Below are 115343 nucleotides of genomic sequence, written 5' to 3'. Positions count from 1 at the left end.
AGTAACGATATGGAAGTCTCTTTGGATAAAGCTCTAAATTTACCCACTATTTTATATCTGGCACCTTTTTCTCCAGAGCAGAGAAGGGCATTTTCAGAAAACTGGGTAAAAAAATACTTACCTCCTAAAATGGAGCTAAGAAAAGAGTTTATTGAAAATATCACTAATATTAGTGCTCAATTAATTCAGATAAATGCTTTATCGAGAATACCTGTATTGCTTAACTTAATTTGTTTTATTCAATGGCGTAGAGGTCGATTACCTCACGGTAGAGCTGAGTTATACCAGAGAATTGTTGGAACATATCTAGAGTCAATGGATAAAGCTAGAAGGTTAGAACACAAACTAAGTCATGAATATGACTACCAGGATATTAAGAACTGGCTCTCTAAGCTTGCCTATTTTATGCATGCAGGAGACTTATGCTTACCGGACAAAAACATAGTCTCATTTGATGAAGCTGAATTAGAAGAAGCTAGAGAATGCCTACCGAAACCAAATCTCAATAGCAGTTTTTTTACAGTAAAAGAATCGCAATTAAAGCTATTTTTAGAGTTACAGCTATCTGAAATAATAGATGTTGATTCATTATCTGAACATAGTAATAACTTGGTCGATTATTTACAAAATAGAACAGGCTTTTTAATACCCAAAGGTGTAGAAGATGGAGAAAATGTATTTGGCTTTAGTCATTTATCATTCCAAGAATATTTTTGCGCCTACTTCATAAGTTTAAATTTAGATACGTTACAGGATAATAAGAGTGGTTTTCAGTCCCTCGTGAATAGTACGTATGAAGCGGCTTGGAAAGAAATTTGGGTTTTGGTTTTTGAAGAATTATCTACACAAGGGAAGAGCCGAAAAGAAATAGGAATTTTTTATGATAAAGTTTTTGATAATGTTCATTTTTCAGGTTTAAAGTTATTCTATGAAAATATAATCTTTCTTTTACAAAAAGAATTTATAGATAATACAGCAATTAAATTACCTTTAAAAAAAGAAAGGAGCCTAGAGTTAGAGCTTCTGAAAGCGATTTATACTAAAAGCAGATGCGAGACTTTAGCTGCTATTTTATCAGTTGACGAAAAGGTCGAAAATGAGAGTGAGCTAGTTCGACTTTTAAAAAATGAAAAAGAGATAACTATTTACTTTAACAGATTGAAAAGCTTTCTTTGGTTACAAGAGCTTTCAGAGATAAAATCCCTTACACTTTGCGACTTTCATAGTTTCGACGATTTCCATGAAATAAAGGATATCAATTTTAAAAATTTAGTAAGTATTAACTTTAATGGCGAGTTTGAAAGTATACCCCATTTCAGAGTTTGTGATTATGTTACAGAGCTAGCCATTAAATCTCGGGAGCTTAAGTTTTTACCAGACTTTCGAAGCTTTAATAAATTAAAATCGCTCAGTTTGTCTCATATTAAATCAGGTGACCTATTGAATGATATAACTAGTAAAACATTAACCTCCCTGCATTTAAGCAATACAGATTTAACTGAGGTTAAATTCGGAAAAAACATTGAAAATTTAGATAACATATCAATAATTTTTGCTAATGAGATTAAAGACTTTACCTTTGTAACAGACTTAAAGAACTTAAAATGCTGTAGTGTATTAGCTTCAAGAATAAACGGATTTAGAGGTATAGATAAGTTAAAAAACCTTACGAGTTTGACCATATCACATTGCAATATTAACAGTAATGTTGATTGGTGTTTGCTAGGTAGGTTAAGTAAATTAGAAGAGCTAGACTTTACTATCGATGGTATTGAAGATATTAGTTTTCTTTACAAACTCAAAAGCTTGAGGTTTTTAATTGTAAATACGAAGAAAAAAATAAGCGAAACTAAGGGGCTGGTTTTAAAAGATTTAAAATCTAGAGGTGTAATGGTTCATATGTAAATGAGCTCTAGCAGTCTAATTCAGATGTTTTAGTTTTTACTTATGTCATACTCCAGTATTTACATAGAGTATATATCTAGATACTGGGCTTTCAGTATAAATAATAAAATGTTAATAACACTTTTAATATTTATACTGAAAATTAACTCAGCTCTTTTATAGCGCTACTTATCCCATCCAAGCTCAGCGGGTACATGCGGTTGTTCATTAGCTGCTTTATAAAATCAATTGATTGATAGTACGGCCAGTGTTCAACCGGTTGTGGGTTGAGCCACGCGACTTTATCAAAGTGATTTGTGATTCGGTTCAACCATGCACTGCCGGGTTCTTCATTCCAATGTTCTACTGAGCCGCCAGGATAGGCAATTTCATACGGGCCCATAGTGGCATCACCAACAAATATAACTTTGTAGTCGCTGGTAAATTTGTTGATCAGCGTCATGGTGTCAATAACGTTTGAGTGGCGGCGTTGGTTATCTTGCCACACGTTTTCGTATAAACAGTTATGGAAGTAGTAAAACTCAAGGTGTTTAAATTCGCTGTGGGCGGCGCTAAATAATTCTTCGCAGGTATGAATGTAGTCATCCATTGAACCGCCAATATCAAACAGCATCAATACTTTTACCGCGTTGTGGCGCTCGGGGGCCATTTTTACATCCAGCATGCCGCCTTGCTTGGCGGTCGCGCGAATAGTCTCGTTTAAATCAAGGGTGTCGCTTGCGCCAGTACGAGCAAATTTGCGTAGTTTTTTAAGTGCCAGCTTTATGGTACGAGAGCCAATTTCGCGGTCAGAATCTAGGTTACGGTATTCGCGCTTATCCCACACTTTTACCGCTTGGCGATTGCGGTTGCCGTCTTGACCAATACGCACACCTTCAGGGTTATAACCATACGCACCAAAAGGCGAGGTACCGCCAGTGCCGACCCATTTATTGCCGCCTGCGTGGCGTTTTTGCTGTTCTTCTAAACGCTCTTTTAGGGTTTTCATTAGCTCGTCGAGCCCGCCCATGGCTTTTAGTTGGGCTTTTTCTTCATCACTTAGATGCTTTTCAAACTCTTTACGCAACCAATCTTCAGGTAAGTTGTGTTGTTGTTTTAAGCTTTCGAGCAGGTCTAAGTCGGCAATACCGCTAAAGTAATCGCTAAAGGCTTTATCGAACCGGTCAAAATGGGTTTCGTCCTTTACCATAATAGTGCGCGCTAAATGATAAAACGCGTCTACATCAGCAAATATAACGCCTTGTTTTAAAGCGTTAATTAAATCGAGTAGTTCGCGCAGGCTCACAGGCAAGCGGTATTTACGTAGCGTGAAAAAAAATTGTACCAACATGTTAGCGACGGCTCATAAACGCGAGCTTTTCGATTAGGCTTATGTCTTGCTCGTTTTTAAGTAACGCGCCAAACATCGGCATTAAGCCGCCTTTTTGCGCTTTGTCGTGCAGGGTTTTTGCGTCTATATCTTCAGCCATTAATAGTTTTAACCAATCCAGTAACTCGCTGGTGGATGGCTTCTTTTTAAGGCCGTTGGCTTCGCGTAAGTTAAAAAATACTTCTAGCGCTTGGCGAACTAAATCTTGTTTAACATGCGGGTAGTGCACATCAATAATTTGCTGCATTTCGTCGCTATTTGGAAAATCAATATAATGGAAAAAACAGCGACGTAAAAACGCATCAGGCAGCTCTTTTTCATTGTTTGATGTGATGATCACAATAGGGCGCTCTTTAGCCACAATACGCTCACCGGTTTCGTATACATGAAATTCCATTTTATCGAGTTCGAGTAGTAAATCGTTTGGAAACTCAATATCGGCTTTGTCTATTTCGTCAATCAGGAGTACTGGGCGTTTTCCGTTTAGTTCAGCGTACATGAAGGCTTGCCACAGCTTACCTTTAACTATGTAGTTACTAATATTATGAACGCGCTCATCACCTAGCTGGCTGTCGCGTAGGCGTGATACGGCATCGTACTCGTACAAACCTTGCTGCGCTTTAGTGGTTGATTTTATATGCCACTGAATAAGCCCTGTATCTAAACTTTTTGCCAGCTCTTCAGCCAACATGGTTTTACCTGTGCCCGGCTCGCCTTTAATTAAAAGCGGCTTTTGCAGCATAATAGCGGCGTTTACGGCCTGTTTTAATGCTGAGCTTGCGATGTAATTATCAGTAGAATTAAATTGCACGGGTTATCCTTTGTCTGGTCTGAGCAGTAATCATTATGCGTTATAATGCCATAGTTAATCGGCTTCACCAAGGTAGGCAAAACGGGCGATAGTTTTACCGTCTTTTTCTACGGTTTCAGTAAACATACTTAGTGGGCGTGCCCATATGCCGTATTCACCGTATAAGGCTTGGTAAATAACCAATTGCTCGTTGGTTTCGCTGTGAGTCGCCACATGCATAACTTTATATTGCGGGCCTTTGTAGTGTTGATATAAACCCAGTTTTAGTGCTGTAGTCATAGTCTGTTATCTTGTATAATTTGCCTTCGCTTTTTATTATGCCAAAGAATACGCCAATACTATGAATTATATTTCTCTTGATGATTACAAAAAAGCCTGGGTATTTCGCCACAAAGATATTCCGGTTTCAGATATTGATGCAGCTAATATTAAACCGATGACCAGCGAGCGTGCTGCAGTGCTATGGACAACCATGGTGAGTCGTGAACATGATCATCCTGACTTTTTTGATAAAACCGATTGGTGCGCGCAAGAGCAAAACTTTAGCCAAGAAGTAAATTGGGAAGACGCATGGGAAAGCGAAGATCCCCAATTTCCTGACGCTATTTTAAACCACCTAGACTGGCAGGCTAACACCACCGTTTATTTTTGTATGGCGCGCGATAATATTATTGAAACGAGCTTTGATGTGTTTAAACGCAACTGGCAAAACTTTATGTTTTTAGCCGATGGCAGTTTATTAATTGGAAAAAAACGTAATACTGTTGTGCAATTTTTAGAATCAGGCATTGCGAAATTAGGCGAAAAGCCCTAACAATCGGTGCTTAAAAACTGTGCATTACTGTGTTATAAAACATCTATTAAGGTGTTTTTGAGTACAGCGATTGGTCGATAAAAATAAGCAGTTTGACACAAATCAGCAAGTTGAAATGTGGCAAACTGATGCACAAAAAGTGCTTTATGCACAATTATGTAATGCCTTTTATCAGCGAGAGGTGCAACGCTTAGTTGCTGAACCTAATGGTGATCGTTTACGCAGGCAATTAAAAAGCCTGCCTTATTACATTGAACGTGCCGCAACACGGGTGGCTAATGCAACATCGCCTTTTACGCTCGATGCGCAAAATGGTGGGTGGCTTGAAAAGCAAAAACCAACTCCGCCAGAAGTTAATTCTTCAGCGAATGAACTTTTTTATCAAGTCTATGCCAAAGTTGGGCTGATTATTCCTGTATTATTACAAAATCACGGCCAAATTCGGGTTAGAATAGACAGCATTGACCAAGTAACTAAAACACAGGTTCATTGCAATGAGCTTGGCTGGTTTGATTTTTTAGGTCAAGGGCTTGAGCAGCAAAGTGCGCAATTACTCAAACCCAACAAAGCAACGCTTGCTGCGGCGTGTTGTGGCCACCAGTGGCAGTTTTCAAAGCGCAGTACGCCACGGGTATTATCGTTACGGGAAATGTTATTGGCTGCCAATATTAATTGGCGCAATGTTAAGCGGCCATTGGCGTAAAGCTTACAATTCAAAATTAAAATAAGGAGTGTTTAATGCGATTTTTTCAATTTGGCTTGTTGTGCTTAGCACTTTTTATTCAGTATAGACTTTGGTTTGGCCATAATGGTGTGCAAGACTACACCCGTCTAAAAAATGCGGTAGCATCGCATCAACAAACAAACGAAAAGCTGATCAAGCGTAATAAAGTATTAAAAGCGGATATAGAAGATTTAAAGCTCGGCCTTGAAGGTATTGAAGAGCGTGCCCGCAACGAATTAGGAATGATTAAACCGGACGAAACCTTTATTCGTGTTTTACCGGCTCAACACCATGACAAATAAATTTACTATTGCAGCTATTGTTCCTGCCGCAGGTGTTGGCAGCAGAATGCAACACACAACACCAAAGCAATATATTTACTTAGCAGGGAAAACCATTTTAGAGCACACGCTCGCTAAGTTATCGCAGTTACCGCAGTTAAACTCTATAGTGGTGGCTTTGAGCGAAACCGACCCTTACTTTGACGACCTTACGCTATCTGATCCTCGCATCGTGCGTGCTATTGGCGGTAAAGAGCGTGCAGATTCAGTATTAAACAGTTTATTGTTTTTAGCTGCCAATCCACCGACTTGGGTTTTGGTGCATGATGCAGCAAGACCTTTAGTTGATATTGCTGATATAGAGCGCCTAATAGCACAGTGCATGCAGGCTGATGAAGGCGGCATTTTAGCCAGCAAAGTAAAAGACACCATAAAACGAGGGCAAAGTCATGCGCAGCAAACAGTGCCTCGTGATGATTTATGGCAAGCACTTACGCCACAGCTTTTTAAATATGACGAGCTCAAAACAGCACTGCAAAATGCGTTAGCCAATGGGGCAATTATTACTGATGAAGCCAGTGCAATGGAGTGGGCAAATAAGCCGGTAAAGCTGGTAGCAGGGCGTAGTGATAATATTAAAATTACCACCCCAGAAGATTTAGATTTAGCTGGCTTTTTACTGCAAAAACAAAATAATGAGAGTGCAACATGATACGAATAGGGCATGGTTTTGACGTGCATAAATTTGGAGGCCAAGGGCCTTTAACTATCTGCGGCGAAAAAATTGATTATCCACAAGGCTTTTTAGCACACTCAGATGGTGATGTAGCTATTCATGCCTTATGTGACGCTATTTTAGGATCATTAGCGCTGGGCGATATTGGTAAGCATTTTCCGGATACGGCCAGTGAATATGAAAATATTGATAGCCGTATTTTACTTCGCCATGTAGTGAACCTAGCCAAGCAACAAGGTTATGTATTGGGCAATGCGGATGTAACTATTGTGGCACAAGCACCAAAAATGCTGCCGCACATCCAAGCCATGCGAACCAATCTTGCCAGTGATTTAAATGCCGAGCTTTCACAGGTAAATGTAAAAGCTACCACTACCGAAAAACTCGGTTTTGAGGGGCGTAAAGAAGGAATTTCAAGCCATGCCGTGGTCATTATGAGCAAACAAAACGCATGAGCGAATTAAATTATTTATATGGCGCGCCGCTTTCCAAAGCCGACTTTAAAACCACCGCAGAAGACTTTATGGTTGATGAGGATCTCGGTATAGAGTTTACCGGCAGTGGTGAACACGTGTGTTTGCAAGTGGTTAAAAAGGGTGAAAACACCCAATATGTTGCCAAGCTGATTGCACAAAAAGCGGGTGTATCGCCACGTGATGTAAGCTATGCCGGTATGAAAGACCGCCATGGAGTATGCTCGCAGTGGTTTAGCGTAAAAGTACCGATTAAAAAGCATATTGATTTTACTGAGCTGAACAGTGAAAGCGTGTTTGTGGTATCGCAGCAGCGCCATGAGCGAAAATTGCGCACTGGTTGCCATAAAGGAAATAGATTTACTATTACCTTGCGCAATGTAACCGAGCCGCTTGATATTTTATGCCGTATAAACGCGGTACGCGCAGGTGTGCCTAATTATTTTGGTGAACAGCGCTTTGGCCGTGATGGACACAACCTAGTGATGGCCGAAAAGATGTTTGCCGGTGAGCGTATTCGCGATAAAAAGCTGCGAGGCATTATTATTTCTGCTGCGCGTTCACATGTGTTTAATCAAATTGTTAGTTTACGCGTGGCTGAGCATGGCCTTGCTAAAACCATGCACCGCGAAGTATTTATGCTCAGTGGCAGTAATGCATTTTTTGAAGATGCGATAAGTGATGAAAATATTGCACGGCTTGCTTCTGGCGATATTATGATGTCGGCGCCCATGGTGGGCAAAAGTGAAAAAGGCTTAACCGAACAAGAAAAAACATGGTTGGCACCGTATCAAGCATGGTGTGATGGCTTAGGTGAGTTAGGGCTTAAAAACGAGCGCAGAATGCTGCGTTTAATCCCCCAAGATCTAAGTGTAGAAACACTTGATGAACGCACATTAAAACTCAGCTTTGGTTTACCCAAAGGCTGCTTTGCAACGGCTTTACTGCGCGAACTGGTTGATTATACTGACGCCAGTCCTCGCGAGCGAAAAGAAAAGGATAACGCAGATGAAGATTCTATTAAGTAATGATGATGGTGTTAATGCCAAAGGTATTGCTGTTTTATACCAAGCATTAACACAAATTGCTGAGGTAACGCTGGTTGCGCCAGATAGAAATTGCAGTGGCGCAAGTAATTCACTGACGTTAATGAATCCGCTGCGTGCCACAACGCTCGACAACGGATTTATGTCGGTAAACGGTACACCCACTGATTGTGTGCACTTAGGTGTTAATCAATTAGTGGATGAAAAACCCGATTTGGTTGTTGCCGGTATCAATCATGGCGGTAATTTAGGCGACGATACACTTTACTCTGGTACAGTTGCTGCGGCGACTGAAGGTCGTCACTTGGGCTTACCAGCAATTGCAGTATCTTTGTGCTCTCATCATGGTGAGCATTTTGAAACAGCGGCAGCCGTTACTGTAAATATTATTAAAGGGCTTGCCTCACATCCGCTGCCGAAAGATCAGATCATTAATATTAATGTTCCCGATATTCCGCTCTCTGAGCTCAAAGGCGTTCAGGTAACTCGTTTAGGGGCTCGTCACAAAGCAGAAACCATGACCAAGCAAACCGATCCATGGGGACGCGATATTTTTTGGTATGGTTCTTTGGGTACAGAAAGCGATGCCGGTGAAGGCACTGATTTTTATGCTATAAATAATGGCTATGCATCAGTCACCCCATTGAGCGTTGATATGACCGCTAAAGACAGTATCAAAGCTGTGGGAGAGTGGTTAGCCGAGTTGGAGATTAACCGTGCTGGCTAATTATACCCGCAGTGCACAAGCGCTTTCAGACTTATTACAGCGAGATGGCGTAGAAGATAAAGAGGTTTTAAAAGCAATAGCGCAAATTCCTCGGCATATTTTTATTGATGATGTACTCAAACACAAGGCGTATCAAAATACCGCGCTACCTATAGGACAAGGGCAAACTATTTCTCAGCCCTATATTGTTGCGCGCATGACCGAGCTAATGCGACTAGCCGGTGTGCAACATAAGGTGTTAGAAATAGGCACCGGGTCGGGCTATCAAACCGCGGTACTGGCTAAAACCTTTGATAAGGTGTATTCGGTTGAGCGTATAAAAGCTTTGCAATGGCAAGCAAAGCGTCGATTACATCAGCTCGATTTATATAATGTCACTATGAAACACGGTGATGGTTGGCAAGGATGGCAATCGCAAGCGCCATTTAATGGCATTATTGTAACGGCTGCGGCAACGATTATCCCTCCAGAACTACTCGCACAACTTGCAGATGGAGGCGTATTACTTGCCCCCATTGGTGAGGTAGAACAAAAATTAACCATGGTTATTCGCCAAGGCGATAGCTTTACAGAGCATGTAATTGCGCCAGTAAGATTTGTACCTTTGGTCCCTGGCGATATTGAATAGGAATTCATTTTGAAGTTGTTTACCAAGTTATATGATATGGCCTTAGTGTGGGCTAAGCATCGCCATGCAGAACGTTATTTAGCAGGGATGAGCTTTGCCGAATCGGTTTTTTTTCCGGTGCCACCCGATGTAATGTTAGCGCCTATGTCGCTGGCACAACCGAGTAAAGCATGGCGATTTGCAAGCTTTGCTACCGTAGCTTCTGTGCTTGGCGGCGTGCTAGGTTATCTACTAGGGTTTTGGTTATTTGAACCTGTTGTAGAGCCTTTTATTGCACAAATGCAATGGCAAGATAAATTTAATACGGCACTTGCATGGTTTAAAGAGTATGGCGTATGGGTGGTATTTTTAGCCGGGTTTTCGCCTATTCCTTATAAGGTATTTACTATTGGTGCAGGGGTATTACAAATGGCGTTTTTACCTTTTATTATTGCCTCAGGTATTGGGCGTGGCGCGCGTTTCTTTTTAGTATCTGCTTTAATGAAATGGGGCGGAGTTAAAATGGAACAAAAATTACGCCAATATATTGAAGTACTTGGCTGGGCAGTGGTTGCTTTAATCGCTGTTGCGTACCTATTGTTGCGATAATCGCCATAATATAATGATATTAAAACAGAGGGCAAAACACATTGAATAAACAAATACGCTGTTATGTTGCTTTATTTATTAGTGTTTTGCTCTGTGCATGCTCGTCTCGCCATGTTCCCGCACCGGTAAGCAGTTTAAATAATAATATTAATGACTATCCCTCACGGATTAATATTAACGGCGGAAAATACACAGTACAAAAAGGCGATACACTTTACTCGATTGCTTTTAGTGCCGGAAAAGATTTCAGGGAGCTTGCAAAAAACAATTCAATTGCATCACCTTACATTATTGTTCCTGGTCAGGTTGTTTCTCTTTTAGAACCAAGCAAGCCAAGGGTTACAGCAAAAACGAATCAAAAACACCCAGCTAAAAAGCCATCTAATTTACAAAAAAGTAACAAAAAATCAAAGAAAGAGCTTGATAAGCCGAAAAAACGAAGGTATGTTCAAAAACAAGCTAACCAAAAAATTAGCAAGTCTCAAGGTTCTACAAACAGAAAGTTGAGTTGGTTTTGGCCTGCTAAAGGTAAAATAATCCAACGCTTTTCTAACAAGGAAAATGGTTATAAAGGCCTACAGATTGCTAATAAAAAGGGGTCGGCAGTATTCGCCGCTGCTCAAGGAACGGTAGTCTATGCGGGTAGTGCACTAAGAGGTTACGGTAATTTAATTATATTGAAACATAATGATGATTACCTAAGTGCTTATGCACATAACTCAAAGTTACTTGTTAAAGAAAAGCAAACAGTGAAGGCGGGACAAAAAATAGCAGAAATTGGTAATTCAGAGTCTTCAGTAACGGCACTTCGTTTTGAAATTCGTTATCGAGGAAAAGCTGTTAACCCTGCTAAATACCTACCCTGAACTAAAGGTGTTGATTGATTGTTCTGGAGAAGGCTCATGGCTAATACAGCAAAAGCTAATAAAACGACTACAGACCTTAATCATAAAGTTATTGATAGCTTGCTCAGGAGAAGTCTTATGGCTGATGTAGCAAAAGCTGAGAAAACCCCCACTGATGATAAGTTTGACGATTCAAAAGTTGAAGATCCAACGCAACTACTTGATGACGTGGAAGATGAAGACGTATTTGTTAAAGAAGAAGTCACTAAAAACCTCGACGCCACTCAGTTATACCTAGGCGAAATTGGTTTTTCCCCTCTATTAAGTGCCGAAGAAGAAGTCTTTTTTGCACGAAAATCGCTTAAAGGCTGTGAAGCTTCCCGTAAACGCATGATTGAAAGTAACTTACGCTTGGTTGTGAAAATTGCGCGCAGGTATAACAATCGTGGGCTTGCTCTACTCGATTTAATTGAAGAAGGTAACTTAGGACTCATTAGAGCGGTTGAAAAGTTTGATCCTGAACGTGGTTTTCGATTTTCTACTTATGCTACATGGTGGATACGTCAAACCATTGAGCGGGCGATAATGAATCAAACGCGTACTATTCGTTTGCCTATTCATGTTGTTAAAGAGCTTAACGTTTATTTACGTACAGCACGTGAGCTAACGCAAAAGCTTGATCATGAGCCTACCGCAGAAGAAATTGCAGAAAGCTTAGATAGACCGGTCGAAGACGTTACTAAAATGCTACGCCTAAATGAAAAAATAGCCTCTGTAGATATGCCCATTGGTAGCGAGAATGACAGTGCATTATTAGATGTGATAGCCGATGAAAAAAATGTAGGCCCTGAAGGTGAAGTACAAAACAACGATATGAATACGCATATTATTGACTGGTTAGGTGAGTTAAACCCTAAGCAACGCGAAGTACTGGCACGTCGGTTTGGTTTACTAGGCTATGAACCCTCAACCCTTGAAGATGTTGGCCGTGAAATAGGCTTAACCCGTGAGCGAGTTCGCCAAATACAGGTTGAGGCGCTACGTCGGTTAAAAGATATTTTGCAACAAGAAGGCTTAAGTACCAAAAGCTTATTTGAACAGTTCGCTTAATCTAAACACACAGAAAAATGAATATAGCCCGGCTTTTTTAAGCCGGGCTGTTTACGTATAAAGCAGTGCTTTTAATTTATAAAGCAGTTCATGCGCCTGACGCGGTGATAGGTTATCAGGGTCTATTGCGCTCATTTGTTGCTCAAGCTCACTAGGCTGAATTATTTGCGGTTCACTATCAAACGGTAAAACCTGTTGCTCTGTAGTGACTGTGGTGACACTTTGATGGTTTTCAAGCAAGCTTAGCTTTTGTTTAGCTTGGGCAATAACCGCTTTAGGCACCCCGGCCAGTGCAGCTACTTGCAAACCAAAGCTCTTACTCGCTGCGCCATCTAATACCGTATGCATAAAGGCAATGGTATCGTTGTGTTCGATGGCATCTAGGTGCACATTAACCAGCCCAGGCGTTTGCTCTGCAAGCTCTGTAAGTTCAAAGTAATGGGTTGCGAACAAAGTTTTAGCCGCGATTTTTGAAGCGAGGTGATCAGCCGTGGCGTACGCCAGTGATAAACCATCGTAAGTACTGGTTCCTCGGCCTATTTCATCCATTAATACCAATGATTGTGCAGTGGCATTATTTAAAATTGCCGCGGTTTCGGTCATTTCAACCATGAAGGTTGAACGCCCAGATGCTAAGTCGTCACTGGCACCAATACGGGTAAATATTCTATCTATATTACCAATTTTAGCGCTATCGGCAGGAACGTAGCAGCCAATATGTGCCATAAGCACAATAAGGGCCGTTTGGCGCATGTAGGTTGATTTACCGCCCATGTTAGGGCCGGTAATAATCAACATTTTACGCTGGTTATTGAGTTCCACAGGGTTGGCAATAAACGGGTCTTTCATTACCTGCTCTACCACAGGGTGGCGGCCTTGTTTAATGCTGATATTATCGTTATCGCAAAGCTCAGGTTTGGCATAATTAAGTGTTTGGGCACGCTCTGCTAAATTGTTCAATACATCTAAATCGGCAATGACCGAGGCCATTATTTGTAGTTGCTCAATATGCGGAGCAATAAACTCAAATAACTGTTCGTATAATTGTTTTTCAAGGGCCAGCGCTTTTGATTGACTGCCGAGAACTTTGTCTTCGTGTTCTTTTAGTTCTGGGATTATATAGCGCTCGTTATTTTTTAATGTTTGACGACGAATGTAATCTGCAGGCACTAAGTGCGAGTTGGCGCGGCTCACTTCAATAAAAAAGCCATGCACTCGGTTATAACCAATCTTAAGTGTACTAATACCTGTACGTTCACGTTCGCGCTGCTCTAGCTGTTCAAGCACATCGGTGGCACCTTGGCTTAAATTACGCCACTCATCAAGTTCGCTGTTATACCCTGGCGCAATAACACCGCCATCACGAATTAACACCGGTGGGTTATCAATCACTGCACGTTCAAGTAATGCTTGAAGCTCAGGAAGCTCTTTAGAGTGGGCTATAATATGAGAAATACGCGCATCTGTGGCATCGTTTAATAAGCTATGCAGCGGTGCTAATGCTTGAAGCGCACTGCGAAGCCGTGTTAAATCGCGTGGGCGAGCGGTATGTAATGCCAAGCGAGCAATTACACGTTCTATATCACCAATCTCTTTGAGCGCGTCATGCAGCTCACTGCATAATTGCACATCTAAAATAGCACTAATGGCATTTAGACGAGAGTTTAACTCGTCTTTATTACGAATAGGGGTATGAATACGACGCTTAAGTAATCGCGAGCCCATCGCCGTTGCTGTTTTATCAAGCACTTGGGCTAAGGTGTTTTCAAAGCCGCCGGATAAATTAACCGTTAACTCAAGGTTTTTACGGGTTGGCGCATCCAAAATAACCGCGTGTTCGTTATGCTCAAGAGTGATTGCGCGGATGTGCGGTAATGCAATACGTTGGGTATCTTTTACGTACTGCATTAAACAGCCTGCTGCAACCAAGGCGCTATGTGCTTTGTCGACGCCAAACCCCACTAAATCTTTGGTCCCAAACTGCTCGCACAGTAAGTGTTGCGCGGTATCAAGGTCAAACTCCCAATCAGGGCGACGTCTTGCCCCTTTAATGTGTTCAATTAAGTGAGTGTTTTCAAAGTGTTCGCTATACAGTAATTCAGCAGGCGCTAAGCGTTGTAGGGTTGAGCTAAATGCTTCATCAGTGTTTACTTCAACAACATTAAAGCGCCCTGAGTTGATATCAAGATACGCAATACCGTATTGGCCTTTTTTATTTTGCCAAACACTGGTTAAAAGGTTGTCTTGGCGTTCTTGCAGTAAGGCTTCGTCAGAAATGGTACCCGGAGTGACAATACGTACTACCTTGCGCTCAACAGGACCTTTGCTGGTGGCTGGGTCGCCCACTTGCTCACAAATAGCCACCGACTCGCCCATTTGTACTAAGCGGGCTAAATAGTTTTCTACTGCATGATAAGGCACGCCCGCCATAGGAATAGGATCGCCGCCGGCTTTGCCACGATGTGTTTGTGAAATATCAAGCAATTGCGCGGCGCGTTTTGCGTCGTCAAAAAAGAGTTCGTAAAAATCCCCCATCCGATAAAACAATAAAATATCGCGATGCTCTGATTTTATTTTTAGATACTGCTGCATCATAGGGGTTTGTTGTTTTATAGTGTGCGGTGCATAAAGATCAAACGACATGTATTTACCCAAAGGCTGAATATGGAATTACATCAAGAGATTAAGACACTTGCTGCGCAATTAGGCGCTATTTTAACGGATAAACGCTTATGGATCACTACCGCTGAATCATGTACTGGTGGTGGAGTGAGTTATTCGCTTACCGATACCCCCGGAAGCTCTGCATATATTGACCGCGCATTTGTCACTTATAGCAATAACGCAAAGCATGAATTGCTCAATGTGAAGCGTGATACCCTCGAGGAATTTGGCGCGGTGAGCGAACAAACAGTCATTGAAATGGCAGCAGGTGCATGTAAGGCGGCTAATGCTGATATTGGCATTGCTATTTCAGGAATTGCAGGTCCCGGTGGTGCCACTGAGGGCAAACCGGTAGGGCTTGTGTGGTTTGGCCTACAAATTAACGGTAAACACTGGACGTTTGAGCAAGTATTTGATGGAGATAGGGCGCAAGTTAGGCTGCAAGCTATTGTATTTTCATTGAAAAGTATAATAGAGAAGATAAAATAATAAAATTAGCTTGATACTGTGATTTCATACAGTATACTTGTCTGCATTAGCTGGATTTGGAGAGTAAAATGAACGATAACAAACAAAAAGCATTGGACGCAGCTTTATCACAAATTGAACGTCAATTTGGTAAAGGCTCAATTATGAAATTGGGTGATAACAAGGCGTTAAACATTGACGCTGTATCAACAGGCTCGCTAGGTATTGATATTGCTTTAGGCATAGGCGGCTTACCAATGGGGCGTATTGTTGAAGTATATGGCCCAGAGTCATCAGGTAAAACAACGCTAACATTGCAAGTTATCGCTGAAGCTCAAAAAGAAGGTAAAACGTGTGCCTTTGTTGATGCTGAGCATGCTCTTGATCCAATTTATGCACAAAAACTAGGCGTTAACATTGATGAGTTACTGGTATCTCAACCAGATACGGGTGAGCAAGCACTGGAAATTTGTGACATGTTAGTGCGTTCAAGCGCGGTTGATGTGGTTATTGTCGATTCGGTTGCAGCATTAACGCCAAAAGCTGAAATTGAAGGCGACATGGGTGATTCACACATGGGCTTACAAGCACGTTTAATGTCACAAGCATTACGTAAGCTGACTGGTAACATTAAGCGCTCAAACACGCTATGTATTTTCATTAACCAAATCCGTATGAAAATTGGTGTAATGTTTGGTAACCCTGAAACAACAACCGGTGGTAACGCCCTGAAATTTTACGCCTCTGTACGTATTGATATTCGTCGTATTGGTTCGGTAAAAGAAGGCGACGAGGTTGTTGGTAATGAAACGCGCGTTAAAATTGTTAAAAACAAAGTTGCACCGCCGTTTAAACAAGCTGAATTTATCATTATGTATGGTGAAGGTATTTCTAAGCAGGGTGAGCTGATTGATTTAGGTGTTAAGCACAAACTTGTTGAAAAAGCAGGTGCTTGGTATAGCTACAATGGCAACAAAGTTGGCCAAGGTAAGTCTAATTCGATTAAGTTCCTTAAAGAAAACCCTGAAATTGCAGATGAAATTGAAGGTAAACTGCGTGAAATGCTATTGCTAAAAGCAACAGTTGAGCCAGAAGATGGCGAAGACGTATTAGGTGACGAAGGCGACCTTTAAGCCAATTAGTTTTAAAAGCTTGATTTGACCCGAGCTTAAAAAAAGCGCTAACCAATTAGGTTAGCGCTTTTTTATTGCTTGCTATAAATTGACTTAAGCTCTGTTCATGAGAGCCCAGTACTCAGGTTTATAGCTGCCAGTTAACTGACAGTGAGTAGTTACGCGGTGCACCGTAGTAACCTTGAGCCCAATAGAGGCTGTTTATGTATTTTTCATCAGTGCTGTTATTAACATTGAAGGTAACACCGACGTTTTGAGTGATTTCGTAGGTGGCCATTAAATCTAGTAAGCCATAAGCACCTTGTTTTGTAGTAACCAATGCGTTGCCTGCTGGATCTTTTACTTGCACGCGGCTAATAGAGTCTTGCCAGCGGTAATTAGCACCTAAGGTTAAACCATCAATAAATGGCACCTGATAAGTGGCAGCCATTTTTAATTGGTTTTCTGGGGTGTAGTCTTTAACAAGTTCGTCACCATCAATACTTAAATTACTAAAGCTGATACTGGCACTTAAATCATCAGTTAAGCGACCGCTTAGCTCAATTTCGAATCCATCGCTATTGATACCATCTGCAGCATAATAACGCGTATCGCTAGGAAGAGAGTTTGGAAGTGCAACAGCAAGTCCATCTTGCTTGGCATCAAAGTAGGCGAGTGTAACAAATACTTGCTCGCCTAAAAGCTGTGCTTTTAGGCCAACCTCAGTACTTTTGCCAATTACAGGAGCCAGTTGTTCAGCGTTAATGTCTAACTCTTTTTGTGGTACAAACGTTTCGGTATAGCTAGCATACGCAGATAACGACTCGGTAAAATCGTACACTGTGCCAATATAAGGAATTAATTCTGAGTCATCACGGGTTTGTACTACATCATAAGCAATACCTTTAGTTTCCCAGTCGGTATAGCGTACTCCAGCTAAAATGCTCAATGGTTCAGCTAATTTGATGCGGGTTGAAATATAAGCCGACCTTTGTGTGTTTTGTACATCACTGCCATTAGGTCTATCAACCAATGTCGCTTCTGGAATAACACCATCCCAACTTGCCAAATCAGGCATACCTGGAAAACCATTACCTGTAGTGTAGTCATAAAGCGATTGGTCATTAAAGTCCATGTTTGCCTGGCTGATGCCGAATGATAAGTCGTGCTCTAGCGAAAATAGCTCAAACTTACCGCTGGCATATAAATCATACAAATCTTGTGTGTCTTTGTAATCATAACGACTCGCATAGCCCGTTAAACCTAAACCAGTTTCTTTATCTGGTGTGCCATACACATAAAACAGCTCTGAATTTTGTTCATTTTTTATGTGGGCATAACGCGCTTTAGCGACCCAAGTCGCTGATAAGTTTTGCTCAAGTGTTACATAAACACGTTCAGCACTATTATCCCAATACGACCAATCTGCAGCTGTGCTAGTTGAGTCATCATAGTTAGTCGCTGAGCCATCAGTGTAATAAAGTGGTAACGCGCCCCATAAAGGACTGTCGGCATCTTTTTGTTCGTTTACGTAGTTAATGCTCAGTAGTGTATCGTCAGTCAGCTTACCCTCATAGGCAAGGTAGGCAACGGTTTTATCGGTTTCGTAACGGTCTAGGTATGACTCTTTATCTTGCTTAGTAAATACAGCACGAACAGCGTGTTCATCCTTAATCGGTGTGGAAACATCAATATCTACACGTTTATTATTCCACGAACCATAAGAAGCGGATGCATGAGCTTGCGTTGTGTAGGTTGGTTTTTTTAGCACCATATTTACAGTAGCCGATGGGTTACCTGCACCGGTCATCATGCCGTTGGCACCACGCACTATTTCAACGCGATCGTAAATTGCCGTATCAAGTGTACCTTGAATTGAACCTGAACTTTGCGGCGTGCCTAAACCATCAATTAAAAAGTTAGTTATTTCAAAACCACGGGCTTTAAAGTAAGTACGATCGGTTTCTATTTGTTCCACTGTTACGCCTGGGGTGCTTTCTAATACCGCATTAATATCATCAAGTGAAAAGTCATCCATCAACGCACGTGAGACAACAGAAATTGACTGTGGAGTTTCTTTAATTGTTAAACCTAGCTTAGTCGCTGACTGTGCTTCTTCGGTAATATAATTTTTATGATGTTGCCCATAAACGGCAATTTTTTCTAGAGGTAGGTCGTCTTGCGTGTCGTTAGCAATAGCATGCCCAGATAAAACCAGTGAAGTAAGTAGACTCAGTTTAAATGCAGAGTTTTTATGTTTGTACAGCATCTTGTTTCCCATAAGATAAAATGTGGGTGTAATTTAATCTAAATGAGAGTGATTTGCAATTGCGTTAAGTCGGTATTTTACACATCTTTGATATTTTTTAAATAAAGCGTGTGGTTGTAGTTAACCTGAGCGCTAGTTAAAAACCCAAAAAAGCGGCCGAAGCCGCTCAGGAAGTAAATCAGTACTTTAATTAGTAAAGAAATTAAAATGCATATTTAACAGAGAACTGTAAGCGATCCATATCGCCATCTACGCCACTTTCAAGCTCGCGTTCTGCATGTTTTAATTCAGCACCAAAGGTTAAGCGTTTAACAGGTGAGTACAGAATATTTGCGCTGTAGCTTTGGCTTGATTCTGTCGGATCACCTGAGAATGAAAGTAAGTCTGTATTGTTATCTGCTGAGAAAAACGAATATAGGAATGTAGAGCGCCATTGGCTGTTCCACTTATGTTGATAAGCAATAAAACCTGATGTTGAATCAATGGCATCTAAATCATCACCGTTGAGTACCGCACCACGTGCTACGTTTAGACCAACATAACGACCTAACCCTTTACCTTGAGTAAGCATAAATTTAAGGTTGTCTTCACCTAGTTTAACCATACCTGATGCACTGACACCAAAAGAAGTTTCATCGGCATCAACACCGCCTACTTTATAAGTTAATTGACGAGCGAGTGCAGCAACTACAAAGTTACCCCAGTCAGCATTATGCGTATAGCGTGCAGTAAAATCAGGTAATGAGGCATCATCCGTCACTGCCATGCCACCACCAGGTGTTGTAATTGTGCTTTCTGGGTTTTCTAAAGAGAAAGACCATGCGCCCGTAGTGTATTTAATTTGAGATTGACGAACAAAGACGGTGCCTTCAGCTGGGCCAACAAAATCAAGCGCTTCTGGTAATGCACCGACGTTTTGAAAGTTTGACCATGTTTGACCAAATAACCAGCCATCATAAGAAATAAAGGCATGGCGAATACGCGGAGAATATGAATTGGACACACGCTCGTTGCCGCCAGGAGCAGAAGCTAAAAAGTCTAACTCAATTTTAGTTTTAACCGTTTTGCCATTATCTAAAAGTGTAGACGTACCAAAGTTAAAGCGAGATTCACGTGCGTGCATATCAAATACAGCGTCTGAGTTATTATCGCTGCCAACGGTTAATGTACTTGGTACATAAAAGTCACGGCCAACACTGGTGCCTGCAGGCGCACCTGCTGAGTAGTCACTCCACATTGCGTCGAGTTTAATGTATCCACCGTAGGTGAATTCGGTATCACCTATTTTTGCAGCTGTTGCGGCATAAGCTGTGCTAGAAAGTGCACAAAGTACAGCTGTAGCTGCCAGTGTTTTAATTGGAGTAAGTTTCATTGTTGCGTCCTTTTATAGGCTACTTGTTGTATGTTTTTTCTAACGTGTGTTACTTATATAGTACTAACAAATTGAATTTACATAGTTTTAATTTAATTTGTAAGTAAATAAGGATTGTTAATAAACAGTTAATACTTTTAAATATTTAAGCTACTGTTGTATATGTACACAATTTACTCAATCAACTATTAGTCTATTAGACTAAGGTTTAATAAATATGAGTTGTTCATATTCTTTGCTTTAATAATGTGTATTTTTATGTATATCAAGTGTAACTAAGGGGATTATAGATAAGATAATAGCTGTTTGAACCTAGATACAACTAATGTCTAATATTTAATAGTGCACCGCTGAGTAATCCTTGATGAAAAGCCTAAGGCAAGTAATATAAATTGGAGACTAATATGTCACAAAGTATCTACCCAGTTCCTGCGCATATTAAAAACGCAGCGCTCGTCGATAATGAAAAATATAATACGATGTATAAACAGTCTGTAGAAGACCCTGAAGGGTTTTGGGCTGAGCACGGTAAGCGTCTTGACTGGTTTACTCCTTATTCAAAAGTAAAAAACACTTCATTTGATAAAGGCCATATTAATATCAAATGGTATGAAGATGGCTACCTTAATGCATCTTACAACTGTATCGACCGCCACTTAAAAACAAAAGCAGATAAAGTAGCGCTTATTTGGGAAGGCGATGATCCTTCGCAAAGTGAAAATATTACCTACCAACAACTACATGACGAAGTCGCTAAATTTGCCAATGGCTTAAAAAAATTGGGTGTAAAAAAAGGTGACCGTGTTGCCATTTATATGCCAATGAGCCCACAAGCTATTTATGCAATGCAAGCTTGTGCCCGTATAGGTGCGATTCATTCAGTTATATTCGGTGGCTTTTCACCATCTGCTATTGCAGATCGTATTAATGATTCAGGCGCTAAGGTGGTGATCACATCAGATGAAGGTCGACGCGCGGGTAACTGTGTACCGCTTAAAGCCAATGTAGATGAAGCGGTGTTACAAGATTCGGTAACTACCGTTGAGCACGTAGTTGTTCATAAACTGACCTCTGGCGATGTTGATTGGCATAGCCATGATATTTGGTGGCATGACTTAGTTGCTGATGAAGCACCCGAGTGTGAGCCTGAGCGCATGAACGCTGAAGACCCATTGTTTATTTTATATACCTCAGGTTCTACGGGGCAGCCTAAAGGTGTGGTACATACCACTGGTGGTTATTTAGTGTATTCATCAATGACTCATGAATATGTTTTTGACTTAAAAGAAGATGATATTTTTTGGTGTAGTGCCGATGTGGGCTGGATCACAGGTCACAGTTATATTGCTTATGGCCCGCTTGTTAATGGGTGTACGCAAGTCGTATTCGAAGGTGTGCCAACTTACCCAACAGCAGGGCGTATGGGTGAAGTTGTTGATAAACATAACGTTACTATTTTATACACCGCACCTACTGCTATTCGAGCGCTTATGGCCAAAGGTGATGAGCCAATTGCCAGTTCAAACCGAGATAGCCTGCGTATTTTAGGTTCAGTAGGAGAGCCAATTAACCCCGAAGCGTGGACGTGGTACTACGAAAAAATTGGTAAATCTAACTGCCCAATCGTTGATACCTGGTGGCAAACTGAAACTGGCGGCATTATGATTGCGCCTCTTCCAGGTGCAACTGATATGAAACCAGGCTCTGCAACTCGTCCATTTTTTGGTATTGCACCGGCGTTATTTGATGCTGAGGGTAATACATTAGAGGGCGCTGTTGAAGGAAACCTAGTTATTTTAGATAGCTGGCCTTCGCAAGCACGAACTGTGTATGGCGATCACGAGCGCTTTGAGCAAACTTATTTTAGTGCTTACCCGGGTGTTTACTTCACCGGTGACGGTTGTCGTCGTGATGAAGACGGAGATTACTGGATCACAGGGCGTGTGGATGATGTGCTTAATGTATCTGGGCACCGTTTAGGTACTGCTGAAATTGAAAGTGCCTTAGTTGCTCATGAAGCCGTAGCTGAAGCTGCAGTTGTCGGTTACCCGCACGATATTAAAGGCCAAGGCATATATGTTTACATTACACCTAACGAGGGTGTAACAGTGAGTGATGAGCTAACAAAAGAGATCCGTAATTGGGTACGTAAAGAGCTTAGCCCTATTGCATCACCCGATATGATCCAATGGTCGCCAGGGTTACCAAAAACTCGCTCAGGCAAAATTATGCGTCGTATTTTACGTAAAATTGCTGCAAATGAGTATCAACAGCTTGGTGATACGTCGACACTCGCCGATCCGTCAGTCGTTGATGAGCTAGTAGAAAATCGATTAAATCGTTAATTTCGCGTTAAAAGCTTGATTAGAAGTTGATTCTAAACGTAGTATATCGGCTGTTGTCTATTGGATAGCAGCCGAATTTTTGGGAGTGAACAATGAGTCAGTTTTTAATAGCGGACGATCATCCGTTATTTCGCGAAGCATTAAAGGGCGCTTTGAGCGCAAAATTTGCAGGTTTAGAGGTTTTTGAATCGGCCGATTTTGATAGCACATTGAAAGTGTTAAGCGAACAAGAAGATCTTGATATATTACTACTAGATTTACACATGCCAGGTAACGGTGACTTATACGGATTAATCCGTATTCGTGAAGATTATCCGAGCTTACCGATTGCGGTGGTTTCGGGTAGTGAAGATGTAAATATTGTTTCTAAGGTAATGGGTTATGGCGCTATGGGGTTTATTCCCAAATCATCTTCATCGGATGATATTGCTAATGCAATAAACCAAATACTTGAAGGCGACACTTGGCTGCCAACTGAACTAAAAAGTAAGGTAGCTGAAATAGAAGGCGAAGATAGGGAAATTGCCGCACAAGTTGCATCACTTACTCCACAGCAATACCGTGTATTGCAATATTTGCACGAAGGCCTACTGAATAAACAAATAGCTTACGAACTGCATATTTCAGAAGCCACCGTCAAAGCACACATAACTGCCATATTTAGAAAACTCGGTGTTTATAACCGAACTCAAGCTGTTTTAATTGCCGCAAAATTACAACTAGAACCCATAGAGCAAGTTTAAACAGGTTAAATTAGAGGCGAGAGCCTCTTTTTTGCAACTCAAGCACGCGAAACCATTCAGTTACTATGACATAACAAGTCATTCATCTTTATTACATGACCTGCTGGGTAAATAATGCTAGGTTACGGGCATTTTGTAATTAAGAGAGCATGGTATGTCAGACTCAATAGACTCACCAAACACATCCCAAGATGAAAATCAGGTCGCAAAGAACGGCTGGTTTAATCGATTTTTAGCCACTGTAGAATTTTTAGGGAACATGCTTCCCCACCCAATTACGTTATTTGCATTGTTTTGTATTGCCATTATTTTATTTAGTGGTATTGCCGATTGGTTTGGACTCAGTGCTATCGATCCACGGCCTGAGGGCTCTGCTGGGCGCGATCCAGATGGTGTTATTGAAGTAGTAAGCTTACTCAGTGCAGAAGGCTTACAACGTATTGTAACGGGGCTGGTGACCAACTTTACTAGCTTTGCGCCATTAGGGACTGTATTAGTTGCGCTATTAGGTGTGAGTGTAGCAGAGCATTCAGGGCTATTGTCTGCTGCTATGCGTGGCATGGTAATGGGGGCATCAAAACGCTTAGTGACCTTTATGGTGGTGTTTGCCGCTATATTATCCAATACAGCTTCTGAGCTTGGCTATGTGGTATTGATTCCGCTAGCGGCAATGATATTTCATAGCTTAGGTCGTCATCCGCTTGCCGGTCTTGCTGCGGCATTTGCTGGGGTATCTGGTGGTTACAGTGCTAATTTATTATTGGGTACTATTGATCCGTTACTAGCCGGTATTACCACGCCAGCTGCACAAATGATTGACCCAACTTACCAAGTAGGCGCAGAAGCAAACTGGTATTTCATGATGATATCGGTATTTTTAATTGCCATATTAGGCACGCTAGTTACTGAGAAAATTGTAGAGCCGCGATTAGGCAAATATAACCCAGACGAAGCCAGTGAAGATTTAGCTCAAAACAACATTGCCGGTTTAACTGATAAAGAAAAGTCGGGCTTAAAATGGGCTGGATTCTCATTACTTGTTGTTTCATTACTACTCGCGTGGACGGTTGTACCCGCAGACGGTATTTTACGTAACCCAGAAACAGGCCTAGTTGCTCACTCGCCGTTTTTAAAAGGGATTGTGGTTTTTATTTTTGTCACCTTTGGTATTCCAGGTTTTGTGTATGGCCGCGTTGTTGGCACCATGAAAAATGATAAAGACGTGATTAACGCCATGAGCAAAAGTATGAGCTCTATGGGAATGTACATTGTATTAGTCTTTTTTGCTGCGCAGTTTGTGGCATTTTTTAAGTGGACTAACTTAGGTACTATTTTAGCCATTAATGGCGCTGCATTATTACAGGCACTTAGCCTAACGGGGCCGGAAGTATTTGTGTTGTTTATTTTAATGTGTGCTTTAGTGAACTTAACGCTAGGCTCATCGTCAGCGCAGTGGGCAGTAACAGCCCCTATTTTTGTTCCTATGCTGATGCTTATAGGTTATGCCCCCGAGACAATTCAAGCAGCTTATCGTATTGGTGATTCGGTAACTAACTTAATTACCCCGATGATGAGTTACTTTGGCTTGATCCTCGCGGTTGCCACTAAATACAAAAAAGACATGGGAATAGGTACTTTGGTAGCGACTATGTTGCCATATAGTATTATTTTCTTTGTTGGTTGGGTGGTGCTGTTTTACTTATGGGTATTTGTTTTAGGTATGCCAGTAGGCCCTGGGGCACCAACGTATTACACACCCTAACTAAGTAAGGTTTAATATTTACTTATAAAAAATGCCAGCTTATTAGCTGGCATTTTTATTTAAAAAGTAAAAATTATGAAAATACGACGGTTTTATTGCCATTAATAAATAGCTTATGTTCTGATGCTAGTTGCAATGCTTTACAAAACACTGTTTTTTCCACGTCTTTACCCATTTTAGCCATCATTTCAGCCGTATTAGCATGGGTTACACTCGATACGTCTTGTAAAATAATAGGGCCTTCATCTAGCTCATTATTTACAAAGTGAGCCGTGGCACCAATAATTTTTACACCGCGCTCAAACGCCTGATGATACGGTTTAGCACCAATAAAAGCCGGTAAAAATGAGTGATGAATATTGATGATTTTACCCTCAAATCGACCAACAAACTCAGGGCTTAAAATACGCATGTATTTAGCTAACCCAATAATGTCAGGGTTATAGCTGGCAATTAAGTCACCGACTTTTTCGTCGTGCTCACTGCGCGTAAGTCCTTCATGAGAAACCACATGAAAAGGAATATCAAATCCCTTAACCAAAGGCTCTAATGTAGGATAATTGGCAATCACGGCAAGTATCTCTATGTTTAGGGTTTGTTCAAATTGTTTTAACAACATGCCGCCTAAACAGTGGGCTTCTTTTGTGGCTAATAAAACAACTTTGGTTTTTTCTTCACCGTGTAGCGCCACTTTTGCACCTGCGGGTAATACTTCGCGCAGCTGTGCTAAAAACTCAGTGTGGGGTTCGCCAGTGAGTTCAGTGCGCATAAAAAAGCGCTGTGCATCTTTATCTACAAACTCGTTATTACGAATAATGTTTAAGTTATGTCTGTGACACAGTCCGGTAATTTTGGCGATTAAGCCAATATCATCGGCGCATTGGGTGGTTAGTATGTAACTCATTTTCCTCATTCTTACCCAGTAGTTAGTTGCTTCATTATTTGCGTTTTAACTCAGAAAGCAAGACCTTTGTGTGATGCCCAATATTTAATTTCATTAAAGCTAAAATAGCGTTAGTCAGGTTAATTTAGCTTTAAGGAAGTTTAACAAGCTGTGTACTGGCTATTTGAAAGGCTAAATTGGTTTTGGTTCTTTATTACTGCTTATATACTATCGTCTAGTTATAAAGTGTTTTTTAGTGTGTTTTACTATTGCAAGAGTGTATTAGATTGCTAAACGATCTCGTTTGTGCTTAATTTGTATACAGGTATGCGTTGTATAGTAATGCAAACAATGAAATTTTTTAGCTAACGGGCTACAAAATAAAAAGAGCTTGATGGCTTGTAATGTTAATTGGAGAAATAATGGGTAATTTAAGCTTAAAAAACAAATTGCTACTGTTGGCTGTTTTACCATTAATTGTATTGCTAATCAGTTTTATGGCGGGCTCATATTATTTAGAGAAGCAAAATCAGCAGCAATACTTTAATGAATTCAAAACCAAACTAATAGCAGATAAACAAACGCTGCTAAAAACAGAAATTGAAATTGGTTCTCAAATAGTGCAATACCAATTAGCACAAGGTAATGAACAAGACGCAAAAAATGCGCTAAGGGATTTAAAATTTGGCGAAGATGGCTATTATTTTATTTACGATACCGATGGCGTGAGTGTTTTTCATGCATTGTTAGGCGATGCAATTGAAGGGCAAAATAAAATAGACATGACCGACCCAAACGGTAAAAAAATAGTGGTTGGTTTACTAGAGCAAGCTCGTAAAGGGGGGGGGTCTTTTACCTATCACTTTCAAAAACCCAACACGACGGGTTTGATTGAAAAAATAGGGTATGCAGCCATGATCCCAGGTACTAACTGGATGATTGGTACGGGTACTTATATGGATGACATTGAGGCTGAACTAGTTAAATACCAAGCAACCATGGCTGAGCATTTAACTGAAAAAATGACCACCTTATTTTTAATATCACTTCTGCTACTTGGTTTAGCAGCCGTGGGTGCCTTATATGCAGCGAGTAATATGGTTAAACCAATACATCGAATGGTACAAAGTTTAGATGACATAGCCAAAGGTGAAGGTGATTTAACCAGAAGATTAGTGATTGACACCCATGATGAAATTGGTCAACTAGGTGAATCGTTTAATCTGTTTGTTAGTAAGCTGCATAGTATTATTTCCGGTGTGGTCGATGTGACGAGCGATGTTAAAACGGCCTCATCAGATATCAATACGCAAACCTTATTAATTGAAGATAAATTATTGAAACATAACCATGAAACTGAACTAGTAGTCACCGCTATTACTGAAATGTCAGCAACCTCGCATGAAGTTGCACAAAATACCACACAAGTTGCGGTATCAACGCAGGCAGCAACAAAAGAAGTGGCCAATGCGCAAGATTGTGTGGATGTTTCACTCAGTGAAGTTTCAAATTTAATGGGTGAAATTAACCAAGCCGCTGAGCAAGTAAACTCGTTAAGTGAACAGTCTAAAAAGATTAATAGCGTGTTGAGTGTCATTGGGGGGATTGCTGAGCAAACGAACTTATTGGCATTAAACGCCGCTATTGAGGCTGCACGAGCGGGTGAGCAAGGTCGTGGTTTTGCCGTTGTAGCTGATGAAGTAAGAAGCTTAGCAAGCCGCACTCAAGATAGCACATTAGAAATTAATGAAATGCTTAGCGAATTACATAACTTAGTCACTGCGGCTGTAGGAGCCATGCAAGCGAGTCAACAAAGCTGTAACCGCTCTGTAGAGTCTTCACGCGCTATATCTGAAAGTCTAGGTGCGGTTACTACATCGGTAACAACAATTAACGATATGAGTACACAAATTGCCACCGCAGCTACTGAGCAAAGTAGCGTTACAGAAGAGATAAACCGTAACGTGTATGCAATTCAAGAAATTGTGAATGAATTAACGCAATCGAGTAAAACGACCTCTTCGGTAAGTCAGCACTTAGCGGGACGAGGTCAAAACTTAGGTGATTTAGTTGGTCAGTTTAAAATATAAATAACACTTAGCTATTAATTGCTTTTGGAAGCCGTGACTTATTTAGTTACGGCTTTTTTTTGCTTTATTTTTAGCTAAAGCGCGATAGTTTATTGCCTGCTACAACCATAAATATTTAACAGCACAGCGATTTTTTAATATTTTTATTAGCGACTAATGTACACTATAAGGGTCTGTTGACCTTTTTGGATTGAAACGTATTCAACCTCGAAAGATAAACAGACCCTAGCTAATCTCATTAATAAGTACTTACTTATTACAGTAAATTTATAGTGAAACGACTATTTTAGGGTTTTTAAATGATAGAGTATCCGGTTGATCAGTTACCACAACTCATAAACGACTTATTGCAGTGTGATACCACTGAGCGCAAAAATAAATTACTTATAGATGCTCAGCAAACTTTATCAACTGAGCACTTATCTTTATTGTTTGAGGCGATCCCTAAAGAGCAGCGTCTTGAAATTTGGCATTTATTAGATGAAGACACGCAGCACGAAATTTTTGTTAATTTAAGTGAAGATAGCTGTTTATGGTTACTACAAACACTAGACGACAGTGCCGGATTTAAATTATTAGACGAAGTAAATGTTGAAGAGCTACTTGAGTTAGAAGAAGTTATTCCACAACGTTTTATTGATTACGCTAAAAAACAACTCGATGAAGCACAAACTAAGCAATACGAACTGGCTCAGCAATATACACCAGAGCAATTAGGTCACTGGATTGGGTTTGATTTTTTAAAGGTGTCAGACAAACTCACTGCGGGTGGCGCTAAAAAGCTGCTACACAAAGGCTTACCGCAATACAGCGAAGTTATTTATTTGGTGAGCCGTAAAGGTAGCTTAATCGGTGAAGTTGCGGTTAATGATCTGATAAAAGCGCATGATAACGAGAGTTTAATGACGTTAGCTAATCATGACTTTACCTCATTGCACGCAGACCATGATTTATATGAAGCCGCTGAAGTGGTTATTCATAGCGAGAAAATGGCCATGCCCGTGGTTAATGCCGATAACAAATTAATAGGGCGTTTAACCATTGCATCAGCTTATGAATTACGTCAAGAAATAGCCGACGAAGCCACAGCAAAAGCCGGTGGTTTACGTGAAGACGAAGATCTATTTGCCAGTGTTCGTAAAAGTGCTAAAAACCGTGGTATTTGGTTAGGTATAAACTTAGCAACCGCATTTTTAGCCTCGTGGTTTATCGGTTTGTTTGGCGCAACCATAGAACAAGTGGTAGCACTTGCGGTATTAATGCCTGTAGTGGCGTCAATGGGCGGTATTGCCGGTAGCCAAACCTTAACGGTTATTGTACGAGGACTGGCTCTGGGTCAGGTTACTGACTCAAACCGAAACGCATTACTTAAAAAAGAGCTGCGAGTAGGGGCGGTAAATGGCTTGGTGTGGGCATTAGTGATTGGTTTGCTAACCTTTGTATGGTTTAACGATATTATGCTCAGTATAACCATTACCGTGGCAATACTGCTGAATTTAGTGGCTGCATCGTTGGCGGGCGTAGTGATCCCCTCTATTTTAGATAAAATGAAAATTGACCCTGCGTTGTCGGGTTCAGTGATTTTAACCACAGTGACTGATATTGTCGGCTTTGTGACCTTTTTAGGTTTAGGTAGTTTGTTGTTACTTTAATTTAATTGGCCGTTATTTAACTAAACGCCACCTCCATGAAGTGGCGTTTAATATAGATATAGCGTCATGAAAAGGCCTTTAATTTAAACTTTAAACAATCGTACTTATTTTATTTCTACCTTCTGTTTTTGCTCGGTATAAAGCCGTGTCTGCGGCATATAACAGCGCCTCGTAGGTGCGGTACTGGTTATTATTTTCACTGGCAATTCCTTGGCTTACACTAACTTTAACTTCTGGTGGTAGGCCTATATCTGTAAATGTCATCGCATTAATTTGTTGTTGTACATGCTTGGCAACAATCGTTGCACTTTTTATATCGCAACGCGGTAAAATAATAGCAAACTCCTCACCGCCATATCTCGCAGCCAAACACTCTCTTGACGGAATACAATGCAAAAGCATTTTTGCAATTTTTTGTAAGCATTTATCACCTTTAATATGCCCATAGGTGTCGTTGAATTTTTTAAAGTGGTCAACATCAATCAATATGCTGGTTAGAGGTTGTTGGCTTTGAATACTTTCTTGCCAGTATTTTTTTAGTGACTCATCTAAAGCTAAACGATTAGCGAGCCCAGTTAAGTGATCGGTTGAAGCTTGTATTTTTAAACGGTTATACATTGCTTTATGCGTACTGAGATCATGAAGTATGCAAACGTATAATTTTTGCGCCGATGCAATACTTTTTGGCATGCTTGATATTGATAAGTCTGCTTCAATAACATCACCATTCGCTTTATTTATTTTTATTTCATTTGGACCAAAGCTAAGGGTAGTATCTTTAATGTCTACCCAATTTAATAAGGTCTGTTTATATTTATCAAGGTCTGCACCGTGTAAAAACGACAGTAAATTTTCGCCTATCAGAGATTGCTGAGAGTAACCTAATAGCTGCGCTGCTTTTGGGTTTGCAAACTCAAAACCACCGTGCTCATTAAGTACAAAAATGCCTTCAGCGGTGCCGTTAAATAATTCAATTAAAGCGCCAAATTGAGTATGCGAAAAAGGGGATAATAAAGCGCTATTGAAGGGCAATGCTTTATCGTTTTTAACCGCTGCAGTCTCTTTTTTATTAATTTGTTTAGACACGTTTTAGCCTTAGCATGATACAGACGTTTTTGATGTCTACAAATTTACATAAAAAAGTGCAATTAAACCTTTCGGTAATCTTCTGTTTTTAACTGCTTGATATTTAATGGTAAAAATCATACTTGCACAGGTTTTAAGTAACCTGTGCAAGGTGAAAATTAGTTACTCAGCAATTGAAAGTTGAGGTTTTTATTATAGATTAGTAATAAAGGATGGTTATTAATAATGCTGCTTGGTATGTGTTAGCGTTAAGGTGTTTGGCTTATAAAAATTGCACAGGAGTAAATCAGCCCTGTGCAATTTAGAAAAGTTATTTTAATTTACAGTATATCTTTATTTATAACCTGAGGGTCAGTGCTCTTATACGCTTTGCCATTACACTCAACATTAAATACTAAACAGAGGCGGTGCCTGGATTTTCATCGGTATCGATAATGGTAATTGTACGGCCGTTATCGCTTACTTTAAAGCTGAAGTCTTGAGCGCAAGGTGTTTCTTTATTAACATCGGTGATAGTGGCGCCAGTAAATAAAAAACCTTTAGCAAGCGTGGCTTGATCTAAACTATAAATGCCCGCAGTTTCGGTTCTTACAACTCCGCCACCTGTCACTTCTTTACCATCTATAAAGTATGTAAAGTTAGCTTCGTCGTCATTGCCTAGTACAATCTTAACTGTAAAGCGGATTTGTTCTTGAGTATTATTCATATTATTTCCTTTTGTATTCATGATTATAATTGAAAGTTGTTGATGCCCAGCTTAACTAGACGTGCTTTTATCTGGGGGATTTCGTTTGCGCGGTTTAAGCAGGTGTAAACCTTTACTAGCCGGTACGTTTTGTGAATGCTTTGATTTGTATCTGCTATTTGAGTAATGGCTTTAAGCGCATTTAAGCAGAATTGATCTCGCTGCACGTTATTTTTAGCTAATTTTGCTTTAAGTAAATTAATATCTGTCAGGGCTAAATTATCGCCGCTTTTCATTTTATTAATTATGTACCGTTTAAATTCGCTATCCTTCTCAAGGCTGGTTAATAAATCTTGTGCTTTAAGCGGTAACTGTCTACTAATAAAATAGTGAATCAGGCTAATTTGTGCATTGATTGAATTGAAACTATTAAGGCCTTCTGATTTTAAGAAGCTAATAATTTTTTCTATTCCTAAATCAGCCTTCTTTTCGTCAGATAGCATTATTAATTGCACTAAAGAGAGATAATACATTCGTTGAAATTCACTATTTTCTGAATCTTGCTTTAAAGCCTCGCTTATAGTTTCGTTAGCAAAGCTAGATTTTGAATAGGCCATTTTTTTGTCAGTTAAATAGTTTAGTAAATAACTTTGTTGCATAAGTATATTTGCTGACATATAAAGAAGGCTTGCGTCATCAGGATAGTAAACAATCATTTTTTTTACTACGTTAACAGCATTTTCTAGCATATCCACTGCTGCATTAAAGTTACCCAATCTCTCTTCTGTTTTTGCCAGCCAACTGATGGTATCGGCTTTATCGCGTAACAAATTTTTATTATTGGGTTTAAGCTCAAGGGCTTCTTTTTTTAAAGCAAGCGACTCTGTAAAGCGTTGTTTCGCGCCAGTGTAGTTAAATTGCTTTAAATACAAAGATCCCAGCGAATTATGCGAATACGATAACTCCATAATCGAGTTAAAACTATTTGGTGCTAATGAATACATTTTCTCACTGTAGGCATGATATTTTTTAAATAATGGTTCAGTGGCAGCGTAATCACTTTTATCATAATGGAGCTGGCCGAGCCAAAAGGCATTCGCACCGGCGAGTGTGAGAAGCTCTAAGTTGTTTGGCTGAATTTTTAATAACGCCTCAAGGCGAATGCGGGCGTTTTCAAAGGCGGTGAAGGCCTCAATGGTTTTCCCGCGAGAATAGGCCACTTCTCCCATGGCTTCCAGAGTTTGCGCGTACTGAAAGCGACTTTTAAATTCTCCTTGTTGACTGCTAAAGTTAAATAGCGAGCTTGGCTCATCAACTTGATTGGTAAAATACTCAAGTGCTTTATTACTAATGCCATCAAGTAAGTCCATACGCTTTACGCTGCGTAATTTATCGGCAAAATCACCTACCATAAATCCTAGTAAGCTTTCGGCCTCTTGGCGCTTTTGCTGTGCAAGTTGCTGCGCTTGAAAGCTAGTAACACTCATAAATAGGGCAACACAGGTAAGTAAACAAAGCAGCGCAATCGTGCCGCGTTTTATGGTTGTTTTTGTTTTACTGTGTTTAAGAGAGCTGGTTATAAGCGCGCGTTCGTCATCGTCTAGTTTGAATATGTTGTCGTTTAATAAGGTAACGGCTTCTTGCAGCGGTTTACCCGGTGCTAAAAAGTAAGCGCTACTTTTATGTTCATTAAGCCACTGTTGCGTGTGGTGGTGCAAACGGCTTTTAATAGCAAGGGCATCTTTATGATCGTTTATCCACTGTTTAGCACGTGGCCATTGGCGTAATAATGCCTCGTGGGCAAGGCTAAAGCAGGCTTCTTGGTTTTGTAAGTGCGATACAAATAAGCGGCTGTCGACCATGGCTTGTACAAGCTCTTTTTGGCTGGTGTTGGTTAATGCTTGTAAGCGGGCCGCACGGCTAGTAATGGTTTTACCATCTGGGTTTAGCGTCACTAACTGCGATAATACGCTTTTTAGTTGTTGTTGTTGTTTTGCGCTCAGCCCAATAAAAACATCTTCTGCCTTTTTACCAATGGCGCCTTCAATACCGCCGAGTTTTTCATACACGCTGTGCAATAACTCATTATTTTCACTGCGCTGTAAATACAGCTCTTGCAGTGTGTATTGCAACATGGGCAGGGCATCAGGGTTGTTGGCGGTATCTGCACACAGTATTTCATCTAGCGGAGTTTTGGTTTGCGGGTCGTGTGAGAACGTTAAATTAGCGGTTAATGCCGGCAAGCGAATAATTTGTTGTAGTTCCTGGCGGTTGGGAGGGGTTAAATCATAATGGGCGCCATTCGCTTTTGCGGCCATAAGGCTGGGTTGCTCTACCACTAAAGGGTAAAAGTCGTTACGACACGCACTAAATACGATCACCGCTTTAGAGGTGGCTAAACGTTCAATAATCGATAAAAAATGACTTCGGGTGTTGGGACTAAATAGTGGCGATGAAAGCAGCACCTCTAAGCGGTCTATAAACAAAAAAAACTGCGGTGTGTTTAGTTTTGTATTTGCTTTACTGATTGCAGTTTGTAACGTGTTTATCACTTCGTCAATTGTGTGCTCTAATTGCTGCGCCAGTGTTTGCGAGCTTAATCCTTCAAATACGGGGTGTTGGTTTATATCCCAATCAAGCATGGCAGAGGCTAAATCTAAATACAGCCTAGTTTGATGCACATCTGCAAAGTCGAGCTGAGTGTATGAAACAACGCCAATACCATCATAACCGCGCTCATCAAGTAGCTTTGGTAAAATACCCGCATTGACTAACGACGATTTACCCGTACCACTTGGGCCAAGTATTAAGCAAAAAGCACGGCCAGATTTTACTTGGTTTGATACGTTTTCGAGTAAGGTGGTGATGGCTTGGTTACGACCAAAAAATAAATGGGTATCGGTTGGGTTATACGCGCTTAAGCCTAAAAAAGGAGAACCGCCTTGCCACGTGTTTACAGAGCTTGATGTATCTTCTGCAAATGGAAACTCAAGTTTTGCAATAATACGGTAGCCGCGTTTACGAATGGTTTCTATGTATAGCGGGGAGCTTGCCTTATCACCCAGTGCTTTTCGCAGTTGTGTGATGGTTTTATGCAGTGGGTTATCGCCTACTTCAATGTTTTGCCAGCACTGATTGAGTAATTCGTCACTGGTGACAATTTCGCCCTTTTGTAAGCAAAGATATAATAATACATCCATTGCTTTAGGTTCTAATTGCGTTACTTTTTCAGCACATTGTATACAATTGCTGGCAGGTGTTACCTGCCAGTCGCCTAGATAAAAAGGTGATTGATGCATAAGGACTCGTTATTATTTTATTTGTAAGCACGCTTAATTAATTTAATATGATTTAAAATCATATTAAGGTTTTTATTTATTTTAGGTCGCTTTTATTAAGCGTAACAATGCGTTGTGGAAACGGAATTTCAATATTGGCATCGTTAATCGCTTTATACACACCGCCATTTATAGCGAGTTTAGTTTCAATAATTTTAGTGGTGGGCACCCAATAACGATAACTAATGGTGACGCCGCTATCAGCAAAACGTTCTATACCAATTTGTGCATTGGGTTGTTTAGCTACGAGTTCGTGATTGACTAATACGTTTTCAATAAGGCTTATCGCAGTATCACTACAGGCACTGTAGGCTATGTCTATTTCACCTTTTACCAGTGAATAATTAAATGAGTTATGCAGAATTTCGCCAACAATATGTTTGTTAGGAATGGTTATTTCTACTTTTTCTTCATTAATTAATATGGTGTGCCCCAGCTCAATTACTTTTACTTGGCCACTAACGCCTTTTACTTCTATGGTATCGCCAACCACAAATGGCCGCGTAGCAATAATGGCAAGCCCCGCGCCATAATTAGAAAGCATGCCTTGTAACGCTAAGCCTGCGCCCAATGAGGCGGCACCTATTGCAGCTACGAATGGGGTCACACTAATGCCAATTTTACCAAGCGCAATAATGATCACCATAATGATCAGCAGTACTTTTACTACATTACTGACAAAATTAGTCAGGGTGATATCAATGTTGTGGCGGGTCATTAAGTTTGCGACAACTTCGGCGAGCTTTTTAGCGACCCACAGGCCAACGAGTAGAATAAAAATAGCGCCCACTATTTGCATACTGTAGGTAACTAAATACTCGGTAAGCAGGGCGTAGTACTTTTCAAATTGCTGAATTTCGGAACTGATCATGCTGGGCTCTATTTTTAGCGATACTGTTATCCGCTTACTATAACAAAGTGTTAACTAAAATTGGATATAATAGTGGTACTATCACTGCGGTTAATAATGCACTGAGTGCCATAGCCACTGATGAAAATGCGCCTATTTTTGGGTGTTCGGCAATAGCTGCCGCCGTACCAATTGCATGGCACGCGGTACCGATTGCAATTCCTTGTGCCTCAAAGTTATAAATCTTAACTAATTTGAGCAATATAAAGCCAAACAAAGCCCCCAATAAACCAATAAAAATAACCATGGCAGCGGCAAGTGAGCTAATTCCTCCTAATGAGTCAGTAACCAGCAGTGTGATAGGGGTTGTTACACTGAGTGCCGCAACAGAGGCGCTCAATTGTGAGGGCACAGCAAATAAAATACTTAATACAAAAGCCACTAGTGTGGCGTTAACAATACCTATACTGCAAGTAGCGACAATTAATAGTAAGTTTTTACGTACGTGCATAAATTGCTGATAAAGCGGCAAGGCTAAAGCAACAATGGCCGGCTCTAATAGCCAACTTAGTAACTGACTATGTGAGGCAAATTGTGAATAGGGTAATTTAAGGTTGACTAACAGTAGGGCAATAATGCCAATGCTTAAAAAAACAGGGTTGGTTAATGACTTTAAAATACTCTGGTTTATTTTAAGATTAACCGCTCTTAGCGCAATAAAGAGAATAATAATAAATGGCACGGTTAACCACCATAGGCTGGGATTTATGCTGGTGGTTAAGTTAGTCATTATTAGCTCTGCCTTTAAAATAGCCCACTAGGCTTGCCACTAAAATTAAACTACTGAGTGGGACTAATAAGATGACCGCAGTTAAGAAAGGCCAATGTGATTTAATTAGCCCTAAATGTTCTATAAAACCGACGCCTGCAGGAATAAAGAAAATAGGCATTACATTCAAAATAGGTGATGCGCAGGGGGCGAGTTGATGTTCTTTAACTATGCCTAATAACAGTAACGTTAGCAGCAAAACCATGGCGAGTAGAGGAGCAGGGAAACTTGCATCAAGAAGATGCATAATGAATTTGCTTGTTGCCAAGCACAATAAAATAATTGCGCTACTTAGTAGGTATTTCATTAATTTGGCTCACTAGAATAGAAGAGCCTAACTTTAACAAATAACGCTGTTTTATGCATTGTGCCTTAGTATTACCATCAATGTTACCAGCGCTTGGCGTTTGTAAACTCAATATCAGCTTTCCCTTTAGCTTTAGCAATGGCTTTTTTAGTATTAGGGTTGATCAGTAAGCGAATTTGGCTCCATGTTTCTTTAGCGAGTATTTTTCGAGCAGGGGCTTTATAGCTTTGTTGAGTCACACGCTTTATTGCGGCTAATGTGTCAGGTGAGCGCGCTAGCAGTGTATCAAGCATCTCTTTAGTTGCTTTATCTGTATCGTCGGTTGTTTTGGTTACTAAACCTAGTTCAAAAGCATGTTGTGCGTTTATTGGATTTGCGTGACTTGCTAACCAAAGCGCTTGGTCGCGTTTTACTAAGCCTGAAAGCATAACATTAGCGCCCATATCTGGGCATAACCCCCAGCGCGCTTCCATAATGGCGAGTTTGGCATCGTGGTGAACAATCCGGTAATCGGCACCCAGTGCTATTTGCAATCCACCCCCAAGGCAATTTCCGTTTATTTTTGCAATAACAGGCACACTCAATGATTGCCAACCAAGTACTACTTTTTGCGCTAAATTTTGATTACCAGGAAGCCATTTAAATAGGAGTTTTATAATATTTATTGGCGAGGCCATAACCGCGTTAATATCAAGCCCTGCACAAAAGTGTTCGCCTTCACCGGTTAATACAACCGCACGAATACTGGCATCTTTTTTAATATTTTTAATAGCCTTGTTAAGCTCAATAAACATAGTAAAGCTTAAGGCATTTTGTTTTTCTACTCGATTTAATGTGACGGTGGCAATGCCCTGTTTTTTTTCTAGTTTTATCATCTCGCACTCCTCTGACCTGTTACTTGAGCTTATGTTTTTATTTGTGCTAAGTAAAGTGGGTGAAGATGAATAAAAAACAAAGTGAATTTTTTAATGCAATTGCGGTCTGTTATCTTTCAAGGCAAATTTAATCTTGAAAGGCCAACAGACCCTAATGCTAACCAATCCATTAATATCTATAAGTATTAGGTAAAAGTAAAAAAGTCAGTATTTAACGTGTTTTTTTATCAAAACACTAACAACTTTTGATATTATGGCGCTAACTTAAAAGCTCAGAGGTTAACCACTCATGTCAGGTCCACGTTTATTTACGGTAGAAGAAGCAACCCATCAAGCTTATGATATTTTTTTGGAGCTGGCTCCCAACAACCTGAGTGATAAAGATGTTGAAGAATTTAACCTGCATCGTGAAGAACTTGGCTTTATTGAAGAAGATGAGCCCGATGAACAGTGGCAAGATTTTGTTGCACTAGAAATAGAGCCTGAGCATTTTATTCAAGTATTAGTGGGCCTTGAGTTTGATAACGAAGACGTCTTATTTGCGAAAATTTTAATTAGCCGTGATAAAGACGCGCCTTTTTGCCATATTTTATGGAAAGAAAGTGAATAACTTTTTCGGCCCCTTTTCATTATTACCATTTGCAAGAGAATGTATTTTGCGAAAGTACGTTGTATTACTGCTTTTATTATTTAGCTCCTACAGCTGGGCAGTGGATCCCTTTGAAGATTTTCATCAATATGGGGAGCTCTCTGATGAAGAAATTCATGAGCTACACAAAGGCGAAGTACTTTATGGTGATACCGAGTTTGGTTTTATTTTAAGTAAAGGTAATACCAACTCAACCAGTTTTAAACTCAAAGGTAATCTTTACCAAGATTTTGAAAACTGGCGTAATCAATTCAAAATAGATTCCTTATACAAACGTGACGAAAATGAAGAAACGGGCCAGTCGGATGTTACGGCTAATCGCGTGTTTGTTTCTGCGCAGGGTAACTATAAAGTTGGTGTTAAAAATTCGTCTTTCTTTATTTATGGCGATTATGAAGAGGATGAATTTAGCGGTCTGGATTTTAAAAGTACGGTGGCAACCGGCTATGGTGCACGTATTTATCAAGGGGTTAAAAACAAAGTAGATATAGATATTGGCCCTGGTTTATATCGCTCCGTTGCTGATGATGAGTCAACAATAAGCGAAGACGATAAAGACAAAATGGGTTACTTGTTACGTATTGCCATGCAATGGGAGCGATTAGTATCTAAGCGCACCCGATTTAATCAAGACATTAGTATAGAGCAGTCTTTATCTGGGCTTAACTCACGGTTAAAGTCAGAAACCGCCTTAATTAGCCAAGTGGTTGGGGCTGTATCGCTCAAGTTTGCTTATATGTACCGTTATAACTCTAAGCCTGAAGAAGATAAGCTTAAATATGATTCAGAGCTCAGCGCAACGTTAGTATACAGTTTTTAATTTTTTAACTTTTTAATTGAGAGTGTTATGTATCAGCATAAGCAGTATGCGGTATTTATATTTGTAGTATTGGCATGGATAGGTGGTTTTGTTGCACTTGCATGGAATTTAATGGGTGCCGATGTGCCGTTAATGGTATTTGCAGGTATTTTATTGCTGGTGGGTTTTTTATTTCATGGTTTAACCATTAAAGTTGATGAAGCCCATATTAGCTGGGCATTTGGTCCAGGCGTTGCGGGTCAAAAATTAGCACTAGAGGACATAGTTGACGTAAAAGCAGTACAAAACTCATACCGTCACGGTATTGGTATTCGCATTACACATGATGGTTGGATTTATTCAGTATCAGGCTTTAGTGCCGTGCAATTAACGCTTAAAGATGGCAGCCAATACCGCTTAGGGACTAATGACCAAGCAGGATTAGTTGCTGCGCTTGAAGATAAAATAACCCCTGGCGAAGCACCTGCAGCAGAGCCTCAAGTTAAATTACGTACGCATAATAATATGCTATAAAAAAAGCGCCTGAGGCGCTTTTTTTATTACTGGGTTAGGGTTTAGTGATCGTGACCACAACCGCCTTCACCATGTACATGGCCATGCTCAAGCTCTTCAGCCGTTGCATCGCGTACTTCTAAAATCTCTACATCAAAATTGAGCGTAATACCAGCGAGTGGGTTGTTACCATCAACAATCACTTCTTCGTCTTGAATATCGATGATCATGACTGACTGGTCGCCGTCATCGGTGGTTGCACGAAATTGCATGCCCACTTCAATGTCCATGCCTTCAAACATTGATTTTGGCACTGCTTGCATGAGGTGATCATGACGCTCACCGTAACCTTCTTCAGGTTCAACTTTTACACTTAGTGTATCGCCAGCTTGTTTGCCTTGCAGCGCGTTTTCAAGTCCTGAGATCAGGTAACCCGTACCAACGATAAAAATTAATGGCTCACCGCCAAATGAGTTATCAATGGTATTGCCGTCATTATCTAGTACAGAGTAATGCATTTTTACCACTTTATTTGCTGCAACGATCATAGTCATTCCTATTATTCATCTTCAAGAGAGTAAGGTAGAGGCAGAATGTTTAGCTCTACCGAAGGGGTATGTTTTGCACGAAGAACCTGAGCGGTGTCAGTATCGTTTGGCAACACAACTAAGCCAGTTAAAGTGTGTGTTTTTTCATTAAAGCTTTGCGCAATAAGTTTGCCCGCGCGGCGCCAGTTTTCACCTAACTGGGTTTCGATATCGGGTGCATCGAGCAATCCTTCACTTTGCCCTGTAACGATATACATGGCACGTTTATTTTTACCTAAGTATTTCATACGTGCGACGGTTTCTTGGCCGGTGTAGCAACCCTTTTTAAAACTGATGCCATTGATGGCTTGAAGGTTAACCATTTGCGGCACATATTCATCAATTGCATCAACGCTTAACTGAGGCTCACCAGCTAGTAGTGAGGCCTGTTGCCACATAGCGTCGTTGTCGAGGGTAGATACTTCATCAGGTAAGCAAAATTGGCTATCAACCATAAGTAAAACGCGGTTTGGCGCAAGTTTAAGGGCTTTGCCGTTAGCAAAGTCGCATGCTGTGGCATCGTCACTAAAGTGAATATCAAGTTGCGTAAGCAAATCAGTTAGGCCATCACCTAATAAACCAATTAATCGCTCTGGGGCTTTATTAATTTCAACTTTTGCAAATACAGCGTATTTTTTTAACTCAGCCAGTGAGCGTTCTACTTCAGCACTTGATCCGGTTAAATAATAGTTTTGCTGGTAAGAAAATAGCTTAAATACACCCCACAGCTTACCTTTTGCGCTACAGTGACCTGTCCACAAAAAGTTGTTGTTGTTGATTTTATTGAGATCTTGAGTGATTTGTCCGTGTAGGTAAGATAATTTATCTGTGCCTGAGAGGCTAATAACCTGATGTGATAAAGGACATGCATAAACCAGAGACATAAACACCTTCTTTGCAATAACAAATGAAATCACATAATAACGTAGTTAAAGCCGATGGTACAGCCACCAACAAGCGTTGTTTTTTATAATTTAGTGCTGTTAAATTAACGCGCATTTGTTAAACTCGAATTAATTAAATATGAGGTTTAAAATGGTTGAAATACATAGTAAAGCACGTATCCGTTGGGCTTGCCGCCGTGGCATGTTAGAACTAGATGTTTTGTTTATGCCGTTTGTTGAAGAAGCTTATGACTCGTTAGATGCTAAACAGCAGGCGACTTTTCAGCGCTTATTAACACAAGAAGACCCAGATTTATTTGCTTGGTTTATGGGCCATGAAAAATGTAAAGACGTTGAGCTAAACAGTATGGTTGAGCTAATTTTAGACCGAGTTCGTGTATAGGTTTACCGTCACAAATAATCAGACAGACCACAAACAGATTGTGGTCTTTTTTTGTGTGCTAACTTTAATATTATGCTTATTTACCACTTCTATTTTGGCAACTCTTTTTTGCATTGCGCTTAATATCGTTGCTGGCATTATCGTTTGGCGAAAAATCGTGGCTGCTCAGCCAGAGCAGGGCGTTATATTATTAGAGCCAAATCAATTTCGTTTTGAGAATGAAAAGCTTCTAATTCAAGGGGTTATTGGTAAGCAAAGCCGATTACTTGGTCGCAGTGTGTGGTTGTATATTAATGGCTTTAGTGAAAACTATTGGCTGATTATCTCAGCCAATAGTGTTGATGAGCAAAGCTACGCGCGTTTAAAACGCGCAACACTTGCGGCAATTAATTGCGCTTTGGAGTCAAAATAGTCGGCGTTGGATTTTCGTTTTGCTCTGGGTAGTCAATGGTAAAGTGCAGTCCGCGACTTTCTTTACGTTCCATAGCACTTCTAATTATAAGCTCGGCTACTTGAACTAAGTTACGTAACTCAAGTAAGTTATTACTCACTCTAAAGTTCGCGTAGTAATCGTGGATTTCTTGCTGTAATAGTTCAACACGATGAAGCGCGCGTTCAAGTCGTTTGGTTGAGCGCACAATCCCAACATAATCCCACATAAATAATCGCAGCTCATGCCAGTTATGGGTGATCACGATTTCTTCATCTGAGTTAGATACGCGGCTTTCATCCCAACTAGGTAACTCAACCAGTGCAGGAGCGGTCTCTATTTTACTCAAAATGTCTTTTGCTGCTGCATGGGCAAATACAATGCACTCTAATAATGAGTTACTTGCCATACGGTTAGCACCGTGCAACCCAGTGTAAGCCACTTCACCCACAGCGTATAAATTAGCTAAGTCGGTTTTGCCATTAAAGTCGGTCATAACGCCGCCACAGGTATAATGCGCAGCAGGGACAACAGGAATTGCCTCCTTGGTGATATCAAGCCCTACGCTTAAGCATTTGGCGTAAATCGTTGGGAAGTGTTCAATAATAAAATCTTTGTCTTTGTGGCTAATATCTAAATATAAGCAATTTGCACCAAGGCGCTTCATTTCAAAATCGATAGCGCGCGCGACTATGTCGCGCGGGGCGAGTTCTTCTCGCTCATCAAACTCTTTCATGAATCGCGTGCCATCAGGGCGTTTTAAATAGGCTCCCTCACCACGCATTGCTTCGGTAATTAAAAAGTTTTGCAACTCAGGGTGATAAAGACTGGTTGGATGAAATTGATTAAATTCCATATTAGCAACGCGACACCCTGCACGCCATGCCATGGCAATACCATCACCGCTAGAAACATCAGGGTTAGAGGTATAAAGGTATACTTTACTTGCGCCACCCGTTGCTAGGGCAACAAATTTTGCGCCAATTGTTTCTACTTTTTTGGCTTTTTTATTCCACACATACATGCCATGAACATGTGAACCCGTTTTGCCAATACTTTTATCGGTAATTAAATCAATCGCGTTGTAATGCTCTAACAAGGTGATATTGCTGTGCGCTTGAACTTGGCTAATCAAGGTTGTTTGCACAGCTTTACCTGTAGCATCGGCTGCATGCAAAATGCGTCGGTGGCTATGCCCACCTTCACGAGTTAAATGAAAGCGCTCTTTACCTTTGCTATCAAACTCCATATCAAAAGGCACGCCTTGGTCAATCAGCCATTGCAGGCAGTCATGAGCATTGCTGGCAGTATAATGAACCGCCTCTCTGTCGCATAAACCGCCACCGGCGTCTAAGGTATCTTCAACGTGAGACTCTATACTGTCATTTTTTTTATCAAAAACAGCGGCAATTCCGCCTTGGGCATAAAGAGTAGAACCTTCGGTTAATTCACCTTTACTAATTACGGTAACGTTACAGTAATTAGCCAAAGATAAAGCAAGTGATAAGCCTGCTGCGCCGCTACCAATAATAGCGACATCGGTAATGTGATGTTTATTTTGGTTCATCTGTGAGGTACTTTGCGGTTACAATGCTCAGATAGAGCAATATTTATTTTTAATACTTATAGTTGTACCATATTTGTAGCACTACCACGAAGTGGTTTTAGCGTATAAATACGTAATTTTTTAGCTATTTTATAAAAAAACAATATGAAGCAGAACTTTTTATTCATCTAAGGGTCAGAGTAGGTGTGAACAATGGCGACACTATGAATAATAAGCAAGAATCAATCAGAGGAGTACCGGCTCGAATGAGCGAGCAGGAATTAGATTTAGCGTTAGTGAAAAGGGTTCAGCAGGGAGATAAAAACGCCTTTAACCTATTAGTTAAGAAGTATCAGAACAAGATTGCCGGTTTGATCTCACGTTATGTATCAAATCAGGGTGACATTGCTGATGTAGCACAAGAGGCGTTTATCAAAGCGTATCGTGCCCTTCCTAATTTTCGTGGTGACAGTGCTTTTTATACTTGGCTTTACCGTATCGCCGTTAATTGTGCTAAAAATTACTTAGTGGCTCAAGGGCGTAAACCGCCAGCAAATGATATAGATGCTGACGATGCCGAGTTTTATGAGGGTGCTGATTCAATGCGTTCAAACGCATCACCTGAAAATTTACTATTAAGCGAAGAAGTACGCGCTGTTATTTTTAATACGATTGATAGTTTGCCTGAAGATCTTAAAACCGCGATTACCCTTAGAGAAATTGAGGGGATGAGCTATGAAGAAATAGCCGTGGTGATGGATTGCCCAGTCGGGACGGTGCGTTCGCGTATTTTTCGTGCCCGTGAAGCAATTGATAACAAATTAAACCCATTAATAGGCGAGTCTTAGTATGACAAAAGCACACGTTAACCGCTTAGATAACGAATCGTTATCAGCATTACTTGACGGTGAGCAAGCATTAAATGATGCCGAGATTGCATCTGCTGATGTAGCTACATTTGGCCGTTACGCGTTAATCGGTGATGCAATGCGAGCTAAAGAAAACAACAAAAATATGGATTTTGATATTAGCGATCGCATTTCATTAGCACTTGATAGTGAGCCGGTTTATGCAGACTTTAGCCAGTCTGAAAGTGTGGCAAAGCCGGTAAATACTGAAGCCGATAATAAAATCGTGGCGTTTAATTGGCGCAAGCCGGTTGCGCAGTTAGCAATTGCAGCTAGCGTGGCAATGTTTACTATTGTTGGCGTGAACACCTTGCCGCAAGGTGAAGATGCTGTGCAAAACGAAATTCCTTTATTACAAACCACGCCGTTAACCGGCATGGCATCGCCAGTGAGTTATTCATCAGCACCGGCGCTAGAGAACGCAGAGCAAGGCTTACGAGAGCTTCAACAGCAACGTATTGGCGCTCTAGTACTTGAACACCAGCGTCAAGCACGTGTGGCTCATTCGTTGAAAACTGCGAAAACAGATGAAACGTCGCAAGAGGAAAAAAACTAATTAGATGAAAGTAATAACTTTTGTTATGACGTTGGTGTTAAGTTTTAATGCTTTTGCCAATGACACAAACCCCGCTAAAGATTTACTGCTTGAAATGGCCAGTGCAGTTCATACACGTAATTTTGATGCCTCTTTTGTTGTTGTTAAAGGCAAAAGTATGGAGCCCTACCGTTGGGTGCATGCTAAACAGGGGGACGTTGAGCTTGAGCATTTGAGTTTACTCAACGGTGCTGGCCTTGAAATGATCCGCATTGACAACCAAGTTACCTATTTTGAGCCACAATCAGAGCCGTATTCATTAACAACCGACTCAATTGCCGGCCCTATTCCTGAAGTGCTTTTTAAAGATATTAACCGCTTAAGTGCGCATTATGATTTTGTGCTTGGTGGTAAAGGCCGTATTGCTGGGCGTCCCGCGCAATTAGTTCGAATTGAATCTAAAAACGAAGATAAATACAACTATTGGATATGGATTGATACTGAGTCGTCGTTATTATTAAAAGCGGCGTATGTTAATCATCAAGGTGAAGCGCTTGAGCAATTACAGCTTACTCATATTAGCGTGACTGAGCAACCGGCAAACTTATTATTAGAAGTGCTTAATCGTAACTTTCCAACCCCATTACCTGCCAATTCAATTGACGAACAAACTAAAGCGAATGCCATGAACTGGACTATTGGCTGGTTACCTGAGGGGTTTGAATTACTTAAGTCAGACAGGCATAAGCTCGACTTAAATAATGAATTAACAGACTATTATTTATTTTCTGATGGGTTTGTTGAAGTATCGGTGTTTGTACAACGACCACTACCGGGTAAGCGTTTAAGCGGTGCCCTCACCTCAGGGGCAACTACGATTTATGTACACAACGGCGGAAATTTTGATGTCTCTGTGGTGGGAAACATTCCAACCATGAGCGCCAAAGCCATTGCTGAGTCTGTATCGCGGGCATTATAAGTAACTAAACTATGATTGAACAAACGTTAACCGTCGTGGCCCTTAGTGGCCACGTTGCGCATTTAGAAGCCCAACAAAAACAGGCCTGTGAAGGCTGTAATGGACGTTGTGGCTCACAAGTGTTTAGTAAGTTATTTGGTACCGCCAAAAAAACATTACCTTATAAATTTGAAACACAGTTAGAAATAGGCCAAAAAGTAACTTTGTCATTGGATGATAGCCATGTTGTAAAGCATGCCTTTGCAGTTTACATGCTGCCTTTGTTTTTGAGTTTAATATTCGCTTTAATAGCCAGTGAATTGATATTGTTAGCCGAAGGCTGGCAAATTTTAGCCGCGATATTGGGTGGGATCACCGGCTTTTTAATTGCTAAAACATGGGTGAAATCATTAAGACATGAGATAAAAGTGATAAAAATTCATCCAATTAGCCTCCCTTTAACTCAAATAGATGGTGATTGACGCCAATTAAATGTAAAATTGCGTTTTTATGCCACAGTAACTTGAAAATACACAGCAAGTATTTTCAAGTTATTTAGGCATATGACCTTAGTCCTTTAAAATAGAAGTTTAGAATCCAGTTTATGAAGCATATCCGTAATTTTTCGATCATCGCCCACATTGACCATGGTAAATCGACCCTTTCTGACCGTTTGATCCAAGTTTGTGGTGGTTTAACCGACCGTGAAATGCAGAAGCAAGTTCTGGATTCAATGGATATTGAACGTGAACGTGGCATTACCATCAAGGCACAAAGTGTAACCTTAAATTATAAAGCGAATGATGGTGAAACTTACCAACTTAACTTTATCGACACCCCTGGGCACGTTGACTTTACCTATGAAGTATCGCGTTCGTTAGCGGCTTGTGAAGGGGCACTGCTCGTTGTTGATGCTGGTCAAGGCGTAGAAGCGCAAACATTAGCAAACTGTTACACCGCCATTGAAATGGACTTAGAAGTTATACCGGTACTTAATAAAATTGATTTACCGCAAGCTGATCCATTACGTGTAGCCGAAGAAATTGAAGACATTATTGGTATTGATGCCCTTGATGCGGTGCAATGTAGCGCCAAAACAGGTGTAGGTATTGCTGAAGTACTTGAAATGATCGTTAAAGATGTACCGCCACCAGTTGGTGATAAAGACGCGCCATTACAAGCGCTAATTATCGATTCTTGGTTTGACCCGTACCAAGGCGTTGTATCGCTAGTGCGTATCAAACATGGCGAACTTCGCGCGGGCGACAAAATTAAAATCATGTCAAACGAAAACGTACATACCGCAGATCATGTGGGGATTTTTACGCCTAAACAAACTAACACCGGTGTTTTACGCACTGGTGAAGTAGGCTTTGTTATTGCTGGTATCAAAGAAATACATGGTGCACCGGTGGGTGATACCATTACTCATCAAAAAAATGCGGCACCACTGCGCTTACCTGGTTTTCAAAAAATTAAGCCGCAAGTTTATGCGGGTATGTTCCCAATAGCCTCTGATGATTACGAGTCATTCCGCGATGCACTTAACAAACTAAGCTTAAACGATGCCTCGTTATTCTTTGAACCAGAAAATTCAACTGCGTTAGGGTTTGGTTTCCGTTGTGGATTCTTGGGCATGTTACACATGGAAATTATCCAAGAGCGTTTAGAGCGTGAATACGACATTGATTTAATCACCACAGCACCAACGGTTATTTACGAGGTCGTAACTAAAGAGGGCACGACGCAAATTGATAACCCGTCTGATCTTCCGCCAGTTAACGATATTTTAGAGATACGTGAGCCGGTTGTAGAAGCTAATATTTTAGTTCCACAAGAGTACTTAGGCAGCGTAATCACCTTATGTGTTGATAAGCGCGGTATGCAAACTAAAATGAGTTATCACGGTAAGCAAGTTGCAGTAACGTATGAACTGCCAATGGCTGAAGTGGTAATGGACTTCTTTGATAAGCTAAAATCAACAAGCCGTGGTTTTGCCTCGCTTGATTATAACTTTAAGCATTTCCAAACTTCAGACATGGTACGTGTAGATATACTTATCAATGGCGAGCGTGTGGATGCATTGGCTATCATTGTTCACCGCGACAGCGCACAATCACGTGGTCGACAGCTTGCTGATGCGTTAAAAGAACTTATACCACGTCAAATGTTTGATATTGCGATTCAGGCAGCGATTGGACAACATGTAATCGCCCGAACAACTGTTAAGCAACTACGTAAAAACGTAATCGCTAAATGTTACGGTGGTGACGTGAGCCGTAAGAAGAAATTACTTCAAAAACAAAAAGATGGTAAAAAGCGAATGAAGCAACTTGGTAACGTTGAAGTGCCTCAAGAAGCGTTCTTAGCCATTTTGAAAGTTGGTAAATAAAAATAAAGGATAATAAATGGCTGGCTACTTTTCAGTTTTATTGGTGTTGTTAACTTTGGGCTCAGGTCTAATATGGTTAATAGATCACTTAATGTTTGCCCCTAAAAGGCAGGAACGTTTAGCAATTGCTCAAACTTCTGCCGGTGGTCAACTTGATGAAGAAACCGCAGCATTGATTGCGCCTGAGCCAATGATTACTGAAACAGCAAAGTCGATTTTTCCGATGATTGCTGCTATCACTATTTTTAGATCATTTATTTTTGAGCCGTTTCAGATCCCATCGGGTTCAATGATGCCCACCTTATTAGTGGGTGATTTTATTTTAGTGCAAAAGTATTCTTATGGGATTAAAGACCCAGTATGGCGCAGCCAATTAGTGGATGTAAGCGAACCAGAGCGTGGCGATATTGTTGTTTTTAAATACCCGTTAGATGAGAGAGTGGACTATATTAAACGTGCTATAGGTTTACCTGGCGATAAAATTGTTTATCGTGATAAGCGTTTATATATTCAACCAAAATGCGAAGAAGGTGAAGTTCAAAAGGGCGCACTTCTTTGTAATGAATTCAATAAAATTGATTTTAAATTAATTAATGATAATGAATTTAAGCAAGGCCCAATGGATTTAGCGCGTTTAAATGAAGATTTAACCACGACTAACCATGACATTTTAATCAACCCAAAATCGCCTGAACGTAAGGGGCGTTACTACCAGCAATTGGGCACACCTGCGGATGAATGGGTGGTTCCAGCTGATCATTACTTTATGATGGGTGATAATCGCGATAACAGCCAAGATAGTCGCTTTTGGGGCTTTGTACCAAAAGAAAACTTGGTGGGTAAAGCTGTCTTTATATGGATGAGTTTTGAATTTGATAATGGCCCAGATGACATTTTACCAGGATGGGTTCCAACTGGTGTTCGTTTTGAACGCCTAGGTAATATTCAGTAACAATGAAAAAAAATGTAACAGAGTTATACAAAAGAATTGGCTACACATTTGCTGATCAAGGGTTACTTGAGCAAGCAATGACGCATCGCAGCCACAAAGGTCAACATAACGAGCGACTCGAATTTTTGGGCGACTCAATTTTGAGCTTTGTCATTGCCAATGCGCTGTACGCTAAATTTCCTAAAGCACGCGAAGGCGATTTAAGCCGCATGCGTTCGACTTTAGTTCGCGGTCAGACGTTAGCTGAATTTGGCCTTGAATTTGAGCTAGGTGATTACCTACGCTTAGGTCCTGGCGAGCTAAAAAGTGGTGGTTTTAGACGCGAGTCAACCCTAGCGGATGCAGTTGAAGCTATTATTGGCGCTGTATTTTTAGATTCAGACATAGATCGCTGCGGCGAGCTTATTTTAGCGTGGTATGAATCACGTTTAGATGCTATTTCACCAGGGCTTAACCAAAAAGATCCTAAGACCCTGCTGCAAGAGTATTTGCAAGCTCGTAAGCTATCATTACCAGGCTACACCGTAGTTGATACTAAAGGTCAGGCACACAATCAAACATTCACGGTTGAATGTATCGTTGATGGAATGGATAGCATTATTTCTGTTGGCAGCTCACGGCGTAAAGCCGAACAAAAAGCGGCCGAAAAAGCATTGAAGATACTTAAAAATGAATCTTGATACCTTAATACAGCCTCATGAAGGCGAAATAGACACATTTTGTGGCATGGTTGCGATTGTTGGCCGTCCTAATGTGGGTAAATCAACACTGCTTAATGAAATTATTGAGCAAAAAGTCAGTATTACCTCACGTAAGCCACAAACCACGCGCCACCGTATTATGGGTATTCATACTGAGGGTAAGCACCAAGCGGTGTACGTCGATACCCCAGGCCTGCACGTTGAAGAAAAGCGTGCTATTAACCGTTTAATGAACCGTGCAGCGTCTAGCTCAATTGGTGATGTTGAGCTGATCATTTTTGTGGTTGAAGGCACTCATTGGAATGCCGATGACGACATGGTACTTAACAAAGTAAGCCAAAGTGGCAAGCCGGTATTGTTAGTTATTAACAAAATTGACCAAGTGAAAGATCGCGACCTTGTACTTCCACATATGAAGTTTTTAGGCGATAAGTTTGATTTTGTCGGTATTATGCCCGTATCTGCGACTCAGGGTAAAAACATTAACCTGATCAAAGAAGAAGTGACTAAGCGCTTACCACCGTGCGAATTTTACTTTCCTGATGACTACGTAACTGACCGCTCAATGCGCTTTATGGCGGCTGAAGTTATCCGTGAAAAGCTAATGCGCTTTATGGGTGAAGAGTTACCGTATTCAGTGACTGTGGAAATAGAGCAGTTTAAATGGCAAGAAAACGGTATTTGGCATATTAATGGCCTGATACTAGTTGAGCGTGAAACGCAAAAGCGCATGGTAATTGGTAACAAAGGCGAAAAGCTAAAAGTAATCGGCCGTGAAGCGCGTAAAGACTTAGAGGAAATGCTTGAAAATAAAGTGTTTTTAGAGCTGTGGGTTAAAGTTAAATCGGGCTGGGCTGACGATGAGCGTGCCTTAAGAAGCTTAGGTTACGGTGAAGATTAACATTTTATACGCAGCATAATTTATGGACAGCGACTTCTATAAAGCTTATTTGTTACATCGGCGTCCATATAGCGACTCGCAAGTAATGCTCGATATGCTAGTAGAAGGTGTTGGCCAGCTTAGAATGCTCGCACGAGTTAGTGGTCGCCAGGCCACTAAATACAAAGCCCAACTCCAACCATTTCAAGCCTTACTCGTCCATTACAATGGCAAATACGATTTAAAGTACATCAATAAATTTGAGCTTCATGGTAATCCGTTATTTTTAACCGGTGATAAGCTTTACTGTGGCTTTTATTTAAATGAATTAACCAACCGAATTGTGCCGATTAATGAACCCATTGATCAGGTTTTTCAACTTTATAAAACTCACCTAGAAAACCTTAATAGCGGGACTGACATGCAAGCAGTGCTTCGCTCTTATGAGTTTCAATTGCTAGAGCTACTAGGCTATGGGGTTGATTTTAGTTTTGATGCGGATGGTGAGCCAATTGATGACACGCAAACGTATAGCTACTTTGCAGAAGTGGGCTTTGCTGTGCAACACGACTCGCGTTCTGGGTTTACTGGTTCACAACTCAATGCCATAGCAAATCATGACTTTAGCCAAGCGGATGTGTTATATATGGCAAAGCAATTAAGTCGTTATTTATTAAAACCATTGTTGGGCAACAAGCCATTAAAAAGTCGTGAATTATTTACGGCCTCTCAATAAACAAATTTCACAGGTACAAAAATGAAAGATATTCTTCTAGGCGTGAACGTAGATCATATTGCAACGCTTCGCCAAGCACGAGGTACTTCTTACCCTGATCCTGTCCATGCAGCCAGTGTTGCAGAGCATGCCGGTGCTGATGGCATTACTATTCATTTACGCGAAGACCGCAGACACATTCAAGACCGCGATGTGTATGTAATGGCTAAAACCATTCAAACACGTATGAACCTTGAAACCGCAGTAACCGATGAAATGATTGCTATTGCACTTGAGGTTAAGCCTGAATATGTATGCTTAGTGCCTGAAAAACGTGAAGAGCTTACTACCGAAGGGGGCTTAGATGTGGCAGGCAATATCGATAAAATAGCCGCTGCGACTAAAACATTAACACAAGCTGGAATTAAAGTATCACTGTTTATTGATGCTGATAAAGCGCAGTTAGATGCAGCAAAAGCGTGTGGTGCACCTTATGTTGAAATTCACACTGGGGCTTACGCAGATGCCACCAACGATGAAGACACCGCCAAAGAGCTCGAGCACATTCGCCAAGGCGTGAAATATGCAGCCAGTATTGGTTTAATTGTTAATGCTGGCCATGGTCTGCATTATCACAATGTAAAACCAATTGCAGCGATGCCAGAGATTTATGAGCTAAACATTGGCCACGCTATTATTGCCCGCGCAGCCATTGACGGTTTAGATAAAGCGGTTCGTGATATGAAACGCTTAATGCTTGAAGCTCGCGCGTAGAGTTATAATTAACGATATTAAAGACGAGCTTATTTATTAGTGATATCAATGTTGGCATCAACAAGTAAGTTTTCAAGCTCGTCTTGCAACTCAAATAACTCGGGCTCAATATTCTCAAGCGTACATTCATTTTTAAGTGATGTTTCGATCGTTTCAGCCAATGTTTTTAATTTTGGTACACCTGTATAGCAGCATGCGCCATGAAATTTATGGATAACGCTAAGTACTTGAGGGCAATCTTCGCTGGTTATTGCTTGATTTAGTAAGTTCAGGGTTTCGGGCACGCTTAGCAGTAACATATTAAGCATTTCATTGGCTAATTCTGCTTTACCGCCTGCACGTTGCAATGCCAGCGTCCAGTCAAGGCGAGTGCTATCAAAAGGAGCAGGGCTATGTTCAAATGTGCTTTTTGACTTATCACGACTCACTGGTAATTGCGGGCTATGATCGCAAATAATTTGGTTTAGCATATCTTCATCGATAGGCTTAGTTAAATAACCTTCAAAACCATCTTTTAATAACTGTTCTTTTTCACTATTAAGTGCATGCGCCGTCACGGCAATAATAGGCGTATCTTCATTCAAAGATGACTCTTTAATGAGTTTACAGGCTGTAATACCATCCATTATAGGCATTTGAATATCCATAAAAATCACATCATATTTATGGCTTTTGCTTAAACTATACGCTTGTGACCCATTATGTGCGGTATCAATTAATTCAACTTGCTCGTTGAGTAGGGTGTAAATTAATTTTAAATTAGCGTCATTATCATCCACCACTAACACTTTTAGTGGCAGCAGGGTTTGTTCATGCTGTTCTATATTATGTGCCGGGTGGTCGAGTCGATAAGGCGCAGCTAATAGCTCACATAGCTTTCGGTGATTAAGAGGTTTACTCAAACAGGCGTCAGCGCCGCTGCCGATGAAGGCTTCGCGCATGTTGTGCGATACGGTATTAAGCATTAAATATAAATAATCGGTTGATTCTCTAACCGCTTTTACATAGCTTTTTAAACGCTGCATATCGTCAACTGATGCCATGTGACCAATAAGACAAATATCAAAATTGATCTCTGAATTTTTTATGCACTCTAAAAATTCGGTTTCGTTATAGCAAGGAGTGACACTGACTTTCCACTCTTGTAATAATGAGGCAACAGCATGATGGGTATGCTTATGCGGCTCTAAATAAAGAACACGTTTACCAATTAATGACTGGGTAGGCAAATCGTTGATAAATACATGATTTGGTAATCTAAATACACCATTAAAGGTAAAACAAGTTCCGCTACCAGGGGCTGAATTTAAGGTAATACGGCCGCTCATTGCTTCAACGATATGTTTAGTAATAATAAGCCCTAAGCCGGTACCGCCAAATTTGCGGGTAATACTGGAGTCGGCTTGACCAAAGGCGGTGAATAGCGCGTCTTGTTTATCTGCTGGAATACCTACCCCAGTATCTGCGACTGACACCAAGACAGAGGTGCGCTCTTCATCAAGCAAACGATGGCTAATATCAACTTTTATCGCGCCTTTTTCAGTAAATTTAATCGCGTTACTTAACAAGTTAATCAGCACTTGTTTAAACCGTGTGGGGTCGCCGGTTAAGTGGTCGGGCACCTGAGGATTAATATAAATAGAAAGCTCAAGTTGTTTGTCGTGTGCGCTAGGTGCTAGTAATGTCATAACTTCGTTTACGCTATCGCGCAGTTGAAACTGAATAGACTCAAGCTCCATGGCTCCGGCTTCTAACTTGGAGAAATCTAATATGTCGCTAATAATAGTCATTAAGCTGTTAGCCGAAAGCTCTATGGTATCAAGGTAATCTTTTTGGTTTTTATTCAGAGGCGTTTTATAAAGCTGGCGGGTAAATCCAATAACCCCGTTAAGTGGGGTGCGTAACTCATGACTCATTTTAGCTAAAAAGTCAGATTTAACACGGTTAGCATCCTGCGCTTCTTTTTTAGCCATGGTGAGCTGGATATTTTGTGTTTCGTATTGTTCAAGCGTTTCGCGGTAATCGCTGGTTGCCTGATCAATATTTTTTTGCATTTCATCTTTTTGCATCACCATAGAATGCGAGATGGTATTGAGCCCCTCACGTAATAACTCAAACTCGCCATTCATGGGTTCAGTTAATCCGGTTTGTCTTTTACCTTCAATCAACCTGTCGGTAGCAAGTACTAACTTATTAAGCGGGGTCATAAACATCCGACTAAGTCTTAGCGCTAAAATAGCGGCTAATACTAAGGCGAGAATAATAATAATACCGCTGACCAATAATGCACGTTGTTGGCCAATAACAGCTTTATCGCGGTTAAGCTGAATCACAACGGTGCCCAACGAGGTTTGGAACTCAGAAGTATTCCAGTCGCTATTGGGGGTTGTATGGTTAATGATAGGGGTGAAAAAGGTTACTAAGTCTTCACTTTGCTGAACATAGGTGGCTTTAAAGCCATTTAATTGCGTTTGCTCAATTAAAGTGTCGAATGAGCGATGATAATTACTGGTTATAATAAGTTGGTTGTTATCATTAAAGATGGCAATCGATTTAATCGAAGGGGAGTGTTTGTTGTGTGTATAGCGAATGATGCGATTAAGCAGTTTTTTATTTTTTTCCAGTAAAGGTTGTTCAAGTGCAATAGCCAGAGGTTCAGCAATCGTTGTGCCTTGTTGATATAAAATTTCATCAAGCTCAATGTAACGATTTATTGTAAAATAACCACCTAGTAATAGCCCGATGATCACTGTGGGGATCAGGGTGAGTGTTAAAACAGAATCGCGCAAGCCTAGTTTGGTCATAATCTGAGCATTATTATCATTTTTATTGAATGTGAGTATATACATACTCATAGTTATTCTCAAAGTATCTAGGTAGAGACGTGATTCATCAACCTTTTAAGGTAATGCCTAATGGCACAAATATTTAAAGCAAATAAAAAACCACTTCAACAGCAATCACTTGAACTTGATATAACGGCAATGGATCACCACGGACGTGGTATTGCTAAGCATAATAATAAAGTGTGTTTTGTCAGTGGGGCATTACCTGGTGAGCGAGTAAAAGCCAAGTTAGTTGATGATAAAGCACGTTACAGCCAAGCTGACACGCTTAAAATACTCAAAGCCAGTGAATATCGCACTACACCCATTTGTGAACACTACAGCCAATGCGGTGGTTGTCAGTTACAGCATTTAGATGCCACACAACAAGTCGTTGAAAAGCAAGCAGCAGTAAATCAATTATTTGCCAAATTTGCAAAATTAACCGATTTAAACTGGCAAACTCCGCTGCTAAGCCAAGCAACGCATTACCGACGTAGTGCCCGCATTGCCGTAATGTTCGACAAAGCAGCAAAAAAAATGCGGGTAGGCTATAGAGCACGTGGCTCTAAAAGTATTGTTAGCATTAATCATTGCCCAGTATTAAGTGACGTATTTGCAGAGGTATTTAACGTATTTGATAACATAATTAATCATAATAAGGCGCTGCACAGTATAAGTCATTTGCAGTTATGCGCTGCAGATGAGCAACACTTTATTGTTATTCGTCATACAAAAGCCATTTCGCCCACAGATAAAGCGTTTGTTGAGCAAAGTGTCTCGGCATATCATTGGCAATTAGTGTGGCAAAGTGATAGCGATACCATTGATCATGCCCATTTAGCGATGCCATTTTATAAGCTTGATCAGTTAGATATAAAATTTGAATTTGGACTAAATAACTTTATTCAGGTCAATGCGAGTGTAAATCAGGCAATGTTAATTCAAGCGGTGAGCTGGTTAGCATTACAAGGTGATGAAAATGTACTGGATTTATTTTGTGGTATTGGTAACTTCTCTTTAGTGTTAGCAAAGCAGGCTAAAACAGTAACAGGAATTGAAGGCGTTACTTCGGCGGTTGCATTAGCGACGCAAAATGCGCACACTAACTCTATTACAAATACTCAATTTCATTGTTTTGATTTAACCACGAGTATTAAAAAAGCGCCGTGGTTTAATAAAGAGTTAGATATTTTAGTACTCGACCCCTCTCGCACTGGTGCTATGGCAGTTTTAGAGCAGCTTCCATTAACGCAGTTTAAAGCGATTTTATATGTCTCTTGCGACCCTGTTACTTTAGCCCGTGACAGCGCTATTATTTCGCAAGCCGGCTTTGAACTTAATAAAATAGGGCTAATGAATATGTTCCCTCATACGGGGCATATCGAAACTATGGCGTTATTTCAACGGAGGTAAAGCGCATTATGGTAGCGACACGTCAATCTCATCAACATGACAAAGCGGGTGATTTTTTTTCACGCGTAGAATCTCTTGATTTGTCTCAGGAAAAAATTAGCTTACTCAATAAAGCGCAGCAACTTTGCCAAACTTGTGATAACAGCGAACGCCAAAATACCGCCATAGAGATGGTGGAGATTTTGGTTGAGCTAAATTTAGATGCTGACTCGTTAGCCACCGCCTATTTAACCCCTTATTATTTAAATGATGTAGTGAGCATTGACGCTGTCGAAGAGCATTTAGGAAATCATGTTGCGGTGTTATTAACGGGTGTGTCGCAAATGGCCACCATAAGTACGTTAGCTCATCAAGGCAATGGTACCGTGCAGGTCGATAATATTCGCCGTATGTTGCTTGCTATGGTGGAAGATGTGCGTGCCGTGGTGATTAAATTAGCCGAACAGGTGTGCCATTTACGCAACGTAAAAGACGCCGCTGAAGAAGAACGAGTGATTGCAGCCAAAGAGACTGCGGATATATTTGCACCGCTTGCTAATCGCCTTGGTATTGGCCAATTAAAGTGGGAGCTAGAGGATTTAGCTTTTCGCTATTTACACCCAGATATTTATAAAAATATAGCTAAACAACTTGATGATAAGCGCCTTGCCCGTGAAGCGTATATGGCTGATATGGTTGAGCAAGTAAAACAGCGCCTACATGAAGCGGGTATTAAAGCCGAGGTATACGGCAGGCCAAAACATATCTACAGCATTTATAAAAAAATGGCGAAAAAGAACTACGAGTTTGATCAGCTGTTTGACATACGCGCGATGCGAATTGTGGTTGAGCGCCTGCAAGATTGCTACGGTGCCCTAGGCATAGTGCACACTAATTGGCGCCATTTAAATAAAGAATTTGACGATTACGTTGCGACCCCAAAACAAAATGGCTATCAATCTATTCATACCGTAGTATTTGGCCCCGAAGGTAAAACTGTTGAGATTCAGATCCGAACGCACGACATGCATCAAGATGCAGAGCTGGGCGTTGCCGCACATTGGATGTACAAAGAAGGTGCGTTACCAGGGCGTGGTTCAGGCTATGAGCAAAAAATTAGCTGGTTGCGTAAGTTACTGCAATGGCAAGAAGAAGTGGTTGATGGCAGCGATTTAGCGCAAGAGCTTAAAAACCAAGTGGTTGAAGACCGCGTCTATGTGTTTACTCCACGTGGAGATATTTTTGACTTACCGCTAGGGGCAACGCCTCTTGATTTTGCTTACTACATTCACTCCAATGTAGGGCATCGGTGTATTGGTGCAAAAATATTTGGCAAAATAGTGCCGTTTACTCATCAATTAAGTACCGGCGATCAGGTTGAAATACTGACCCAAAAGCAGCCAAATCCAAGTCGTGATTGGCTAAATCCGTCGTTAGGTTACATTAAGTCTTCTCGCGCTAGAGCCAAAATCCACCATTGGTTTAAACAGCTCGACCGCGATAAAAATTTAAGCGCGGGTAAAGAAATCCTTGATAACGAATTACAAAAGTTAGAGTTAACTTACAAAGATTTAGACCCAGCGATAAAGCGCTTTAACTTTAGAGAGCTTGATGACTTAATGGTCGCCATTGGTGCAGGCGATATTCGCCTTAACCAAATGCTCAACTTTATTACCGATAGAACGGAGCACGAGCCGGTTATTCGCTTTAAATCGCCCAGTAAAGTGACTGGCGATAAAAACGGTATTGTGGTTGATGGAGTAGGCAGTTTAATGAGCCATGTTGCTCGCTGTTGCCGCCCTGTACCTGGGGATGAAATTATTGGGTATATTACCCAAGGCCGTGGCATTGCCGTGCATCGTGAGGATTGTGACTCGTTTAGTAATTTAAAAAACAAGCACCCAGAGCGCGTTATTTCAGTAAGTTGGTCAGATGATATTAGCAGCTCCTACGCGTTAACTATTCGTATTGAAGCCAGCGATCGGTCTGGTTTAATTCGTGATATTAGTTCTGCTTTGGCGAATGAAAAAGTCAATGTGCTCAATATGAATGTCAACACGGTTGATAGCACTCAAACGGCTATTTTTGTGATGCAAATAGAAGTGCATGACTTACAAGGCACAAATAAAGTGCTTTCTAAGTTACACCAGATAGAAGGGGTGCACAGTGCAAAACGAGGGCAGTAATCAGGCTAATAATGAGGCTATAAGCCAACTGCTGGAAATAATGCAAACACTGAGAAACCCTGAGGGCGGATGCCCTTGGGATCTCAAGCAAACGTTTGCGTCAATCGTGCCGCATACTCTTGAAGAAGCCTATGAAGTGGCTGATTGTATTGAAACGAATAATTTAAGCGATTTAAAAAATGAGTTAGGCGACTTACTTTTTCAAATCGTGTTTTATGCGCAACTAGCACAAGAGCAGCAATTATTTAATTTTAACGATGTAGTGGCACAGTTAAATGAAAAGTTGGTGCGTCGTCATCCGCATGTATTTTCAGCGCAAGACACACCTAAAACCGATGCCGAATTAGCTGCGCAGTGGCAAGCAATAAAAGCACAAGAGCGTGCGGCTAAACTCCAAGGCCAAAGCTCAGTACTTTGGCAAGATATACCAAACAGTTTACCTAGCTTAACAAAAGCTAAAAAAATTCAGCAACGGGTCGCTGCGTTAGGGTTTGATTGGCCGACTTATCACGGTGCTATTGATAAAGTGAGTGAAGAGGTTGAAGAAGTGAAAGAAGCCTTAGCTCATGACCCATACTCAGATCATACAGCAGAAGAGCTAGGTGATTTGCTGTTTGCTACTGTTAATGTAGCGCGCCATGTTAAACGCGACCCCGAACAACTGCTTCGCAGTGCCAACGATAAGTTTTCTGCACGGTTTGAAAAGGTACAAAACTACTTAATTGCACAGGGTAAATGTATTGATTCTGCGTCTTTAGAGGAAATGGATGCAGCATGGGATGCGATAAAAAAACTAAATAAATAGGGACATAAAAAATGTTTGTTTTTTGTGCACAGATTTACCAATTTTAGCTGGATTGCTTAGCTATGTTTTGGTACAATTTCGCCCCGTCTTGTTTATATTCCAAAATCACTTGTTTGGGTATTATATTCCTTTTAATTCCTGATATTCTAGGGTTCGCATGAGTACAAAATTTATCTTCGTTACTGGCGGAGTTGTTTCTTCGTTGGGTAAAGGTATTGCAGCAGCATCGTTGGCCGCTATTTTAGAGGCCCGTGGCTTAGATGTTACCATTTTAAAGCTGGATCCTTACATCAACGTTGACCCAGGCACAATGAGCCCAATTCAACACGGTGAAGTATACGTTACCGAAGACGGCGCAGAAACGGACCTTGATTTAGGTCACTACGAACGTTTTATTCGCACCAAAATGACCAGCCGTAATAACTTTACGCAAGGGCGCGTATATGAAGATGTACTACGTCGTGAAAGACGTGGCGAATATCTTGGCGCAACAATTCAGGTTATTCCTCATATCACTAATGATATTAAGCAACGTGTTTATGATGGCGCAGAAGGCCATGATATAGCAATCGTTGAAATTGGTGGTACGGTAGGTGATATTGAGTCACAACCATTTATCGAAGCTATTCGTCAAATGGGCACAGAGATTGGTCGTGAACGTGCGCTATTTATTCACTTAACGCTAGTGCCATTCTTAGGCCCTGCCGGTGAAGTGAAAACAAAACCAACTCAGCACTCAGTTAAAGAGTTACGCTCAGTCGGTATTCAACCAGATATTCTTATTTGTCGCTCAGATCGTAAGCTGCCAAATAACGAGCGTGCAAAAATTGCATTGTTCACAAACGTTGAAGAAAAAGCCGTTATTTCACTGCCTGATGTAGACAGTATTTATAAAATCCCTGCGTTATTAAAGTCGCAAGAGTTAGACAACTTTGTATGTCGTCGTTTCCATTTAGACGCGCCTGAGGCTGATTTAGCTGAGTGGGAACAAGTATTGTATCAAGAGTCTAACCCAACGGGTGAAGTGACAATTGGTATGGTTGGTAAATACATTGAATTACCGGATGCATACAAATCAGTAAACGAAGCATTAAAACATGCGGGACTAAAAAATCGTTTAACTATTAATATTCAATACGTTGATTCACAAGACTTAGAAACTAAAGGAACGGATATTCTTTCTCGCTTAGATGCTATTTTAGTGCCAGGTGGTTTTGGTGGTCGTGGTGTTGAAGGTAAGATTTTAGCGGCTAAATATGCTCGTGAAAACAAAGTGCCTTACTTAGGTATTTGTTTAGGTATGCAGGTTGCGCTAATTGAATACGCACGAAATGTTGCCGGTTTAGTTGATGCAAACTCAACGGAATTTAATGCAAACTCAGAGGCTCCAGTGGTTGGTTTAATCACTGAGTGGCTAGACGCTGAGGGTAACGTAGAAGTACGTGATGAAAAGTCTGATTTAGGTGGCACAATGCGTTTAGGCGCACAAAAATGCCATTTAACGCCTGGCTCTAAAGTACACGAAGTGTATGGCAGCGACGAAATTGTTGAACGTCACCGTCACCGTTACGAAGTTAATAACAACTTCGTTGCACAGCTTGAACAAGCAGGTTTAAGCTTTACTGGTTTATCTGAAGATAAAAAGCTAGTAGAGATTATTGAAAATAAAGATCACCCTTGGTTTATTGCAGCGCAATTCCACCCGGAATTCACTTCAACGCCACGCGATGGTCATCCGCTATTTGAAGGGTTTGTAGCTGCGGCTCATACCTACCAAAAAGCGTCTTCGTAATTTAAAAAAGGCTGTGCATATTGCGCGGCCTTTTTTGTTTCTAAGGCTGGCCTAGGTTAGCCGTACTCACCATTTTGGGAATATAGAGGAATCAAGATGTCAGAAATCGTAAAAGTAATCGGTCGTGAAATTATGGACTCGCGTGGTAACCCAACTGTAGAAGCTGAGGTATATTTAGCTGATGGTTCATGGGGCCGTGCTGCTGCACCATCAGGTGCATCTACAGGAACTCGCGAAGCATTAGAATTACGTGATGGTGATAAAACTCGTTATTTAGGTAAAGGCGTATTAAAAGCGGTAGGTTTCATTAATAATGAAATTGCAGCGGCTTTAAAAGGTCAAAATGCACTTGCTCAAAGTGATGTAGACCAAGTAATGCTTGATTTAGATGGTACTGAAAATAAAGAAAAACTAGGTGCTAATGCTATTTTAGCGGTTTCACTTGCTAACGCAAAAGCGGCTGCACAATCTAAAAAAGTAGAGCTATACGAGCACATTGCTGACTTAAATGGCACGCCAGGTGTTTACTCTATGCCACTACCAATGATGAACATCATCAACGGCGGTGAGCACGCTGATAACTCAGTAGATATTCAAGAATTTATGGTTCAGCCAGTTGGTGCTGCTAATTTCCGTGAAGCATTGCGTATGGGTGCTGAAGTATTTCACAGCCTTGCAAAAGTGCTTAAAGCAGATGGTCATTCAACAGCTGTTGGTGACGAAGGCGGTTTTGCACCAAACCTTGCATCAAACGAAGCAGCACTTGCAGCAATTAAAGTGGCTGTTGCAAATGCCGGTTATGAGCTTGGTAAAGATATTACCCTTGCACTTGATTGTGCTGCCTCTGAGTTTTATGACAAAGAAGCAAATATCTACGACCTTAAAGGTGAAGGTAAAAAGTTTACCTCTGAAGAGTTTAACTACTTCTTAAAAGACTTAACTGAGCAATACCCAATTGTATCAATTGAAGATGGCTTAGATGAGTCTGATTGGGATGGCTTTGCTCATCAAACTAAACTAATGGGCGATAAAGTCCAATTAGTGGGTGATGACTTATTCGTAACCAATACTAAGATTTTAAAACGTGGTATCGACAATGGTATTGCTAACTCAATCTTAATTAAATTTAACCAAATTGGTTCACTAACAGAAACGTTAGCGGCAATTAAAATGGCGAAAGATGCTGGTTTTACAGTCGTTATTTCTCATCGCTCTGGTGAAACTGAAGATGCAACCATTGCTGATTTAGCGGTTGGTACAGCTGCAGGCCAGATCAAAACAGGTTCATTAAGCCGTTCAGACCGTGTTGCTAAGTACAACCAATTGCTTCGTATTGAAGAGCAATTAGGCGCTAAAGCACCGTACAATGGTTTAAAAGAAGTTAAAGGCCAGTAATTCTTTAATTTGTTTAAAATTATAAAAATCCTCGCTTATGCGGGGATTTTTAATCATAAATGCAAATATAACAGGTGGGTGGTTTATTGTTTGTAAATTTATTGTTACTTTAGGAGCGTATTAAAAATAACAATAAAATGATTATGAAAAATAACTATGTTACTCACCTCATAAATGCCAAATATCATGGCACGCTTCCTCCAAAACAAGAAATAGTGTCTTTTGCGCTAACAGCTCCTGAATTTGTTCACTATTGGTTATGTCATGCGGTTTCATCATCAACTTCTTCTCAGGAGCTAGCCATTGTTTTATGCTTAGCTAAGTATCATAAAATTGAAGCTCTTAAGGTTTTATCTCACTTTTGGCCAATCCGAACTGCTGATCCGCAAGTAACAATTAACTTTGAAAAACATATATCGGGCCTTCCTAAGACTATACAGCAGGGTATTGAAACCGATTTAATAGGGTTGTGGAGTAGCTTAATTATGCCATTGAATATTCAATCCTCTGAACAATCATTACCTGTGACAACATTAGAAACGCAACTAACGAATGAATTAGCGCAGGAGATTATAAAGCTTGCTAATAATAATTTAAATTTAGCTGGGGTGTATGCTGAAAACTCTACAAGACAAAAAGTTATAGACATCAGAGACAATGAGCAGCTTATAACACAATTACCAGTCGATAATATTTTAATAGCTATATTACAGCGCATCATATGTTCAGACGACTATGCTGACTTAGCATATGCTGAGCCTATGATTATTTATCGTTATACTCAAGGTCAGCAATACAAATGGCACTATGATTTTATTACACCTTCAAATGAAAATGCTAAAAAAGAACTTAATTTTTTTGGTCAAAGACGGCGAACACGTATTATAAATTTAAATGACGGATTTGAAGGTGGAGAAACCGCCTTTAAAGACTGGAATGTAAGTGTTAAAGCCAAGCAAGGACAAGTAATTAAATTTAATAATATGATTGGTAATCAGGTAGATAAAAACTCAGTACATAGTGGAAAACCCGTATTATTAGGTGAAAAGTGGATTTGTACCCTTTGGATGCGAGAAAAACCTTTTTGGTTACGCGAATCTATTTGGTGCAAAAATTAATACCGACAAATAATTACAACTGAAACTGCTGTTTTAATATCTCTTTTGTAAAACTGGTTTTCAAATAAAAGCCACGGGGCAGGGTTTGTATAATTTGCCCGTTGGGGCCTATGGCATCGGTAACTACTTTGCTATTAGCTGCTTTTGGCCGTATTTGCATGGCGTCGCCTAAATGCCCTGATATTTCATCTACCCGACCAAGCGCTATAAGCTCCATTTGCTCTTCCCAGTCACGCTGTAATTGCGCATCTTGCGCGGGGGAGGGTTGCCACAAAAAGCCACTGCCTATGGTTCTATCAAACGGAGCAATATCGCGCTCACTTAAAATAGGTAGCCATAAAACATGATTCAACTTTTTACGTACGCTACTTGTGTGCCAGGTCATGCCAGTTACATTCATTAGTGGGGTAACCGACACAAAGGTAGTTTCTAGCGGTTTGCCTTTATATGAAATGGGCAAGGTTTTGAGCTCTATGCCTAAATCCTCAAAGTCGGGTAGCGGTTTTGACCCAGCACTTGCGCCTAATACATACTCAATCAGTTGACCTGTCCAGCCTTTTTCACGCAATAAATCATCTGGCGTTTTAAAGTGGTACTGCTGTGCAAGTTGTCCTAGTGTGAGTCCTGCAATAGCATCGACACGTTGCATTAATTGATTGATTGAATGAGGTTTTAAAGGTTGCATACTGTTTATTTTAGTTGAATAAATACCAACGCCATGATAGCAAATTAGTGTGTTAGTGGATATCTTTAGCGGTTGGTTGAATTTTGTTCGTGCCGTGTGTGGTGCAATTTTATGCACTGTTTTAAAACGCCAAGCTTAACTAAGTAACTGAACTGCATTGTTTTTTTTGTTTTTAGTGTTCAGTTTTAATTAAGGTCTATAAATGTTGTAAGGATAAATACAGATGTATAAACATGTTTATCCACAGATTCTGTGGAGAACATCACCTTTTAGATCTTGTATTGTGGATTTGTTTGCTAAATGAGCGTGTTTTACAAAAGTTATGCACAAGCTGTGAGTAACCAGCACAAACAGTGTGGTTTTTATGTATTTATCATGGCAGTGTTGTTTGTTATTAACATGCAATGGATTTCGCTATTAATTTGCCTTAACCGAGGACGTTAACGGGGCTTGTACGTAATAGTATTTGCCGTATTGCAGCTAATGTGGAACAATCATAAAAAATCGACTTACAAATGAGGCACTAAGGTGATTGATGCCGAAGGTTTTCGTGCCAATGTCGGAATTGTAATTTGCAATAATCAGGGGCAAGTGTTTTGGGCCAGACGCTATGGTCAACATTCTTGGCAATTTCCCCAAGGCGGTGTTGATGATGGTGAAACACCAGAACAAACTATGTACCGTGAATTACACGAAGAAGTAGGTTTGCGACCAGAAGATGTAGAAATAGTTGCAAGCTCAAAACATTGGTTACGCTATAAATTACCCAAACGATTAATCCGCCGCGACTCAAGTCCGGTGTGTATTGGGCAAAAACAAAAATGGTTTTTACTGAAGTTACGCTGTAAAGATGAAGATGTAAACTTACTAAAAACGCACCATCCTGAATTTGATGATTGGCGGTGGGTGAGTTATTGGTATCCGGTAAGGCAAGTAGTATCGTTTAAACGGGATGTTTATCGACGTGTTATGAAAGAGTTTGCTCCTTTTGCTATGCCCTTCAATAAGCGAGAGCAACAAAAAGACAATTGGCGAAGCAAAAGGTAGTTTTACATAAAAAGGAGCAGTGTATGCTGGCAACACTCAGATCGATAGCTGAGTCTGTTTCGCAACAAGCGAATTTAGACGATGCGTTAGTGTGCTTTGTGAAAATGGTAAAAGATGCCATGAATACCCAGTGCTGCTCCATTTATTTTGCCGATTACAGTCAAGATAACTTTGTACTAATGGCCAGCGAAGGGTTAAACCCCGATGCGGTGGGTAAATTTAGAATTGGCTTTACTGAAGGACTTGTTGGGCTAGTTGCTCAGCGCGAAGAGGCGATTAACATTGCGTTTGCTAAATCGCATCCTCGCTTTAAACTCTCCCCAGAAGTGAACGAAGAAGGCTACAACGCTTTTTTGTCTGTGCCTGTTGTTCATCAAAAAAAGGTATTAGGCGTTATTGTTGTGCAACAGAAAATGGCTCGAGTATTTTCTCAAGATGAAGAGTCGTTTTTAATTACGCTCTCAGCGCAGTTAGCTTCACAGCTTGCACATGCCGAAATAAAAGAAGTATTGCGCCAAGATGAGTCGTCTCATCAAACATCGGTTTTAAAAGGGGTGTCTAGTGCGCCAGGCATTAGTATTGGTAAAGCCTTTGTTGTTATTCCTAAACTTAATTTTAAGTCCATAGAGCTTACTAAAAATAGTGATGTGAATGAACAACGCCGTTTATTCACGCAAGCGGTTGCTGCAACGCGCAAAGAATTTAGCACTTTATCGATGACATTAAGCGATACCATACCGCAAGAGGCGTTGGCGGTGTTTGATGTGTATCAGCAATTATTGGATGCTAAAAGCTTAGGTCATAATGTAGAGGCACAATTACAAGAAGGTTGGTGTGCAAAAAGTGCATTAAAAATTGTGATTGAACGTTTAGTTGCACAGTTTAATGAAATGCAAGACCCTTATATTAAAGAGCGTGCGGTTGATGTTAAAGACATTGGCTTACGGGTGCTTCATCACTTAGTGAACACTGAGCATGCAATAAAAGACTACCCTGAAAACACAATCCTCATCGCTCACACATTAACTCCTGCGATGTTAGCCGAAGTGCCAAATGAGCGTTTAGCAGGTGTGGTAAGCATTAATGGTTCAGCTAATAGCCATGCCTCTATTTTAACGCGAGCAATGGGGGTGCCTGCAATTTGGGGTATTGAAGATTTACCGTTACTGCAGTTTGATAACAAAGAAATGATTTTAGATGCTTTTGCTGGGCGTTTATATATTTCGCCTTCGCAAATGCTTATTGATGAGTATACCGAGTTACAACATCAAGATAACTTACTCAACAATCGTTTTTTAGAAGAGCAATCACTGCCTGCAATTACCTTGGACGGGGAGCATATTAGTTTATTGCTCAACGCAGGGCTTGAACTTAATACGCAACAAAATAGTGCCCATATTTGTGATGGTGTTGGTCTTTACAGAACCGAAGCGTGGTTTATGCAAAAAGGGCAGTTTCCATCGCAACAAGAACAAGAAAAATGGTATCGCGAAGTACTCAGTAGCTATTATCCTAACCCCGTAGTTATGCGAACGTTAGATATTGGTGGCGACAAAGTTTTAGATTATTTTAATATTACCGAAGAAAACCCGTTTTTAGGATGGCGTGGTATTAGAATTAGCCTAGATCATCCTGAGCTTTTTTTAGATCAGCTCAAAGCCATGCTCAAAGCGAATATTGGCTTAGGTAATTTAAAAATAATGCTGCCTATGATCAGTGGCACTGATGAAGTTGAAGAGTCGCTGGCATTGTATAACCAAGCCTATTATGAGTTAAGCGAAACATTTCCTGAGCAATTAATAGAAAAGCCAGATATTGGCATTATGCTTGAGGTACCTTCAAGTGTATTTATGCTGCCAGAGTGGTCTAGAAAAGTCGATTTTTGCTCAGTGGGTAGTAACGATTTAACTCAGTATTTATTAGCGGTAGATAGAGCAAATGCCCGTGTGGCCGATTTATTCAATCCTTATCATCCAGCTGTGTTACGTGTATTAAATAATATTGCCAGCGAATGTGAGCACTATGAATTGCCCTTTAGTTTATGTGGTGAGCTTGGCGGCGATCCCGAGGGAGCAATATTACTCATTGCCATGGGCTATAGACGTTTAAGTATGAACTTATCGTCGTTAAATAAAGTGAAATGGGTGCTTAGGCGCTTAAATGTTAGTGACATGGAACAATTACTGAGCGAGTGTTTAGCACAGCCCAATGCTAAACAAGTGTTGCGTTTAACCCGTAATTTTATGATAGAGCATCAGCTAGGTAATTTATTTTATACACCTAAATGATAGAGCTGTTATTGTTTATATAATCAATTAAAATATACATATTCTTAAATGTATTAGAGATAACTATGTATGAACTAGGACTTCTAGTTGCAAGTTGTGCGTTATTAGGTTGCATTGTTGGTTTTTTAGCAGGACTTCTAGGCATAGGCGGTGGTTTAATCATTGTGCCGGTGCTAACGAGCTTGTTACTGGGTTTTAATGTGGCCGCTGCCGATCATGTATTGGTTATCGCTATTGCGACATCTTTAGCCTCTATTTTATTTACCTCGACTTCTTCAGCGTTAGCTCATCATAAAAATGATAATGTGCCTTGGAAAATTGCCCCTTGGGTAATGTCGGGTGTGGCCATTGGCGCCTTGATTAGCGGCTTTGCTGCCAGCTTTATACCTGAGAAAATGTTACGAACCGTGTTTGCGGTGAGTGTGGTTTTTATTGCTATGAGAATGGTGCTTTCTGCCCGTAATAAAGTGAGCGTAGGTCACCCGATGCCTGCAGGCCCCGTGCTAGGAAGTATTAGTGCGATAATGGGGGCACTATCTGGGTTGATTGGGATTGGCGGTGGCGCACTACTTGTGCCTATGTTGCACTATTTTTCGGTTGATATTAAAAAGGCAATTGGTTGCGCTGCTGCATGTGGTATTGTAATTGCCTTTTTTGGCTCTATTGGTTATGTCAGCGCCGGTTGGCAAGTAACTGACTTAGCGCATGGTTTTATGGGATTTGTTTATTTACCTGCATTGTTAGGGATTGTTGTTACCTCATGGTTTATAGCGCCAATAGGCGCCAAAGCAACGCATTACTTACCTGTGAATACAATTAAGAAAGTTTTCGCGATGTTACTTGTTATCATCGCTATTAAAATGGTTTTTAGCTAAAGGTTTATTTTTATGGCACTGGAGTTTCCTCAAATTGATCCAATAATTTTTTCTATTGGGCCACTTAGCGTTCGTTGGTATGGATTAATGTACTTAATTGGTTTTGCGTTTGCGATGTGGTTTGCTAATCGTCAAGCTAATAAGTCCGGTTCAGGTTGGACTAAAGACGAAGTCAGCGATTTACTCTTTTACGGCATGCTGGGCGTTATATTAGGTGGGCGTATTGGTTATGTTCTGTTTTATCAATTTAGCTATTTTATCGAAAACCCCTTATATTTGTTTAGAATAGACCAAGGTGGCATGTCGTTTCATGGTGGAACACTGGGGGTGATCACTGCAATTGCTATTTTTGCTTACAAGCGTAAAAAATCGTTATTACAAGTCGGTGATTTTGTAGCACCTTTAGTGCCTGTTGGTTTACTGGCTGGGCGTATAGGTAACTTTATTAACGGCGAATTATGGGGGCGTACCACTGATGTTCCGTGGGCAATGGTGTTTCCAACCGGAGGCCCGCTTGCACGCCACCCTTCACAACTTTACGAAGCTTTTTTTGAAGGGCTTGTATTGTTTGTCATATTATTGTGGTTTATTAAGCGTCCACGTCCTGCGGGAAGTGTGTCGGGTTTGTTTTTACTGGGTTACGGCGTATTTAGATTTTGTATTGAATATTTTCGCCAACCAGATGCGCAATTGGGGCTATTTGCTGATTTCATTTCTATGGGGCAAATTCTATCGTTACCAATGATAATTGGCGGGTTAGGCTTACTTATTTGGGCCTATAAACAACCACTATCAAAAACAGCGGCAAAAGCTTAAAAGAAGAAGTTAGATGAAACAATATTTAGAATTATGTCAGCGCATTGTTGACCAAGGACAATGGATTGAAAACAAGCGTACCGGTACACGTTGTTTAACGGTTATAAACGCTGATTTAGAATACGATGTGGCTAATAATCAGTTCCCAATGATCACTACGCGAAAAAGCTATTACAAAGCGGCTATTGCTGAATTATTAGGTTATTTAAGAGGCTATGACAGTGCTGAGCAGTTTCGCAATATAGGTTGTAAAACCTGGGATGCTAACGCCAATGAAAATAGTGCCTGGCTCAATAATCCTAATCGTAAAGGTGAGGATGATATGGGGCGCGTTTATGGCGTGCAAGGACGAGGCTGGCAACGCCCTGATGGTTCAACACTGGATCAACTTGCAAAGGTCATCAATAATTTAAAAAATGGCATTGATGATCGCGGCGAAATTATTACCTTTTACAACCCAGGTGAGTTTGAGCTTGGCTGCTTGCGCCCATGCATGCATACGCATACCTTTTCATTACTAGGCGATACCCTGTATTTAACTTCGTACCAACGAAGTTGTGATGTACCGTTAGGGCTAAACTTTAATCAAATTCAATGTTTTGTTTTATTGGCACTGGTTGCACAAATTACTGGCCACAAAGCAGGTAAGGCATATCATAAAATCACCAATGCCCACATTTACGAAAATCAGCTAGATTTAATGCGAGACGTGCAATTAAAGCGCGAGCCATTTGCTTCTCCTCAATTAAAAATTAACCCAGAGATTAAGTCGCTCGAAGATATAGAAACATGGGTAACACGTGATGATTTTGAGGTGGTTGGTTATCAATGCCACGAGGCTATTCAATACCCATTTTCAGTTTAAAAAATAAGGAGAGCATAATGAAAGCAGTGATCCCCGTAGCCGGCCTTGGAACACGTATGTTACCGGCAACTAAAGCAATTCCAAAAGAAATGCTGCCCGTTGTAGACCGTCCACTCATTCAATACGTTGTTAGCGAAGCGGTTGCCGCTGGTATTAAAGAGATAGTGCTAGTAACGCATTCGAGTAAAAACTCGATTGAAAACCATTTTGATACCAGCTTTGAACTAGAGGCAACATTAGAGAAACGTGTAAAGCGGCAATTACTTGCCGAAATACAGTCTATTTGCCCTAAAGATGTGACCATTATTCATGTACGTCAAGGTGAAGCAAAAGGCCTAGGCCATGCTATTAACTGTGCCGCCCCTATTATTGGCAATGAACCTTTTGTGGTTATTTTACCCGACGTTATTATTGATGATGTAGAAAGTGACCTAACAAAAGACAACTTAGCTGAAATGATTACTCGCTTTGAGCAAACTAAACACAGTCAAATTATGGTTGAGCCAGTCCCTAAAGATGACGTAGATAAATTTGGTGTTGTGGATTTAGGTGATGTTGAGTTAAACCAAGGTGAAAGCTCACCCATTCAAAGCATGGTAGAAAAACCACCCGTTGACGAGGCACCTTCAAACCTTGCTGTGGTTGGTCGTTACGTGTTGAGTAAAAATATTTGGCCATTACTGGCTAAAACCCCTCAAGGTGCTGGTGATGAAATTCAGCTAACAGATGCAATAGCCATGCTTATGCAAGATGAAAAAGTAGATGCCTACGCAATGAAAGGCCGAAGCCATGATTGTGGCAGTAAAATTGGTTATTTAAAAGCAACCATTGAATTTGCTCTTCGTCGTGATGAATTCGCCGGTGAGCTTAAAACGTTTATTAAAACGTTAATTTAAATAAACTTATCATTATTAGAAGCGCCTATATGGCGCTTTTTTTGATTGTAAAATAGTTTTTTTAGTATTTTAAATTATCACTATTTTTGCACTTATACAGACATATTTAACATTGTGTTGTAATCTTTATGTTAACCCAAGTTGTTTTGTTGTTAACGTGCTTTGTTGATTCAATTGAAAATTGACTTAATTGAGCGGTCTAAACTATTGAAAGAGAAACAATCGATGTGTGAATACAGCAAAAAGTATCACCGATATCTATTAGTCGTATTACTGTTGTTATTAAGTACTGGTTGTACGATATCGCCTGATAAAACATCATTAAATGAACAAGTTAAAGATTCACCTGAATATGTAACTATCACTGCACTTGAGCTTGCTCAACTAAAAGATGCCGCCTTGCAATGGCAGCAAGCACGCTCTGGCATAGAGCGGCTATTAAAGTTAGAACGTGAGCTCACATATTTAGTTGATCACCTAGATATTATTAACAGTAAAGCAATAGCGCAATCTAATCAGGCTGTTAGCAATCGTTATGCTCGCTCAGTAATAAACACAAAGGCGCCGCCAAATCTTAAGTATGGTAATAATTACGCAAGCACCTCAGATAAAGTTGAACGACCAAGGCAAAGGTATAGTAATCGCTACGCAAAATCCTCTAAAGGGGACGCTCCATACAATCAGCGACACAGTAGTCGCTATGCTAGCGTGCCTACAAAAATGATTACAGCCCCTCCAAAAAGCTACAGTAAGCACGCTGTTAGTTTGCCTGTGAAAGCAACGAACTCAATTGTGAAGAAAAAAGTATTCCCTCAAACATCGAAGCTAACAAAAGTGGCAATGGTTGATACCAACAAAAAAGTATTTGCATTGCAGGTTGCGTCACTCGATTCACAAGAGAGTGTTGCTAAAGAATGGAAGCAAATTAACAAAAAAGCAGCGCCTTTGTTTAAGGACAAAATCACGACAAATATTGAAAAAGCAAAGGTTAATAACAAAATCTATTATCGACTAAAATTAGGTGAGTATTTTAACTTTAAAAGTGCAGAGGATGATTGCGAGGTATTTAAATTTTATAAAGTTGACTGTTTTGTGAGTAACTACACTGACGGACCAATCAGGTTATAAAACAATATTACTTGGCGCTTTTATTGCATAATAGCTTTAGATAGCTAGTCTTTTGTAATGGGTGCCTAAAGTGAAACTTTATTTAATAACATTATTAATACCATTTGCATTAGCTGGTTGCAGCAACCAGCTAATGCCTTCAGATTCACAAAGCGATAAGCTTGTACGTGAAAAAGATATAAAACCTTACCTAGAGCAATGGGATAACAACAAAGAGCAAATAGCGCGCTTAAGCACCATGGAAGAAGACTTATCGTTATTGATTCAAGCGCTTTCTGCACAAACAGATATTGATACCGTACCAGAGCCGATGAAAGAGAAAGTTAAACGTGTTGAGTATGGCTCTAAGCAATCGTTACAACCCTCATCAGAAACCGCTTTAGCTGATAACACTACCAGTACAAACAAAGCAATGTACGGTGTGCAAATTGGACGTTATTTAATTTCTAACGGAGCCAAAAGGCAAGTGGAGCGACTAAAAGAGCAATACCCTCAATTAAACAGTATTTTGCAATACCGCATTAATGAGCAACAAAAAGAATCAAGTACCTTTTATAGTGTTGTAGCAGGCCCGCTAAAAAATCAACAACAGGCGGCGCAGTTGTGTTTGTTTTTTTATAAGATGGGTAATAAATGTACGTTAGCGGCATTTTCAGAGGATGTTTAAGGTTTTTTTCGCTTATTTTTGCATCCTGTTATTATAAATCAAAATAAAGTAAATATTTTCTAACTTTTTAGTGATTTTGGCCGATACTTAAATTAACCTGAACAAAAGGTTAACAACTTATATCTAAGGGAAAACTATGAACAAAATATTTACTAAAGCAGCGTTTGCTGCATCAATGACTGTTCTTTCTTTCGGTGCGGCTGCAGAAACTGCTTCTTTTCAAGCGGGTGTTACAGTTCAAAACGCATTCACCTTTACGAATGATGCACCACTAGATTTTGGTACAATCAGGGCTTCAGGTGATTTAACGGGGACGGAGACTGCAACACTAGTATTAGCCGCAAACCCTGCTACTGCTCCTACAACGGCTTCTACAGATGCAACCGCAGCTGAAATTGCAATTTTAGTAGCAGGTACACCAGCTTCTTTTTCTGTTTCTGGTGTTTCTCCTTTTGGTACATTGACCATTACAAATCCGACTGAAACTGCGATTGCGCCTGATACAGCACCTGCGGGCACTGCTGCATTTACTTTGGGCACTCCAACGTATTATGTGTTAACCGGTGCTACGCCTAATAGCGCAGCTACAACGACCATTCAGGTTGATTCAAATGGTGAAGCAACTTTTAATTTTGGTGCAACATTAACCACAACAGGGGTTGCTGCAACTAGTGATTATATCGATGGATCATACAGTGGCACGTTTACATTAGAATTAAATTACTAATGGGCAAAGCCTGCTTTATTGTATAAAGCAGGCTACTTTATGAAATTATTTTTACTCATACTAGCAGCTTTCTTAACTACGGATTTATACGCACAAGTTACACCGCTTGAGCAATTGAATTTTGGTAAAATTGTTATCATTGATAATCAAAGTGTTAGCTCTATGACCTTGTTGCCCAGTAACACAAATACCTTAACCAATAAGATATATTTACTTGAAAAAGGCCATGCAGCCGAATTGTTGCTTGAAGGATACCCTGCACGTATCCAGGTAAACGTGAGTGACTTTGTAAGTGATCAGCCCCTAAATAACATTTTTGGTGGCGCGCCACTGATTTTAAATCAACTCATTTATAATACGACCATTACAACCGATACCACAGGAACTGCTTTATTGAGAGTAGGGGGGCAATTAAGTACCTCGGGTGACGGAAATACTTATAAAGATGGTATCTTTGATACTACAATTGAAGTGACGCTAAATTATTAGACAACTAGAGATGTTGATTAAATGACAATAATAAAAACTTTTTTTATCTTAGTAAGCTTTATCTTAACTAGCTTCCATTCTTATGCAAACTTACTTATCTCGCCAACAAGAATCAATTTTGATGAGCGTCAACGTGTTGCTAAAGTTATTGTTGTTAATAACTCTAATGAAGCAAAAACTTATAGGTTGGAGTGGCAAGACAAAGTTGCACTAGCTGGCGGTGGGTATGCTAATTTAGCGGCTGATCAAGAAAGTTCATCTTCACTTAAAAATATGGTTAGGATCAGCCCATCGCAAGTTAGATTAGCACCAGGAGAAAGGCAGATTGTTAAGCTTGCTATTCGAAAGCCAAAAGGTTTAATAGAACAGGAATACCGTTCTCACTTAGCATTTAAAGCACTCCCTAATGAAGTTCAAAGTCAGCAACAAAGACTTGGTATTAATTTGAAATTACTATTAAGTTACACTATCCCTGTTATTTTGCGAAAAGGCGCTGAAAAACCTAATGTTAATATTAGCAATTTACAGCTTATACATAGCCCAGAAAAAAAAGCGCTTGAGATTGAAATTAAGCGAGAGGGGGGCTTTAGCTCTTTTGGCAAGTTAGAAGTTTTCTTTAAGCAAAAAGGAACGGATACAGAGAAAAAGATCGCTATGTTAAACGATTTTAGTATTTACCCTGAGCTAAAAACAACAACGGCGACGATACCAATTTTTGCAGATCAAAATATCCCGAAAAATGGTCAAATTCGCGTAATTTATACAGGGCTTAAAGAATATCGCGATACTATTTTTAGTGAAAAGGTTGCGCCAATTAATAATGCAATTATCGGTAACTTGAAATAGGCGATGTATTACTTTAAGCGCTCAAAGTGGTTGTTGATCATTTTTTTATCAATTGATCCATTATTAGCAGCAGAGCCTGACACTCAGGCCATTCTTGCTAGCATAAAAAAAATAGATAAAAAATGGCAGCAATACAACACTGGTCAAGCTGCAAATGAAAGAACAGAGCCCGAGCTTAATGTGCAGCAAGGTGAGGGCATCCCCGAAGGGGAGTTATTATTTTTTTCATCGTTCGTGAAAAAAAATTACCTGGGTGAAATGCTCGGGGTGAAAAGTAAAACCGGTGTATTAATAGATTTATTAAGTTTTTCAGAAAGCCTGGATTTTGCTATCGATATAAATAGCGATGACCTTATTGCTCAAGGCTGGTTTATTCGTGAAGATAATCAGTTTTATCTAGACCTAAATACAAATACAGTACAAATTAACGGCGTTAGATATTCATTTAACAGCCAACAAGCTTATGCTGAGAACGGCGATATGTTTGTTGATAGTAACTTGTTAGCGCAGTGGTTTTCGTTAGATATTGATATTGAATATTCAGCACTTGAGCTAAATGTAAGCTCCCCTACCAAATTGCCTATAGAATTAAAACGCGAAAGAGAGCAGCGAGAAACTGTAACTAATAGAGAGTCACGTCAAGCAATCTTACCTTGGAAGGCCAGTCCATACAGCGCAATTTCATCGCCTCTTGCTGATGTGCAGCTTAGTGCAACTAAGAGTAATACGGATTCAGCGATAGGGTACTCTGTATTAGGATCAAATGACTTGGCCTATTTTAATACTCAGTATTTTTTTGCAGGACGAAAACAAGATTTACTATCTGATTCAAGATTATCATTTAGCCGTCAAAGTAAAGATGCACGCCTATTAGGTCCTTTAAATGCGACAACGGTTCAACTTGGAGATGTATTAGCAACTCAAGTCGGTAAACGATTTAATGGTAGTTACGCCAGAGGAGTAAAAGTTGATAACAAACCACTTTTTAAACAGGTTAATAGTAATCAAATTAACTTAACGGGTGCCATTCAACCAGGGTGGGATGTTGAGTTATATAGAAATGATGTACTGCTAGCGCAGCAGTTTAGCTTAGCTGATGGGCGCTATCTATTTGAAGACATTGATTTATTATTTGGCGCTAATAATTTTGAGCTGATTTTTTATGGTCCACAAGGACAAGTAGAGCGAAAAACAGAGCAATATTTTATAGATGGTAATAGTTTGTCAGCAGATGAATCGTTTTATGAGTTGTCAATTACTGAGCAAGGTGAGCAGTTATTCAATCAGTCACTTTATTCGACACAAGGCAAAGGTTGGCAGCTAGCGGGTCGTTATGAAACGGGATTAACTGATTATTTATCGGTTTATGCTGGTACATCAATATTAAATAGCAATTCGGGTGATAATGTTAACAATTATGCCTTTGGTTCAAACCTGAGTATATTTGATAAGGTATTACTTAATCTAGATTATGAAAAAAATAATAACGATGAAGATAAGCTAGAGGTCGCAGCTAGAGGTGAATTAGTTGGTCAATCGGTACGTTTAAGCCTGTCTCAAAACAATGAAAAAATAGTTGGTGATACAGATACAGCGAAAACTGAAAGTTATCAACTATACACGGCAGGAAAGTTATTTGATGAATCATTTGGAAGCTTGAGCTATCAAAATACGCTCGCCTATAACAACAGAGAATTTAGTGACTCATATTTAAGTGTTGATAATACCTTATCGTATAATTTAGGTGGTACCGTTGTTAGTAACAATTTAATTTGGCGAAAATTTGATTCTTTAGATGATGCAACAACACTTGGCAGTATGCGTCTTCAACATCGATTTGGTAAAACATACACTCGTTTTAGTGTTGACTACAGCGCAGACTCTGGTTCGACTATACTGGGTTACCAAGCAGAATTAAGCCGTAATTTATCTCAGAATTTGCAATCTGAATTCACACTAAGAAACTCTCGTATAAACGATTTAGTTTCTATGGAGTTGGGTCTAAATTGGCAAAGCGATAGTTTTAGCTTAAATAGCACAATGAGCTACGATGACGATGATAATTGGCGACTAGGTTTATTTAGTCGCTTTAGTATCGGTTTTGATACGAACACTGACGAGTACTTTTTAAGTAAAAGAAGCCTCGTAAATTCAGGGACTTTAATGGTTCGAGTTTTTCTTGATTCAAATAATAACAATATTCAAGATGATGGGGAAAAGGGAATTGAAGGCGTTAAGGTAAAAGGAGTTCAAAATTATCGCCGAGCTGTAACTAACGAAAATGGCTTAGCGATACTTAAAGGTATGCCGGCGAATAGAACAACCGACATAGTGATTGATCCTGCTAGTATTAGCGAGCCTTTTTTAGTTGCCGCCAACGATGGCTTTTCAATTACACCGCGTGCCGGTTTTGTTGAATATATGGAAATACCGCTTAATCACAGTAGTGAATTGGAGGGAACTGTTTACAAACAAGATGAGCAAGGCAGCAGTGAAGTACAGCCTTTTGCTACCGTAAAATTACTCGACAAACAAGGTAAGCAAGTGGCGCAAACGCAAGCTGCCTATGATGGCTATTATTTGTTTACCGATTTACGCCCTGGCGAATATAAAGCGGTTATAGATGATGAGTTTAAGCAACGTAAATCCTTAAAAGATACGCAACAGGTGGTGGTTAAATTACCAGCACAAGGTGAAGTGGTAATGGGCGTTGACTTTGAGCTTAAAGAAAAAACACAAACGCCAGCGTATATTGCTAATGCGGGTGGGTTTTCATCATTGCCGATTATGAAAGCGTATTATCAATTAATTAAGCGCCATCTAAATGAGCAATCAAAGCGTGATGCTTTTTATATTAAAGACGATAAACAAAAACGGTATATTTTAGCCGTCGCTTATGCCGAGTCTGCCCAAGGAGAGCTTGAACAAGTATGCGCAGAATTAAAAGTGAAGGGCTTGAACTGCCAAGTCCAAGCGCAACTTATTAGCCACTAATAACAATAAGGTTTAACCATGCAACATGCTAATTTATATAAACGCTATTCAATACTCATCGCCTGTATTGGTGCTCTTTTTATATCTGGATGCAGCAGTCCCAAAACAGCAGTGGAATCGCCTAAGCCTAAACAAGCCAGTGCAAGCCTTTCTGACGAGGAGTTAGCGCAGCTAAAAGCATCGTCTCAGCAGTGGCAAGCAGCCAAAGCAGGTGTTGAGCGTCTACTAGTGATTGAACAAGACTTAAAGCTATTAATAAGCCAATTAAATGCGGTGGCAAATCAAGACACCGCATCAACAAATACGCCTGTAGTACCAACAGCTAAAGCTTCAGCTGAAACGGTATCACCAAAAGTAGCACAAAAAGCTCAAGTGGCAACGAATGCAGCAGCTGATGAAAAACAAGCCGTTAAAGCGCTGTTTGCCCTCCAAGTTGCAGCCGTTACCGACAAAGACCGACTTAGCCAAAGTTTAAATCAAATAAAAGCCAGCGCATCTTCGTTATTTGAGGGGGAGTTTGTGGCGAATGTAGAAACTATCAACGTGAGTGGCATGACCTACTACCGTTTAAAGCTTGGGGCTTATCAGGAACAAGCGAATGCGGCTGCTGATTGCGATAAACTTAAACAGCGCCAAATCAACTGCATTGTGAGTCATTACACCCAGCAGCCTTTAAAATAAATATGTGACAAGGGTATTCGGCATAATAATTGCTTTGTTGTTATGTTTTTAGAGGATGGCAACTATGCGCCTTTTGTTACCCTTACTATTATTAAATTTAGCGGGCTGTAGTTTAACACCTCAGCCAAAGCCGAGTATAAGCACTGATGCGCCTAAAGCGGTTATGGCACCTTATACGGTGAACCAGTACGTAAGTAGCTTAAGTGCCCAGCTTAGCCATATTAAAGAGCCTTTTAAAAGCACTGCTTCAATTGCGGTCAGTAGCTTTTATTTAGCAGATGCCCTAGATTCTCACGTTGCTCAAGGACAGGGGGCAGGGCTTAGCCAGCAGATTCAGGAAAGCTTAATAACCCAATTCACCCAATTAGGTTATAACACGGTTGAATATCGGCTTGAAAACCAACTTAACTTATCAGCGAGTGCAGACTCAGTACTTAGCCGCAATACTGGCAACTTAAAGCAGCGTCAGATTATTGACTTTGTCATCACCGGTACTTTAACTCGCCAAGAGCATGCTTATATTGTTAATGCACGAATGGTAAATATGCAAACCAACCAAGTTGTATCTGCCGGCAGTACTGAAATTCCCATCAATGTGATGTGGAGCAATGAAAAAATACAGCAGCGCGGTGACTATATTTACCGCAGTGAATATTAATTAGGAGCACACATGAAACGCCTACTATTAACTTTATGTTTGCCACTAGGCTTTGGTTGTTCACAAATGACAAACCATAGTGACACACAAATTACCGACGATGCGCCTATGTTTTTTGAGCAACGCCCTGTAGCCGCACCTACACAAAGCGACTCGCTGTATCAAAATAAAACAGCAGTGATGAATAAAAACAAACAAGTTAACACGCCAACACGTAAAAATATTAATCATTATGTGCGTGGCATCATGCAAGACATGGCTGAAAATTTACAGTACGTAAATACTAAAACGCCATTAGCGGTATCAAGCTTTGTTTTTTTAGACCGTGACTACAACAATGCTGACTTAGTGGGTAATCAAATAGCAGAGAGCTTTATGCATGAGCTGCATAATTTTGGTGTACCGGTAATCGATTTTAAAACCACCGATTATATGCGTGTAACACCTGGCGGCGATTTTGTTTTTAGTCGCGACTACTTAGAGCTTAACCAAGAACAAAATTTTAGTTACGTATTAGCCGGCACGCTAGTAAACCACCAAGGTGGCATACTAGTAAACGCACGTATTGTTGGTTTAGCGAGTAAAGCGGTTGTAGGCTCTGCACAGGGCTTTATTCCGCAATCAGTGATCGACGCGTTAAATAGCAGTAACAGTGCTGATGGCATCATGCTAAAACAAGCGAGTAAGTGAGGTTTATCATGGCTAACTTAGCTAAGCGCTCAGCTATAATTAGCATAAGTGCATTATTAATATTACTTTCAGGCTGTAATTTACTTGGTGAATCTAGCATGGCCGAACCCGCTAAGGCTGAGCCTGAACAAACGGTGGTAAGTAACCTTGATTTTAACCAAATCATGGCGCAAATGCAGCGCAATGACGAGCAAGAGCAATATGCTGATACAACGCAATTTAACCCAAACAAGCACCACAAAAGCTTAGTTAACTACGTAGAGCAAATGGCACTTGATTTAACCGACACTATGCAAGTTGCCCCGCAAGATGCAGCGATTGCAGTTACGTCGTTCGTTGATTTAGACGCAAGTTTAACTACAGCAAGCCAGTTAGGTAATCAGTTATCAGAAACCTTTATACATCAGCTACAAAAGTTTGGTTATAGCGCCGTTGATTTTAAAACAGCCAATTTAATTACCGTAAATAAGCAAGGCGACTTTGCCTTTACACGAAACACTCGCAAACTTGCTGGTACCAGTATAGCCAGCCATGTATTGTCAGGCACCCTTATTTATAGAGAGGACGGGGTAGAAATAAACGCACGCGTTATTGATATTCAAAGCAAACGTTTAGCAGCCAGCAGCCGAACATTTATACCGCTTTACGTATTAAATAAAGAAGATATATATTTATCAAGCAATTAACTTAATTTGATGCTTGATATAAAAAACCAGATGCCGTTATAATTTCCAAACACCTAGTACTTAGCACCCAGCGTGGCCTCTTAGTTAAATGGATATAACGGCCCCCTCCTAAGGGGCAGTTGCAGGTTCGATTCCTGCAGGGGCTACCAATTAAATCAATGGGTTATTTTTTCTCTCTATTCCTATCCCAACTCTATGTAGTATATTTGTAGCAATGTCAGCTATGTGCCATGTGCGGATGAAAAGTGAATTTGAAAGCCTATTGGGTGGCGCCTTCGGCTTAACCAACCTACATTTTGACGTAGGTCGGATAAGTGGCGGAGCCACGCCATCCGACAAAAATGATGAATCTACCAGAAACAACTGCTTTACACTGTAAGTTAAACCACTCTATAACGACTATCGGTTGAACATTAGTAACGCTAAGCTAACGGGTAGTGACCAAAAGGAGCTAGTTTAGTGTCTTATATGTGACGACCTATTACGCGCCTAAAAGTGGCAAATGCTTTCGCTGCTGATAGGTTAAAGCTAGCTCTAAGCAGTTCTTGATTTCCGCCTCAGGCAACGAACTAGATAAACTTAATACGATTGCTCTATTACATTGAAATTCGAGTGTGTCATTGTGCAGCTCTCTAAATGTATCGATTAACTTAGTTTGGCAGTTGAAGAACAAGTAGTATTGGTTTGGTGATTTCAACTTCCAATAAGTTCTAATTGGGCTGCCTGTTTTTACACTATAACTATGCTCACCCCATTTCAGTGACTCTTCGACTTCACCTAGCTCCAAATCGGATGCAAGCTTGAAGATTAAAGTTCGTAACTCCTCAAGTCGTAGCCGAACTTTTTCGGGATATTCTTCGAAGCGATTTTTGACTACCTCGTCCATTGAAAGCTCCTATTCAAATAACAACTTTATCAGAGGACACTTTCCCTATTCTAGCGCGAAAACGTCAATATTTCATGAGCTTATATTATTATTGTAGCTTATCTGAGCGTATAAAAAAGAGGAAAGTTTTCTTCTTTCTTACTAAGTAAATGACGACTCACCTCAATGTTCGGTTGTCGCTCAAAGAAGCCCTCCATTAAATTTTTCATAATAAAAAAGCGAGCTATCAATTAGCCCGCTTTATAAAATACTTTGCCGAACCCCGAACCCCGAACCCCGAACCCCGAACCCCGAACCCCGAACCCCGAACCCCGAGGCTATAAATCAGCCATCACTGGTAATCGTAGTAATCAGCTCACTCAATACTTCTTCGGCTTTGTCAGTGTCTACTTGGCAAGTACCGGCATTTAAATGGCCGCCGCCGCCGTATTTAAGGCATAACTCGCCAACATTAGTATTTGAGCTGCGATTGGTGATTGATTTACCAATGGCGTACACCACATTTTGCTTTTTAAGCCCCCACATTTTATGAATTGAAATATTACACTCGGGGAACATGGCATAAATAACAAAGCGATTAGTGGCGAATATGGTTTCTTCTTCGGTTAAATTGAGTACCACTAAGTTGTCGTGTATTGATGAACAGCGGTCTATTTGCTCTTTAGCTTGTGCGTTGTGCTCGTGGTATAACGCAACACGCTCGGCAACATCTTCCATAGCTAGTATTTGTTCTATGCTGTGATCTTTACAGGCGTCAATTAACTTCATCATTAACTGGTAATTAGAAATTTTGAATTCACGAAAACGGCCAAGTCCTGTGCGCGCATCCATAATAAAGTTCATCAGTACCCAGTCTGTTGGGTTTAAAATTTCGTCTTTTGAAAATTGTGCAGAATCCCCTTTATCGACCGCTTCCATCATGTCAGTTGAAATATTAGGGAATTTCTCTGCACCGCCATAATAATCATAAACAACGCGTGCTGCAGAGGGCGCATCTGGGTCAATAATGTGGTTTTTTATATCGCTCGCGTTACGAACGGTTTCACTCAAGTGATGATCAAATGCAATATGACACCCTGCAACGTAGGGGAGGTTAGTGGTAATGTCGTTGCTGGTAATGGCTATTTTACCGTCTTGCATGTCTTTTGGATGCACAAATAAAATATCGTCGATTAAGTCTAAATCTTTAAGTAATACGGCACACACTAGGCCGTCAAAATCGCTTCGAGTGACAAGTCTATATTTATTATTGCTCATTTTCGGTCCATTTTTGTTTGTTTATTAATCTGAGTGTAGCAGTTTAAACTCCATTTTATATACCAGTTTTTAACATAAAAAAAGCCAAAACAATGGTTTTGGCTTTGAGTAGCAAGTGTGTATTAGTGATGTGTTATGCGCCTGGGCCACATTCCATACAATGGTTAATAATGTCTGGGCCAAATTTTAATTTAGCGTTTAAATCACGCAGTGCAGTGCGTAGACCTTCTTCAATAACAGGGTGATAAAAAGGCATATCTAGCATTTGCGGTACAGTCATTTTGTTTTGTACAGCCCATGCAAGTAAGTGTGCTATGTGCTCTGCTTGTGGGCCAATAAATTCAGCACCTAAAAATAAACCGGTACCGTGCTCGGCATACACACGCATGTGCCCTTTGTTTTTTAGCATAACGCGGCTACGGCCTTGGTTTTCAAAGCTGACTTCGCCTATTTCAAAGCAGTCACAGCTTCCTAATCGTTCGCTAATTTCTTTAAAGCTTTCACCAACCATGGCTATTTGTGGGTCGCTAAACACAGCGGCAATTTTAGCTCTACGTAAACCAGCACGCACTTGAGGATAACGGCCTGCGTTTTGCCCTGCGATTGTTCCTTGATCAGATGCTTCGTGAAGCAGTGGGATCATGTTACTGGCATCACCGGCTATAAATATGTGTGAGTCGCCACATTGCATAGTATGGGCATCGGCCGTTGGTACGCCACGTTCATCGAGGTCTATGCCGGTGTTTTCTAACCCTAGTTTATCTGTGTTTGGTACTCGCCCTGTTGCAGCCAGCACGTAGTCAAATTGTTCAGTGTGTTTAATGCCTTGTTTGTCGGTGTAGGTGAGCTCTGCTTTATTACCAACTTTTTTCATGTCGGATACGTTTGAGTCGGTATCAACATAAAATTCTTCTGCAAATACGGTATTAGCGTAATCTTTAACTACTGGGTCGGTTAATGGACCTATGGCACCACCTACACCAAATAGTTTTACCTTTACACCCAATCTGTGTAACGCTTGGCCAATTTCAAGGCCTATAACGCCTGGGCCAAATACGGCTACTGATTCTGGTAAATCATCCCAGTCGAATACATCGTCATTTATAATCAGTCGGTCACCAAAGTTATTAAATACACCTGGGTAAGAAGGGCGTGAACCCGTTGCTATTACAAAGCGCTTGGCAGTAATAATGGTGTGGTCGTCTATTTGTACGCGGTTGGCATCTAAAAACTGTGCATAGCCGCGAATTTTATCTTCGCTAGGTATTTCATCTACCGCTTCTACTACGAATCCTGCAAAGCGATCGCGCTCACTTTTTACTCGTGCCATAACGGCTTTACCGTCAATAACCGGTTTTGAGCTGTGAACACCAAAGGCAGGGGCCATTTCTATTGAATGGGCGGCTTCTGCTGCGGCAATCAATAATTTGCTTGGCATGCAACCAACACGTGCGCAGGTTGTACCGTATGGGCCAGATTCAATCATAAGTACGTTTTGAGTAAATTGTTTAGCATTACGATAGGCACTTAAACCAGCGGTACCTGCACCTATAACAACAACGTCGGTTTGCAATTCTTTCATAGTGTTTTTCCTTTAGTAAACAGGGGCGTTGCAGCCCCTGTTTTATTTACTTAATTAAGCAAAGTATTTTTCTAGGTCGTCTGAGCCACCAATGTGCTTACCGCCAATAAATACTTGTGGTACGGTTTCACGGCCCGATACAGCTTTAAGGCTGGTAAGTGATGCGCCAGCGCCCATTACGATTTCTTCAAATGCAAAGCCTTTAGCTGTAAGTAGCTCTTTTGCTTTTTTACAGAAAGGACAGCCAGGCTTAGTAAATAGAGTAACTGCTTCTGGTTTTACTTGAGTTGGGTTGATGTAATCAAGCATAGTGTCAGCGTCTGATACTTCAAATGGGTCGCCTGGTAAATCTGGCTCAATAAACATTTTCTCTACTACGCCATCTTTAACCAGCATAGAGTATCTCCAGCTGCGCTTGCCAAAACCTAAATCATTTTTATCAACTAACATGCCCATGCCGTCGGTAAATTCACCGTTACCATCTGGTAGTAAGGTAATGTTTTGCGCCTCTTGATGTTCAGCCCATGCGTTCATTACAAACGTATCGTTTACTGATACACAAACAATGTCATCAACGCCATTTTGCTTAAGTACGCCAGCTAGTTCGTTATAGCGTGGTAAGTGCGTTGATGAACACGTAGGTGTAAATGCACCTGGTAGTGAAAATACAACAACCGTTTTACCTTTAAAAATGTCGTCTGTAGTCACTGATTTCCATTCGTCGTTTTGACGCGTTGCGAATGTTACGTTTGGGATTGTTTGACCTTCAATATTGTTTAACATGTTTTTTAGTTCCTCTTGATTTGTTGATAGCCATTATGGCGAGTATTTAAATATAGTTCCAATCGTTTGTTTGTATTAAACTGATAGATGTAAACTATCAGGTTGAGTGTGAATATGAACTTAAAAGATTTAGAGTATGTCAAAGCGGTTGCCCACTATAAGCATTTTCGTAAAGCGGCCGATGCCTGTTTTGTAAGCCAGCCTACTTTAAGCGGGCAAATTAAAAAGCTTGAGCAAGAATTGGGTGTTATTATTTTTGATCGCTCTACCAAGCACGTTACCTTAACTGCCAAAGGTGAACGTTTATTGACACAAATAGCTGTCGTTTTAGAGCAAACACAAATATTAAAAGAGCTGGCAGCAACATCTAATGAACCACTACAGGGTAAGCTTACCATTGGTATTATTCCAACGATTGCGCCTTATTTATTACCCACGCTACTAACATCAATGAAAGCAGCGTTTATAAATAGCCAGTTTTCGTTTACTGAAATGCAAACAACCACTATTTTAGCTGCGCTAGAAAGTGGTGAAGTCGACTTTGCAATTTTAGCGGATGTACCTGAACTTAAAAGTTACCATACCATTGATTTATATAAAGAAGACTTTTTAGTTGCCGTATCAAGCGATAACGCATTGTGTAAGCATAAAAAAGTGGCACTGCAAGACCTGCAAGGTTGCAACCTACTAATGTTAAGTGATGGCCATTGCTTTAAAGATCAAGCCCAGCAGTTTTGTTTTTCGGCAGGGGTCGATGTTTCCAGCCAGTATCAAGGAAATAGCCTTGAGACTTTATTAGCGCTGGTGGCGATGGATGATGGAATTACATTTGTGCCAAAACTTGCAGCAATACCACGAGTGGGTATTCATTATTTGCCTATTTTTCCTAATCAACAACGTAATATTGTATTTGCATGTAGAAAGCATTACCCGCACTTATCTGGGGTTGAGCAATTGGCTCAGTGGTTAAGCGCCCACTCTAATTTAAGGGCTAAACTAAGCGAGGCGCTTTAGCATTTTACATGCGGCTATTGCTCGGCAATTTCTACAATGTCATTAATTTGTACGCCCGGCAAAGGCTGATCATTAATACTAACGGCAATAGCGCTGTGCTGATAAAGCTGTTCAATTCGTATACGGTTAAGTGTAGTGATGGTATGCGGCATAGTGTTGCCTTGTGCGTCGGTTAAATAATTATGATGGGCAATACTCAGTTGTTGGCCTTTTTCTAAGCCATGAGCCTTACCTAAATTAATCACTAATTTATTGTTTTCCATATGCATTATTTTACCTTGAGTAGGTAGACAGGCCATGGCAGCTTGTAGGTCGTAACTTAAGGTTTGGTTTATATCACTAATGCTTTGGCCAAAAGGTGATTGCCAAAACCGATTACTATTTACATCAATAATGGCTGTTTTTTCAAATGGCCAAATTGCTTGGCTTTGATAGCTATTTTGCCATAAAGGCTCATAAGTGGTGCCATTAAATAAGCTAAACTCTATTTGGTAGTGGCGCTGATAGCTTTCATCTTGCCAAAACGCATAGTCGCTATTGAGTTTATCGCTGGTAGATAAACTGGTTATTTGACTTAACAGCACATATTGCGCGTTGCTGCGTGATGAAATTTCCTCTAACTGACTGTTTGAATAGTCATGCTGTTGATTAAAGTAGGTATCAACCTTTATAGCTTTGTTGAAATAGGCAACGGGTATTGCACTCATTTTTGATTTTTGCAACGAGGTATAAATGTTTTTACTGACTGCTTTGTTAATGTCAAATATTTGACCCATTCTCGCTTGTTCACGATTTGTTAATTGGCTTTGCGTGACAGCTATAAACTTATTAAAGTTACTTTGTGGACATTGCTCTGTTTGCGCAAAGATATCTAAGCGTAAGGTAATTGCAAACTCATCACTACTGCGGTTTTCACTGACAAGCTCTATTTTTTGAATTTCGCCTTGGCTACTTATTTTTAGCTGATCTTGGGTTAAAACACCATCAACAAGTGTTTGCACCGAGCTCACCCGCGCACCAGAGAATACAAGGGCTTGGGTAATCGCATCTTTTATTGCAGCGGCCTTTGCACCGGGAATGTCGCTATTTTGAATAACCGCATGGCCTGTAGACTCATACCACTGAGCGTGGGTAAAAGGTGAAAACGTTAATACAGCAGTGGTGCTTAATCCTGCCAATACTGCTTTTAAAAACGACTTCATACTCTTACTCCAATTAAACGTTAGCGTTAATGAGTCTCAGCAAGTAATGTACCACTATTATTTGTTGTTACAGAATATAGGTATCACTGGCATTAAACGTGCATAACTGAGTTTAATTAGTTTTTAAAGGCCCTGTATGATGCGAGTAATGCCATTAATGATCACATTAGGCTGCTTAACGTTAAGCGGTTGTAGCAATATATTTGATAAGCACGTTGAATATAAATATGTTGAGCCAAATAATTACCCTGTATTAAAAGCAATAGGGTACGCGCCCATTAGTTTGCAGTCGGGAAGTAATGACACTCAAAAACAGCTTATGGCAATTAAAGCCTCCAAGCTAGAGGCATACCGCGAACTAACGGAACAAGTGTACGGGCAAAAAATTACCGCAGGCACAACCGTCGCAGGCTCTGTTGCCCAAGATGATTATTTACAGAGTAAAGTGCAAGGTATTATAAAAGGCGCGCAAATTATAAAAACTTATGCCGTTAATGATATGTATATTACTGAGCTTGAGCTTAATATGAAGCGCGTACACGACTTGTACATCGGTGAGATAAAACCACGGGAAGTGAAAAAAGTTACTTATTACTAAGCGACAAGTTATTACTCATAAAAAACGCCTAAACGAATAATCGTTTAGGCGTTTTTTATGAGTATTCTTTAGGCTTTTAGGTTACGCACAATGCTGTTGTCAGTATTAACTACGCTACCGGCTTGATCGTAGGTCATAGACGAAGGTGCGCCAATTAAAATCCCCTTTAATTGCTTTACACTTAACTGCGCTTGATGCGCTGCATGAGCGTTAACTTCATTTTGTTTTTGACACTGCTCAAGCTTTTCTCGAGTTAGCTTAATTAAGTCAGCGTTTTCATCTGTTTGCTGATCATTACTGGCAATCAGTTTGCTGAGTTCTTTATCAAGGGTGCTTATACTGGTTAAAAAAGACATTTTTTGTTGGGCAATTTCTTTTAAACCTTCACCTCTTCGAGATGCAATCGCAGTAAGCTCCTGAGTGAGTAACTCGCTCAGTTTTGTTAAGCAAGTAATTTGCTCATTTAGTTTAATTGTAATTAAACTATTGTGATCAGCCATAAACGTTAAACTCAAAGTCTGCTAGATTTTTGGCAAGCTTCTCACTGTCGATTTGATAATTACCTTCAGTAATCGCTTTTTTAAGCTCAGCAACTTTGTTGCTATCAAAACCAGAAGACTGCTGCGCTTTCTCTTGTAACGATTTTAATTGCTTAGCTTGCGGTGTTAAGCTCACCGAATCGCTGGCAGCTTTAGGTGAAGGCGTTTGTGCCGCCTGTGTATTTGCATTATCTCTTTTTAAATCAACTTTTTGCTGTTGAGTGTTTGTTAAAACACTCGGTTGTTGATTTGATTTATTTACTTGACCGACCATAATAAAAATCCGTATATTGCCCAACTGATGCCTTTATATCGGCATTTATTAAAGATACTTTAGCATAAATTTATATTAAATATTTACTTGCACAGACTCTACACCATCTACACGCGCATTTAAAACTTTACCTGTCTTTTTGTTTTCTACTCTTACTTGCTCGCCCAAGGTGCCATCCTCTAATGCAATACCCGTCGTTTTCACTCTTAACCCTTTGATATTAGCATAAATTGTAACAGAATCACCTTTGCACACCATACATATTTGATTAAGTAAAACGGGCATTCCTTCACGGATATTGCGTTTGCTACGACTACCAATAAGAGCCGTTGGATCTTCAAGGTACTGCGCTCTGATAAAGTGTGCAGGGCGCATATCAATACTTAAATGGGATGGAGTAATCACTTCACCTCGTGCTAAATTGGTAGTTGCAACTACAACAGGTGCTGATTCAGTGATTCTGACATGAACGTACTGTGCCCAGTTGTCACTATCGTTACATTTTATTTGAATAGTGACTTGGCGATTAAAGGGAGGCTCACTTGGCGTTATTAGCTCAGGCTCAGAATTACATTGGCGATCGGGAATGCGGCTATCTAGCGGTAATGCGCTAAACTGTATTTTGTTATCATTTGTAGTCACTGCTTTTTGAGCAACATAAGATACAGCCATTTCTTGCAATAACTCTTTACTAAATACTTGTGCCTTTAGTGGCAAAGCGAAGCAGAGGCTAGCAAGAAAATAAAAAACACTGTATCTTCTGGTTTTTTTTAACAAACTCATAATGTTTCGACTATGCTTATGGTTGCAAACAGGGTATAAATATTTTGCGTCAGAATTTAGACGCCCCCGTTGTGTTATGACGCTTTATTAATTGAAAGCAATTATCGTTCCTTATATTTGTTTTCTTAGGAGATTTAAATGGCCGGCATTTTAGACTCAGTAAACCAACGTACACAGTTGGTTGGGCAAAACCGCTTGGAATTATTGTTATTTAAGCTTAATGGGCGTCAGCGCTTTGGTATTAATGTGTTCAAGGTAAGAGAAGTTCTTCAATGCCCTCCATTGACTAGCATGCCGAAATCTAACACTTATATCCGTGGCGTAGCACATATTCGTGGGCAAACTATTTCGGTGATTGATTTATCTATGGCCGTAGGCGGGCGCCCAATAAAAAGCATCGAAGATGGCTTTATAATAATTGCTGAGTATAACCGTACAGTGCAAGGATTCTTAGTAGGTGGTGTTGAACGTATAGTTAACATGAACTGGGAAAAAATAATGCCACCGCCGTCAGGAGCGGGTCGTTATTCTTATTTAACAGCCGTCACTGAAATTGAAAATGAGCTCGTTGAGATACTCGACGTAGAAAAAATCTTAAACGAAATCTGCCCAGTTAATACTACCGTGAGCGATGATGTTGCCTCGCAAGGTAATATACAAAAAGATTTAGGCGAGAGAATAGTATTTATTGCTGATGATTCGGCTGTTGCGCGAAATCAAGTAAAACGAGCATTGGAACCATTAGGTGTAACAACTGAGTTGGCTAAAAATGGTAAAGAAGCTTTAATAAGATTAAAAGAAATTGCAGAGCTCGATTGCGTAAATGATATTACAGAGCGAGTAGGGCTACTCATTTCTGATGTAGAAATGCCAGAAATGGATGGTTACACGCTGACTGCAGAAATCAAAGCTAATCCTAAACTTGCGCCACTACATGTGATTTTACACACATCATTGAGTGGTGTTTTTAATCAAGCGATGATTGAAAAAGTAGGAGCAGATGATTTTATTGCAAAATTTAACCCAGACGAGCTTGCAACAGCCGTTAATAAATGGGTTCATCGTGATTAATAAACATAGGTGTTATTGATTTGACTAATAAAGATTTGCAGCAAAACGAATACGATCAATTTCGCTTATTTTTAGAACAACAGTGCGGTATTGTTTTAGGTGAAAATAAGCAGTATTTGGTAAAGAGCCGTTTGGCACCATTAATGTCTCGATTTAATGTTGAATCGTTGTCTGAATTGGTAAGTAAAACTCTCGGTGTGCATGAGCGCCAGTTGCGCGCAGCCGTTGTTGATGCCATGACAACCAATGAGACATTGTGGTTTAGAGATCAGTATCCGTTTGAGTTACTTAAAACCAGATTATTCCCTGAGTTTAAAACGTTAAATAGGCCATTAAAAATATGGTCTGCGGCGAGCTCATCAGGACAAGAACCCTACTCAATAGCGATGTCGGTTGCTGAGTTTCAATCCAGCAGCCCTGGTGTTTTAAAAATGGGTGCACAAATAATTGGTACAGATATATCAAATACCATGCTTGATATGTGTAAACATGCTGAATATGATGCATTGGCATTGGCTCGCGGACTCTCTGCTGAACGTCGTAAAAAGTTTTTTAAAGACAGCGGCAATGGTATGGCACAAGTGGTTGATTCATTGAAAAAGCAAGTGAGCTTTAGGCATTTAAATTTGCTCGATTCGTACGCTTTAATGGGTAAGTTCGATATTATATTTTGCCGTAATGTTTTAATTTACTTTTCACCTGAGGTGAAAGCCAAAATAATTGCACAATTCTCTCAAGCACTTAACCCTAAGGGGTATTTATTTTTAGGTGCGTCGGAGTCTATGTCTGGTTTAAGTACTGACTTTGATATGGTGCGTTGTAACCCTGGTATCATTTATCAAAAGAAATGACCTTCATTAATATATTATCCCTCCTCTAAACGACGCCTATTGCGTCGTTTTTTGTTTTTATCATCACTATTTTCACTGCTGGCTCATTTATTGCTTTATCGGTACTGAGTCAATTTTTTGGAGGTAGTTATGGCTATCAGTTTTGATAAAGCATTAGGCGTGCATCCGCATGCGATGTTGATCCGTTCGCAAAGAGCAGAAATGCTCGCTACTAATATCGCAAATGCTGATACGCCCGGCTATAAAGCAAAAGATATCGACTTTGCCTCAGCATTAAAAACGGCAAAGTCCAACCAACTAAGCGGCAATACCATGGTAAGAACCAATGAAAAACACATTGCCGGTGGTACCCGTAGTGTAGGTAGTAATGAACTATTTCGTACGCCAAATCAAACAGATACAGGTGATGGCAATTCTGTTGATATACAAGTGGAACGGAACTTGTATACACAGAATGCTATGGAGTATCAGGCCAGTGTCCAGTTTCTTAATGGTAAATTTAAAGGCCTGAAAAAAGCCCTCGGTAGTCAAGGAGCCTAATTATGAGTTTATATAATGTGTTTGATATTGCTGGTTCTGGTATGAGCGCGCAAAACGTGCGATTAAATACCACGGCAAGTAATATCTCTAATGCCAATACAATTAGCTCTTCACAAAATGAGACGTACCGAGCGCGACAACCTGTATTTGCTGCGGAGCTAACAAAAGCGTCAGCGTCAGCAAGCAACCCACAGGGCTCTGCCGTTGGTGTAAAAGTGTTAGGAGTGGTTGAAAGTAATAAACCACTACAAATCGAATATAACCCAAATCACCCGAGTGCGGATGAAAATGGATATATTTACAAACCCAACGTGAATGTTGTTGAGGAGATGGCAAATATGATTTCTGCTTCTCGCTCTTATCAGACAAATGTTCAAGTTGCTGATGCAGCTAAGCAAATGTTAAGTAAAACACTGCTGTTAGGTCAGCGGTAACTGAGGGTAGCTCATGAGTAACGATATTAGTACTTCTTCATCCTACATGGACTCTTTACGTTGGCAAGATAAGCAAGTGCCAAAAAAAGAAGAGAGTGATGCGTTAACCCAAGAAGATTTCTTTTCGTTGTTAACACAGCAGTTGTCATATCAAGATCCCAGCAAACCAGCTGATAACGATCAGATGATTGCACAAATGACAAACTTTACTATGGCTGAAGGGATCTCAAATTTAAACTCTAACTTTGAGTCTTTAGCTGCGTCGATGACATCAAATTCAGCATTGCAAGCATCAACACTGGTTGGTAAGCAAGCGCTGCTGGAGTCTGACACACTTGAGCTTAATGAGTCGGGTGAGGTAAAGGGAGCGATTGTTGCTGAAAAGCCGGTAGACAATTTAACGCTTCGTATTGAAGATGCATCAGGGCAATTAGTTAAAACTATTGATTTAGGCACGCAGCCTGCAGGTGCGGTTCGCTTTGCATGGGATGGTAAAAACGAAGCGGGTGAACGACTTCCTCCTGGTGAATACAATGTTAAAGCTGAAGGCAGTACGGATGGCGAATTCTCTAGCTTACCAATTGCCTCATTCAAAAATATTGAGAGTGTTAATATTAATGGCTCAAGCGGCATTATTATTAATACCAAAGAAGGTGCGGTTAGGCTGACTGATGTCGCAGAAATCGCGTAATAGATTTTATGTATTTTTTAGCCAATAGGCTAAATATTTTTTAGGTTAGAGGTTAATTATGAGCTTCAATATTGCATTAACAGGCCTTGCTGCCGCACAAAAAGATTTAGATGTTACCGCCAATAATATTGCCAACGTAAATACCACGGGCTTTAAAGAGTCTCGCGCTGAATTTGCTGATGTATACGCATCATCAGTATTTAGCGCCGGTAAAACGAAAAATGGTGATGGTGTACAAACCACTATGGTTGCCCAGCAGTTTCATCAGGGCTCGCTGCAGTTTACTAATAATTCACTGGATTTAGCGATCACAGGTGAGGGGTATTTTGCTACCAGTCAAGACTTAGGCGCACAAGACTTTACCTACACGCGTGCGGGTGCATTTAAGCTTAATAAAGATAACTTTGTTGTAGATGCTAAAGGTAATTTTTTACAAAGCTTCCCAGTTGATGAAGTTAGTGGTGATACGACCTCTGTAAGTCTTAGTACTTCATCTGCTTTACAAATACCAGATTCTTCGGGCTCTCCGCGCTCTACTTCAAACGTTTATACATCATTTAACGTCGATTCTCGAGAAGATGTAATAGCTGTCCCTTTTGATGCAACAGACAGTACTACTTATAACTCTTCGACATCGACCACAATGTATGACTCACTTGGTGAGCCACATGTTCTACAATTCTTTTTTGTAAAAACAGCGCCTAATGAATGGCAAGTACATGGTACGCTTGATAAAACTCCCTTTGATGCAACTGGTGCCGCGACAGCAACACCAAGCCCGCTAAGTACCTTTGGGTTTGATGCTAGCGGTTTGCCTGCAACGACTAATGGTGCTCCAAATGTTGGTCCAACCTTTACTGATGTTAATTTAACCGGAACTAATTTATCGGGTATTTTATCTAATGGCGCCCAATTTGATGATATTGCGATTAATTGGCGCGATGAGGCCGGTACTGCAAATAGAACGCCTACTCAATATGCGAGTCGCTTTGAGGTGAAAGCACTAGAGCAAGATGGTGCGACAGTAGGTCGCTTAGCGGGTATTGATATTGGTACAGATGGAAAAGTTGTTGCATCTTACAGTAATGGTGATTCAACTTACTTAGGTCAAGTTGCCATGGTGCGCTTTTCAAACTCACAAGGTTTGCAGCAAGTAGGTGACACTTCATGGAAAAAAAGTTTGACCTCGGGGGAACCAATTGCGGGTGAGCCAGGTTCAGGCACACTAGGCAACATTAATTCGTCAGCTCTTGAGCAGTCTAACGTAAACTTAACCAATGAGCTGGTTGATTTGATTAGTGCGCAGCGTAACTTCCAAGCAAACTCTCGTGCGCTTGAGGTTAACTCAACTATTCAACAGAACATCCTTCAGATCAGATAATCATATTTTGATTTACTAAGGCTGCTTAGTGCAGCCTTTTTTATTCCTCTCCTAAAATCTTATTCACACTTAAATTTAATTTGGCACTTATATTGCATTTACTCATACATAGATTTCTTAATGAGTCGATGTTATGGATAAAATGGTCTACATAGCGGCATCTGGCGCTAAACAAAGCATGCAAGGGCTTGCTCTTAAAGCCAATAATTTGGCAAATGCGAATACCACTGGGTTTAAATCTGATTTTGCGCAAGCACGGTCAATGCAGGCTTTCGGTGAAGGTTTGCCGACTCGTGTTTTTGCTATGCAGGAGCGCCCAGGATCAAACATGACATCGGGCGGTGTTGTCGAAACAGGTCGCAGCCTTGATATTGCTATGAGTGATAACGCATGGCTGAGTGTTCAGGATGCCTCTGGTAATGAAGCCTATACAAAAGTGGGTTCGTTAAATATAACGGCTGAAGGAATGTTGACTACCAGCGACGGTCGTCAAGTTATTGGCGAAGGTGGGCCAGTCATATTACCTGTACCGATTGAAAAAATTGAATTTAGCAAAGATGGCACTATTCAAGTTCGCCCTCAAGGTGCACCGGCTAACTTTTTAGAAGAAGTTGATCGGCTAAAAGTAGTTGATGCAAACAACGCTACACTCGAGAAGGGTAACGATGGCTTATTTAGAGCTAAACCAGGCCAAATAGTTGAAACATCAGCCAATGTACAAGTATTAGGCGGCACATTAGAAAAATCGAATGTAAATCCTGTGCATGAAATGGTCGATATGATCAGTCATCAACGCCAATTTGAATTACAAGTAAAACTGATGAAAACAGCTGAAGAGATTGACGAACGTCAAGAACAGCTGATGCGCATCGTTTAACTATAACGTGAGGATATTATTATGAATCCAGCATTATGGATAAGTAAAACAGGGCTTGACGCTCAACAAACAGATATATCGGTTATATCAAATAACTTAGCGAATGCCAGTACAGTGGGTTACAAAAAAAGCCGCGCTATTTTTGAAGACTTACTCTACCAAAATATTAATCAACCAGGCGGTCGCTCATCGCAAGACACCGAAATGCCGTCAGGCTTAATGTTGGGCGCGGGTACGAAAGTGGTCGCTAATCAGAAAAACTTTTCCCAAGGTAACATGCTCACCACTGAAAATTCATTAGATTGGATGATTTCTGGTCCTGGATTTTTTGAGGTTTTACAGCCTGATGGCAATATTGCCTATTCGCGTAACGGTCAGTTTACCACCGACGGTGAGGGGCGAGTTGTAACTTCGGGTGCCGGTTACGTTGTTCAGCCTGAAATGAATGTGCCTGATGATGCACAGTCAATCACCGTATCTCAAGATGGTGAAGTGTCAGTTCGCATTAAAGGTCAAGCCGAAAACGTGGTTATTGGTCAAATTACTATTAGTGATTTTATCAATCCGTCGGGCCTTGAGCCTATAGGGCAAAACCTTTATACCGAAACTGCAGTAAGTGGTGCACCTGTTCAAGGTAACCCGGGGGTTGAGGGCTTAGGTACAATTATTCAAGGTTCACTTGAAACATCAAATGTAAATGTGACCGAAGAGTTGGTTAATTTGATTGAAACTCAGCGAGTTTACGAAATGAACTCAAAGGTAATTTCAGCGGTTGATGAAATGATGAGCTACATCAATCAACAATTATAGTCTTGGGGGATTGTATGCGTAATATCATGTTATTTGCAGTAGGGACTTTACTGTTAAGCGGTTGTGTATCTACACAAAATAATGAAGTAGTGCAGGACGATCCCTACTATGCACCTATGTATCCTGAGCCTAATATGGAGCCAGTGGTAGCAACTGGCTCTTTATTCAGTACTCAGTTATCGAATGACTTATATGCCGATAAGAAAGCACTTAGAACAGGCGATATCATTACTGTTAAATTGCAAGAGTCAACCCAAGCCACAAAAGCGGCTAAAACAGAAACAGATAAACAAACAGATGCTAGCCTCGATCCTGTTATTGGTTTAGGTGGTTTACCGGTTAATATTGGTGGCGATAGTATTCAATTTGGGGTTGGTAGTGATGCGTCGTTTAAAGGTGACTCAAAATCAAATCAATCAAACAGCCTAGTTGGCGATATTTCGGTTAACGTGATGCGAGTATTACCAAATGGTAATTTAGTGATTCGCGGTGAAAAATGGCTAACGCTAAATACCGGTGAAGAATTTATTCGCTTAGAGGGGTTAGTGCGTCCACAAGATGTTAATGCTGATAATACTGTTGAGTCTAATCGTATTGCGAATGCGCGTATTCAGTATTCAGGTAAGGGTCAAACTCAAGAGGCACAAAGCCCGGGTTGGTTAACGCGTTTCTTTAGTAGCTCATTGTTTCCTTTTTAGAGGACATTCGACATGAATGGTTTTAAAGTTTTTGTTTTATGGTGCTACTAGGCTGGCAATTTACTGCCAGTGCTGAGCGAATTAAAGATGTATCTATGGTTGAAGGGGTGCGCTCAAACCAATTAGTGGGCTATGGCTTAGTTGTTGGTTTACCAGGTACCGGTGAGCAAAGCCGTTTTACCGAACAAAGCTTCAAAGGCATGCTCAATAGTTTTGGTATTACGTTACCTTCTAGTTTAAAGCCAAAAATTAAAAATGTTGCAGCGGTTGCTGTTCATGCTGAACTCCCTCCATTTAGAAAGCCAGGGCAAACCATAGATATAACCGTGTCATCAATTGGCAGTGCAGGCAGCCTGCGCGGTGGCACATTATTACAAACATTTTTAAAAGGGGTTGATGGAAATGTATACGCTATTGCACAAGGGAGCTTAATTGTTGGTGGCTTAGGTGCTGAAGGCCTAGATGGCAGCCGAGTCGTTATTAATACGCCAACCGTAGGGCGTGTGCCAAACGGTGCCACGGTTGAACGTGCCGTTAAAAGCCCATTTATGCAAAACGATTATATTACCTTTAATTTAAACCGTCCGGACTTTACAACCGCAAAACGTTTAGAAAAAACCATAAATGATTTAATTGGCCCAAATAGCGCACAAGCACTCGATGCCGCCTCTATTCGGGTTGTTGCGCCACGAGATGCTTCACAGCGCGTATCGTATTTATCAACTCTTGAAAACTTAGAGTTTAAGCCTGCGGATACTTCGGCAAAAATAATTGTTAACTCACGTACCGGCACTATAGTTATTGGCAAAAATGTAAAATTACAACCTGCAGCAATTACACATGGTGGTCTTACTGTGACCATTGCTGAGCAACAAAATGTGGCGCAGCCAAATCCTCTAGCAGAGGGGGAAACAGTGGTTACCCAACAAAGTATTATTGACGTTAATCAAGATGATTCACGTGCTTTTGTATTTGACCCAGGTGTAAGCCTTGATGATTTAGTTCGTGCTATTAATGAAGTTGGCGCTGCCCCTGGCGATTTAATGGCGATTCTTGAAGCACTTAAAGAAGCCGGTGCAATTAACGGTCAGCTTGTTGTAATTTAGTTTTATAAGATTCTAGACCCTAAGCCCTAGGGTCTTTAACCCTTAACCTTTCATCCTTAACCTTTCATCCTTAACCTTTCATCGCTACTCTTCTTTTGGCTCAATTATTGCATTTAACTAGGTATTATTAATTATTGTGTCAAAAAGCTGATGGAAACAAATCATCTAGATAAGCAAAACTTTTTTGATTTAGGCAACTTAGACTCTTTGCGTCGAGATGCTTTAAACAGCGGTGATGCATCAACCGATGCATCTAAAGCGGCGTTAAAAAAAGCGGCGGCACAATTTGAAGCTATCTTCACCCAAATGCTACTGAAAAGTATGCGTAAAGCCAATGAGGCTTTTGAAGACAAAGAAAGCCCATTTAATGCAAGTGGCGTGAAGTTTTTTGAAGAAATGCACGACCAACAGATGGCTACAGAGCTTTCATCAAATGGCTCTTTAGGTCTTGCAGATTTAATTGTGCAGCAACTATCGCCAGATGGAAAAAACTTTATGCCAGGCTCTGTTCTTCGTACAACGTCAGATTTCTTTAGTGACCAACGTGCGGGTAGCACCTTACCTCATCAAGAAAACCAAAAGGTCACTGAAAAAGTGCCGCTCGTTGATTCAACTGAAAAAAGCGAACAAAACATAGCGTCTGGCACATTTGAAAATGCTGAGGAATTTGTAAGCACCGTATGGGAACACGCAAAAACAGCGGCTAAGAAAATTGGTTTAAATCCGGCGGTTATGGTTGCGCAAGCAGCATTAGAGACTGGTTGGGGTAAACATATTATCAGTAAAGGTGATGGCAATAGCTCAAATAATTTATTCAATATAAAGTCAGATAAAAGTTGGCAGGGCGAAAAAGCCAGTAAGGTCACTTTAGAGTTTGAGCAAGGCGCTGCAGTTAAAAAGCAAGCAAGCTTTAGAGCGTATGACTCAATAAAAGATAGCGTGAATGATTTTGTGGATTTTTTAACACAGAACCCTCGCTATCAAGATGCATTAAACAATACAGCAAAGCCGCACAAATTTTTAGACTCTTTACAGCAAGCCGGTTATGCAACCGACCCTAACTATGCAGACAAAATAAAAAGAGTGCTTAACAGTAACGAGTTAAAGAATATCGCCACAAGCGTTATCCGCCAAGGAGTAGAGTAACATGTCGTTTAATTTATTAAATATTGCTAATTCAGGAATAAGAGCAAACTCTGAGTTATTGCAAACGACAAGTAAAAACATCGCAAACGTTAATACTGAAGGGTATGTACGAGAGCGCACTGAATTTACTACCATGATTGATAATCAGGTGGGCCGCGGTCAAACGTACCGGTTATTAAATGAGTTTGCACAAAAGCAATTAAACCGAGATACCTCAAATAAAAGCTTTTTTGATCAATTTGTTAGCGAGGCGAGTCGGGTTGATCAAATTTTTTCAGAAAAATCAAACAGCTTATCAACTAGTATCAACTCGATGTTTAACAACGTGCAAGAAGCACTTAACCAACCTTCATCTACGGTTGCTCGTTCATTGGTGATGAGTGATGCGCAAAATCTGATTGATCAAATGGACCGGCTTGCAGGTATTGTTTCAGAGCAAAAAGCAGTGGTTAATGAGCAATTAGAAATATTTTCTGAAGAGGCGAATACGTTAATCGAAAGTATTAGTTCGTTAAATCAAGAAATTGCGGGTGTTCATGGCACTAAAAACGAAGCAGATGCTAGCTCAGCTTACAACGAGCGTGATAAAGCAATACGTGATTTATCAAAACTAATTGATATAGAAACACTCGATGGCCCTAATGGTGAAAAACAAGTATTTATGGGCACAGGTGAAGCGGTTGTTATGCAAAATGGTTCATTTAACTTGTTTTCGATTAGTGGCGATCCCGATGCCAATTTTAAAGAGTTACGCTTAGATGTAAATGGTGGCCAAGCCGTTCCACTAGAAATAGATCCCACTAAACTCAAAGGTAAAATTGGTGGCTTATTGGCATTTAGAGACGATATTTTGGTGCCTGCACAAAATCAAATAGGTCAGATGGGCATTGCGCTTGCTGATTCGTTTAATCAGCAAAACCGTTTAGGAATGGATGCAAACGGTGAGCTTGGAGGCGATATTTTTGATATCCCAACGGTCAGTGCTTTTGTTTATCAAGCAAATACCGGAACAGCTAATATGTCAGCAACCGTTGAAGCTGGTAAAGGCAGTGAACTACCAGCGAGTGATTTTGTGATCACCTATACGGGGAACCCTAACGAAGTAAGTATTCAGCCAATAGATAATAAAGGCGAGCCTTTAGGCAGTGCATCGTTAGCTGTTATTCCACCGAGTGGCATTATTGACTCTGCGGCAATCACCAGCGGGGAGTCGTTTGGTTTAGAGCTAAACGTAACCGGAGCTGGTAATGCCGGTGATCAATTTCAGATAAAACTTAATAGTGGCGCGGCTGGCAATATATCGCTGACAACAGGTCGAGGAGAAGACATTGCATTGGCCTCTCCAATTAGAACAGCAGACGGGCTTGATAATACAGGCACTGGGACTATTTCACCGGGTGATGTGAGCGATGTAACTACCGGCAGTTTTACAAACCCTTTAGGCTTAGCAAATGGTCCTATTAACATTGTTAAAACTGCTAATGCTAACGAATATCAACTTACTGATGGTAATGGTACAACCACGTTTACGGTTATACCGCCTGCTAACAATATTTTGGCGCAAGCGGGGCCTCCTTATGATGGCTATGGTTTTGACTTTAATATTGAAGGGGTACCGGCTACAGGTGATACCTTTAATTTAGAATTTAATGAAGGCGGTTTTGATGATAACCGTAATGGTCAAAAACTCGCTGACTTACAAAATAGCGATTTAGTACGTCAAAATGTGGTAGCAAGTGCCTCAGCCGATAATCATAAAACCTTGAACCAGGCCTATGCTGGATTAGTAACCGATGTTGGTGTAGTAACCAGTCAAGCAAAAACCAACGGGGCGGCATTTGATGCTTTAGCACAGCAATCAGAAGCCTGGTATGAATCGTTATCCGGCGTAAATTTAGATGAAGAGGCAGCTAATTTGCTGCGTTTTCAGCAATCTTATGCTGCATCGGCTCAAGTACTGTCTGCAGCACGTTCTATTTTTGACACTTTACTGAGTGCGGCGAGGTAATTATGCGTTTATCAAATAATTTAATGTATCAAAATAACATTAATAAAATACTTGAGAATCAACAAAATGTAGCTGGTGCGCAGGAGCGCGTTACGACAGGTCAAAAATATTTGAGTACCTCAGAAAACCCTGCTGCTATTTCGCAGGGTATGTTGTACACCAATAAAATAGAAACTAATGAGCAGCTGACGAAGAATATTAACCAGCTAAAAGGGCGTTTAGAAACCGAAGAAAGTTTATTACAAGGTATGAACGACACTATTTTAGAAGCGCAAATGTTAACTATACGAGCGGGCAATGGTTCGTTAGATAAAGGTGATTTGGCTTCGGTTGCCAGTGAACTAAAAGAATTGCAAAAATCGCTGCTTAACTTAATGAATAGTCAATCTGAAGGGGGGAAATACCTTTTCTCTGGCTATCAAGACGATATTCAAACTTATACATTTAATAGCACTAATGGCAAATACGAATACCAAGGCGATCAAGGCCAGCACGAAGTAACTATTGCAAAAGGCGTTGAGATCAAATCAAGCGATAATGGCTTTAATGTATTTGAACGAGTTGATGCACGTCTTGATGTGGTATCGAATGGTGGAGCGCCATCAGGCGGTATTACCGCTGGAACTGTTTATGTTCAAAATCAAGGTGAGTTTGATCGTTTTCACAAAGATAATTATAACTCAGACCCAGATCCGCTTATTTCTCCAACGATCAATACCTACAACGTTAATGTGATCCCTGGTGCGACCCCTTCATCGCCTGATCAGTATGAGATATTACGTGATGGTAATCCTCTTGTACCACCTGTGACTGGTGAAGTAACTGATGAGCCGATTGAATTTGCCGGTATGGAAATTCAACTTGAAGGTGTAGCACCGGGGCAGCTTGATTTTACCCTTGAGAAACCAAGCAAAGAAAATGTATTGAATACACTAGAAGATTTGATCATTAGCCTAAATGACGAACAACTTGATGAAGCGCAAATTAACCAAGCATTATCGGATGGTTTAATTCAGCTTAAAAATGCTAGTGAACAGATTGTATTTACACAAGCTGGTTTAGGTGGACGGATGAATGTGGTTGAGCGTGTGACCGATTCAAACAGTGCACTGGATATTAATAATCAAGAAAATAGATCCAGCCTGATTGAGATTGATGCCGCTGAAGCCATCAGCGATCTTACTAAACATGAGTCTGGTTTACAGGCTTCACAAGCGACTTTTGGTCGCTTGGCTAAACTTTCATTATTCGATTATTTATAAATACCATCCAAGGCAGGTTATTACTTTACGAGAAAAGTAGGTAATAACTTGCCTTAACGAAGCGGCAAAAAACTGTCACCCCCTTTTTATCTTCTGTCAAAAAATCGCTAACTTCTAATTTAAAGCAGCAATAAGTGTTATTTAGTTGTTTTAAAACATAAGGTTAATCTTTTTTTTCTAGTTGGCACAACTAATGCATTTAGCTAGTTATAGAAAGTGTGGTTTTTGCTTAAATATTTTGAACCACATTCTGATTGAAACTAGGAGATGGTAAAATGGCTTTAAGCGTAAATACAAATGTTGCATCACTTAATGGGCAACGCAATCTATCTAAATCTAGCATGGCACTTGAAACCTCAATGCAGAGACTATCATCTGGTTTGCGTATTAATAGCGCAAAAGACGATGCTGCAGGTTTACAAATTGCCAACCGACTAACTTCTCAGGTTAATGGCCTAACAGTTGCTCAGCGTAATGCCAATGATGGTATTTCTATGGCGCAAACCGCTGAGGGTGCGATGCAAGAGTCTGCAAACATCTTACAACGTATGCGTGACTTATCACTGCAATCAGCGAATGGTTCAAACAGTGCGGTTGACCGTGCATCCCTGCAAAAAGAAGTCAGTGCACTGCAACAAGAACTCACTCGAATTGCAGACACCACCAAATTTGGTGGCACCAGCTTACTTGATGGTACCTTTGGTACAAAACAATTCCAAGTGGGCGCAAACGCGAATGAAACCATTAATGTAAGCTTACGTAATGTAGCAGCAGATTCAATTGGTGCGCATGAAATTAAAGGGCCAGGCAACGCCGTAGATGCAAATACTAGGCTTGGCGATGTACAAACGGTTAACTTAGCAACCAACCATGGCACCAGTGCTGATACAGTTAACATTAATGGTACAGATATTGTTATTGCTGGTGGTTCTGGTGCGGCTGTAATTGCAGATACAATTAATAAGTCGGGTGCAGGCGTGGTTGCAGAGGCCAAAATTGATACGAGTTTTGCAGGTATTACCTCATCAAGTACGGGTGTTATTGAAATTAAAAAGAATGGCGCTGTAGAAAAGTCATTTGATTTAGGTACCTACGGTGGTGATATGGAGCGTTTAACTAGCGATATGCAGCAAGCTGGTTATGATGCTATTTACGACCCTGCAACAAAAGAAATTGCATTCAAAGCAACCGATGTTGATGGTATCGATATCACTGGAACTGATGTAAGTGGCTTTACAATAGGTGGTACTGCAGTAACAACAGTAGCTAACTCTTTTAGTGTTTCTGCAGAGTTAAACTTATCATCAGCAAATAAAATTGGTATTTCAGGTACAACTGCAAATCAGTTATTTGGTACAGGTACGGCAGCAATACAGTCAACAGGTGGTGCTAGTTCGCTAACAAGTATTGAGAGTGTGGATATTTCTGGTTCGACTTCGGAAGGTGCTCAAAATGCTATTAAAGCGATTGACGCTGCACTGGCGCAAATTGATGCACAGCGAGCTGACTTAGGTGCGGTACAAAACCGTTTTGGCTTTACTATTGCTAACCTTGCTAACGTATCTGAAAACGTGTCTGCTTCGCGTAGTCGTATTCAAGATACCGATTATGCGCTTGAAACAGCGACATTGACTAAAAACCAAATAATGCAACAAGCAGGTACTACTATTTTGTCACAAGCAAATCAGCTGCCACAGGCTGCATTAAGCTTGTTAGGTGGTTAATAATAATTAAAATTAAAAAAGCCAAGTATTTATACTTGGCTTTTTTGTTTGTATTTCAATCAACTAAAAGTTTTTACTGTTTTTTTTGAAAAAAAGCTAAAGGTAATTTTATAACAGCCGTTAACTTAATTAGAACGGAGCTTGAACAGATTTTTATTGTGATGGCTCTTGGTTAAAATCAATTAGTTACATTACGAAAGTAATCAGGAGTTATAACATGGCTTTATCAGTAAATACTAACGTTGCATCAATAAATGCACAAAGAAACTTATCAAAATCTAGCGATGCGTTAGGCACATCAATGCAACGTCTTTCATCTGGTATGAAAATTAACAGCGCGAAAGATGATGCTGCAGGTCTACAAATTGCTAACCGTCTATCTTCACAAATTAATGGTTTAGGTGTTGCTCAGCGAAACGCTAATGACGGTATCTCAATGTCGCAAACCGCTGAGGGTGCGATGACATAGTCATCAAACATTCTACAACGTATGCGTGACCTAGCGCTGCAATCAGCGAATGGTTCAAACGATGCTGATGCACGTGCGGCCCTTCAAAAAGAAGTAGGCGCATTACAACAAGAATTAACGCGTATCGCAGAAACTACTAAATTTGGTGGTACTAGCTTACTAGATGGCTCATTTGGTACTAAGCAATTCCAAGTAGGTTCTAATGCAAATGAAACAATTAACGTAAGCCTTCGTGACGTATCAGCTGATGCTATCGGTGCAAATGAAATTAAAGGTGGTGCAACATCGACTGTTTCTGCGCTTGGCGATGTTCAAACGGTTGCTTTAAGTGCCAATGTAGCTACTTCAGCACAAACAGTTAATATCAACGGTGTTGATATTGAAGTTGCAGCAAGCTCTGGTGCTGCAGCAATTGCTGATAAGATTAATTCTTCAGGGGCGGGTGTAAATGCTCAAGCTAAATTAACAACTACAATCGCTGGTATTGATGCAAGTAGCTCGTCTACAATTGAGATTAAAAAAGGTGGTACTGCAATTGATAAATATGACTTGGGTACATTTGGCGGAGACATGGCTCGCCTAGCTAAAGATATGCAAGAAGATGGTTATGATGCTGTTTATGATGAGGCAGCCGGCTCTATATCATTCACAGCTACAGATATAGATGGCATTGATGTAACTGGCGCCGGCGATACAAGTGGTTTTACCATCGAAAATAAAGCGGTGGCTAGTACTGCAGGTTCATTAAGTCTTTCAGCAGAACTTAACTTAAGTTCAGCTGATAAAATAGGTATATCAGGAACAAAAGTAGATGAGATATTTGGTTCAGATGCATCTACAATAGATTCAACAGGTGGCTCAAGTGCGTTAACTTCAGTTGAGACTATTGACATCTCAGGTGCTACTTCTGCAGGTGCACAAAATGCAATTAATACAATTGATGCGGCGCTTGCGCAAATTGATGCACAACGTGCAGACTTAGGTGCGGTACAAAACCGTTTTGGCTTTACCATAGCAAACCTTGCAAACGTATCAGAAAACGTATCGGCTTCTAAAAGCCGTATCGAAGATACCGATTACGCTGCAGAAACGGCTAAGCTAACGAAAAACCAGATCATGCAACAGGCTGGTACAACAATCTTAGCTCAGTCTAACCAGTTACCACAGGCAGCACTTAGCTTATTAGGTTAATTTAACAATAAGCTCTATACTTTAACTACTAAGGAAGGGGCAACCCTTCCTTTCTTGTATAGGTATAAAGCTTTATATCGCTTTATAGTAGGAGCGAATTATGGAAACGCAAAGTTTAAATCTAAACATCAACTCAGCTCAAAAAGGTGAGGTTACCTCAAGTTATCAAGCCCCATCTCAAGTTAAGCAAAATGTTGATGAACAGAAGAATACAACCACCCCTACTGCTGCAAGTAGAAACGAAGTCTTTGAAACTGAGTTATCACCTGAAAAGCTAGAGAAGGTGGTACAGCAATTGCAGGACTTTATGGGTGAAATGAACCGCAGTCTTCAGTTTAAAGTAGATGAAGATTCTGGCCGCAATGTAATCAAGGTTATCGACAAAGAAAGTGGTGATTTGGTAAAGCAATATCCGTCAGAGGAAGTATTAGGTATAGTTGCTAAATTGGCTGAAGCCACCGGTGTATTGGTTGATTTTAAAGTTTAATTTTTCAGTAATTTAAGAGGGTAATTATTATGGCTATTTCATTTACGGGCATAGGCTCCGGACTTCAAGTAAACGAAATTGTAAGTGCTTTAGTCAATGCTGAAAAATCCCCTTATCAAGCGCGAGTAACAAAACAGCAAGCTAATTTCACGACTGATATATCTGCTGTAGGCACACTAAAAGCGTCTTTAGAAGAGCTGAATGGTTCTTTGGAGTCACTATCATCAGTTGATGAATATCAAAAAAGAACAATAAGTGGTAGTGATGAATTTGTTTCTTTTAGCTCTGAAAAAGATGCACAAACCAATAATTACTCAATTAAAGTTAATAGTTTGGCCGAAAACCATAAGCTAACATCAAATGCTATAGCTGGCGATGAAGCGGTGGGTGAAGGTAAGCTATCTATAAGTTCTGGCGCTAACAGTTTTGGTATTAATGTGTCAGACACCGCAACACTTGCTGATATACGTGACGCGATTAATGACTCAACTGACAATGACTCCGTGAATGCCACTATTATTACCGATGACACGGGGCAGCGGTTAGTATTATCAAGTAAAGAAACCGGCGCCGAAAACGCAATAAAAATTGTAGTTGATGATGTCTCTGATGGCAACAATACAGACGCCTTGGGTTTATCTCGTCTTGCGTATGACAGTGATACAGCATCAGCAACTTACGCTGAAAACCTAAACGAAGTAACTGCAGCGACGGATGCCTCAATTACGATAGATGGTACGCTTGTTGCGACGAGCAGTACAAATGAATTTAAAGATGTCATTGAGGGCGTCACCATTAATGCCAAAAAAATGCATGGAACTGACGATGATTTAAGTAAAGCCGTAATAACAGAAAATAATAAAAATATTACAGCTGGTTTGAACTCATTTGTAGACAAATTTAATGCTTTTATTGATTTATCTAAGCAATTAGGACGCTCAAGTGCTGAAGAGGGCGTAGGGGCGCTTGCTGGTGACTCATTATTAAGAGGGTCTGTAAACCAGGTGCGCTCATTGTTAACCTCAGAATTTAGCACGGGAAATGGTAATACCGATTTTTTAGCTAATTTTGGTATTAGAACGGAGCGTTCAGGTAAATTAAGTATTGATTCCGATGCATTAAAAGCTGCGATAGAAAAGGATCCTCAAGCCTTACAAACCTTTTTTATCGGAGAAAATGACGGTGATGGTTTTGTTGGCCAGTTAGACACAGTCATTAAAGGTTATACGGCTTCTGATGGTATTATTAGTTCACGTATAGAAGGTCGTGAATCACAGCTTTCTAAACTAGAAACTGATGTAGAGAAATTTAATATTCGTATGGCGAAATACGAAGAACGGTTATACAGTCAATATAATGCAATGGATTTATTAGTCGCCAATTTAAATTCAACAGGCAGCTATTTACAACAACAATTAGCTAACCTACCTGGGGTGGTTAAAAAATCAAGTTAAGCGGAGTGAAATTTGGACGCTAATCAACAAGAATTAACAAAAATGATGTTGCAAGCAACCTTGCTTGCAAACCTAGCTCTATTGCAAGAGCAAATGCCAGTTATATATGAGTCATTTAAAGACTACACACCAAGTGATACGGGCGTAGCTATAGATGAAGCAAATAATGCAAACTTATTTAATAATAATGAGTTTGTCTATCAAGTTAATCCTAGGGAGTTTGCAAAACAACAAGTTGTTCAGTTTTTAGAAAATCCGCTTTACTTCAAATATCAACTAGGTCATCAAGATGACGAAAATATTGTTTTTGAACATGCCGCGCTTTTGAAATCAATTTATAACGTTCGTTCGTCAGAGACAGATAATAAAATTCACAACCCTGCTGCAGAGAATCGTCTCGACTTTATCTGCTTTTTAGGCGGTGGCTTAGGGTATCAGATAGAAGAGCTACTCAGTAAAAAAGATGTACTAAATGTGTTTTTATTTGAGCCAAGTAAAGACGCTTTTTATGCGTTACTACATTGTATAGAATTAAAACCACTTTTTGATAAATGCACAGCTAATGGCGGACAGTTTTCAATACGTGTAGGCGGCAATGAAGATGGCGTGATTAACGAAATTTCCAAATTTTTGTTTAATCAAGGTCACTTTAATATCAGTCAAATACTATTTTTTAAGCATTATGATAGCTCATTGATTGAAAAAACAATTGATCGTATAAAAGGTATTGGCCATCGTTGGGCTGCAGGCTGGGGGTTTTTTGAAGATGAAATAATTGGCGTGTCGCACACATTAGCCAATTTAAATGCTAAGTTTCCAGTGTTAAAAAAGCCTGAACTAGTTAAAAATTCATTAAATGATTACCCCGTATTTATAGTCGCTAATGGTCCTTCTCTTGATGATGCAATTGAGTTTTTAAAAAATAACCAAGATAACATCATCATAATTTCTTGTGGTACTGCATTAAGAGCTTTGCTTAGCAATAATATTAAACCTGATATCCATATTGAAATGGAACGTACTGCGGCACTATTAGACTGGATTGAGTCAATTGATCGCACATCTGATTTAAATACAAAGTTAAATCAAATAAATATAATTGCGTTAAATACTGTTTACGATAATATTTTAAAGCGTTTTAAAAATGCGCATTTGTTATCAAAAATAAATGATGCAGGCGGTCGTCTTATTCGTGCTTTGGATACAAAGAAGCAGTTTACTTACCCTGATTACAGTAATCCTACAGTATCAAATACAGCGCTTGCTACAGCAATTGAATTAGGGTTTAAGAAAGTATATTTAGTTGGTACTGACTTAGGATTTGTCTCTAAAGAGCACCATCATTCAAAACATAGTATATATTTCGATAATGACTTTAAGCATAAAAAAGTAGTTGAAAAAGGTATTGAAGGTGCATTTGTTGTTAAAGGTAATTTTACTGAAGAAGTATTCACAACCCCGATATTTGACTCATCAAAAGGTAACTTAGAATTACTACTTCAAGAAAACCTAAATGTTAAAGTATTTAATACCGCCAATGGTGCTTTCATTAGGTATACTGAACCTAAACTTATTAAAGATATTGGTAATATAAAACCGATTGTTAATAAGGAAGATAAGATCACAGCGCTACTTTACAAAGCTACTTCTTTAGAGCAATTGTCTGCTGGTAATGTTAATCATAAAATGGAAGCTATCAAAACGAGAACAAAAGATGTTCTTGAGCAGCTGTTGTCTATAACTTCTCAATATTTTGAAACACGTGAGCAGCTTGCTGATGCGTTTAATTTACAAAATAAAATATTACTTACATTACGTAATAGCACCGCAGACGATGTTGTAGTTTATTGGCTGATTCAGGGAACTTTTAGATATTTTCAAGCTTATATTATGACAAGTAGCTATTATTACAATGACTTAGAAATGCGTACTGGATTTATAAATGCATGTGTTGACGCGTTTCATGAACATGTAAAAGGTATCTATTTAGAGTTTATTGAAAACTATAATAAACCGGCCAAAGTCTAATCAAAGTTAGTCGTTATTTATTAGTAACGACTAACTCAATAAAGTCATCTTGTGGTTTTTTGAATAAAGACATGAACACGACATCAGATGGCTTACCATCTAAAATATAATGCTCCTTTAAAATACACTCATTTTCATACCCAGCCTTTAAAAATGCTTTGATACTACCAATATTAGAGGTATAAGCACTTGCAGTGAGCTTTCTTAATCTCAATTTTTGAAAAGAGTACTGGCTTACTAGTCTTATTGCTTGGCTAGCGTAGCCTTTTCCCCAGAACTTTTTATCCCCTATAAAGAGGCTAACCTGGGCAACATTATGAATTGTATTGATACTTCCTATTTTTATATTGCCAATATGTTCATTTTCACTTGTTCTTATTGTAAAAAGTTGCTCGAGAGGGTTATTTAGCTGTAAGGATATATAATTTTTAACAGAATCTATATCCTGCTTATGAAAGCGTGTTTCTAAATACTGGTTCACTTTTGAGTCATTTAACCAACTTACGTATTTAGTTGTAACGTCCTCCAACTGAATACTTCTAATAAAGATACCTTGGATATTGTGACTTTTTATCGTTAATTGGTTCATGGGTTTCCTAAAATGTGAATTTATCGATCGCCTAATTAATGCATTTATTTTAAGGCATAAGGAGCGTAGATATTTCCTCGCCAACCTAATGAGGTCAGCTCATGCTTTATTTCATCATGAAATGAAGATGAGATAATGACTGTTAGCTTTTTGTCTAAATCTTTATTAATGAGAGCATTAATAGTATCGATTGAATACTTAATCGTATAATTGAGACCACAAAAGCGTTTCCCAGTTTTATTTGGATTTCCATCGATAATATACAGAGGCTTTAACCCTGTTAAAGCCAATAAAGTTACAGCTCCAGAACCTGCACCCCAGAAGATAAACTCTTCATCTTTACAGTAGCTTTGTAATGCTTGAATATCTTTATCTATCTTTTGTTTTAGTTTGCCATTATCCGATGGTGCTAAAGGCAGTAAAGATTTTTTCTCTTTATTTGTGAATGAAATAATTAAATTACCGGATGCAGTTACAATACTTTTATCTTTAAACCAACCAAATTGATTTGCAAGGGTTACTAATGAACGCTCTGAGAAAACATGTATATGTTCAACATGAAAAGCTTGTGTTGAAGGCTGTGTGATAGACCAGTCTAAACTAGGTGTTTCTAAAATGAGTGTAGAAGTTGAATGACTTACCTTTGATATGGCTTTGAAAAAATCTTTAAAATCAAAAATGTGTTCAATTACATGGCGAGAATAAATAAGGTCAGATTTAAAACATAGGCTAGAGGCAATTTTTTCAGTGAAAAAAACCTTTTCTACTATCAACTCTTTTTTTTCAGCTGCTATCGCAGTTTCTTCATTTGGCTCAATGCCATGGTAGTCCACATTAGAATAAATTGTCTTTAGTTCTGCTAGTACTTCTCCACTTGAACAGCCTATTTCTAGAACATTTAGCGTTTTTTTATCAATGATATTGTTTTCACTAATAAACTTTATGAAATCATACCTAAATGAGGCACCTATATTTTCAGGTGACGGTGTATAGTAATGATGCTTATATATAGCTTCTAGAATATCTTTATTGTAGTTTAATTGAAAAGCATGTGCGCACTGCCTACAGATTGAGTATTCAATATCAATAACATGTGGCAAAGGTATATTTGACGTATCATCCATTGGATGTTGGTAAATTGGAAAGTTATTTAACTTAAGTAATAAAGTGTTTTTTTTATAATTACAAACAGGGCAATTCATAGCTACTCCTTCTTAACTAACTTTTCTTTTGAGCATAAAAGCTTCTGCATAATCAACACCGACGGTATTACCTCTTACTTTTGCCAATGCCTCAATTGCATCAATAGAACGAGAGTGGGGAGGCTTGCGCATTTCATCTTCATATATTAAGAGTAGCTTTTTCTTTTCTGCTATATGTTCTGAGATATCGACAAAAAACGTTGGTGAAAATGCAAATGCATTGATTGGCGTATTCCACTCTGTACTTGAGTTAACTTCAAATGAATATATTGTTGGGGTTTTTACTAAGGGAATAGGTCTAAATGCAGTCATGACTGCTTGATGTACAATACGATGATCTATATTTAAGTCGCCATAATGGTGTGTATAAATAATATCTGGTAGTTCTTTTTTAGTGACAGACTCTATTGCTTGGACTACATCAAGGATCGCAACTGTGTCCATTTTATTATCAGGAAAATTAAAAAAGTATTGCTTAGCAGACAAATACTCTCCCGCTTTTTTTGTCATCCTAAGGCGCTGTTCATAATCCGTATCAGAGCTGTTTTTTCGTGCTGAAACGCCATTTGTCATATATACAATGGATATATGATCACCTTGTTTTTGATGTTTTAATAAAGTACCACCACATCCAATCGCTTCATCATCAGCATGAGCGACAATAGCAAAAATATTTTTTTTCACTTATTAGTTTCCATTGTTAAATGTTTATTTGATAGCGCTGTTCCTCGGATGATGTCAGATGTAAATTTTTGTCCGATAACTAAATCATAATTATTAGGGGGTAAGCCAAAACCTGGGCGTATTACTCTAATGTTTTCTGAGTTTACAGTATCCCCTTCCTTAACATCCTTTACAACGTAGATTGAACGCCCATGTTCTTTACCTAATCTAGAACCTTTAGCCAGTATTTCGGCGCTACCCAATGCCTTCCATGTGTTGTGGCATGAAATTACTAAAGACTTTAATTCATCTGGCTCTATTGAAAATGTTGCATCAGGTCCGCCTAGTTTACGATCTAGAATAAAATGCTTTTCTATTATCCTTCCACCCATAGCAATAGATGTAATCGCTGGGATATTTGAAAGACTGTGATCAGATAAGCCAGTAATTATGTTTAGCCTTTTTAATTCGTTAAGAGCATTTAAATTCATCTGCTCAAACGATGCTGGGTATGAACTTGTACAGTGCAAAACGGCTATTTGGCTACTGCCATATTTTTTCAAATACTCAACACTTTCTTTTATTTCTTCAAGGCTAGATATACCGCTTGATAAAATTACAGGTTTTCCAGTCTTTGCTATCGCTTTTAATAATTTAAAATCTTGCACCTCAAAGGAGGCAACTTTGTAAAGAGGGCAGTCAAATTTTTCTAATATCGAGACTGAAACTTCATCAAATGGAGAGCTAAATAAAATAATATTATGCTCTTTTGCTTTTTGAAAAAGTGACTCTGTCCAATCTAAAGGCATTGAGATTTCTTCATATAATTTATAATAGCTTTGACCTTTCCAAGGCGGACTTTTGATAATGAAGTCATCCCTATCGCAGTCAATAGTTAGAGAGTCAGCTGTATATGTCTGTATTTTTATTGCATCAACGCCGCACTCAGATGCGACTTCAATCATTTTTAAAGCAAGCTCTTTATTTCTTAAGTGGTTGTTAGACATTTCGGCAATAATGAATGGCTTACTGTTTGCTGAAATTTCTTTATTTAGTATTTTCATGTAGATAATCTTTGTAACTAAAATGAATAAAAGGAATTTTAGCATTTTTTGCGAAAAGTCCGTCTGTTTCTGTTGTATCTCCAACCATTACAACAGAATTAAGTTTATGGCGTTTATTTAATAAATCAAAAGCATATCTGTTTGGTTTTAAACGCTCAGGTGATTTAGGATCGCATAACACTATATCGCAAACATAATTATTTAACTGCAGCCTATCTATTTTAGTTTGCTGAACATTTTTTTGGCCATTGGTAACGACAAATAACCTTTTTTCATCAAGTATCTCAAACAAAGTTGGGATTAAGCTTGCTTTTTTGCTTATGTACTTTCCATCATGTCTATAGTAGGTATTTAGCATTATGCTTAGGTAATGGTTTGGTAATTCATAGGCTGCTATCGCATCATTAAATAGGTACGGATAAAGTACTCCCATTTTTAGCTTATGAGTATGGAGGAATATAGCTAGGCCTTTGAGGGGAAGTTGGGTTATTTCGGAAAGTATTTTTTCAATCTCTTTAAACGCTCCAATGTCATAATCACTTTGATCAAATAGTGTATTGTCTAGATCGAAAATAATATCATCATATTTGCTTAACTGATGCGCCAATTTTTTTATCAGCATATATGTTCTTGCCAATATCTTATTAAGCGGTTATCAGAAATATTTTCTTCTAGTGGTATTTGATATGGCAGCGACAACCAGCTTTTTATGCTCAAATCGATAATGTCGAACCCTGAGTTTATTGAAAAAATTAAACTACCTGAAAGTCTAGGATTGATTTCAATGATATGTGCGTTCTCTCTATCTTCATCTAGCATTATTTGTATATTTATGGGGCCATTAAAGCGAATCTTTTCAACACATTTTTTAGCTAATGTAAGCACTAAAGGGTGTTGATTTATTTCACCGACTCTCGATACCCCAACTGCTTCAAGGCGCTTTCTCGCTAACCCGAAAACCCAATCACCCTCGGAATCTACAAGCACGTCGACAGTATATTCTGTGCCCTTTAATAAGGTTTGTATTACGCCTTTTTTATTTTTAAAAAAGGAAACAATTCATCGTCTTCAATAATATAAATTCCCTTCCCACCTCTACCATACTCTGGCTTGAATATCGCTGGGGCAGATGTTGATGTTGGGGCTACGGGCAAGTTATTTTCTTCGCAGAATAGTTGAAAATTAACCTTACTTGTACAGATGCTTATTGTTGACTTGCTATTAATTAATATCTTCTTTGAGATACTTTTTGATAAGTCTGAACTTTGAGAAAGAATAATAAGTTCTTCATCAATAAATGGAATATATAAGTCAAACTTATCATCAAGTTGGTTGATAAATGGAATAAACTCAGAGCTACTGCATAAAGGCGATAAGTAGAAGTCATCACAGAAGTGCATTGCAATACTTTTGCTATTCTCATTTGCGTCAATACCTATCACTTTGTGACCTAAGGTTTGCAAGTGCTTAATAATAGATATAGCTGCAGCAGATGCCGCAGCACTCATTAAAATTCTCATAATAAAGCCTATAGCTATTTTTAATTCGAGAGCTCTTCAGCTCTCTATTCTTAAACTATATAAAGATGGTGTTAAAGCTGTAAAACCTGCTTTTGTAAAAGCAGTGATAGATGCTAAATTATCAGGTCTAATCTCAGCAATAATCGTTCCATGTTTCTTTAGTTCGGTTATATTATTCAAAGCTGCAACTCCAATACCTTTTCCCTGAGCTTGGGGCGAGATCAGAATCGAAACTTCATATTTATTTAATTCAATTTCATCTAAACGAAGAGTGCCAATATCATTTCCATCATGATTAATTATATATAGGGTCCTATCGGCTCTTTTTAGTGTATCTTCGAACCATTTGCAATGCTCTTGCCATGTTGGAATTGCAGTTTGCTTAAAGTATTTACGAACACCACTACTTGTTTGCCACTCAAAGACATTTTTTTTATCGGAATAAGTGGCTTTTTTTAGTTGTACTTTAGATATGAGATTAGGGTTTTGTTGCATTTATATAGTTCTCATTTAAATATGTAAGAGAGTCAATTTTCACTTATATCAACGATGAATTTTGATGGATACAATGAGCAATTCTATATTTTCCTTT

Annotated in this window: 111 protein-coding genes, 1 tRNA gene and 2 pseudogenes (2 of these 114 cut by a window edge); 78 read left to right on the top strand and 36 right to left on the bottom strand. The window is 39.9% G+C overall.

Going from position 1 to position 115343, the window contains the following annotated elements; translation table 11 throughout:
* A protein-coding gene (locus PSM_RS11650) for an NACHT domain-containing protein (protein ID WP_013465678.1) crosses the window boundary here: on the top strand, positions 1–1905 show its 3' portion. It extends 879 nt beyond the left edge of the window; 1905 of the gene's 2784 nt are visible here — the last part of the coding sequence; its start codon lies off the left edge, out of view; the stop codon is at positions 1903–1905.
* Positions 1906–2047: 142 nt separating this feature from the next.
* Here PSM_RS11650 and PSM_RS11645 read toward each other — a convergent pair whose 3' ends face one another.
* The 3 genes from PSM_RS11645 to PSM_RS11635 are packed head-to-tail and all read right to left on the bottom strand — an operon-like array spanning position 2048 to position 4364.
* Complete coding sequence (locus PSM_RS11645) at positions 2048–3235, bottom strand: vWA domain-containing protein (RefSeq protein WP_013465677.1); 1188 nt, start codon at positions 3233–3235, stop codon at positions 2048–2050.
* A 1-nt stretch (position 3236) separates the two neighbouring features.
* Positions 3237–4085: an AAA family ATPase gene (locus PSM_RS11640; protein WP_013465676.1), complete on the bottom strand. Its 849-nt coding sequence runs from the start codon at positions 4083–4085 to the stop codon at positions 3237–3239.
* A gap of 54 nt (positions 4086–4139) precedes the next feature.
* The gene (locus PSM_RS11635; protein WP_008110327.1) at positions 4140–4364 is read right to left on the bottom strand and encodes a DUF1653 domain-containing protein; all 225 of its coding nucleotides are present in this window, start codon (positions 4362–4364) and stop codon (positions 4140–4142) included.
* 61 nt (positions 4365–4425) lie between these two features.
* On the opposite strand from PSM_RS11635, the gene PSM_RS11630 reads away from it, so the two are divergent.
* From PSM_RS11630 to rpoS, 11 genes are all read left to right on the top strand, one after another.
* Complete coding sequence (locus PSM_RS11630) at positions 4426–4899, top strand: DUF2947 domain-containing protein (RefSeq protein ID WP_013465675.1); 474 nt, start codon at positions 4426–4428, stop codon at positions 4897–4899.
* Between the two features lie 70 nt (positions 4900–4969).
* Positions 4970–5602 carry a hypothetical protein gene (locus tag PSM_RS11625; RefSeq protein ID WP_013465674.1) on the top strand — a complete coding sequence of 211 codons (633 nt, stop codon included), beginning with the start codon at positions 4970–4972 and terminating at the stop codon, positions 5600–5602.
* Between the two features lie 35 nt (positions 5603–5637).
* Positions 5638–5925, top strand: a complete 288-nt coding sequence (gene ftsB, locus PSM_RS11620; RefSeq protein ID WP_013465673.1) for a cell division protein FtsB — start codon at positions 5638–5640, stop codon at positions 5923–5925.
* On the top strand, positions 5915–6616 hold the full coding sequence (gene ispD, locus PSM_RS11615) for a 2-C-methyl-D-erythritol 4-phosphate cytidylyltransferase (RefSeq protein ID WP_013465672.1): 702 nt from the start codon (positions 5915–5917) through the stop codon (positions 6614–6616). Before ftsB ends, ispD begins: the two co-directional genes overlap by 11 nt.
* The gene (ispF, locus tag PSM_RS11610; RefSeq protein WP_013465671.1) at positions 6613–7095 is read left to right on the top strand and encodes a 2-C-methyl-D-erythritol 2,4-cyclodiphosphate synthase; all 483 of its coding nucleotides are present in this window, start codon (positions 6613–6615) and stop codon (positions 7093–7095) included. The genes ispD and ispF overlap by 4 nt, the downstream gene beginning before the upstream one ends.
* Entirely contained in the window at positions 7092–8141 is a 1050-nt protein-coding gene (truD, locus tag PSM_RS11605; protein WP_013465670.1) for a tRNA pseudouridine(13) synthase TruD, read from the top strand. Before ispF ends, truD begins: the two co-directional genes overlap by 4 nt.
* The gene (gene surE / locus PSM_RS11600) at positions 8122–8886 is read left to right on the top strand and encodes a 5'/3'-nucleotidase SurE (protein WP_013465669.1); all 765 of its coding nucleotides are present in this window, start codon (positions 8122–8124) and stop codon (positions 8884–8886) included. The genes truD and surE overlap by 20 nt, the downstream gene beginning before the upstream one ends.
* On the top strand, positions 8876–9514 hold the full coding sequence (locus PSM_RS11595; protein WP_013465668.1) for a protein-L-isoaspartate(D-aspartate) O-methyltransferase: 639 nt from the start codon (positions 8876–8878) through the stop codon (positions 9512–9514). The genes surE and PSM_RS11595 overlap by 11 nt, the downstream gene beginning before the upstream one ends.
* A gap of 9 nt (positions 9515–9523) precedes the next feature.
* Positions 9524–10102, top strand: a complete 579-nt coding sequence (locus tag PSM_RS11590; protein WP_041695763.1) for a YqaA family protein — start codon at positions 9524–9526, stop codon at positions 10100–10102.
* A 41-nt stretch (positions 10103–10143) separates the two neighbouring features.
* On the top strand, positions 10144–10968 hold the full coding sequence (locus tag PSM_RS11585; protein WP_013465666.1) for a peptidoglycan DD-metalloendopeptidase family protein: 825 nt from the start codon (positions 10144–10146) through the stop codon (positions 10966–10968).
* A 117-nt stretch (positions 10969–11085) separates the two neighbouring features.
* Complete coding sequence (rpoS, locus tag PSM_RS11580) at positions 11086–12057, top strand: RNA polymerase sigma factor RpoS (protein ID WP_008110338.1); 972 nt, start codon at positions 11086–11088, stop codon at positions 12055–12057.
* A 51-nt stretch (positions 12058–12108) separates the two neighbouring features.
* On the opposite strand, the gene mutS is transcribed toward rpoS, so the two are convergent.
* Complete coding sequence (mutS, locus tag PSM_RS11575) at positions 12109–14700, bottom strand: DNA mismatch repair protein MutS (RefSeq protein ID WP_013465664.1); 2592 nt, start codon at positions 14698–14700, stop codon at positions 12109–12111.
* Between the two features lie 21 nt (positions 14701–14721).
* On the opposite strand from mutS, the gene PSM_RS11570 reads away from it, so the two are divergent.
* Both PSM_RS11570 and recA read left to right on the top strand, forming a co-directional pair.
* On the top strand, positions 14722–15210 hold the full coding sequence (locus tag PSM_RS11570; RefSeq protein ID WP_024602330.1) for a CinA family protein: 489 nt from the start codon (positions 14722–14724) through the stop codon (positions 15208–15210).
* A 68-nt stretch (positions 15211–15278) separates the two neighbouring features.
* Complete coding sequence (recA, locus tag PSM_RS11565) at positions 15279–16322, top strand: recombinase RecA (RefSeq protein WP_013465663.1); 1044 nt, start codon at positions 15279–15281, stop codon at positions 16320–16322.
* Positions 16323–16449: 127 nt separating this feature from the next.
* On the opposite strand, the gene PSM_RS11560 is transcribed toward recA, so the two are convergent.
* Positions 16450–18570, bottom strand: a complete 2121-nt coding sequence (locus PSM_RS11560; RefSeq protein WP_174961876.1) for a TonB-dependent siderophore receptor — start codon at positions 18568–18570, stop codon at positions 16450–16452.
* Between the two features lie 202 nt (positions 18571–18772).
* Positions 18773–19942 (bottom strand): DcaP family trimeric outer membrane transporter, encoded by a 1170-nt coding sequence (locus PSM_RS11555; protein ID WP_013465661.1) that lies wholly within the window; start codon positions 19940–19942, stop codon positions 18773–18775.
* A gap of 404 nt (positions 19943–20346) precedes the next feature.
* On the opposite strand from PSM_RS11555, the gene acs reads away from it, so the two are divergent.
* The 3 genes from acs (at position 20347) to PSM_RS11540 (ending at position 24792) form a co-directional block, all read left to right on the top strand.
* A complete protein-coding gene (acs, locus tag PSM_RS11550) occupies positions 20347–22287 on the top strand; it encodes an acetate--CoA ligase (RefSeq protein WP_013465660.1) in 1941 nt (646 codons plus the stop codon).
* Positions 22288–22379: 92 nt separating this feature from the next.
* Entirely contained in the window at positions 22380–23030 is a 651-nt protein-coding gene (locus PSM_RS11545; protein WP_013465659.1) for a response regulator transcription factor, read from the top strand.
* Positions 23031–23184: 154 nt separating this feature from the next.
* A complete protein-coding gene (locus tag PSM_RS11540) occupies positions 23185–24792 on the top strand; it encodes an AbgT family transporter (RefSeq protein ID WP_013465658.1) in 1608 nt (535 codons plus the stop codon).
* Positions 24793–24865: 73 nt separating this feature from the next.
* Here the strand turns inward: PSM_RS11540 and purU are convergent, their stop codons facing one another.
* Positions 24866–25696, bottom strand: coding sequence for a formyltetrahydrofolate deformylase (gene purU / locus PSM_RS11535; RefSeq protein ID WP_013465657.1), 831 nt, complete (start codon positions 25694–25696; stop codon positions 24866–24868).
* Between the two features lie 401 nt (positions 25697–26097).
* On the opposite strand from purU, the gene PSM_RS11530 reads away from it, so the two are divergent.
* Together PSM_RS11530 and PSM_RS11525 are read left to right on the top strand one after the other, a co-directional pair.
* Positions 26098–27765, top strand: a complete 1668-nt coding sequence (locus PSM_RS11530) for a methyl-accepting chemotaxis protein (protein ID WP_024602336.1) — start codon at positions 26098–26100, stop codon at positions 27763–27765.
* 299 nt (positions 27766–28064) lie between these two features.
* Complete coding sequence (locus PSM_RS11525) at positions 28065–29417, top strand: magnesium transporter (RefSeq protein WP_013465655.1); 1353 nt, start codon at positions 28065–28067, stop codon at positions 29415–29417.
* A 90-nt stretch (positions 29418–29507) separates the two neighbouring features.
* Here the strand turns inward: PSM_RS11525 and PSM_RS11520 are convergent, their stop codons facing one another.
* From PSM_RS11520 to PSM_RS11490, 7 genes are all read right to left on the bottom strand, one after another.
* Complete coding sequence (locus PSM_RS11520) at positions 29508–30503, bottom strand: sensor domain-containing diguanylate cyclase (protein WP_013465654.1); 996 nt, start codon at positions 30501–30503, stop codon at positions 29508–29510.
* Between the two features lie 394 nt (positions 30504–30897).
* On the bottom strand, positions 30898–31209 hold the full coding sequence (locus PSM_RS11515) for a DP-EP family protein (RefSeq protein ID WP_013465653.1): 312 nt from the start codon (positions 31207–31209) through the stop codon (positions 30898–30900).
* 23 nt (positions 31210–31232) lie between these two features.
* Positions 31233–34487: an nSTAND1 domain-containing NTPase gene (locus PSM_RS11510; protein ID WP_013465652.1), complete on the bottom strand. Its 3255-nt coding sequence runs from the start codon at positions 34485–34487 to the stop codon at positions 31233–31235.
* Between the two features lie 76 nt (positions 34488–34563).
* Positions 34564–35397, bottom strand: coding sequence for a mechanosensitive ion channel family protein (locus tag PSM_RS11505; protein ID WP_013465651.1), 834 nt, complete (start codon positions 35395–35397; stop codon positions 34564–34566).
* Positions 35398–35434: 37 nt separating this feature from the next.
* The gene (locus PSM_RS11500) at positions 35435–36166 is read right to left on the bottom strand and encodes an LrgB family protein (protein ID WP_013465650.1); all 732 of its coding nucleotides are present in this window, start codon (positions 36164–36166) and stop codon (positions 35435–35437) included.
* Complete coding sequence (locus PSM_RS11495; protein WP_013465649.1) at positions 36159–36512, bottom strand: CidA/LrgA family protein; 354 nt, start codon at positions 36510–36512, stop codon at positions 36159–36161. The genes PSM_RS11500 and PSM_RS11495 overlap by 8 nt, the downstream gene beginning before the upstream one ends.
* Before the next feature lie 83 nt (positions 36513–36595).
* Positions 36596–37387, bottom strand: coding sequence for a crotonase/enoyl-CoA hydratase family protein (locus PSM_RS11490; protein ID WP_013465647.1), 792 nt, complete (start codon positions 37385–37387; stop codon positions 36596–36598).
* A 289-nt stretch (positions 37388–37676) separates the two neighbouring features.
* Between PSM_RS11490 and PSM_RS11485 the strand changes: the two genes are divergently transcribed.
* From PSM_RS11485 to PSM_RS11475, 3 genes are read left to right on the top strand one after another with little or no spacing between them, the layout of a single operon-like run.
* Positions 37677–37997, top strand: coding sequence for an HI1450 family dsDNA-mimic protein (locus PSM_RS11485; RefSeq protein WP_013465646.1), 321 nt, complete (start codon positions 37677–37679; stop codon positions 37995–37997).
* A gap of 46 nt (positions 37998–38043) precedes the next feature.
* Positions 38044–38856, top strand: coding sequence for a DUF481 domain-containing protein (locus PSM_RS11480; RefSeq protein WP_013465645.1), 813 nt, complete (start codon positions 38044–38046; stop codon positions 38854–38856).
* A gap of 27 nt (positions 38857–38883) precedes the next feature.
* Positions 38884–39369, top strand: a complete 486-nt coding sequence (locus PSM_RS11475) for a hypothetical protein (RefSeq protein WP_013465644.1) — start codon at positions 38884–38886, stop codon at positions 39367–39369.
* A 41-nt stretch (positions 39370–39410) separates the two neighbouring features.
* Here PSM_RS11475 and PSM_RS11470 read toward each other — a convergent pair whose 3' ends face one another.
* Together PSM_RS11470 and ygfZ are read right to left on the bottom strand one after the other, a co-directional pair.
* A complete protein-coding gene (locus PSM_RS11470) occupies positions 39411–39896 on the bottom strand; it encodes an FKBP-type peptidyl-prolyl cis-trans isomerase (protein WP_013465643.1) in 486 nt (161 codons plus the stop codon).
* Positions 39897–39907: 11 nt separating this feature from the next.
* Positions 39908–40819, bottom strand: coding sequence for a CAF17-like 4Fe-4S cluster assembly/insertion protein YgfZ (gene ygfZ, locus PSM_RS11465; protein WP_013465642.1), 912 nt, complete (start codon positions 40817–40819; stop codon positions 39908–39910).
* A gap of 151 nt (positions 40820–40970) precedes the next feature.
* On the opposite strand from ygfZ, the gene PSM_RS11460 reads away from it, so the two are divergent.
* Entirely contained in the window at positions 40971–41222 is a 252-nt protein-coding gene (locus PSM_RS11460) for an FAD assembly factor SdhE (RefSeq protein WP_013465640.1), read from the top strand.
* A 55-nt stretch (positions 41223–41277) separates the two neighbouring features.
* Complete coding sequence (locus PSM_RS11455) at positions 41278–41634, top strand: hypothetical protein (RefSeq protein ID WP_013465639.1); 357 nt, start codon at positions 41278–41280, stop codon at positions 41632–41634.
* Here the strand turns inward: PSM_RS11455 and nadB are convergent.
* Entirely contained in the window at positions 41609–43219 is a 1611-nt protein-coding gene (gene nadB / locus PSM_RS11450) for an L-aspartate oxidase (RefSeq protein ID WP_013465638.1), read from the bottom strand. The two genes, PSM_RS11455 and nadB, sit on opposite strands and share 26 nt — an antisense overlap.
* Before the next feature lie 245 nt (positions 43220–43464).
* On the opposite strand from nadB, the gene rpoE reads away from it, so the two are divergent.
* From rpoE to pdxJ, 10 genes are all read left to right on the top strand, one after another.
* Positions 43465–44046 carry an RNA polymerase sigma factor RpoE gene (gene rpoE / locus PSM_RS11445; protein ID WP_010387792.1) on the top strand — a complete coding sequence of 194 codons (582 nt, stop codon included), beginning with the start codon at positions 43465–43467 and terminating at the stop codon, positions 44044–44046.
* Between the two features lies 1 nt (position 44047).
* Positions 44048–44662: a sigma-E factor negative regulatory protein gene (locus PSM_RS11440; protein WP_013465637.1), complete on the top strand. Its 615-nt coding sequence runs from the start codon at positions 44048–44050 to the stop codon at positions 44660–44662.
* 4 nt (positions 44663–44666) lie between these two features.
* Positions 44667–45620 (top strand): MucB/RseB C-terminal domain-containing protein, encoded by a 954-nt coding sequence (locus PSM_RS11435; RefSeq protein ID WP_013465636.1) that lies wholly within the window; start codon positions 44667–44669, stop codon positions 45618–45620.
* Between the two features lie 11 nt (positions 45621–45631).
* Positions 45632–46081, top strand: a complete 450-nt coding sequence (locus PSM_RS11430; protein WP_013465635.1) for a SoxR reducing system RseC family protein — start codon at positions 45632–45634, stop codon at positions 46079–46081.
* 122 nt (positions 46082–46203) lie between these two features.
* Positions 46204–47991 (top strand): translation elongation factor 4, encoded by a 1788-nt coding sequence (gene lepA, locus PSM_RS11425; protein ID WP_013465634.1) that lies wholly within the window; start codon positions 46204–46206, stop codon positions 47989–47991.
* A gap of 16 nt (positions 47992–48007) precedes the next feature.
* Positions 48008–48943 (top strand): signal peptidase I, encoded by a 936-nt coding sequence (gene lepB, locus PSM_RS11420; RefSeq protein WP_013465633.1) that lies wholly within the window; start codon positions 48008–48010, stop codon positions 48941–48943.
* 2 nt (positions 48944–48945) lie between these two features.
* Positions 48946–49623, top strand: coding sequence for a ribonuclease III (rnc, locus tag PSM_RS11415; protein WP_008466504.1), 678 nt, complete (start codon positions 48946–48948; stop codon positions 49621–49623).
* Entirely contained in the window at positions 49613–50545 is a 933-nt protein-coding gene (era, locus tag PSM_RS11410; RefSeq protein WP_013465632.1) for a GTPase Era, read from the top strand. The genes rnc and era overlap by 11 nt, the downstream gene beginning before the upstream one ends.
* Positions 50546–50567: 22 nt before the next feature.
* Positions 50568–51260 (top strand): DNA repair protein RecO, encoded by a 693-nt coding sequence (gene recO / locus PSM_RS11405; protein WP_013465631.1) that lies wholly within the window; start codon positions 50568–50570, stop codon positions 51258–51260.
* A 21-nt stretch (positions 51261–51281) separates the two neighbouring features.
* Positions 51282–52013 (top strand): pyridoxine 5'-phosphate synthase, encoded by a 732-nt coding sequence (gene pdxJ / locus PSM_RS11400; protein WP_013465630.1) that lies wholly within the window; start codon positions 51282–51284, stop codon positions 52011–52013.
* Positions 52014–52042: 29 nt separating this feature from the next.
* Here pdxJ and barA read toward each other — a convergent pair whose 3' ends face one another.
* Positions 52043–54817: a two-component sensor histidine kinase BarA gene (gene barA / locus PSM_RS11395; protein WP_013465629.1), complete on the bottom strand. Its 2775-nt coding sequence runs from the start codon at positions 54815–54817 to the stop codon at positions 52043–52045.
* Positions 54818–54928: 111 nt separating this feature from the next.
* Here barA and rlmD point away from each other — a divergent pair, with 111 nt between their 5' ends.
* The 6 genes from rlmD (at position 54929) to PSM_RS11365 (ending at position 63529) form a co-directional block, all read left to right on the top strand.
* Entirely contained in the window at positions 54929–56254 is a 1326-nt protein-coding gene (rlmD, locus tag PSM_RS11390) for a 23S rRNA (uracil(1939)-C(5))-methyltransferase RlmD (protein ID WP_013465628.1), read from the top strand.
* A gap of 8 nt (positions 56255–56262) precedes the next feature.
* A complete protein-coding gene (relA, locus tag PSM_RS11385) occupies positions 56263–58419 on the top strand; it encodes a GTP diphosphokinase (RefSeq protein ID WP_013465627.1) in 2157 nt (718 codons plus the stop codon).
* Complete coding sequence (mazG, locus tag PSM_RS11380; protein ID WP_013465626.1) at positions 58400–59224, top strand: nucleoside triphosphate pyrophosphohydrolase; 825 nt, start codon at positions 58400–58402, stop codon at positions 59222–59224. Before relA ends, mazG begins: the two co-directional genes overlap by 20 nt.
* 157 nt (positions 59225–59381) lie before the next feature.
* Entirely contained in the window at positions 59382–61016 is a 1635-nt protein-coding gene (locus PSM_RS11375; RefSeq protein ID WP_013465625.1) for a CTP synthase, read from the top strand.
* Between the two features lie 96 nt (positions 61017–61112).
* Positions 61113–62411, top strand: coding sequence for a phosphopyruvate hydratase (eno, locus tag PSM_RS11370; protein ID WP_013465624.1), 1299 nt, complete (start codon positions 61113–61115; stop codon positions 62409–62411).
* A 143-nt stretch (positions 62412–62554) separates the two neighbouring features.
* Complete coding sequence (locus PSM_RS11365) at positions 62555–63529, top strand: prolyl hydroxylase family protein (protein ID WP_013465623.1); 975 nt, start codon at positions 62555–62557, stop codon at positions 63527–63529.
* Between the two features lie 13 nt (positions 63530–63542).
* Here PSM_RS11365 and mutH read toward each other — a convergent pair whose 3' ends face one another.
* Positions 63543–64214 carry a DNA mismatch repair endonuclease MutH gene (gene mutH, locus PSM_RS11360; protein ID WP_013465622.1) on the bottom strand — a complete coding sequence of 224 codons (672 nt, stop codon included), beginning with the start codon at positions 64212–64214 and terminating at the stop codon, positions 63543–63545.
* Positions 64215–64742: 528 nt separating this feature from the next.
* On the opposite strand from mutH, the gene rppH reads away from it, so the two are divergent.
* The 17 genes from rppH to PSM_RS11275 all read left to right on the top strand — a co-directional run bounded on the left by rppH (position 64743) and on the right by PSM_RS11275 (position 80716).
* Positions 64743–65261, top strand: coding sequence for an RNA pyrophosphohydrolase (gene rppH / locus PSM_RS11355; protein WP_013465620.1), 519 nt, complete (start codon positions 64743–64745; stop codon positions 65259–65261).
* Positions 65262–65284: 23 nt separating this feature from the next.
* Complete coding sequence (gene ptsP, locus PSM_RS11350; RefSeq protein WP_013465619.1) at positions 65285–67549, top strand: phosphoenolpyruvate--protein phosphotransferase; 2265 nt, start codon at positions 65285–65287, stop codon at positions 67547–67549.
* A 65-nt stretch (positions 67550–67614) separates the two neighbouring features.
* Positions 67615–68424 carry a sulfite exporter TauE/SafE family protein gene (locus PSM_RS11345; RefSeq protein WP_013465618.1) on the top strand — a complete coding sequence of 270 codons (810 nt, stop codon included), beginning with the start codon at positions 67615–67617 and terminating at the stop codon, positions 68422–68424.
* Between the two features lie 12 nt (positions 68425–68436).
* Positions 68437–69240: a prolipoprotein diacylglyceryl transferase gene (lgt, locus tag PSM_RS11340; RefSeq protein WP_013465617.1), complete on the top strand. Its 804-nt coding sequence runs from the start codon at positions 68437–68439 to the stop codon at positions 69238–69240.
* A 13-nt stretch (positions 69241–69253) separates the two neighbouring features.
* Positions 69254–70105, top strand: coding sequence for a thymidylate synthase (locus tag PSM_RS11335; RefSeq protein ID WP_013465616.1), 852 nt, complete (start codon positions 69254–69256; stop codon positions 70103–70105).
* Between the two features lie 17 nt (positions 70106–70122).
* Positions 70123–71001, top strand: coding sequence for a UTP--glucose-1-phosphate uridylyltransferase GalU (galU, locus tag PSM_RS11330; protein ID WP_013465615.1), 879 nt, complete (start codon positions 70123–70125; stop codon positions 70999–71001).
* A 276-nt stretch (positions 71002–71277) separates the two neighbouring features.
* Positions 71278–72129: an SPOR domain-containing protein gene (locus PSM_RS11325; protein ID WP_171046541.1), complete on the top strand. Its 852-nt coding sequence runs from the start codon at positions 71278–71280 to the stop codon at positions 72127–72129.
* A 70-nt stretch (positions 72130–72199) separates the two neighbouring features.
* Entirely contained in the window at positions 72200–72796 is a 597-nt protein-coding gene (locus PSM_RS11320) for an SPOR domain-containing protein (RefSeq protein WP_013465613.1), read from the top strand.
* Between the two features lie 136 nt (positions 72797–72932).
* Positions 72933–73523, top strand: a complete 591-nt coding sequence (locus PSM_RS11315) for a DUF4402 domain-containing protein (RefSeq protein WP_013465612.1) — start codon at positions 72933–72935, stop codon at positions 73521–73523.
* 39 nt (positions 73524–73562) lie between these two features.
* On the top strand, positions 73563–74012 hold the full coding sequence (locus tag PSM_RS11310; protein ID WP_013465611.1) for a DUF4402 domain-containing protein: 450 nt from the start codon (positions 73563–73565) through the stop codon (positions 74010–74012).
* A gap of 21 nt (positions 74013–74033) precedes the next feature.
* A complete protein-coding gene (locus PSM_RS11305; RefSeq protein WP_013465610.1) occupies positions 74034–74858 on the top strand; it encodes a fimbrial biogenesis chaperone in 825 nt (274 codons plus the stop codon).
* A gap of 33 nt (positions 74859–74891) precedes the next feature.
* Positions 74892–77852, top strand: a complete 2961-nt coding sequence (locus PSM_RS11300; protein ID WP_232311322.1) for an MSCRAMM family adhesin SdrC — start codon at positions 74892–74894, stop codon at positions 77850–77852.
* An 18-nt stretch (positions 77853–77870) separates the two neighbouring features.
* Positions 77871–78533 carry an SPOR domain-containing protein gene (locus tag PSM_RS11295; RefSeq protein WP_013465608.1) on the top strand — a complete coding sequence of 221 codons (663 nt, stop codon included), beginning with the start codon at positions 77871–77873 and terminating at the stop codon, positions 78531–78533.
* A 64-nt stretch (positions 78534–78597) separates the two neighbouring features.
* Entirely contained in the window at positions 78598–79191 is a 594-nt protein-coding gene (locus tag PSM_RS11290) for a FlgO family outer membrane protein (protein ID WP_013465607.1), read from the top strand.
* A 12-nt stretch (positions 79192–79203) separates the two neighbouring features.
* Complete coding sequence (locus tag PSM_RS11285; RefSeq protein ID WP_013465606.1) at positions 79204–79881, top strand: FlgO family outer membrane protein; 678 nt, start codon at positions 79204–79206, stop codon at positions 79879–79881.
* Between the two features lie 8 nt (positions 79882–79889).
* Positions 79890–80567: a FlgO family outer membrane protein gene (locus PSM_RS11280; RefSeq protein ID WP_013465605.1), complete on the top strand. Its 678-nt coding sequence runs from the start codon at positions 79890–79892 to the stop codon at positions 80565–80567.
* Positions 80568–80641: 74 nt separating this feature from the next.
* A tRNA-Arg gene (locus PSM_RS11275) sits at positions 80642–80716 on the top strand.
* A gap of 332 nt (positions 80717–81048) precedes the next feature.
* Here PSM_RS11275 and PSM_RS11270 read toward each other — a convergent pair.
* The 4 genes from PSM_RS11270 to PSM_RS11255 all read right to left on the bottom strand — a co-directional run bounded on the left by PSM_RS11270 (position 81049) and on the right by PSM_RS11255 (position 85075).
* The gene (locus PSM_RS11270) at positions 81049–81453 is read right to left on the bottom strand and encodes a DUF1801 domain-containing protein (protein ID WP_016899216.1); all 405 of its coding nucleotides are present in this window, start codon (positions 81451–81453) and stop codon (positions 81049–81051) included.
* A gap of 324 nt (positions 81454–81777) precedes the next feature.
* On the bottom strand, positions 81778–82710 hold the full coding sequence (locus PSM_RS11265) for an exopolyphosphatase (RefSeq protein WP_013465603.1): 933 nt from the start codon (positions 82708–82710) through the stop codon (positions 81778–81780).
* Between the two features lie 133 nt (positions 82711–82843).
* A complete protein-coding gene (locus PSM_RS11260) occupies positions 82844–84292 on the bottom strand; it encodes a dihydrolipoyl dehydrogenase (protein WP_013465602.1) in 1449 nt (482 codons plus the stop codon).
* Positions 84293–84346: 54 nt separating this feature from the next.
* Positions 84347–85075, bottom strand: a complete 729-nt coding sequence (locus tag PSM_RS11255) for a glutathione peroxidase (protein WP_008466566.1) — start codon at positions 85073–85075, stop codon at positions 84347–84349.
* Positions 85076–85189: 114 nt separating this feature from the next.
* On the opposite strand from PSM_RS11255, the gene PSM_RS11250 reads away from it, so the two are divergent.
* Entirely contained in the window at positions 85190–86089 is a 900-nt protein-coding gene (locus PSM_RS11250; RefSeq protein WP_024602007.1) for a LysR substrate-binding domain-containing protein, read from the top strand.
* Positions 86090–86103: 14 nt separating this feature from the next.
* On the opposite strand, the gene PSM_RS11245 is transcribed toward PSM_RS11250, so the two are convergent.
* Positions 86104–87291, bottom strand: a complete 1188-nt coding sequence (locus PSM_RS11245; protein ID WP_013465600.1) for a flagellar assembly protein T N-terminal domain-containing protein — start codon at positions 87289–87291, stop codon at positions 86104–86106.
* A gap of 139 nt (positions 87292–87430) precedes the next feature.
* On the opposite strand from PSM_RS11245, the gene PSM_RS11240 reads away from it, so the two are divergent.
* Complete coding sequence (locus PSM_RS11240; protein ID WP_010387855.1) at positions 87431–87889, top strand: LPP20 family lipoprotein; 459 nt, start codon at positions 87431–87433, stop codon at positions 87887–87889.
* 68 nt (positions 87890–87957) lie between these two features.
* On the opposite strand, the gene flgN is transcribed toward PSM_RS11240, so the two are convergent.
* The 3 genes from flgN to flgA all read right to left on the bottom strand — a co-directional run bounded on the left by flgN (position 87958) and on the right by flgA (position 89485).
* Positions 87958–88389, bottom strand: coding sequence for a flagellar export chaperone FlgN (flgN, locus tag PSM_RS11235; RefSeq protein WP_013465599.1), 432 nt, complete (start codon positions 88387–88389; stop codon positions 87958–87960).
* Positions 88382–88702: a flagellar biosynthesis anti-sigma factor FlgM gene (flgM, locus tag PSM_RS11230; RefSeq protein ID WP_013465598.1), complete on the bottom strand. Its 321-nt coding sequence runs from the start codon at positions 88700–88702 to the stop codon at positions 88382–88384. Before flgM ends, flgN begins: the two co-directional genes overlap by 8 nt.
* A gap of 75 nt (positions 88703–88777) precedes the next feature.
* Positions 88778–89485, bottom strand: a complete 708-nt coding sequence (flgA, locus tag PSM_RS11225; protein WP_016899218.1) for a flagellar basal body P-ring formation chaperone FlgA — start codon at positions 89483–89485, stop codon at positions 88778–88780.
* Positions 89486–89623: 138 nt separating this feature from the next.
* Between flgA and PSM_RS11220 the strand changes: the two genes are divergently transcribed.
* The 19 genes and pseudogenes from PSM_RS11220 to PSM_RS11135 all read left to right on the top strand — a co-directional run bounded on the left by PSM_RS11220 (position 89624) and on the right by PSM_RS11135 (position 109713).
* Positions 89624–90556 carry a chemotaxis protein gene (locus PSM_RS11220; protein ID WP_013465596.1) on the top strand — a complete coding sequence of 311 codons (933 nt, stop codon included), beginning with the start codon at positions 89624–89626 and terminating at the stop codon, positions 90554–90556.
* Between the two features lie 20 nt (positions 90557–90576).
* Positions 90577–91407 (top strand): CheR family methyltransferase, encoded by an 831-nt coding sequence (locus PSM_RS11215; RefSeq protein WP_013465595.1) that lies wholly within the window; start codon positions 90577–90579, stop codon positions 91405–91407.
* A 129-nt stretch (positions 91408–91536) separates the two neighbouring features.
* On the top strand, positions 91537–91947 hold the full coding sequence (gene flgB, locus PSM_RS11210) for a flagellar basal body rod protein FlgB (protein ID WP_013465594.1): 411 nt from the start codon (positions 91537–91539) through the stop codon (positions 91945–91947).
* A 2-nt stretch (positions 91948–91949) separates the two neighbouring features.
* Complete coding sequence (gene flgC, locus PSM_RS11205) at positions 91950–92381, top strand: flagellar basal body rod protein FlgC (protein WP_013465593.1); 432 nt, start codon at positions 91950–91952, stop codon at positions 92379–92381.
* Positions 92382–92394: 13 nt separating this feature from the next.
* Entirely contained in the window at positions 92395–93072 is a 678-nt protein-coding gene (locus PSM_RS11200) for a flagellar hook assembly protein FlgD (RefSeq protein WP_013465592.1), read from the top strand.
* A gap of 58 nt (positions 93073–93130) precedes the next feature.
* Positions 93131–94453, top strand: a complete 1323-nt coding sequence (flgE, locus tag PSM_RS11195) for a flagellar hook protein FlgE (protein ID WP_013465591.1) — start codon at positions 93131–93133, stop codon at positions 94451–94453.
* Positions 94454–94586: 133 nt separating this feature from the next.
* Positions 94587–95330: a flagellar basal body rod protein FlgF gene (locus tag PSM_RS11190; RefSeq protein WP_013465590.1), complete on the top strand. Its 744-nt coding sequence runs from the start codon at positions 94587–94589 to the stop codon at positions 95328–95330.
* Positions 95331–95351: 21 nt separating this feature from the next.
* Positions 95352–96140, top strand: coding sequence for a flagellar basal-body rod protein FlgG (gene flgG, locus PSM_RS11185; protein WP_013465589.1), 789 nt, complete (start codon positions 95352–95354; stop codon positions 96138–96140).
* A gap of 14 nt (positions 96141–96154) precedes the next feature.
* Positions 96155–96838 carry a flagellar basal body L-ring protein FlgH gene (gene flgH, locus PSM_RS11180; protein WP_013465588.1) on the top strand — a complete coding sequence of 228 codons (684 nt, stop codon included), beginning with the start codon at positions 96155–96157 and terminating at the stop codon, positions 96836–96838.
* A gap of 38 nt (positions 96839–96876) precedes the next feature.
* Entirely contained in the window at positions 96877–97944 is a 1068-nt protein-coding gene (locus tag PSM_RS11175) for a flagellar basal body P-ring protein FlgI (RefSeq protein WP_013465587.1), read from the top strand.
* 150 nt (positions 97945–98094) lie between these two features.
* The gene (flgJ, locus tag PSM_RS11170) at positions 98095–99090 is read left to right on the top strand and encodes a flagellar assembly peptidoglycan hydrolase FlgJ (protein WP_008113076.1); all 996 of its coding nucleotides are present in this window, start codon (positions 98095–98097) and stop codon (positions 99088–99090) included.
* A gap of 1 nt (position 99091) precedes the next feature.
* Positions 99092–101098: a flagellar hook-associated protein FlgK gene (gene flgK, locus PSM_RS11165; protein ID WP_013465586.1), complete on the top strand. Its 2007-nt coding sequence runs from the start codon at positions 99092–99094 to the stop codon at positions 101096–101098.
* A gap of 2 nt (positions 101099–101100) precedes the next feature.
* A complete protein-coding gene (flgL, locus tag PSM_RS11160; RefSeq protein ID WP_013465585.1) occupies positions 101101–102360 on the top strand; it encodes a flagellar hook-associated protein FlgL in 1260 nt (419 codons plus the stop codon).
* A 275-nt stretch (positions 102361–102635) separates the two neighbouring features.
* Positions 102636–103046 (top strand): annotated as a pseudogene (locus tag PSM_RS18870) (flagellin N-terminal helical domain-containing protein); the annotation flags it as partial.
* Positions 103047–103463: 417 nt separating this feature from the next.
* Positions 103464–104084: a flagellin gene (locus tag PSM_RS18865; RefSeq protein WP_442852288.1), complete on the top strand. Its 621-nt coding sequence runs from the start codon at positions 103464–103466 to the stop codon at positions 104082–104084.
* Positions 104085–104301: 217 nt separating this feature from the next.
* Positions 104302–105744, top strand: a pseudogene (locus PSM_RS11150) (flagellin).
* A 100-nt stretch (positions 105745–105844) separates the two neighbouring features.
* A complete protein-coding gene (locus tag PSM_RS11145) occupies positions 105845–106231 on the top strand; it encodes a flagellar protein FlaG (protein ID WP_013465582.1) in 387 nt (128 codons plus the stop codon).
* Between the two features lie 29 nt (positions 106232–106260).
* Positions 106261–107685: a flagellar filament capping protein FliD gene (fliD, locus tag PSM_RS11140; protein ID WP_013465581.1), complete on the top strand. Its 1425-nt coding sequence runs from the start codon at positions 106261–106263 to the stop codon at positions 107683–107685.
* Positions 107686–107727: 42 nt separating this feature from the next.
* Positions 107728–109713 (top strand): motility associated factor glycosyltransferase family protein, encoded by a 1986-nt coding sequence (locus PSM_RS11135; protein ID WP_269077457.1) that lies wholly within the window; start codon positions 107728–107730, stop codon positions 109711–109713.
* A 13-nt stretch (positions 109714–109726) separates the two neighbouring features.
* Here PSM_RS11135 and PSM_RS11130 read toward each other — a convergent pair whose 3' ends face one another.
* The 9 genes in view from PSM_RS11130 to pseG are tightly spaced (at most 44 nt apart) and all read right to left on the bottom strand, a layout consistent with a single transcriptional unit that may run on beyond the window.
* Complete coding sequence (locus tag PSM_RS11130) at positions 109727–110302, bottom strand: GNAT family N-acetyltransferase (protein WP_013465579.1); 576 nt, start codon at positions 110300–110302, stop codon at positions 109727–109729.
* A gap of 44 nt (positions 110303–110346) precedes the next feature.
* A complete protein-coding gene (locus tag PSM_RS11125; protein ID WP_013465578.1) occupies positions 110347–111504 on the bottom strand; it encodes a class I SAM-dependent methyltransferase in 1158 nt (385 codons plus the stop codon).
* A gap of 12 nt (positions 111505–111516) precedes the next feature.
* Complete coding sequence (locus PSM_RS11120; RefSeq protein WP_013465577.1) at positions 111517–112188, bottom strand: PIG-L deacetylase family protein; 672 nt, start codon at positions 112186–112188, stop codon at positions 111517–111519.
* Positions 112185–113231 carry a pseudaminic acid synthase gene (gene pseI / locus PSM_RS11115; protein WP_013465576.1) on the bottom strand — a complete coding sequence of 349 codons (1047 nt, stop codon included), beginning with the start codon at positions 113229–113231 and terminating at the stop codon, positions 112185–112187. The genes PSM_RS11120 and pseI overlap by 4 nt, the downstream gene beginning before the upstream one ends.
* Positions 113215–113853 (bottom strand): HAD family hydrolase, encoded by a 639-nt coding sequence (locus PSM_RS11110; RefSeq protein WP_013465575.1) that lies wholly within the window; start codon positions 113851–113853, stop codon positions 113215–113217. Before PSM_RS11110 ends, pseI begins: the two co-directional genes overlap by 17 nt.
* Positions 113847–114218, bottom strand: coding sequence for an ATP-grasp domain-containing protein (locus tag PSM_RS11105; protein WP_013465574.1), 372 nt, complete (start codon positions 114216–114218; stop codon positions 113847–113849). The genes PSM_RS11110 and PSM_RS11105 overlap by 7 nt, the downstream gene beginning before the upstream one ends.
* Before the next feature lie 38 nt (positions 114219–114256).
* Positions 114257–114751: a hypothetical protein gene (locus PSM_RS11100; RefSeq protein WP_013465573.1), complete on the bottom strand. Its 495-nt coding sequence runs from the start codon at positions 114749–114751 to the stop codon at positions 114257–114259.
* A 36-nt stretch (positions 114752–114787) separates the two neighbouring features.
* Positions 114788–115246: a GNAT family N-acetyltransferase gene (locus PSM_RS11095; protein WP_013465572.1), complete on the bottom strand. Its 459-nt coding sequence runs from the start codon at positions 115244–115246 to the stop codon at positions 114788–114790.
* A 43-nt stretch (positions 115247–115289) separates the two neighbouring features.
* On the bottom strand, positions 115290–115343 hold the final stretch of the coding sequence (gene pseG / locus PSM_RS11090; RefSeq protein ID WP_013465571.1) for a UDP-2,4-diacetamido-2,4,6-trideoxy-beta-L-altropyranose hydrolase. It continues 930 nt past the right edge of the window; 54 of the gene's 984 nt are visible here — the last part of the coding sequence; its start codon lies off the right edge, out of view; its stop codon occupies positions 115290–115292.

The organism is Pseudoalteromonas sp. SM9913 (assembly GCF_000184065.1).
GTDB lineage: Bacteria > Pseudomonadota > Gammaproteobacteria > Enterobacterales > Alteromonadaceae > Pseudoalteromonas > Pseudoalteromonas tetraodonis.
This window is presented reverse-complemented; position numbering and strand designations above follow the sequence as displayed.

Excerpts from the sequence above, each read along its gene's own strand:
- PSM_RS11635 (WP_008110327.1), bottom strand. The coding sequence starts at position 4,364 with ATGACTACAGCACTAAAACTGGGTTTATATCAACACTACAAAGGCCCG.
- PSM_RS11435 (WP_013465636.1), top strand. The coding sequence starts at position 44,667 with ATGAAAGTAATAACTTTTGTTATGACGTTGGTGTTAAGTTTTAATGCT.
- PSM_RS11145 (WP_013465582.1), top strand. The coding sequence starts at position 105,845 with ATGGAAACGCAAAGTTTAAATCTAAACATCAACTCAGCTCAAAAAGGT.
- PSM_RS11525 (WP_013465655.1), top strand. The coding sequence starts at position 28,065 with ATGATAGAGTATCCGGTTGATCAGTTACCACAACTCATAAACGACTTA.
- rlmD (WP_013465628.1), top strand. The coding sequence starts at position 54,929 with ATGGCACAAATATTTAAAGCAAATAAAAAACCACTTCAACAGCAATCA.
- galU (WP_013465615.1), top strand. The coding sequence starts at position 70,123 with ATGAAAGCAGTGATCCCCGTAGCCGGCCTTGGAACACGTATGTTACCG.
- rpoE (WP_010387792.1), top strand. The coding sequence starts at position 43,465 with ATGAGCGAGCAGGAATTAGATTTAGCGTTAGTGAAAAGGGTTCAGCAG.
- PSM_RS11555 (WP_013465661.1), bottom strand. The coding sequence starts at position 19,942 with ATGAAACTTACTCCAATTAAAACACTGGCAGCTACAGCTGTACTTTGT.
- flgG (WP_013465589.1), top strand. The coding sequence starts at position 95,352 with ATGAATCCAGCATTATGGATAAGTAAAACAGGGCTTGACGCTCAACAA.
- eno (WP_013465624.1), top strand. The coding sequence starts at position 61,113 with ATGTCAGAAATCGTAAAAGTAATCGGTCGTGAAATTATGGACTCGCGT.
- PSM_RS11190 (WP_013465590.1), top strand. The coding sequence starts at position 94,587 with ATGGATAAAATGGTCTACATAGCGGCATCTGGCGCTAAACAAAGCATG.
- ispD (WP_013465672.1), top strand. The coding sequence starts at position 5,915 with ATGACAAATAAATTTACTATTGCAGCTATTGTTCCTGCCGCAGGTGTT.
- recA (WP_013465663.1), top strand. The coding sequence starts at position 15,279 with ATGAACGATAACAAACAAAAAGCATTGGACGCAGCTTTATCACAAATT.
- ptsP (WP_013465619.1), top strand. The coding sequence starts at position 65,285 with ATGCTGGCAACACTCAGATCGATAGCTGAGTCTGTTTCGCAACAAGCG.
- PSM_RS11255 (WP_008466566.1), bottom strand. The coding sequence starts at position 85,075 with ATGTTAAACAATATTGAAGGTCAAACAATCCCAAACGTAACATTCGCA.
- flgH (WP_013465588.1), top strand. The coding sequence starts at position 96,155 with ATGCGTAATATCATGTTATTTGCAGTAGGGACTTTACTGTTAAGCGGT.
- flgN (WP_013465599.1), bottom strand. The coding sequence starts at position 88,389 with ATGGCTGATCACAATAGTTTAATTACAATTAAACTAAATGAGCAAATT.
- PSM_RS18865 (WP_442852288.1), top strand. The coding sequence starts at position 103,464 with ATGGAGCGTTTAACTAGCGATATGCAGCAAGCTGGTTATGATGCTATT.
- ispF (WP_013465671.1), top strand. The coding sequence starts at position 6,613 with ATGATACGAATAGGGCATGGTTTTGACGTGCATAAATTTGGAGGCCAA.
- PSM_RS11295 (WP_013465608.1), top strand. The coding sequence starts at position 77,871 with ATGCAACATGCTAATTTATATAAACGCTATTCAATACTCATCGCCTGT.
- lepB (WP_013465633.1), top strand. The coding sequence starts at position 48,008 with ATGGCTGGCTACTTTTCAGTTTTATTGGTGTTGTTAACTTTGGGCTCA.
- relA (WP_013465627.1), top strand. The coding sequence starts at position 56,263 with ATGGTAGCGACACGTCAATCTCATCAACATGACAAAGCGGGTGATTTT.
- PSM_RS11545 (WP_013465659.1), top strand. The coding sequence starts at position 22,380 with ATGAGTCAGTTTTTAATAGCGGACGATCATCCGTTATTTCGCGAAGCA.
- era (WP_013465632.1), top strand. The coding sequence starts at position 49,613 with ATGAATCTTGATACCTTAATACAGCCTCATGAAGGCGAAATAGACACA.
- flgA (WP_016899218.1), bottom strand. The coding sequence starts at position 89,485 with ATGAGTTTGTTAAAAAAAACCAGAAGATACAGTGTTTTTTATTTTCTT.
- rnc (WP_008466504.1), top strand. The coding sequence starts at position 48,946 with ATGAAAAAAAATGTAACAGAGTTATACAAAAGAATTGGCTACACATTT.
- lepA (WP_013465634.1), top strand. The coding sequence starts at position 46,204 with ATGAAGCATATCCGTAATTTTTCGATCATCGCCCACATTGACCATGGT.
- PSM_RS11540 (WP_013465658.1), top strand. The coding sequence starts at position 23,185 with ATGTCAGACTCAATAGACTCACCAAACACATCCCAAGATGAAAATCAG.
- PSM_RS11500 (WP_013465650.1), bottom strand. The coding sequence starts at position 36,166 with ATGACTAACTTAACCACCAGCATAAATCCCAGCCTATGGTGGTTAACC.
- acs (WP_013465660.1), top strand. The coding sequence starts at position 20,347 with ATGTCACAAAGTATCTACCCAGTTCCTGCGCATATTAAAAACGCAGCG.
- surE (WP_013465669.1), top strand. The coding sequence starts at position 8,122 with ATGAAGATTCTATTAAGTAATGATGATGGTGTTAATGCCAAAGGTATT.
- PSM_RS11475 (WP_013465644.1), top strand. The coding sequence starts at position 38,884 with ATGTATCAGCATAAGCAGTATGCGGTATTTATATTTGTAGTATTGGCA.
- PSM_RS11530 (WP_024602336.1), top strand. The coding sequence starts at position 26,098 with ATGGGTAATTTAAGCTTAAAAAACAAATTGCTACTGTTGGCTGTTTTA.
- PSM_RS11310 (WP_013465611.1), top strand. The coding sequence starts at position 73,563 with ATGAAATTATTTTTACTCATACTAGCAGCTTTCTTAACTACGGATTTA.
- pseI (WP_013465576.1), bottom strand. The coding sequence starts at position 113,231 with ATGAAAATACTAAATAAAGAAATTTCAGCAAACAGTAAGCCATTCATT.
- flgE (WP_013465591.1), top strand. The coding sequence starts at position 93,131 with ATGAGCTTCAATATTGCATTAACAGGCCTTGCTGCCGCACAAAAAGAT.
- flgB (WP_013465594.1), top strand. The coding sequence starts at position 91,537 with ATGGCTATCAGTTTTGATAAAGCATTAGGCGTGCATCCGCATGCGATG.
- PSM_RS11560 (WP_174961876.1), bottom strand. The coding sequence starts at position 18,570 with ATGCTGTACAAACATAAAAACTCTGCATTTAAACTGAGTCTACTTACT.
- PSM_RS11375 (WP_013465625.1), top strand. The coding sequence starts at position 59,382 with ATGAGTACAAAATTTATCTTCGTTACTGGCGGAGTTGTTTCTTCGTTG.
- PSM_RS11130 (WP_013465579.1), bottom strand. The coding sequence starts at position 110,302 with ATGAACCAATTAACGATAAAAAGTCACAATATCCAAGGTATCTTTATT.
- PSM_RS11335 (WP_013465616.1), top strand. The coding sequence starts at position 69,254 with ATGAAACAATATTTAGAATTATGTCAGCGCATTGTTGACCAAGGACAA.
- PSM_RS11570 (WP_024602330.1), top strand. The coding sequence starts at position 14,722 with ATGGAATTACATCAAGAGATTAAGACACTTGCTGCGCAATTAGGCGCT.
- truD (WP_013465670.1), top strand. The coding sequence starts at position 7,092 with ATGAGCGAATTAAATTATTTATATGGCGCGCCGCTTTCCAAAGCCGAC.
- PSM_RS11460 (WP_013465640.1), top strand. The coding sequence starts at position 40,971 with ATGGTTGAAATACATAGTAAAGCACGTATCCGTTGGGCTTGCCGCCGT.
- ftsB (WP_013465673.1), top strand. The coding sequence starts at position 5,638 with ATGCGATTTTTTCAATTTGGCTTGTTGTGCTTAGCACTTTTTATTCAG.
- PSM_RS11645 (WP_013465677.1), bottom strand. The coding sequence starts at position 3,235 with ATGTTGGTACAATTTTTTTTCACGCTACGTAAATACCGCTTGCCTGTG.
- PSM_RS11240 (WP_010387855.1), top strand. The coding sequence starts at position 87,431 with ATGCGAGTAATGCCATTAATGATCACATTAGGCTGCTTAACGTTAAGC.
- fliD (WP_013465581.1), top strand. The coding sequence starts at position 106,261 with ATGGCTATTTCATTTACGGGCATAGGCTCCGGACTTCAAGTAAACGAA.
- PSM_RS11135 (WP_269077457.1), top strand. The coding sequence starts at position 107,728 with ATGATGTTGCAAGCAACCTTGCTTGCAAACCTAGCTCTATTGCAAGAG.
- PSM_RS11280 (WP_013465605.1), top strand. The coding sequence starts at position 79,890 with ATGGCTAACTTAGCTAAGCGCTCAGCTATAATTAGCATAAGTGCATTA.
- pdxJ (WP_013465630.1), top strand. The coding sequence starts at position 51,282 with ATGAAAGATATTCTTCTAGGCGTGAACGTAGATCATATTGCAACGCTT.
- PSM_RS11110 (WP_013465575.1), bottom strand. The coding sequence starts at position 113,853 with ATGCTGATAAAAAAATTGGCGCATCAGTTAAGCAAATATGATGATATT.
- rpoS (WP_008110338.1), top strand. The coding sequence starts at position 11,086 with ATGGCTGATGTAGCAAAAGCTGAGAAAACCCCCACTGATGATAAGTTT.
- mutH (WP_013465622.1), bottom strand. The coding sequence starts at position 64,214 with ATGCAACCTTTAAAACCTCATTCAATCAATCAATTAATGCAACGTGTC.
- PSM_RS11100 (WP_013465573.1), bottom strand. The coding sequence starts at position 114,751 with ATGAGAATTTTAATGAGTGCTGCGGCATCTGCTGCAGCTATATCTATT.
- PSM_RS11095 (WP_013465572.1), bottom strand. The coding sequence starts at position 115,246 with ATGCAACAAAACCCTAATCTCATATCTAAAGTACAACTAAAAAAAGCC.
- PSM_RS11470 (WP_013465643.1), bottom strand. The coding sequence starts at position 39,896 with ATGATCGTTGCAGCAAATAAAGTGGTAAAAATGCATTACTCTGTACTA.
- PSM_RS11365 (WP_013465623.1), top strand. The coding sequence starts at position 62,555 with ATGAAAAATAACTATGTTACTCACCTCATAAATGCCAAATATCATGGC.
- PSM_RS11175 (WP_013465587.1), top strand. The coding sequence starts at position 96,877 with ATGGTGCTACTAGGCTGGCAATTTACTGCCAGTGCTGAGCGAATTAAA.
- PSM_RS11430 (WP_013465635.1), top strand. The coding sequence starts at position 45,632 with ATGATTGAACAAACGTTAACCGTCGTGGCCCTTAGTGGCCACGTTGCG.
- flgJ (WP_008113076.1), top strand. The coding sequence starts at position 98,095 with ATGGAAACAAATCATCTAGATAAGCAAAACTTTTTTGATTTAGGCAAC.
- lgt (WP_013465617.1), top strand. The coding sequence starts at position 68,437 with ATGGCACTGGAGTTTCCTCAAATTGATCCAATAATTTTTTCTATTGGG.
- PSM_RS11305 (WP_013465610.1), top strand. The coding sequence starts at position 74,034 with ATGACAATAATAAAAACTTTTTTTATCTTAGTAAGCTTTATCTTAACT.
- PSM_RS11495 (WP_013465649.1), bottom strand. The coding sequence starts at position 36,512 with ATGAAATACCTACTAAGTAGCGCAATTATTTTATTGTGCTTGGCAACA.
- PSM_RS11200 (WP_013465592.1), top strand. The coding sequence starts at position 92,395 with ATGAGTAACGATATTAGTACTTCTTCATCCTACATGGACTCTTTACGT.
- PSM_RS11440 (WP_013465637.1), top strand. The coding sequence starts at position 44,048 with ATGACAAAAGCACACGTTAACCGCTTAGATAACGAATCGTTATCAGCA.
- flgK (WP_013465586.1), top strand. The coding sequence starts at position 99,092 with ATGTCGTTTAATTTATTAAATATTGCTAATTCAGGAATAAGAGCAAAC.
- flgL (WP_013465585.1), top strand. The coding sequence starts at position 101,101 with ATGCGTTTATCAAATAATTTAATGTATCAAAATAACATTAATAAAATA.
- PSM_RS11260 (WP_013465602.1), bottom strand. The coding sequence starts at position 84,292 with ATGAAAGAATTGCAAACCGACGTTGTTGTTATAGGTGCAGGTACCGCT.
- PSM_RS11510 (WP_013465652.1), bottom strand. The coding sequence starts at position 34,487 with ATGCATCAATCACCTTTTTATCTAGGCGACTGGCAGGTAACACCTGCC.
- PSM_RS11630 (WP_013465675.1), top strand. The coding sequence starts at position 4,426 with ATGAATTATATTTCTCTTGATGATTACAAAAAAGCCTGGGTATTTCGC.
- PSM_RS11515 (WP_013465653.1), bottom strand. The coding sequence starts at position 31,209 with ATGAATAATACTCAAGAACAAATCCGCTTTACAGTTAAGATTGTACTA.
- PSM_RS11270 (WP_016899216.1), bottom strand. The coding sequence starts at position 81,453 with ATGGACGAGGTAGTCAAAAATCGCTTCGAAGAATATCCCGAAAAAGTT.
- flgC (WP_013465593.1), top strand. The coding sequence starts at position 91,950 with ATGAGTTTATATAATGTGTTTGATATTGCTGGTTCTGGTATGAGCGCG.
- PSM_RS11250 (WP_024602007.1), top strand. The coding sequence starts at position 85,190 with ATGAACTTAAAAGATTTAGAGTATGTCAAAGCGGTTGCCCACTATAAG.
- PSM_RS11125 (WP_013465578.1), bottom strand. The coding sequence starts at position 111,504 with ATGAATTGCCCTGTTTGTAATTATAAAAAAAACACTTTATTACTTAAG.
- PSM_RS11490 (WP_013465647.1), bottom strand. The coding sequence starts at position 37,387 with ATGATAAAACTAGAAAAAAAACAGGGCATTGCCACCGTCACATTAAAT.
- PSM_RS11290 (WP_013465607.1), top strand. The coding sequence starts at position 78,598 with ATGCGCCTTTTGTTACCCTTACTATTATTAAATTTAGCGGGCTGTAGT.
- recO (WP_013465631.1), top strand. The coding sequence starts at position 50,568 with ATGGACAGCGACTTCTATAAAGCTTATTTGTTACATCGGCGTCCATAT.
- flgM (WP_013465598.1), bottom strand. The coding sequence starts at position 88,702 with ATGGTCGGTCAAGTAAATAAATCAAATCAACAACCGAGTGTTTTAACA.
- mutS (WP_013465664.1), bottom strand. The coding sequence starts at position 14,700 with ATGTCGTTTGATCTTTATGCACCGCACACTATAAAACAACAAACCCCT.
- purU (WP_013465657.1), bottom strand. The coding sequence starts at position 25,696 with ATGAGTTACATACTAACCACCCAATGCGCCGATGATATTGGCTTAATC.
- PSM_RS11285 (WP_013465606.1), top strand. The coding sequence starts at position 79,204 with ATGAAACGCCTACTATTAACTTTATGTTTGCCACTAGGCTTTGGTTGT.
- PSM_RS11485 (WP_013465646.1), top strand. The coding sequence starts at position 37,677 with ATGTCAGGTCCACGTTTATTTACGGTAGAAGAAGCAACCCATCAAGCT.
- nadB (WP_013465638.1), bottom strand. The coding sequence starts at position 43,219 with ATGAACCAAAATAAACATCACATTACCGATGTCGCTATTATTGGTAGC.
- PSM_RS11245 (WP_013465600.1), bottom strand. The coding sequence starts at position 87,291 with ATGAAGTCGTTTTTAAAAGCAGTATTGGCAGGATTAAGCACCACTGCT.
- PSM_RS11315 (WP_013465612.1), top strand. The coding sequence starts at position 72,933 with ATGAACAAAATATTTACTAAAGCAGCGTTTGCTGCATCAATGACTGTT.
- PSM_RS11265 (WP_013465603.1), bottom strand. The coding sequence starts at position 82,710 with ATGAGCAATAATAAATATAGACTTGTCACTCGAAGCGATTTTGACGGC.
- barA (WP_013465629.1), bottom strand. The coding sequence starts at position 54,817 with ATGACCAAACTAGGCTTGCGCGATTCTGTTTTAACACTCACCCTGATC.
- PSM_RS11220 (WP_013465596.1), top strand. The coding sequence starts at position 89,624 with ATGGCCGGCATTTTAGACTCAGTAAACCAACGTACACAGTTGGTTGGG.
- PSM_RS11345 (WP_013465618.1), top strand. The coding sequence starts at position 67,615 with ATGTATGAACTAGGACTTCTAGTTGCAAGTTGTGCGTTATTAGGTTGC.
- ygfZ (WP_013465642.1), bottom strand. The coding sequence starts at position 40,819 with ATGTCTCTGGTTTATGCATGTCCTTTATCACATCAGGTTATTAGCCTC.
- PSM_RS11505 (WP_013465651.1), bottom strand. The coding sequence starts at position 35,397 with ATGATCAGTTCCGAAATTCAGCAATTTGAAAAGTACTACGCCCTGCTT.